Origin of the sequence: Larkinella soli, from assembly GCF_003703975.1 — a bacterium.
Taxonomy (GTDB): Bacteria; Bacteroidota; Bacteroidia; order Cytophagales; family Spirosomataceae; genus Larkinella; species Larkinella soli.
On the sequence record NZ_QTJY01000001.1, the window covers coordinates 115,344 to 230,686 of the forward strand.

Here is a 115,343-nt window from a genome sequence, read left to right on the forward strand (position 1 = left end):
CCTCCTGAAGAAGGGGGAAGAAACGCGAGAAACCGTCCTCAAAAATACGATAGTGAACGGTTAAATCCTCGACGGCGGTATCCAAATGGGAAGGAAAGGCGGTTCGACGGGCCAGCCCTTTCAGCGAACGGTCGATGCCTTCGGGGGAACGGTACCCGGTGAGCCAGTCGTGCCGGATCATGTACTCGGCCATGCGGACGGCCCCGGCGGGAAGCCGGCCCTGATTTCGTCCGATCAGGTCGTAGAACCGGTTTACAAAAACTTCCAGCGGAATGCCCGCGAGGGTGTCGAACCGGAGGGCCAGAAAATGGTCCATAAACACGTCGATGGCCGCCCCGGCGTATTTATGACAGCGGGGCCGGACCACCTTCCGCATTTCTTCAATGATCGGGTGGGCATCGGTAAACGTATCGATCCGGCGGTGCAGGCGCACCCCGGCCAGCACACCCTCCGAAAGGCCATGCCTCGGGTGCGCCGGATTCCCCTTGATGAAATCGGCGATAAAATTCCCGATGATCAACCCCTCGTCCGGACCGGCCAGGTACGCATGTGCCAGAATATTCATTCGCTATAGGTGCGGATCTCCCTGAATAAAAGCGGCTTCAAAACCTTCGGAGGGCTGGTAGGAAACCACCTCCACCCCGAACTTCCGGAGAAATTCAACCCCCTCATCCAGTGGAATTCCTTTATACCGTGCGTAGGAATGAAGAAAAACCACCCGGGCGATTTTCATACTGTAAATGATCCGGGCGCAGGCGATGCAGGGCGAAAGCGTCACGAACAGGGTGGCGCCTTCGACCATGGAGCCGTTCTTGGCCGCATACAGAATGGCGTTCTGCTCGGCATGAAGGGCCAGCGAGCAACTCCCCTTGGAATCCCGCGGGCAGCCTACTTCCGGAAACTCCTCGTCGCAGTTATGAGTTCCGGCCGGCGGACCGTTGTACCCGATGGAAATAATGCGGGTATCCCTGGTCAGGACGGCGCCGACCTGGGCCTTGATGCAATGTGACCGCCGGGAAAGGTTGACGGCCAGTTCCATATATATATCGTCGAAGCGCGGTTTCTTCATGGCGGAACGTTACGGTAAACCGCAAAAAAACGAAATATCCGGGAGGATCGGAACTGGTTTCACCCTTATCTTAACCCCCGTTCATTTCCAGGCGCAGCGATCTGGAGATGAGCCAGTCGGGTTTGTTGGTTACCACATTGGCTCTCAACTCGTTCAGCATCGAATACAGGCCGTAGTAGGTCCGGTTGATATAAAGACCATGCTGCGAACCACGAGCCACCTTCGAATTTTTCAGTTCGGGCAGGTTGCCCAGTTCCTCCGCAAACGCATATACCTGATCGAAATATTCGTTATCGCCGAAATCGAAGGTCTGCGTCGCAAACGGCTTGCCCAGCATCACAATCATCTGCTTGAACAGGTCGGTATAAAACGCTTCTTCGCGTGGGTTGTCTTCCGCCACCAGAAATTCCAGATTCCGGAACACTTCCCGGGTGACTTCCTCATCCTCAAGGGTATCGAAGTTGATGAGCCGGAAATAATTTTCGTAAAAGAAATCGGGAATCACTTTCACACAGCCAAAATCGATTACGCCCATCGTCCCGTCGGCCCGCATCAGGAAATTGCCGGGATGCGGATCGGCATGAACCTGCCTTAGTTCGTGAATCTGATAATTGTAGAAGTCCCAGAGGGCCTGCCCGATTCGGTCCCTCACTTCCTGGGTCGGATTCGTCCGCAGAAAATCCTTCAGGTGCAGGCCGTCCAGCCAGTCCATGGTCAGGATGCGTTTGCTGGAAAGCGAGGAATAGTATTTCGGGAAAACCAGGCCGGCAATGTGTCCGCATTGTTCGGATATATAGACCGAACGTTTCAGTTCAAGTTCATAATCCGTTTCCTCCAGCAGTTTGGATTCCACCTCTCCCATATACCGGTCAATGTCCTTTTCGTTGAGGTTCAGCAACCGGACCGCCAGAGGCTTGGCAATCCGAAGGTCCGAGCTGACACTGTCGGCCACTCCGGGATACTGAATCTTGACCGCCAGTTTTTTCCCGTCCTTCCAGGCCTGGTGAACCTGCCCGATGGAAGCCGCATTTTCGGCCGACATCTCGAACCGGTCGAACAGCTGCTGGGGCGTTTTGCCGAAGTAAGTCCGGAACGTCTTGACCACCAGCGGCCCCGACAGGGGCGGTGCCGAATACTGCGACATGGTGAACTTGTCCACGTAGGCCCGGGGCAGGATGTTCCGGTCCATACTCAGCATCTGGGCCATCTTCAGGGCGCTCCCCTTCAGCTCGCTGAGGGCGTCGTAGATGTCCGCAGCGTTATCCTTATGCAGCTCCTCCTTCGGAAGGTCCGGCTGGAGCAGCTTTTTGCTGTAATGCTTCAGGTAATTTCCACCGACTTTCACCCCGGCTTTGACGAACTGACTGGCCCGGGCCACTTTGGTCGTAGGAATATGGTTTTGTTCTTTCATAGGTTGGAACGAACGGAAACCGGTAAGGGATTGTCCGTTACCGGTTCTGATAAATAAATTTAGCCAGATCGAAGAGGGAGTCGAGCGGGGAACGCCCGATCAGGTCGAAGGCGGTATTGACCGATTTTTCAATGGCGGTGTCGGTTTTCTCGAAATTCCGGCTGACGTCATTGATCCAGAAATGAAGGATGAACAGGGTCTGCCCCCAGAGGCCGTCGGCGTATCGGTCGGACAGGAAAGGCCGGGGTTCGACCTCCTTGCTCTCCCGGCCTTCGGCCAGCAAATCCCGAATAAAATCGTAGAAGGCCTCCCGGAACGGTTGCAGGGTGCGGGGGGTGGCTCTTCCCTGTCTTCCCAGCCCGCCGGAGCCCATCCGGTTGCGCGGCAATTGGTCCCGCAGGCGGTTAAAACTGAATACCGCGAAGCTTCGCTGCGATTTCAGCACTTCGATCCAGGTATAATAGAACGCCAGCAGCTTTTCCCGAACGGAATAGGTCTGATAGACAGGATCATTTTCGACCGTTTCGAGGGCCTGACGGAAAAAGGCGAGCCATACGTCGGCCTCGATGCCTTCAAAGGAGGTGTAATGCTCGTAAAATTCGGATTCGGTGATCTTCAGTTTCTTTACAAACTGAAAAACGGAGGGCGGTGGGGTTCCGTGTTCAAGGACGTATTCGGTATACGCCTTACGGATTTTTTCCAGTTTTTCCATACCTCCGAAACGACGCGTTCGACGAAAAAGTTTAGCTTTTCATGTTCACAAACTGGAGTGAAACCTCCTGTACCGACCGCCGAAGCATGGCGATGACTGCCTGTAGCTCATCGATTTTCTTACTGGTAACCCGAACCTGGTCGTCCATGGCCTGAGCGGTGACCCTGGGATTTTCCTCTTTGATCAGCTTTAGAATTTTCCGCTGCAGATCCTTGTCCAGTCCCTGCCTGACTTTCAGTTCTTTCCGCAACTGGTTGCCCGAAGGCTGGGGCTCCGCCGAAAAGTCCAGGCTTCGGCCGTCGATGCCCTGCTTCACGATCCGGCTCAGGAGAATATCCTCCACCGATTTCAGGTTCATGTCATTATCCGTCTGGACGCGGATGCTCGGGGCTTTCTTATCCAGTTCAATGGTGGTTTTGCTGTTCCGCAGGTCGTAACGGTTCGCTATTTCCTTGATCGCTACATTCACTGCGTTATCAAGCGTCTGCAGATCTACCTTACTGACAATATCAAAGGAGGCCATGGTGTCCGGCACGTTTTGGGTGACATTCGGCAACGAATGTAGCCAAGTTCAGCAAAAACGGTACAAAATTTTTCCGAATGGAAGCTTTCAACGGATCAAATTTGCATGTTCACCCAAATAACTATCTACTTTTATGATGAAATCATTTTACCGTCTGATGCTTCTGGTTTTTTGCCTGTCTCCCCTGCCGGCTTTCCCGCAATGCGCACCGCCCGCCCCCAACTGTGCCGGCTGTACACCGGTCGTTTCGGATAATCAGAATCTTTTCTCGGGAACCTGGTGCATTACCGGCCCCTTCAGCAACATCCATATCTTCAATGGAGCCGTCGTTTGCCTTTCCGGTTCGGGTGCTCTCGTCAATTCTTCCCTGAATGGCGGAACGCTGATATACCGGTCGGGAACCCTATCGAACTTCAATGCCGGAGCCGGAACGATCCGGATATTCGGTACGCTTTCCAATCCGGTCAATACCAGTTTCAACGGAGCCAGAATCGTAGTGGAGAGCGGTGGCATTCTGAATATGAACAGTCTGGATGTCAACTGGGAGCTATTCGTCGACGGCGGGGTCGTCAATACCAGTTCGTTGACGCGGGTCAATGGCAGCGGCAGTATCTGCCTGAGCAACCAGGGCCAGATTAATACCCGGTATTTCCAGAACGACAAAGGGAACGGAACCACCGCCCTTGCCGGCCGGGGCTGTATCGCCATTGCGGAGCCACAGCCGTCACAAACCTTTCTGAATCAGCCGCTGACCAGCAGCCCGAACGTTTCGGTCTGTGTCCCCGGAAGTTTCGTCCCCTCCAACCTCCGCGCTGCCACCGTCAACACGCATTGTACCGGCTGCGCTGCGGCCCTGCCGGTCAAACTGGTCAGCTTCAGGGCGGTGGCCCGCCCGCAGGGTGTCCAGCTGAACTGGCAGACGGTTGCCAAGGAGAATCATGCCGGATTCGTGATCGAGCGGAGCCGGATCGCCATCGATTACGCGGCAATCAGCGACTTGCTCCTGCATTCTTTTGGTCAGGAAGGCCCCTATAAACAATACCGTTACGAAGACCGGGAAGCCCTCGAAGGAACGTTTTATTACCGGCTGAGGCAGATAGACCGGGATGGAAAAACCACCTTTTCCCGGCCGGTTTCGGTGACGATGTTGGAGAAGGAAGGCCGGATAACTTTATCACCCAACCCGACCACCCGAATTGCAGACCTTCATTTTGAAAGCATAGAGGAAGGCCTGATCGATCTGACCATAACGGATGTGAACGGTAAGGTCCGATGGAATCAAAGCCGCTACAAACCAGCCGGTACATTCGATATGGCGTTAAACATCAGCACTTTGCCGCCCGGACTTTATTTCATCGGGGTGCAGATGGGACGCCATTTGAACATCCTGAAGATGGTTAAAAAATAATCAGATTCTTTGAATAAAAGCCCCTTGCCGGCGAACCGAATGACAGGGAATCTTCAGCCTCCGGGCCTCTTCCAGCAGCCGGTCCGTCAGCAGGGTTTTGTTGGAATCGTCAAAAATGATGGTTCGGGCCGCCACCCGTCCCCGGATTTGGTCCCAGGTCCGCACTGCATTCCGGCTGACGATCAGAAAATCGATCACCACCGGAATTTTCCAGCCGGTTTTTCGGGGAAGCTTCCGAAGCAGGAGAACGGTTTTCCCGTGGTGGACCAGAAGCGTCATATTTCGGCTCCGGTAAACCGGAAGGCGACCGATGCCGGTTTCCGGTCGGAAAAAAGCCGCCTTTTCAATGCCGAGGCTGTCCCAGGAATTTTGGACATAAAACCGGATTTCCCGACTTTCTTCGGTGAGAGCAGAGGGGGAAATGAGCAGGGCGGTTCGGCCTTCGATGAGACTGATGGTGGACTGATGCGGCACGAAATGCACCATCAGAAGTTGCTGGTGTCGGCGGGACAGCGTAGTCAAAGTCGGAGAAATACAAAGCGGTACGGCGAAAAAAGCCGTCGCTTAGGCCCAGGCTTGCGATCGCCGATAACCGAGAAAAACCGCCGAAATCATCAGACCTATCAAAATCCCCAGTTCGAACGGGGTGATCACCAGTGGTTTGAGCACGGACCCCGGAAGCATTTCCGTCCACCGGACGACCTGATTCAAAAGCCACATGGCGCCAAAAAGCAATTTTCCCACCCCTTCCGCGAGGAAAGGCACCCAGCTGACGACCGGCAGACCGATCGCCAGCACCAGGACGAGGGAAGAAAGCGGAATAATGACCGGATTTGCCAGCCAGAACCAGAGTGGAAACTGGTGAAAATAATAAATCACCAGCGGAAAGGTAAGACACTGGGTCACGAGGGCCGTCGCCGTCAGGTTCCATAGCCAGTCTCCTGCCCGGTTTCGGACCGTAAATAACCGGTAGAGATCATTCTGAAACAGGACCATCCCTCCCACTGCCATAAAAGACAGTTGAAACCCGGCCGAAAACAGGGCAAATGGGTCGAACAGCAGGATGAGAAAGGCGGCCGCGCAAAGGGTATTGAAGGGATGGTGGCTCCGGCCCAACGCCTGACCGGTCAGCACCATCGAAAACATAAGGGCCGACCGCAGCACCGGTGCCGAAAACCCGGTCATCAGGGCATAAAACCATAAAATAGACAGCATCAGGACCGTGAAGACTCCTTTTCCAAACCTTCCCTTCCTGAGAAATCCCAGCACGAACGCCAGGGCCAGATACAAAATACCCACGTGCAGCCCGGAGACCGACAGGACATGGACCGCCCCCGCGGCCGAATAAGCCTGCTGCAATTCCGGATCGATGCGGTCTCTGAGCCCCAGCACCATCGCCTTGACGAAGGCAAATTCATCTCCATGCCCCAAATGGACGGTCAGCAGCGAATCCGCCCAAGCATAGGCCCGGTACGCCAGGGCGGTCAACGCGGAAGGCGGCTGATTTCCCAGAACCCGCACCTCGAACGGCTGAAGGTATTGCTGATGAAAAATTCCCCGAAAGGCCAGAAACCGCTTGTAATTAAATTCCCCGGGATTTAGTGGAGGGTCGATCTCCCGGGGCGCCCCCCGCACCAACCAGCGATCGCCGTAGCGCGGTTTTTGAGGGAAGGTATGATCCATATAAACGATCACCCGACCCGAAGCCGGTTTCCAGCCCTCCCTGGTTCGGGCACGGTTCAACTCCAGTTCCAATCGAATTGTCTTCTTCCGAAATTCCTCCTGTCCCTCAACGACGGCAACATACCCGGTAACCGCTTTCAATTCTAATCCCCTATGATGGGGAGAAAAAGAAAGATTTTTATAATGTGTGAGCAAACAACTTACCGAGGAAAGGGAAAGAAACCCGAAGACGCCGATCAGGAGAAATTGCCGGGTTTGGAAAAGCAACAATAAAGCTATTAGGCTGACTGAAAGGCAGATAAAGGCATGCAAATAAAGTTCTGGTTTAAGATACCAGGCAATAATTCCAACGGCATATGCCACCAGGTATCGGAAAAAGGGATATGAATTCCAGCGAAGCATCAGGCAGGAAAGGCAGAAGGCGGTAACACCATTTTGTAATGCTGAATGCCGCATTCCTCGAACATCGGTCCGACGGCTTTGAAACCGAAGCGGGCATAGAGCGGCATGGCGCTGACCTGAGCATTCAGGTAGATCGATTCGATCGGCTCCGGCTGCTGACTGAAAACATCATCCAGAACCGTTTTCACCAGAGCATGACCGACTCCCTTTCCCCGATAGTCTTTCAACACCGCAAAGCGTTCCAGTTTAACGCCGTAGGAAGTCGTTCGCCAGCGGGCCGTGCCGCAGGGCGTTCCGTCGGAAAGGGCCAGAAAATGACGGCTGGTGGTTTCGAACTCATCATATTCATCTTCGGCCCGGACATTCTGCTCCTTCACAAAAACCTCTTCCCGTATAGAGAAAATGATTTTCAGGTCTTCAGGGCGGTGGGCCGGGAGTACTTCAATCATCTTTCTGTTTTTCTGGATTAAAAGGAAAGAAAACCGTTCCGGCCGGTCAGTACACCAGGAGCCTGCGGGCGGTGGTTTCCTTGTCCGTACTCACTTTAACGATATAATACCCATTCTGCAAGGTACTCAGAGGAATGGTAATCGAAGAACTGGGCGAATCAGTGTACCGCTGGGTTTTCACAATCCTGCCGGCGAGGTCCGTGACCTGAACCAGAAAAGACTGAAAACCGGTAAACAGCACTTCGAGGGTGGTCTGGCTTTGGGCCGGGTTAGGAAACACATTGACCGTCAGCTTCTCGGTTTGCGGCAGGGGCTCCGACGATTTTACTACTCTTTGCCTTCTCGGACTGACCTCGATGACCGCCCGCATCCGGGCTTTCTGGTCCTGGGTAAACAGGTTCATGCAGGCATCGGGCGTGTAATCCAGGTAATTTTCAATCTGATTGCGGGTCCGTACCCCGTTGCAGTTCGAAAACTTTTCGGGGCATTCGGTCGTCTGGTTCGGCCCTTCGGTCGGGGGCGTGTCGTTGCAGTAATCGTTTCCGCAGACGTCGTCTCCCCAGGTATGAATCAGCCCCAGCCAGTGCCCCACTTCATGGGTCGTCGTCCGGCCATACCGATACGTCGGGCTGGTAACGGCTCCGATCTCACTGCCGAAATACCGGTAATCGATGATAACCCCATCGGTCAGTTCGTTTTCCGTCGGGTTGAGGCCGTCATAATTTTCGGCGGCCGGAAACTGCGAGTAGCCGAGGTAATCATTGCGGAGGGTGGTCACCCAGATGTTCAGATACCGGTCGCTAGGCCAGTAGGCGATCTGGGAAAGAAGCAGGTCGTCCCCACTGGAGGCATTATAAACATCGAAACTGGACCGCTGAGGATAATAATGCCGCGTAATGCCGTTGCTGGTGCTGCCGTCCGGGTCGGTTCGGGCGAGGTAAAACTCAATGCCGGTATCGGCGCCGATGGGGTTGGTATTGAAACCCCGGGTATTGGCCATTCGCCGGTAGTCCTCGTTAAGAACCCGAATCTGGGAGGCAATCTGTTCATCCGAAATATTGGAATTCCCGGTGCCGCCGATAAACCCTGAAGAATTGCTATGAACGACGTGGACCACCACGGGAATGCGGTACACCACTTCTCCGACGCGGGCGGAGGGCGCTTGTTCGGACTGCGTCCGGATATAACTTTCAATTTTTTCGTTCAGAAGCCGGCGTTTTTCACTCCGCCGGGGATCCCTGCTTTCCAGGGTCTGTTCTCGAAAAACAATGCCGCATCGCTGCGGAAATGCGGGCGTCTGGGCCGCTGCCATCAGGGTATTCAGCCCCAGCAGCAGGCCCAGAATCACCCGGAAATGTTTATTTTTCCGCCCGTTCATACGCCGTAATAATCTCTTTCACCAGCCGGTGACGCACCACGTCGCGGCCGTCCAGTTCCACGAAACCGATGCCTTTGATGTCTTTCAGAATCTCCACTGCTTCGATCAGGCCGGAGCGCTGGTGTTTGGGTAAGTCGATCTGAGAGCGGTCACCGGTAATGATGGCTTTGGAATTGGGTCCCATCCGGGTCAGGAACATCTTCATCTGCATGGGAGTCGTGTTCTGGGCTTCATCCAGCAGAATAAAGGCGTTGTTGAGTGTCCGGCCCCGCATATACGCCAGCGGAGCGATTTCAATGATCCGGTTTTCGATGTAATATTTCAGCTTTTCAGCCGGAATCATATCGTCCAGGGCGTCGTAGATCGGCCGCAGGTAGGGATCGATCTTCTCTTTGAGGTCGCCGGGCAGAAATCCCAGATTTTCCCCGGCTTCGACCGCCGGGCGGGTAATAATGATCTTACGCGCTTCCTTGTTCTTCAGAGCCCTGACGGCAATCGCCACGGCCGTATAAGTCTTCCCCGTACCGGCCGGACCGACGGCGAACACCAGATCATATTTTTCCGAAACTTCGACCAGCCGCTGCTGATTGGCGGTTTTTGCCCGGACGATCACGCCTTTCGTTCCGTAGACCAGCACCTCGTCGTCGGTCGGCACCACCGCCACCGGTTCGCTTTCCGTATTCCGGAGGTAACTCTGAACGTTTTCGTGCGTGAGTTTGCCGTATTTCTGGTAATGTTCGAGGAGCGAATCCAGAATGTCGGTAATGCGGGAAATCTCCGGGGTCGTGCCTTTGATACGGATTTCGTTACCTCGGGAGATAATCTTGCTCATCGGGAAGGCGGCCGCCACTTCTTTGATGTTGTTGTTCTCAACTCCCAGGAAGTCGATGAGCGACACATTGTCAAGGGTGATTACTTTTTCAACCAAATCTTCGATCACGTTTTAGTGTGTTATTTCGACTGTTTTTCCTTTTTAAATTTAGAGGAATCTTCGTAGTATACAACAAAAATCGGGACTTTTTCTCTCCCGTTCCTCCCAACTTTGTTCAAACACTTCATCATGAATCAGTTGCATTTTTTCTTCGGGACCCCGGGCGGACCTCTGCAGGTGCCGGCCGGAAGGTATTGTCGTTCACCCGTGAACCCGGATCGTCAACACGCGGACAAGGTTACGACGCACGACCCGGAACTGCAAAATGCCGAATGGTAAATTGAAAAAAATAATATTGAAATTTTTTCGGACATCCCCGGCCGAATACCTACTTTACATACAAATACTTAGGCAGCTCAATAACCAATTCGGAACGATTCAGGCATCAAACCGCCGTTTTTTAATATTACGCTGATTGGCTATACTTGCGTTGCACATGGAGAACGGTCGTCCCTATAACCCCAATTTCAGGAAAAACCCCGGACTGCCCCGGGACCGCCGGATGTCCGACGGCGCCAACCAGTATCTGGCACCGACCGGGTTAGGGAAGCTGCCCCCTCAGGCCATTGATCTCGAAGAAGCGGTCCTCGGCGCACTTATGATCGAGAAGGATGCGCTGTCGACGGTCATCGATATTCTGAAGCCGGAAAGCTTTTATAAGGAAGCCAATCAGAAAATCTACAACGCCATCGTCACCCTGTTCGGAAACGCCGAGCCGGTGGATATGCTCACCGTAACGCAGCAGCTGCGCAAAACCGGTGAAATCGAGATGGTGGGCGGAGGTGGTTACATTACCGACCTGACCACCCGGGTTTCCTCGGCCGCCAACATCGAATACCACGCCCGCGTCATTGCCGAAGCCTCCATCAAACGGGCACTGATCGCCGTGGCGACCGAAATCCAGCGCGACGCCTACGAAGATACCACCGACGTCTTCAATCTCCTCGACCGCATCGAGCGGAATATGTTCCAGATTTCGGAATCGAACATCCGGAAAAACTATGCCGACATGGGAACCATCATGCGGCAGGCTCTGGATGAACTGGAACAGAAAAAGAACCTGAAAGACGGCCTGACCGGTGTTCCATCGGGTTTCAGCGCCCTCGACCGGCTGACGTCCGGCTGGCAGCGCTCCGAACTGATCATCCTGGCCGCCCGACCCGGTATGGGAAAAACGGCCTTCGTCGTCAGCGCCCTGCGGAATGCCGCCGTCGACTTCGGACAGGCCGTCGCCATCTTTTCGCTGGAAATGTCGTCGGTGCAGCTCGTGAACCGTCTGATTTCGGCCGAAGCGGAAATCGACAGCGAGAAAATCAAAAAAGGAAATCTGGCGCCCCATGAATGGGCGCAGCTTCACCATAAAATCCAGCGGCTGACGGAAGCCCCCATCTTTATCGACGATACGCCGGCCCTATCGATTCTGGAACTTCGGGCCAAATGCCGTCGTCTGAAAGCCCAGCACGATATTCAGATGGTGGTGATCGATTACCTCCAGCTGATGCAGGGCGATACCTCCGGCCGGACCGGCGGAAACCGTGAACAGGAAATCGCGTCCATTTCGCGGGCGCTTAAAAACCTCGCCAAGGAACTTAACGTTCCGGTGATTGCGCTTTCGCAGCTGAGCCGGGCCGTCGAACAACGCGGAGGAGATAAGAAACCCCAGCTTTCCGACCTTCGGGAATCCGGTTCCATCGAGCAGGATGCCGATATGGTCATCTTCCTTTACCGGCCTGAATATTACGGAATTACGGCCGACGAAGCCGGTAACTCGGTGGCTGGTATCGGAGAAGTCATTCTGGCAAAAAACCGGAGTGGTTCACTCGATACGGTCCAGCTCCGGTTCGTTGGAAAATACACCAAATTTGCGGATCTGGACGGTTATTTCATGCCGCCCCCATCCGGCCCCTCCCCCTTTACGAGCCCGTCCGCCGGGTTCGATACCAATGTAACCGGTTTATCCAGCTTTGAAAACCAGAGCGGGGTTCTGAAAAGCAGGGCCAATACGTTGAATAACCCCAACCAGCCGAACGGCGGCTTCGGCTTTGTCGATCCTACGGCGGAAACTCCTTTTTAATGACCCGGGAAACCAGGTTTCGGCCGGTTTTCCTACCTCCTCCTTTCCAGCAGGGCAATGTTTTCCACATGGTGGGTATGCGGAAACATATCCACCGGCTGCACATCCTTCACCGCATACCCTTCGTCTAAGATCGCCAGGTCGCGGGCCTGGGTGGCGGTGTTGCAGCTAACGTACACGATGCGCTGCGGGTCGGCTTCCAGCAGGTTTCGGGTCACGGCCTCGTCCATCCCGGCGCGGGGCGGGTCGGTAATGACCACATCCGGGCGTCCGTAGCGGTCGAAAAGCCCCGGGGTGAGCAGTTGCTGCATATCGCCGGCCAGGAATTCCGAATTGGTGATGCCGTTGACGGTGGCGTTGATCCGGGCATCTTCCACGGCCGAGTCGACATATTCGATGCCGACCACCTGCCGGGCCTGCCGGGCCACGAAAAGGGCAATGGTTCCGGTGCCGGTATACAGGTCATACACCCGCTCCGAACCGGTCAGCCCCGCCCATTCGCGGGTGATGCGGTAAAGCTGGTAAGCCTGCCCCGCGTTGGTCTGGTAGAAGGATTTCGGGCCGACCCGGAAAGTCAGATCTTCCATCTTTTCTTCAATGTAACCCGGCCCGAATACCGTCTCCACGTCCTGATCCTGATAGGAGTCGTTCATTTTCCGGTTCAGGATATAATGCAGCGAGGTGATCTGAGGAAAGGAAACTCTCAGAAAATCCATCAATTCCTGCAATTCCCGGGGCCGGTCCTCTCCTACCTGGACAATGACCATAACCTGGCCGGTCGAAGCGGTCCGGATGATGACCGTCCGCAGGAAACCGACGTGGGTGTTCAGGTTATACATCGAAAACCCCTTCCGGAAGGCAAATTCCGCGACCGCCAGCCGGATGGCGTTGGACGGGTCCGGTTGAAGGTAGCAATGCCGGATAGGCAGTACCTTGTCAAACCGTTTCGGAATATGAAACCCGACGGCCCGTTTATCGATGGATTGGCCGGAATGCACTTCCTCGTCCGTTAACCAGCGGCCGTCGGCACAGGTATATTCCAGTTTATTCCGGTAATAACGGGTTCCCGCCGAAGGATAAGCCGGACGAATCTCCGGCAATTCCACCTTGCCGATCCGGCTCAGGTGATCGACCACCTGCTGTCGCTTGAAACGGAGCTGCTCCTCATACCGGATGTGCTGCCATTTGCATCCGCCACAGGTTCCGAAATGTTCACAGAACGGCTCGGCCCGGACCGGAGAGAATGAATGAACCCGCTCCACCACGGCTTCGCGATATTGCTTTTTTTTCCGGGTGATCCGGATATCCACGACGTCGCCGGGAGCGGCTACGGGGCCGCCGGTCCGGCCTTCGACAAAGATGATTCCTTCTTCGGTACGAATCAGACACTTGCCTTCGGCGGCCACGTCATCGATCCGAACGCCTTCCAACCAATCCTGTGTTTTATGGGTCTTTCTGGGCATATTCACGCAAAAAATTCTGTAAATTAAGCACTGGATTTTGGATTCATCAACCCTGACTATCCTGAATGAAACAGTTCTATCGGTTTACGGCCCGGTGCGGTTGGTTCGTCTTTTTTTGTTTCGGGATAATTATTCCGGCCTGGGCGACGCATATCGTCGGGGGTGAACTCGAACTGAAACGACTCACCAACCAGGCTCCGTATACGCACCAGATCAACCTGAACCTGTATTTTGACGACCTGAACGGCAACCCTCAGGCCGAAGACCCCACCGTAACCGTGTTCGTTTACCGGAAGGGAGACAATGCTCTCATGGGGTACATCGAATTACCGCAGGTCAGTTCCAGCCTGGTCAACTACACCAAACCCGAATGTGCAATTCCGAGCCTTCGGACCCGGCTCCTGCGTTATAGTTCTCTGTTAACGATGAACCTGGCGTCATTCAATGACCCCGGGGGCTATTATATAGTCTGGGAACGCTGCTGCCGGAACAATGCCATCAGTAATATTCAGAACCCCGGTGCGGCCGGTTCCACCTTTTACCTCGAATTTCCGGCCCAGCAGGCCGCCAACGGTGCAGCCGTCATCAACTCCTCTCCCACCTTCAAACACATTCAGGGCGACTATATCTGTATCAATCAGCCGTTTGCCTTCGATTTCGGAGCCACCGACACGGACGGCGACAGCCTCGCCTACAAGCTGGTGACACCCTATAACGGCTTCAGCACGGCCCGCGAACCCCGTCCGATGGTGGCCACCCCGAGTTCGGCATACCCGGAAGTCCGCTGGGTGAACGGCCTCAATCAGGACCGGGCCATTCCAGGGCCGTCTCCCTTAAGCGTCAACCCCCGCACCGGCCGGCTGACCGTTACGGCCGGGCAGGTGGGGCTGTTCGTCTTCTCGGTTCAGGTGGAGGAATACCGGAATAAACAACGGATCGGACTGGTCCGGCGCGATTTTCAGTTGAAGGTGATCGATTGTCAGAAAAATAACCCGCCCTCGCTGGCAATGCGGCCTTCCGGGGTGGCCGGCTTTTATCAGGAAGGGACGGTTCTGAAATTAAACAACCGGGATGCCAACTGTCTGGACCTGTTCATCACCGACCTGGACGCCAACCAGCGGGTAAAACTGACGGTGCTGAACGGCCCAGCCCAGGGGATTACATTCAGCCCGGAGGAGGTGCTGATCCGGTTGCCGAAAGACACCATCAAAACGCAGGTCTGCTTCGACCGCTGCGTCGGCAACGGCCAACCGGTCAAACTGGCGCTGATCGCCACGGACGAAGGCTGCCCGCAGGGGTTGAAAGACACCCTCGTCGTCACCCTCCAGATGGAACCCGACCCCAACAATAAACCGGACGCGGAAACCAGCCTCCCCGGCAATCAGGCCGGCATTCAGGCCGGTAAAAGCATTCAGTTTCAGGTTACCGGGACGGATGCCGACCAGGATTTGATCACCCTGGAAGCCGTCGGGCGCGGATTTAACCTCGCCCAGGTGGGCATGAGTTTTCAGGCCGTTTCCGGCCAGGGCACGGTGAAGCAACAGTTTCAATGGGCCCCTCAGTGCGCCCAGGTGAAAAACACCGAGTATGTGGTCGATTTTATCGTAACGGATAAACGCTGTAACGGCAATCTGAAGGACACCGTCACCGTTCGACTGAAAGCCGAGCCTGCCACCAGCCGCCCGCCGACGGTTCGGACCACACTTCCCAACCCGGTGGTGAGCCTGACGGTGACGCAAAGCGATAGCATTCCGGCCGCCGTTCGGTTCGATGTGATTGCGGAAGATCGGGACCCTGACATGCTGAACCTGATGGCCGTGGGGCTGGGTTTCGACTGGAAAGCCGTCGGGATGCAGTTCGAGGAGAAAACCGGCCCGAGCCCCCTCCGCTCGGCCTTTGTCTGGCAACCCGGCTGCCGGGTGTTGAACGGGAAGGACAGCGTCAGCTACCAGCTCGATTTTATTGCCCGGGACAACGGCTGCCCGGGCCAGCAGGATACCACCCGGGTTACCTTTATCGTGAAAGACCTCCCCGTCGATTACGACATTTCGATCACGAACATTATGACGGCGAACGGGGACGGTAAAAATGACACGTTTTCGGTTCCGGACCTGCCGGTGGACAACTGCAGCGACCAGTTCCGGCGGGTAGACATCATGAACCGCTGGGGAAAGCCTGTTTTCAGCTCCACCGATCGCCATTTCGTCTGGGACGGAGACAATCTGCCCCCCGGTCAATACTTCTACCAGATCCAGTACACCCGCCGGAGTTATAAGGGCACGATCACCATGTTACGGTAACGAACCGGAAACAAAAAGCCGCCTTTCGAAAGGCGGCTTTTTGTTTTTTAGAACCGGGAAATCAGAAAGGTTTTCTCATAATGTTGGCTCGAATCTCCCCGCCGGGAAACTGGGCCGTGTGCAGATTGACATACAGCCGGCCTTCCATCAGTGCATTTTCCTGATCCTGTTTCAGGGTTGCCCGACCAGAAATGGGGGAAGTCAGGGAGGAAAAAGGAATGATGACCGGACCATTCGTTCCGGGTCCGGTCGGCGACTGGTGGATATGCCCGGCGATCGGCGTAATGCCGGTATAGGTCACATTATAGGTCAACTCTTTGGTGGCCTTGTTGTAGGTACCCGTCATCTGACCCGTTGCTCCGGAGGGCGTCGCCGGGACTTCCTGGGCTCCGTTCAGTGTGCCTTCAAATTCGAGGGTATCGGATTTATCGGGAGCATCTTTATCGGTACAGGAAGAGAACGTCATGGTCGCGACCAGCAAAGCGGACATGAAAAACGCAAAAGTTTTTTTCATAAAACGTGAATGTTAAAATGTTCAGGATTGCATCGCAATAATACTAACTAATCGGAAACTTTTCTGTACCAGGAGCGCGTGCCCGCACAGATAACTGTTCCAATTGTTGAATTGTTGATTGATTGAATGATTGAATGATTGAATGATGGTATGCTTCCCTACGTGGCGGTGCACATTCTATCATTCAATTATTCATTTATTCAACCATCCTAAATTACCCAAACATCGTCCCTCCGGACATAATACAGTCCGTCGTTCCAGAAGACGCGGAGCCAGACGTCCTGGCTGCCGAGGATGTTGACCTTATGGCCGCGGCTGATGACCTCCACGACCGGGGCGGCCGAGGAAGGGTTCCCCCGCAACAGAACCCGATCACGGTTGATGATGCCGGACTGGTAGCGCTCGGGCAGGTTGACGAGCAACAGCAAACCGGTGAAATACAGGAGGATGATGAGCTTGTGTCGCTGGCGGGTCGGCTCGCCTTTCCGGAATTTGACCCAGAAGATTCCGAAGGCGTAGGCCCCGAGAAGCACCAGGGCCAGGGTCACGTACAGGCCGTACTGTTTGTAAAAAAGGTAGAAATAGTTGAGGTCGTCGGTTTCGTAACCCCGAAGGTTGTTTCCGGCGGCAATTTCGTGCATCTTCTTCAGCACCTGTTCATTGGGTCGCCGGTCGAAGTAAACCTGAAGGTAATACAGCAGTTTGGCGATGTCTCCCTGCTTTTCCTGAATGTAAGCCATTTTCAGCAACATCGGGTCCGTCGGAATATACCCACGACCCAGGTGTTGTTCATATACGGTTCCGGCCCGTTCATACTCTCCGGCGGCAAACAGCGAATCGGCCAGCTTCAGGCTTCCGGCAGGCGACTGAGCCTCCGCCCGGATACCGCAGAGTATCAACACAAATGAAAAAAAAAGGCATAATTTAAGACGACTACCTTGCATTATCACGTCAGGAATGGTACTTTTGCATCGCAATTTCGGAAAGGCAAAGCGGCAATGCTCGCTGAATGCAAAATTAACAATTGCCAAATTGTAATTATCCCATTTCGCACTTTCCATCTCGATCTGGTAGCTCAGCTGGTAGAGCAATACACTTTTAATGTATGGGTCCTGGGTTCGAATCCCAGCCGGATCACCAAAATTAAGTTGTTTAGTTGGTTTTTGTCCGGTCGATTTCGGCACATTTCCGCTGCAAACCGATCTGGTAGCTCAGCTGGTAGAGCAATACACTTTTAATGTATGGGTCCTGGGTTCGAATCCCAGCCGGATCACCAAACCTAAGTGACAAGTTGAGAGTTAATCATTTCGGCAGGCGCCCTCGGCCCTTGCCCTCTGGTTAACTCTCAACTTGTTTATGAAAACTCCCCTTCTTTCCCTCATCCTGCTTTTCCTGATGGCTTCCTGCAGCAGTGTGCGGGTGGTCAGCAACGAACCGGCGGAATATTTTGCCCTCAACAATTATAAAACCTTTGCTTTCTCGGATATCGAATCAACCGGGGATATTCCGCAGACCGGTTTTTACCGGTCCCAGGTCGACGCACTGAAGAACGCCGTCTCGCGGCAGCTCGAAACCAAAGGGCTGCGAAGGGTCGAATCGCAGCCGGACCTGCTGGTCAACATTGGGGTTGCCATCGACGAAAAGGTGCAGACCCGGCAGACAAGTCTCCTGACCGACCCTCCGAATTACATCGGCCAGCGCCGGTACACCTGGCGAAGCCGGGAGGTGGAAGTCGGACGGTACAATCAGGGCACCATCGACCTGCATCTGATCGACCGGAGCCGCAACGCGATGGTCTGGCGCGGCATCGTGGAGGGCATCGTACCGGACAAACCGGCCAAACTTCAGAAACGGATCGACGAAAGTATGGAGAAACTTCTGGCGGGGTTATAGACATAAAAAAGGGAATGACGCAACGAGTGCATCATTCCCTTTTATTTTTTCCGAAAAAAAATCAGAACGGCAGTGCGTTGTCGTCGTCTTCGAAAGTCGTGAGCGGCATTTCGCCGTTGCTTTTGGATTCGCTCCGTCGGGAAGGGCCGGATGCGGCCGGGGCGGATGGCTGTTCGGTGCCGTCGGCGGCTTCGATCCGCCAGGCCCGGACGTCGGTATACCAGCGGTCGTTGTATTCCCGGGATTCGATGCTGATGGCGGCCCGGATCGTATCGCCGGGTGCGAAGTTCCTCAGATCTCCCGCTTTCTCGCCCCAGGCCATCAGGCAGACCTGCTTCGGAAACTGATCGATCGTTTCAATGACAAATTGCTGCTTTGTCCAGGCGCCGTTGCGGCCCTGTCCGGTTTGTTCGGGCAAAACTTTAACCAGCTTCCCAATTAATTCCAGTGCCATGATCTGCTTGAATGGTTTTGGCCCGCCGAAAACCGGGTCGGTTCCGGCGGTAAATTAAAAATTGAAGTTACGACTTTTTGCCTTAATTTCCCGTAAAAAACGCAAATAAAACCCCTTTTGTATGAAAATCGGAGTCCTGCTGCATGGCAACGGCGTGTATGACGGAACGGAAATTCACGAAGCGGTGCTAACGCTTCTGGCCCTGGCCGAAGTCGGTGCGGAAACGGTTTGCCTTGCACCCAATATCGATCAGTTCCATGTGGTGAATCACGTGACGGGGGAGGAAATGACCGAAACCCGGAATGTGCTGGTGGAGTCGGCCCGGATTGCCCGGGGTACCATCCGCGACCTGGCTTCCCTGACGTCCGATGAACTGGACGCTCTGGTCATGCCCGGCGGATTCGGGACGGCCAAGAACTTCACCCGGTGGGCATTCGAAGGGCCAAACGGTCCCATATTCGAACCGGTCCGGAAACTGATTGTAGATATGGTCCGTCTGAAGAAGCCGGTAGTCGGTCTTTGTATGAGTCCCACCACCATCGCCAAAGCCCTGGAAGGCAGCGGCATTTCGGCCCACCTGACCGTCGGGACCGACCTGGAGGATTCACCCTATGATATTGCAGGAATTGCCGGAGGCATGGAGTCGCTCGGGCAGAAAGCGGAAATGAAATCGGTGCGGGAAATTCTGGTCGACCACGAGAACCGGATCATCACGGCTCCCTGCTACATGATGGACGCTTCGATTCTGGAAATCCGGGACAACATCAAACAGGCCATCGAACAGATGGTGGCATTGCTGGAACCGGCAGAAACTGCGGCCTAAGCCCAAAAAAACACTGGCTCCTCTGTCGGGAGAAGAGCCAGGTTTGGTGCTAACCTATGATGAGCGGGTCGGTAAAGGACCGCCACAGGGGCGAGTCTGCGTATACCGATAATCCGTTCTAAATCAAGAAAGAGAAAATTGGCCCGGCTATACTCTAAGGCCCAACAATTTTCGCAAAAAATAATACCGCCTTTGTTTTTTCGGGCTGTCTTCCTACTTTTGCATCCACAATTCGCAAAGGGTATGCGAAACGTCCATGTGGTGGAATTGGTAGACACGCCATCTTGAGGGGGTGGTGCCGTAAGGTGTGAGGGTTCGAATCCCTCCGTGGACACGGCTGAAAAGCCCGAAGGTTTACTCCTTCGGGCTTTTTCCGTTGGTGCCCCTCCCCTCCGTGAAATCACCTAAATTTAATTCCATTAAACCCAGCCAATGATTTGCTACTATCGAAATGGTAAGTAACTTTGAGCAGACCACCCGGTAAGCAGCCTGCCTATGGAAAAGATGCCCGCAGTTTATATCGTGGACGATGACGATGAGGATTGTGACCTGGTGATGAAGGCCTTTGCAAAAAGCAATATCCCGTGTCGGATCCGGCTTTTTTCCAACGGGCTGGACCTTTTTCGGACGCTCGAACATACCAGCCCTCCGGAATTCCCCTCCTTTATCCTGCTGGATCTGAACATGCCGATCATGAATGGTTTCGAGACGCTGGAAAAACTCAGGGCCGACTCCAGGTACCGAACCATTCCCGTACTGGTCTTAAGCAGTTCTTCCTACCCGGACGATATCGTTCAGTCGTACGATCTGGGTGGAAATGCCTACCTGAGGAAACCCCATTCGTTCCGGACGCTGGTGGAAATGATCAATCTGACGAGCCAGTACTGGCTGCGATCTGCGCGGACTCCCATTCACCGGCTGAACTGATCAGGCCCTCAGCCTGAATTCCTCCAGAATCCCGTCGATTTGCCGCAGAATAGTCTGGAAATCGTCCGGGCGTGTCGCATAATCCAGTCGATCCACATCGATCACCAGGAGCTTCCCGGCCAAATACCCGGCGACAAACTCCTCGTAGTGGCGGTTCAGGTTAGCCAGGTAGGTTTCGCTGATGGCCTTTTCATACTCCCGCCCGCGTTTCCGTATTTGTTCCTGGAGCTTGGGAATCCCGGCCCGGAGGTAGATCATCAGGTCGGGCGGGCGAACCAGTTCGAGCATATTGTCGAACAGCCTGCGGTACGTCTGATAATCCCGAGGGCTCATCAGTTCGCTTTCGAAGAGGTTTTTGGCAAAGATGTAGGCATCTTCGTAAATCGTTCGATCCTGAACGACATCCCGGCTCGATTCCCTGACTTTCACGACCTGTTCGAACCGGCTGTTCAGAAAGTAGATCTGGAGATTGAACGACCAGCGGGGCATATCTTCATAAAAATCCTTCAGGTAGGGATTCCCCTCGACGGCTTCCATCAGAATTTCCCAGCCGTAATGGACGGCCAGTTGGGTGGCCAGGGTGGTCTTGCCGGCTCCGATGTTCCCTGTTATTGCGATGTGCATACGTTTTCTGAATAGCTTCCGGGTTTCTGGACATCCGGCTCCGCAGCGAAACCGGGAAGGCCGCAGCGGCATCTGCCGTTATCTTTTTGTATCTTTGCGGCATGAAACCGTACCGCGTTTTACTATACTACTGCTATACAACGATTGAAAACCCCGGGCAGTTTCTGGAAGACCACCATCTGCTCTGTCTCCGCCTGAATCTGCTGGGCCGGATCATCGTGGCGGCCGAGGGGCTGAACGGAACCGTATCCGGTCTGGCTGCGGATTGTGAGGAATATATGCGGGTCGTGAAGGCGGACCCAAGATTTGCTTCCCTGGAATTTAAAGTGGAGGAAAACGATACCCACGCCTTTCAGAAACTGCACGTCCGGATAAAGGACGAGATCGTGAATTCCGACCTTCCGGTAGACCCGACCCGGCGGACGGGTATTCACCTGGAGCCGGCCGAATTCCGGAAAATGAAGGAGGAGGAAGACGTCGTCCTGATCGATATGCGGTCAAATTACGAGCATTCGGTCGGGAAATTCAAAGGAGCCGTCACCCTCGATATGGAGAACCTCCGGGAACTGCCGGACCATCTTCACGAAATCGAGCACCTGAAAGACAAAAAGGTCATCACGTACTGCACGGGCGGCATCAAATGCGAAAAAGCCAGCGCTTACCTGCTGGAAAAGGGGTTCCGGAACGTGTACCAGCTGCACGGCGGAATCATCAAATACGGCCTGGAGGAAGGCGGTGAGGATTTCGAAGGCAAATGCTACGTTTTCGACAACCGCGTCGTGGTCGACGTCAACCGCGTCAACCCGACGGTCATTTCCGCCTGCCACCGCTGCGCGAAACCGACCGACCGGATGATCAACTGCGCCAGTCCGGTCTGCAACAACCATGTCCCTCTCTGCGAGGATTGCGGCTGGGCACACCAGGGAACCTGTACCGATGACTGCAAAAACGACCCGCAGCTGCGGGCGTACGACGGCACCGGGTATTATGCCAGGGAAACCCAGGGCTACTCGCCCCTGCTGGGGTACCGCAGCCGAAAAGGTTCCGTGAACATCTGATTACAGGATCTTCTCCATGACGTAATCGTTCATCCAGTACGGTCCGATGGGAACGTCCTCCTCCCGGATCACGGCGAACCCCATCCGTTCATAAAAATGCCGGGCCCGGTTATAACGGTTAACGTTCAGGATCAGCCGCTCCCCGCCTGCCGCCCGGCATTTTTCCGCCGTTTCTTCCAGCAACAGCCGCCCGGTACCTTTGCCCTGTTCCGAGGGTAACACATATATTTTATGAAGTTTATACCGTTCCCCGGCCGCATCCGTTCTGGAATAGGACGCGAATCCGACCGGCTCATGGTCCTGTAAGGCCAGCAGGAACTGGTGACCCTGCCGGGTCATCTGGTCGGCCAGCGATTCGGCCGAATACGTGGCGGTGAACATATATTCGATCTGGTCCGAACTCAGGATATCCCGGTAGGTGGGCTCCCAGATCCTCTCCTGCAGGGCAATAACGGCAGGAATGTCATCGATTGTGGCTTTTCTGAAAACAAGCGGCATAGACTGGGGTTGAATTTTCAGGCCAATGGCCCGTCCGTGGTACCGCTGATCCGATTTTCGGGCCCGGCCGACGAATTTTTGTAACTTTGGTCTCCGCAAATTATGAAAACCTGATTCTTATGTCGGAACATAAACCGTTAATTTTGGTATCGAACGACGACGGCATAACCGCCCACGGCATTCGAACTTTAGTAGCTCTGATGAAACAACTGGGTGATGTGGTGGTGGTGGCGCCCAACAGCCCCCAGTCCGGCATGGGCCATGCCATCACGATTGCCTCGCCCCTCCGCCTGTACGAAACCGATATTTTTCCGGGTACGCCCGCTTACGAATGCTCCGGCACCCCGGCCGACTGCGTCAAACTTGCCAAACATTACGTCCTGAAAGACCGTAACCCCGATCTGGTGGTCAGTGGAATCAACCACGGCAGCAACACGTCCATCAGCGTCCTGTACTCCGGAACGATGTCGGCGGCCATCGAAGCCGCCATCGAGGGCATTCCGGCCATCGGATTCTCCCTCTGTGATTATGGCCACGACGCCGACTTCACCCACACCCATGACCATATCCTGAAAATTGCAGGTCATGTGCTGGAACACGGCCTTTCCAAAGGCATTGCCCTGAACGTCAATTTTCCGGCTAAACAGCAGCAACCGATCCGGGAAATCCGCATCTGCCGGCAGGCCGACGCCCGCTGGCAGGAGGTCTTCGACGAACGGCGGGACCCGTACGGTCGCCGGTATTTCTGGATGGCCGGCAATTTCGTCAATCATGATACCGGAAGGGATACCGATGAATTTGCCCTTTCAGAAAACTGTACCGCCGTCGTGCCCTGCCATCTGGACCTGACCGATTATGAAACCATGAAGATCATGAACACCTGGAACATCAACGAGCGCATGGCCGACGACATGGTGACGGGTGGAACTCAAGAAAATCATCGCTAACCCTGGCGCAAACCCTTATGACTCATGGCCTTACTTGGAAACTTACTGAAACGCGGTATTTCGCTGACCAATGTCGTCCGGCGGAAGAAACTGAATCCGCTGAAACTACAGAAAAAGACCTTCGCCAAGCTGATTGCGAAGGCACGGTACACCGAATTCGGGCAGAAATATCATTTTGAAGAAATCCTGAATACCGCCCTGTTTGAAGACGGGAAAGGATTTTACCACCAGTACAAGCAATTCGTTCCCATTTACGACTACAATAAAATCTACCAGGAATGGTGGCAGCACGCCGTAGAGGGAAAAAAGAATGTCTGCTGGCCGGGCCGAGTGAAATATTTTGCCCTTAGTTCGGGGACCTCGGAAGCCGCATCCAAGTATATCCCTGTAACGAAATCCATGTCCCGGGCCATCCAGAAAACCAGCATCCGCCAGATTCTGACTCTGGGACGGTATCAGCACCTCCCCGCCCAACTGTATGAAAAAGGCTTTTTGATGCTGGGCGGCAGCACCAATCTCAACTTCCGCGGGAACCACTTCGAGGGCGACCTGAGCGGCATCACCGCCAGCCAGATTCCGTTCTGGTTTCAGCGGTTTTATAAACCCGGCAAGGACATCGCCCGCGAACGGGACTGGGCGCTGAAGCTGGACGAAATTACCGAACAGGCCGACCAGTGGGACATCGGCTTCGTGGTTGGCGTTCCGGCCTGGATCCAGCTTCTGATGGAAAAAATCATCGCCCACTATAAAGTAAAGAACATCCACGACGTCTGGCCGAACCTGATGGTTTTCTGCCACGGCGGGGTATCCTTCGAACCATATCGGCAGGGATTTGAAAAACTGCTTGGCCGACCCATTTCCTACATCGAGACGTATCTGGCATCCGAAGGGTTCATCGCCTACCAGACGCACCCGGATGCGGAAGGCATGCAACTGGTGCTCGACAACGGCCTTTTCTTTGAATTTATCCCATTTACCGACGAGAACTTCAATGCCGACGGCGAGCTGATCTCCCACCCGCAGACGCTGATGGTGGATGAAGTCGAGGAAGGCAAAGAGTATGCCCTCCTGATTTCGACCTGTGCCGGGGCCTGGCGGTACCTGATCGGGGACACGGTGAAGTTCGTGGACAAAAAACGATGCGAGATCGTCATAACGGGCCGCACCAAGCACTTCCTCAGCCTGTGCGGAGAACACCTATCGGTCGATAACATGAACAAAGCCGTCGAACTCGTCTCCCAGGATCTGGGCATCAATGTCCGGGAATTTACGGTGGCCGGAATCTCCTACGACACGCTGTTCGCCCACCATTGGTATATCGGGACCGATGACCCGATCGATGCCGGCGTCCTGCGGGATAAGATCGACGGCCGACTGAAGGAACTGAACGACGATTATGCCGTGGAACGTCGCCACGCCCTCCGGGATATTTTCGTGACGGTCCTGCCTTCCGCTACTTTTTACAAATGGATGCAGGCTAAGGGTAAAATGGGCGGCCAGCATAAGTTTCCCCGGGTCCTCAAAAAGAATCTGGTGGCCGACTGGGAAGGCTTTTTGAAATCTCAGGGCATCGATGCGGAGTTGGCCCGTTCGGAAAAATTCGAGCCATAAGATGCATCGGAGCCGGACAAAACGAGGAAGCGATTTAAGCCATCGCTTCCTCGTTTTGGTTTCAGGGATTCCTATTGGGTGAGAAACTGCATGACCGGGCCGGAGAGCCGGGTCCAGGCCAGCTGCAGGGCGATGAAAATAAAGACGATCCCGGTCGTCTTGTTGAAGATCGTGACCACCCGGGGTGTAAAAAACCGCTTCAGCTTATGGGCAAAGACGGCCAGACCGGATTCCGTGACGAAAATCCCCAGCAGGCTGGCCATCATGAAGACGTACCGCTCCTGAAACGTATAATGTAGGGATTTGCCGAGATAAGCGGCCAGGGTTACCCAGGTGATGAAGTTGATCGGGTTGATGGCGTTCAGGACGAAGCCGGTGGTGAAATAGTACAGGAAGTTACCGAACCGGGTTTTGGGATAAGCCAGACGTGGAGTCCCTCGGAACAGGTTGGAAAGGCCCATCGCGAAAAGGAGAATCGCTCCGAACACCGTTAAATACACCTCAAATCCTTCGATCTGAGGCAGAAAAGAAGTCCCGAACAGGGCGCAGACCACGAAGATCGCATCACAGACCACCACGCCCAGGGCGATTTTGATGCCGGCCCGGTATCCGTTATCGACACTATTCTGCAACAAGGAAAAAAACACCGTTCCGAAGGTCAGGCAGAGCAGAATGCCGGCCCCGAATCCGTACAGAATCGCTTCAATCATACCCGTTTCAGATCTGTTTCAACCTCGCCACCATCAGAATAGCACAGACGCTGAGTGCATCGGTAATTTCACTGTTCATCACCATCCGGACGGCTTCGGCGAGTGGTACGCGAAGAATCTGGAGCTGCTCGGTTTCTTCGGGTTCATGGTCGCCCTGGACAAGATCTTCCGCAATATACAGGAAACCCTCTTCGTCGGTGGCGGAGTTGGAGGTATGAATGCGACCGATCCGGGTCCAGGTGCGGGCTTCCAGGCCGGTTTCCTCCTTCAGTTCCCGTCGGGCGGATTCGAGCGGGTCGGTCCCGACCGGCGAACCGCCTTCGGGGACTTCCCAGGAGTATTCTTCCAGAGGATAGCGATACTGGCCCACCAGATAAGTGTTGCCGTCCTGATCGATCGGCACAACGGCCACGGCCTTATTCTTAAAACTAACGACGCCGTAGATGCCGGCTGTTCCGGAAGGAGTGACCACCTCTTCGTGTCTGATTTTAATCCAGTTGTTATCGTAAACAACGTTGGAAGTGAGGGTTCTCCAGGGGTTTTCGGTAAACTCCATATAGGCAAAGTTACATAGAAATCGTTAATGCTTTACTACCTTTGCAGGCGAATCGTTCACCGTCGGTTACATGCAGCCTGTTCAGCGCATCAAATACAAATGGGTTTCCGTTTCTCTCGGTCTGAGCCTGCTGCTGATGGTCATCAAGTTTACCGCCTGGTGGCTGACCGCGTCGACGGCGATTCTGACCGATGCTCTGGAGTCCATCATCAATGTCATTGCCAGTGGTTTCGCCCTGTACAGCATTTATCTGTCGGGCCAGCCCCGCGACCGAAACCATCCCTACGGCCATGGCAAGATCGAGTTCTTCTCTTCCGGCTTCGAAGGAGCGCTGATCCTTTCGGCGGGCGTGTTCATTACGGTACAGGCCATTCGATCCTATCTCGACCCGCAGCCCATCACGAATCTGGACTGGGGCCTCTTTCTGATCGGTCTCACCACCCTCGCCAACGCCGGGGTGGGCTGGTTGCTGATCCGAAACGGACAACGGACGCATTCCATTACCCTGGTTGCCGACGGTCGCCACCTCCTCACCGATAGCCTGAGCAGTCTTCTGGTGGTCGTCGGTATCGGGATCATTCTGGTAACCGGCATCACCTGGCTGGACAGTCTGCTGTCCGGAATTCTCTCGCTGGTAATTATCATCAACGGGTTTGGGCTGATCCGCCAGTCGGTGGCCGGTCTTATGGATGAAACCGACCTGGTCCTTCTCCAACGGATCGTCGGGGTCCTTACTCTTCACAAAAAACCGACCTGGATCGACGTCCACAACCTGAGGGCACAGCGGTATGGGGCCGATTCCCACATTGATTGCCACCTGACGTTCCCCTATTACTGGAACCTGGCCCGCACCCACGAAGAAGTTCATGCCTTCGAAAATGTTCTGAAAAAGGAAATCCGGGGAGAAGTGGAAATCTTTATCCATGCGGACCCCTGCCTCCCGGAATGCTGCCGGTATTGCCGCATCGCCGACTGCCCGGTCCGCAGCCAGGCGTTCGAGCAGGATGTCGAGTGGACCGTCGCCAATATTACGACGAACCAAAAACATTTTCTTCCTTCCGCCGAGAAAGGACGGCCCACGAAAAATTCATTTTTTTAGTAAAAAATCCTTAGTAAAAAGTTGACTTGCCTTTACTTTTTTGTAATTTTCGGTGAGAATTTAGTGCTCAGACGAGATACTTAATTCAGGTTGTATTCATAACCAGAAAGGCTGGCTGTTTATTCAAGCCAGCCTTTTTTATTACCTTTCCGTCAGCAGGACCAATTTTCCTGCCCGTTTGCTACCCAAAACCTATAAATACGATGCTTTCCCGCAGAATTTTTCTCCAGCAGATCGGCGCCCTGGCGGCCGCATCCGCTACCCTGCCCGTTCTGGCCGACATCAGCGCCAAAAAACCGTTTTTTGAAATTTCCCTCGCTGAATGGTCGCTTCATAAGGCTTTGTTTGCCAAGAAGATCACGAACCTTGATTTCCCGGAAATTACCCGGAAAGAGTTCGATATCGAGATTGTCGAATATGTCAATCAGTTTTTCAAGGACAAAGCGAAGGATACTACCTATCTGAAAGACCTCCTGACCCGCTGCAAAGACAACGGCATCCGCAACCACCTGATCATGATCGATGCCGAAGGCTACCTCGGCGACACGGATACCGCCAAGCGGAACGAAGCCGTTGAGAACCATAAAAAATGGGTGGAATGCGCCAAATACCTGGGATGTAAAACGATCCGGGTTAATTCCTTCGGGCGCGGAACGGCCGAGGAAGTCGCCCAGGCCGCCGTGGAAGGGCTTGGCAAACTGGGCGAATTCGCAAAAACAATGGGCATCAACGTCATCGTCGAGAACCACGGGAGCTATTCATCCAACGGCCAGTGGCTGACGGGCGTCATGAAGCAGGTAAACATGAAAAACGTCGGAGTTCTGCCGGATTTCGGGAATTTCTGCATCAAACGTAGCGACGGCTCGGAGTGGGGCGGCAAATGTGTCGAGGAGTACGATAAGTATAAGGGCGTGGCCGAGATGATGCCCTTCGCCAAGGGCGTCAGCGCCAAAACCTACGATTTCGACGCGGCCGGCAACTGCGTGGAAACCGACTATAACCGGATGATGAAGATCGTCAAGGACAGCGGTTTTAAAGGAATTGCCGGGATCGAGTTTGAGGGCAGTATGGATGAATACGAAGGCATCCGGAAAACCAAAGCCCTCCTGGAACGCGTCGGGCAGGCAGTTTAGGAATTTAGGGGTAAAGCGTCGAGGGGTTTGGGAGTTTCCAGTTCAACTCCCAAACCCCTCGACGCTTTACCCCTAAACCTTTATAGTTGGGCCGTCGGTTCGCTAATGTGACGGAGGAACTCCTGGCGGGTTAATTCGTCATCCTTGAATTTGCCGCTGTAGTGAACCGTTACGGTCGAACTGTTGACGTCCTGAACCCCCCGCATGCTGACGCAGAGGTGCCGGGCGTCGATGACCACGGCCACATCTTCCGTTTTCAGAACTTTCTTCAGTTCTTTGGCGATCTGAACCGTCAGACGCTCCTGAACCTGAGGCCGTTTGGCAAAATGCTGGACGATCCGGTTCAATTTGGACAAACCGATGACCTTGCCGCTCGAAATGTAGGCCACGTGAGCCTTGCCGAGAATCGGAACGAAATGATGCTCACAGTGGGACTGGACGGTAATTCCCTTTTCGACCAGCATCTCATTATACTGATACTTGTTGTCGAACAGGGTCACCTTCGGTTTATTCACCGGGTTCAGCCCGCTGAAAATTTCCTTCACGTACATTTTGGCCACCCGTTTAGGGGTTCCTTTCAGACTATCGTCCGTCAGGTCGAGGCCAAGGATGTTCATGATTTCACGAAAGTGCTTTTCAATCAGCTCGATCTTGCGATTGTCGTCGATATCGAACGCATCTTCCCGCAGCGGAGTGTCGTAGGAAGAAGCAATATGTTCATCGCCGATCTCGTCGATATTCAGCCCATTCAGAGAACTGTTATACGTTTCATAGCCGTTAGGCTGGATATTCAACGAAGTTCCGTTCGGTTTCATAAAGTCTTATTTTCAAGTCTAAAGATTGGTCAAGCTTGCTGCGAAGGGCGTCGTAGATGACGACGGCAATATTTTCGGCGGTGGGATTTAGGTTCCTGAATTCTTCGGTGTCCAGATTGAGGTTCTTGTGATCGAAACGGGCGGTGACGTTTTCCTGGATCAGGTCGCTGAGGATTTTCATGTCCATGACATAACCCGTTTCAGGATTTACCTCTCCGGTTACCTGAACGAACAGTTCATAATTGTGGCCGTGAAAATGCGGATTATTACACTTGCCGAATACTCTCGCATTCACCTCCTCACTCCAGGCCGGATTATGAAGACGATGAGCCGCATTGAAGTGTTCTTTACGGAACACCGCTACCCTTTTGCTTTCCATGATGAAAAGGCCGGCGAACCAGCCGATGCGATTGATAAATGAGTCCTAACTTAAATGTCGTCAGAAAGGTTGTCTGCAACACACTTAAGCCGTCAAGCGGTAGACAATTGCCGTGGCGCTTTCAGGGAGGTAAATGTGATTACCTGATCGTAACAGACTTTTCTTAAACTTTGTTCAACCTTTATTGGAAAAGATTAAACAAAATGTCGTCACTACTTAGTCAACAGCCCCTGCCGGATTTTGGTTCGGATCACTCAGCACAACTACTGACCGGCCCGCTCCCCTTCGGACCATCGAAAAACCAATTCTTCAATGAGAGACCCATGAAAAAACGAAATAAAACATGGTGGGCGGTTTTTTGGGTTTTCCAGTATATTCATGCTGGAAAACCCGAAAGAGCCGATTCATTCATTTGATTTTTAAAAGTTTTTAAAATGTAAGGAGCAAGGGTTGCCTATTTCTCCTTATCATTGCTCCATCTTTTTTAACCCGATTCCCATGACCCCGACTGCCACCCAAAATCCGCCGAAAAATTATACCGGTCCCCTGCTCATTATCGGTCTCCTTTTTTTCATCTTTGGTTTCGTTACCTGGGTCAATAGCGTCCTGATAGCCTTTTTTAAGGAGGCCTTTCAGCTCAGCACCCTCGGATCGAACCTGGTGGCTTTTGCCTTTTTTATCTCCTATACGCTGATGGCGATCCCGTCGTCCTGGGTGCTGAAGAAAACCGGCTTTAAAAACGGAATGTCCCTGGGTTTGCTGGTGATGGCCGCCGGAACGCTGATCTTTATCCCGGCCGCCAACTCGGTTTCCTACCCCATGTTCCTGGTGGGTTTATTTCTGATCGGAATCGGCCTGACGGTGCTGCAGACTGCTTCCAATCCTTATGTTACCATTCTTGGTCCCCGGGAAAGTGCCGCTCAGCGGATCAGCTTCATGGGCGTTGCCAATAAAATGGCGGGTATCATCAGCCAGTTTATTTTTGGCGGACTGCTCCTGACCGGGGCCAATGCCCTATCGGCCGCCGAAAGCCTTGAAAAAGTGGTCACCCCCTACCTGATCCTGACCGGGGTGCTGGTCGTTCTGGCGCTTCTGATCCGGTTTTCCACCTTGCCGGATGTGTCGGAAGAACAGGAAGATGCCACCGGGGAAACCGCCACCGGCCACGACAGCGTCTGGCAGCACCGGAACCTGGTGCTGGGGGTTGTCGCCATTTTCTGCTATGTCGGGGCGGAGGTGATTGCCGGGGACACCATAATTAATTATGGAAGGGCGCTCGGTTTCAGCAACGAAGAAGCGAAATACTTCACGGCTTACACATTGTATGGAATGCTGGGCGGTTATATCCTGGGGATTTTCCTGATTCCGAAAGTGCTTTCCCAGAAAACCTCCCTTCTGATCGGCTCGATTCTGGGCCTGGTCCTCTCGGTCGGTGCGCTCATGACCAGCGGTTTCACCTCCATTTTATGTGTGGCCCTTCTCGGGATCGCCAACGCACCCATCTGGCCGGCCCTGTGGCCCCTCGCCCTCAATCGTCTCGGACAATTCACCAAAATCGGCTCCGCCCTTCTGATCATGGGCATATCCGGGGGTGCCCTGCTTCCGTTGCTCCACGGCTACCTGACCGATACCGTCAGCCCCCAATGGGCGTATGCCCTGCTCCTGCCCCTGTTTGGGTATATTCTTTATTATGGCGTAAGCGGGAGTAAGAAAACAACCTGGTAGTGGTTTGGTTTTAGTAAGCATATGGCTACTGTCACCGTCTCCACACCCGGCCGGATCTGTCTGTTCGGCGAACACCTCGACTATCTCGGACTGCCCGTCATCGCAGCCGCCATCGATCGGCACATCCGCATCGAAGGCGATGCCCGGAAGGACCAAAACGTAGTGATAAACCTCCCGGACACCGGCAGCCGGGAAGAATTCGAACTAACCGGGGCTCCGCTGGAATATTCAAAAGACCGGGATTACTTTCGCAGCGGGGTCAATATCCTGATGCGGCACGGATACCGGTTCAGCCGTGGGGTAGAATGCGAGGTCCGTGGGACGATCCCCATCAATTCCGGCACCGCCAGTTCCTCGGCCCTGATGGCTTCCTGGATTCATTTTCTGATTCAGATGAGCGATCAGCCCCGGCTTCTCAGCCGTCAGGCCATCGGCCATCTGGCCCATGAAGCGGAAGTAAAGGAGTTTGGAGAACCGGGGGGAATGATGGACCATTATGCCACCGCCATCGGCGACGTGATTTACCTGGAATCCGATCCGGTGATCGAAATCGAGGAGCTGCGGCCTAAACTCGGTGCTTTTGTGCTGGGTGATTCGGGAGAACCGAAAGATACGCTCACCATCCTTGGCCGACTGAATCACGGGGTTAAGGCGATCGTGGAAAAAGTCCGGGCGCTCAATCCCGACTTTTCGTTAGCCACCACCGACCGGCTTGAAATTGAAACTTTCCGGGACAGCCTATCCCCCCTGGAAAACGAACTGCTGGCCGGTACCGTCGCCAACCGTGATATTCTGAGGGAAGCCCGTCAGGTGCTGGAAGCCGCCGACCTTAATCATATCCAACTGGGCAACCTCCTGAACAGCCACCAGAAGAATCTTCGCGAGATCCAACAGGTTTCCACCCCCAAAATTGACCGGATGATCGAGGCCGCTTTAAATGCCGGGGCACTGGGTGCTAAAATCAACGGTTCGGGCGGTGGAGGCTGCATGTTTGCCTACGCACCGGGCCGGGCCGGGGCCGTCGCGGAAGCGATTGAAAGAGAGGGTGCTAAAGCGTATATTATCCACGTAGCCGAAGGAACCCGCGTCATTGAATAAGCCAAAAACGGAGTGAACAATTCCGGTTAAAACGCGGTTGTATTTTCAGGCCGGACATCATAAAAATTGAAGGTTTCGTACCTTTGTCAGGTCTGTTGCAACCGCAAACACCGGCTATGCTTGATCTGGTAACACCACCGTATTCGACCTCCTCCCACGGGAAACCTTCCCGGTACTGCCGTTCACTCACGGAATACTCCCGGCGAAAAACCATCACCGTTCCCATTGGGGATCTTCCCCTCGGCTCCGATTACCCGATTCGGGTGCAGTCGATGACCACCGTCGATACGATGAATACCCTGGGTTCGGTGGAGCAATGCATCCGGATGATCGAAGCCGGATGCGAATACATCCGCATCACCGCCCCGAGCGTCAAGGAGGCTCAGAATCTTGAAAACATCCGAAAGGAGCTTCGCGCCAGAGGGTATACCGTCCCGCTGATCGCCGATATTCACTTTACCCCGAACGCGGCCGAACTGGCGGCCCGGATCGTGGAAAAGGTGCGGATCAACCCCGGGAATTACGCCGACCGGAAGCGTTTCGAAACCATCGAATATACCGATGCCTCGTATGCCGCCGAACTGGACCGCATCCGGGACAAATTTCTGCCGCTGGTCCGGATCTGCAGGGAATACGGAACGGCCATGCGCATCGGCACCAACCACGGTTCGCTTTCGGACCGGATTCTGAGCCGCTACGGCGATACCCCCCTCGGAATGGTCGAATCGGCCCTGGAGTTTCTGCGCATCTGTGAGGACGAAAGGTATTTCAATATCGTCCTGTCCATGAAGTCGAGTAACCCCCAGGTGATGGTGCAGGCCTACCGGCTGCTGGTGCAGCGCCTGGAGGAAGAAGGGATGAAACCCTATCCGCTTCATCTTGGTGTAACCGAGGCCGGCGAAGCCGAAGACGGCCGCATCAAATCGGCGGTCGGGATCGGGACCTTACTGGAGGATGGCCTTGGCGATACGGTCCGGGTTTCCCTGACGGAAGAACCGGAACGGGAAGCGCCGGTTGCCAAAGCCCTGATCGACCGGTACATCCGGCGCGAAGGCCATGCCGGTATTCCGGCCGTCACGCATTATCCGATCGATCCCTTTCAGTATACCCGGCGAAAAACCCACGAAGTCGCCAACTTCGGCGGAATCAATGTCCCACGGGTAATCGCCGACTATTCCGGGATTGAAGTTACCGATCATGAGCAGCTTCGGCCCATCGGCCATTTCTATTTACCCGTTCCGGATAAATGGCGAATGAACGACCTGGGGGCTGATTATCTGTACTGCGGTTCACGGCCGGTTCCGTTCATGCTTCCAAACGGCTTGAAAGGAATCCTGGACTACCCGTCCTGGCTGGCGGTTCCGGATAAGGTGAATACTTTTCCGCTGCTGGATTCGGATACCTACCTGGAAAAAAGACAAAACCCGGCCCTTCTCCATCCGAAACTGAATTTTGTCGGATTACTGACGACAGAATGGTCGGACCGGATGGCCCAGGCCCTCCTTCAGGACCGGAATGTGGTTCTGGTGATCCGGACGGAAAACGAACATGCCCTGGCCGACCTCCGCCGGCTGTATGTCGAACTGATCAACCGGAACATCACCTGCCCGGTAGTGACGCTGCGGAGCTACCCTGACCGACAGGGTGACTCGCTTCAGCTGTATGCGGCCACCGATCTCGGCGGTTTGCTGGTCGACGGTCTGGGCGACGGCGTCTGGCTCGGTACCGAATCACTCGGTGCAGAAGAAGCAAACGAACCTCTGGTGACGGCCGGGCGTTACAACGCTCTTGCATTCGGAATTCTCCAGGCGGCCCGCACCCGGATGTCGAAGACCGAGTATATCTCCTGTCCCTCCTGTGGCCGGACGCTGTTCGATCTTCAGGAAACGACGGCCATGATCCGTAAACGAACCGACCATCTCAAAGGGGTCAAAATCGGAATAATGGGCTGTATCGTCAATGGTCCGGGGGAAATGGCCGACGCCGATTACGGGTATGTCGGCATCGGAAAGGACAAAATCTCGTTGTACCGGGGCCAGCAGGTCATCAAAAAATCAGTTACCTCCGATCGGGCGGTGGATGAGTTGATCGAGCTCATCCGCGAAGACGGCCGATGGACCGAGCCGGAGGATCTGGACTAACCGACAAATACAGTCATTTTATGGGACGAATCAACGATTATTTCAAGTTAGGCGACGTATTCCGGTATTTTTACCGCGTATTTCAGAAACCGGACCCCAGCCGTCCGACGAACGTCAACATCCGAATGATGCACGGAATCAACCGGATCTCCATCATCATGTTTCTTATCTGTCTGATTGTCATGATCGTACGGGCCATTTTGCGATGAACATCGAACAGCTTCGGGATTACTGCCTACAAAAGCCGGGCGTGTTGGAGTCTTTTCCCTTTGGTGAAGAGACGCTGGTTTTCAAGGTGGGTGGTAAAATTTTTGCCCTGACCTCCCTGGATGCCGCTCCTCTAACCGTCAACCTCAAATGCGACCCCGAGAAGGCCGTCGACCTGCGGGAAAAATTTGAAGCCGTCCGGCCTGGTTACCACATGAATAAAACCCACTGGAATACAGTCCTGATCGACGGAACCGTTCGGGAGACGGACCTGAAGGAATGGATCGATCATTCCTATGGCCTGGTCCTGAAAAGTTTACCGAAGCAGGTCCGTCAGGAAATGGAAAAAAGGGGATAATCTTGTAAGTAAAGGCCGTTTTAGGTATTTTCGTAAGAAGCCGTGATGTCGTTGGAATATGGAAGTTGTCTTACTTAGTTTACTGTTTGGTATCTATCTGTTCATCCGGTATTTTGTGGTCGACCACGAAACACCGGCCGAAAAGGACCGCCGGCGTTTCCAGGCCGGTATCGACCTTATTCAGCTTCGACGGTACGAAGAGGCTCATGCCTATTTCGATTCGGCCGTGAAAGCGTTTCCCAAATCCGGTCTTGCCTACGCCTATCGTGGCAAATGCCGCCTTCAACTCGGCAATCAGCATTCCGCCCTGTATGACCTCACCCAGGCCCTGAGCCTGGACAATACCGTTTCGTCTTCCTACCTGGACCGGGGCATCGCCTTTTTCCAGCTACAGCTTTATCAGGAGGCTTTTCGGGAGTTTGACAAAGCCATATGGTATTCCCGCGGAATGGAACCGGACCCGCTCCGGTGGCGGGCGATGGTCGGAATCCACCTTCAACGAATCTCGCAGGCCGAACAGGACCTCCGGCGAGCCATCGAACTGGGCGATGAAAATTCCGTCTATGTGCTGAAACAGCCGCCATTTACCAAAGTCATGCTTTCCTGAAAAGAAAGAGCCGATCCGGTTTTCCGGATCGGCTCTTTCTTTTCGGTCCCTTGCTTACTTCAGCCGGGCGAGCTGCTCGGTATTGCGTCGGGTATCCATTTTAGCCGCTTTCGCCATCTCCAGTGATTTCTGAGCCGCTTTGACGCCATCCGACGATTTTCCGCCCCGGCGATAGGCTTCCGCTAGTTCGAAATACAGATCGGCCTGCTCCGCCGGTGTTCGCGTCAGGGGCAGCGCCTTATTGATCCATTTTACCACCGAAGGCACATCCGCCGGGTCCGGGCTGCGTTTATTGAACAACCGCACCACATATAGATATTCCGGGGTGGAAAACTGGCTGACGGCAATATGCTCCTCCATCCGGCCGGCCGCCTTTCCGCCCTGACCGGCCCGGAAATAGGCATTGATTTCGGGAAGCAGGGTTCGGTTGGCCGCCACTTTAGGATCGATCCCAACCTGCTGAAGCTGGTTCCGGATCGTCATGATCTTGGCGGCCGGGTAAAGATTACCGCGGCTGGAATACAGCGACGACATCAAAATGTTCTCCGCGACCTGTTTCACCGGCTCGGCGCCATACACACGGACAAACTGATCCAGGTGGCCGATCAAGTACTGGAACAGCGGATTATCTACATCCATGATCAGTTTCTGAAGAACCAGCCAGTTGGTCTGATTCCCGAAGGAACCGGCGGCCTGCTGCCGGACATAATCGTTCATCACCCGAATGTTGGTGGCCGTATCCCGCGTAACCCGGGCATACATCCCATAATCGATGAGAAAATTGGCGGATCGTTCTCCTTTCTGGTACCGGCTTTCCATCGAGGACGAGCGGGCGGCCGGGGTCAGGGCAACGGTCCCGTGCCGGATGACCTCCTCGGTCGAATTATTGCTCATCGCCAGGTGGATCAGATCGCCCTGGGCGTTGAAATACAGAAACATAGGGAGCGAAGGAATGAACAGCCGGTTCTTTTCCAGAAACTGCATGGTCGCCTTCTGGCCGATGTCCAGTTTGGTGCTCACAAACTGCCGGTTATAAAACGATCCGACTTTGGCCTCTTCGAACGTGGGAATAAAACTCTGGCAGATGTGGCAGGTTGGGGAATAGATTTCGATGAACACCGGCTTTCTGGCTTTTCGGGCGGCCTCGAAGACCGAGCCGATGGTTCCGGGCCTGAATTGTACGCCCTGGGCCTGGACCGTGAGAGCCGCCAGAACAAGCAGACCGGCTCCCCACCGTTTCAAAAATTCTTTCATACTTCGGCTTGCAAATCGGGATTGACTTTCTATCAGAACGACCGCCCTGTTACTGCTGTTGCTGCTGGGCCCGGTATTCTTCCTCCACTTTCTTGCTGAGGGTCCGGCAGATGTTGTCGATCTGGTCGGCCATCTCCTGATCGCCGGTGGCGGTGACGATCGTATCGGCCAGGCTGCCGATAACCTCGATGCAGAACCGTTTCATATCGGTTACCTCCATATCCTTGGTCCAGAGGTTCAGCCGGAGGGTGCCCCGGTGGTAATGGTCCCAGATGGAAACGGCCACGGCTTTCGTATCGCTCAGGCCTTCGTTGGGGTTGTCGGTGGCATTCCAGTAAATTTTTTCGGGGATGTTCTGGTTATCCAGCTCAACGGAAAAATGAATTTCTGATTTTTTCATTTTATTTCGGTCAACAAGAAAAAGCCCCGCCAACCCATCGGCGGGGCTCTGCGACCGCAAAGGTACGCATTTGTCAAACGGATTTGAAATCCGGCCTATTGCTGGCTGAAAACCTTTTTCAAGATGTCCGTAACCCGGGCGGCCGGGTTTTCCCGGATGCGTTTCTCCTCCTGTTCGACCAGCAGAAAAATACCGTCGACGGCTTTGCTGGTGGCATATCGTGTCAGGTTGGGGTCCACTTTCTGGGTGGCCAGGGGCAGCCTGTTGTACGTCCGGACCAGGTCGCCGTAATACCGGGTGGCCTTGTTCTTCTGGAGCGTACTGTCGATAATGGGGGTAAAGGTCGCGATCAACTGCTCCGAGGTGGTCCGCTTCAGGTATTGCGTAGCCGCATTTTTATCTCCTCTCAGAATTCCGACCGCATCCTGGATCGACATGGACGTAAGCGCATTCAGGAAGATTGGCTTGGCCTTTTTGGCCGCATCTTCCGCCGACCGGTTCAGGGACAGGATAAACTGATCGACCTGTTTCCCCAGACCGATACTCCGAAGGGCCGATTCGAGTTTCTGGGCTTCCGGCGGCATCAGGATTTTGATCAGCGGGTTTTTGTAGTACCCGTCTACCGCCGAAGCCTGGTCGGAACCTTTGGAGATACCGATCCGCAGCGCTTCTTTCAGGCCGCCGGCAATTTCATCATGGGTCAGCGATCCTCCCGAAGCGGCTTCACCCACTTTTTCAAGGATCTGCCCGAAAACGGTTTTCTTCTTCGGCTGAGTGGAATCCGTCTGTGCCATCGACTGGCCGGCAAGTGTCACCAGCAGCGCCAGTCCTATTACTTTTTTCATCATACGTTGTTTTCAATTTCCTTTCGGATGGATTTAAGAGCCTGCCCTTCCGCCAATAAATAGGTTGTTTTTACGTACTTTTGGCCCGGAACGCCACTGATTTTGGAGCGGCTCAACAACGTTTAGACTCCAATCCGGGCAAAAAGTAAAGGCTACCACTTAAACCGGCTGAAGAATTTTCATGAAATCCATCCAGGCTGAAATAATAACGATTGGTGACGAAATTCTGTTTGGTCAAATTACCGATACCAACACGCAATGGATCAGCGCCGAACTCACCAAAATCGGAATCCGGACGATCCGAAAATCTTCGGTAGGCGATAAGCAGGAAGCCATTCTTGATATTCTTGAAGAAGCCACCGGCCGCGCCGACCTGGTCATCCTGACCGGTGGTCTGGGCCCTACCAAAGACGACATCACCAAACAGACCCTCTGCCGGTATTTCAACACGGAGCTGGAAATCAACCCGGAGGCCCTTGCCTTCGTAACGGCCTTCTTCGAACGCCGGGGCCGCCCCATGACCGAGCTGAACCGGATGCAGGCCGCTTTGCCGACCAACTGCACCTACGTGCCGAATGAGTGGGGAACGGCCCCGGGCATGTGGTTCGACGAGAACGGGACGATCTACGTCTCGCTGCCCGGGGTCCCCTTCGAAATGAAGAACCTCATGCAGTATAAGGTGATTCCGATGCTGCAGAAGCATTTCGAAACGCCGGCCATCGTTCACCGGATGATCCGGACCATCGGCATCGGAGAGTCGTTCCTGGCCGAAAAGATCGAAACCTGGGAGGACGCCCTTCCCGAACACATCCGGCTGGCCTACCTCCCCCACTTCGGACAGGTCCGGCTCCGTCTGACGGCAACCGGCACCGAAACGGTGCGGCTGAACGAGGAAATCAGGGAACAAATCGATAAAATTCTGCCCACCATTCGCCCCTATGTCTTCGGTTACGACGAGGAGGAAATAGAAATGGTGACCGCCCGGCTGCTGGCGGAAAGAAACTGGATGCTGGCGACGGCCGAAAGCTGCACCGGTGGTTTTGTGGCCAGCCAGATCACCAAATATTCGGGCTCGTCCAAATACTTCGTCGGCGGCATCGTCAGTTACAGCAATACCGTTAAGGTCAGCCAGTTGGGCGTTCGGCCGGAAACGCTGGACCAGTTCGGGGCGGTCAGCGAGGAAACGGTCAGGGAAATGGCCGAAGGGGTTCGGAAAGCCCTGGGTGCTCACGTCGGTATTGCCACCAGCGGGATTGCCGGCCCGGACGGCGGAACCCCCGAAAAACCCGTCGGAACCATCTGGATCGCCTGTTCGACCGAAGACGGTACCGTTGCCCGCCTGCTTCGACTCGGTCCCTACCGCGAACAGAATATCCAGCTCACCTCGGTTTATGTCATGAATCTGCTCCGGCAGGTGCTTCTGGAGGAAGTGCCGATGGAACTGGATTTCAACATTAAATGGAAAAAATAAATGGCACTTGTCGATATGGTCATGCCCAAAATGGGCGAAAGTATTATGGAGTGCACCGTGATCTCCTGGCTGAAACAGCCCGGCGACCGCATCGAGGCCGACGACTCGATTCTGGAGGTTGCCACGGATAAGGTGGACACCGAAGTTCCGGCCTCCCACGGGGGTATCTTAAAGGAAATTCTGGTAAAAGACGGCGATGTGGTTGCCGTCGGCAGCCCGATTGCCCGGATTGAAATAGAAAAGGACGAGCTTGAACCGTCGGCAGGTCCGGAGCCTCCGGTTGCGGAAAAACCCGCCGAGGAGACGGTTGAGCAGGATGTGGCCAGCGTGGCCGCCAAACTCGAAGGAGAGATCACCCAGCTGTCGAACCGGAATCCCAACCCCTCCGTCCCTTCGGAATCGGTCGGCAACAACCGGTTTTATTCCCCCCTGGTCCTGAGCATTGCCCGCGAGGAAGGAATTACCCACGATGAACTTCTGGCCATTCCCGGCACCGGTGTGGAGCATCGGCTGACCAAAAAAGACATTCTGAATTACGTCGAAGAACGGAAGAAGAAGCCGGCCGCTGCGGAAAAACCGGCTTCGACAGGGCCAGTGGCGTCCCCGGTTGCCAAAGCCGTCTCCCTCAACGGACACCAGGACATCATCCAGATGGACCGGATGCGAAAGATGATCGCCGAGCGGATGGTCGAATCCAAGCGTATCGCTCCCCACGTTACGTCTTTCATAGAAACGGACATGACGGTGATCGCCCAGTGGCGGGAGAAAAACAAAAAGAATTTCCAGCAGCAATACGGCGAAAACATCACCTTCACCCCACTCCTGATCGAGGCCGCCGTGAAGGCGATCCGGGAATTCCCGATGATCAATATTTCGGTGGAGGAAGACCGCATTATCGTCAAAAAATCCATCAACGTCGGTATGGCCGTGGCCCTGCCCTCCGGAAATCTGATCGTTCCCGTCATCCACAATGCGGATCAGTATAACCTGGTCGGACTGACGAAAAAGGTGAATGACCTGACGCGGAGAGCCCGGGAAAATAAACTTACGGCCGACGACCTGGCCAACGGCACCTATACCATCTCGAACATCGGCACGTTCGGCAACCTCATGGGTACGCCGATCATCATGCAGCCGCAGGTGGCGATCCTGGCGTTCGGGGCCATCGAGAAAAAACCGGCCGTCATCGAAACCCCGCAGGGTGACCTGATCGGGATCCGGCAGAAAATGTTTATCTCCCACAGCTACGATCACCGCGTGGTGGACGGGTCGCTGGGCGGGATGTTCCTGAAGCGGGTTTCCGATCATCTGGAGCAGTTCGACCCCGAAAGAAATCCGGTATGATACCGTTCGTGAAATCACCCTTACGGAATTTACCACGTTTGATTAGTTTGCAGGTCAGTTAAACCAAACGCTACCATAAACGTGAAAAGGATTTTTTTCTATCAAACCGCCCTGCTGGTTTTCGCCGGTCTTTCGAGGCTTTTTGCGCAGGGCACCGCCAAAGTCGATCGGATTCAGGGCATCGAAACCTACGTGATGTGCGAACCGACCAGGCCGTATGAAACCGTATTCGAAGTGGCAACCGGGGCCAAAGCCGGTTCCCTGCTGACCGGGGGCGTGGTCAATGAGGGCGTTTCCGATAAAACTACCCAGTTCGTCAACCGGGCCAGCAAGCAGGGCAAAAAAGAGAACAAGGAATTCGACGCCGTCCTGATCAACGGCAGCAAAACCGCCGTCGCCATCAAATTCAAGGGAGAAGGCGATAAGGGAATGGCTAAAGTACGGAAGCTGGAAGGGGTGGAAGTCTACGTAATGAACGAACCGACCCGCGATTACGTGACCGTCGTGGATGCATCGGGAGGTGTAAAGGCGAAGTCTTACTTTACAGGCGGCATCGTCAACAACTCCATCGAGGAAGACATGGCCCAGTTCGTAAAAAGAGTGAAAAAAGAGGCTGAAGAGGCCAAAAAACCAATTGACGCGGTCGTATATTCGGGCGGAAAAACGGCCATTGGCGTCAAATTTAAATAATGAAACCACGCATTGCGATTGACATGGACGACGTGCTGGCGGATACCGTCGGCAAATTTATCAATATCTATTGCCGGGAAATCGACCCGGCCGCGGTCCCGAGCCAGTTTCGGGAGAAATCGTTTCACGAAATCCTCGAAGAGCCGGTCTACCGCCGGCTTTTTGAATACGTGTACGAGCCCGGCTTTTTTGCGGATATCGAAGTGATGGAGGGCGCCCGGGAAATTACCGAGGCCCTCGCCCAAAAATACGATCTGTTCGTCACTTCGGCGGCCATGGAATTCCGGACTTCGTTTGTCGATAAATACGACTGGCTGGACCGGCACTTCCCCCACATTCCCTGGAAAAACCGGGTCTTCTGCGGTGACAAGTCGATTCTCCGGGCGGATATCATTATCGATGATATGCCATATAACCTGAAAGCTTTCTCGGGCGACGGGCTGCTGTTCGATGCCCCGCACAACCGGGACGACACGGAATACCGCCGGGTTCATTCCTGGCAGGAAATTGCCGGAATCCTGCTATAACCAAAAAGAAAAAGCGCCCCGAAAGGCGCTTTTTCTTTTTGGATTTGAAGCTTACTCACCGGAGATGACGGCTTCCTCTTTTACTTTAACCGGCTTCATCTTGATGATTTTCAGTTTTTCCAGCATTCGGATCACCGGATAGGTCGGATCGATTTCCCACCAGCGGGCCCCGAAGTTCAGGTCCATGGGCCGTTTGTGGTGGTTGTTCTGGAACAGCTCTCCCATCATCAGAAAGTCGACGACCAGGGAGTTTTTCGACCTGTCGTTGTTGTCGAAGTTCTGATAACCGTACTTGTGGCCGCTCCAGTTGACGATGGCACCGTGGATGGGGCCCATCAGGAAGTGAATCGGAAGCAGGAAGAAGAACGCCCAGTGCATATCCAGATAGACATAGGCGAAGATGTAGAACAGGGAATACACGGTTCCCCAGGCAACGCGGGAAATCCAGGAATCACCAATTTTTTCGATCAGCTGCCATTCCGGGTAGTTCCGGTCGAATTTCTCTTCGACGGGCCGGGTCCGGTGCAGAACGGCATTGTAAATGTCTTTTGTCTTCCACATCATGGTAAAGACGTTTTTCGTATGATGCGGAGAGTGAGGATCTTTCGGCGTGTCGCTGAAGGCGTGGTGCATCCGGTGCAGGACGGCATACGCCCGGGGGCTAAGGTAGGACGAACCCTGAGAAAGGTAAGTCAGAAAGAAAAAAAAGCGCTCCCACACCTTGCTCATCGTAAACATCTTGTGAGCGGAATAGCGGTGGAGGAAGAAGGTTTGGCAGAACAAGGAAATGTACCAGTGTGCTGCGAAGGCAATAAGAACTATTACCACAGTGAAACGAAGTTAATTGTGAATTACTGAAAAACGAGTTCTGTACAATCAGTAGTTACAAATCTATGACTTTAAAGCATATAGTTAACCAAAAAGTCACATTTTTTTTTGTAACCTACCGCACGCTGCCGCTTAAAAGGCGGTCGTGGAATATTGAAGGAGATTCGCTCCCATCCGTAAGGCCTGCTGACGCAATTCTTCCGGGTCGTTGTAAACCGACTGGTCTTCCCAGCCGTTCCCCAGGTCGCATTCATAACTGTAAAAACAGACCAGCCGGCCCTCCCAGATCAGTCCGAACCCCTGGGGGGTCTTCCCGTCGTGTTCATGAACTTTCGGCAGCCCGCTCGTGAAATTGAAACGCTGGTGGTACACCGGGTGGTTGTAGGGCAGTTCGATAAAGGAGAGTTCCGGGAAAACCTTTTTCATCTCCCGCCGGATGAATTTATCCAGCCCATAATTGTCGTCGATGTGCAGAAAGCCGCCCGACATCAGATACCGGCGCAGATTCTGGGCCTCGGCATCCGTAAACACCACGTTCCCATGTCCCGTCATATGAACAAATGGGTAAGAGAACAATTCCGGGCTTCCGACCTCCACGATGTCCTCTTCCGGGAAGATATTCATCCGGAGGTTGGAATTACAGAATTTAATCAGGTTGGGAAGGGAGGTTTTGTTGGCATACCAGTCTCCACCCCCGTTATATTTCAGTTTGGCAATCTTGTAGGAATATTGACCGAACGCCAGGGAGGCATTCAGACAAATGGCTGAGATCACTACAACTGCAATTGTTTTCAACTTTAAATGTCTTCTTCCCATCGTGCATTATGCATTAACCAGATGAATGCTGTGGCAGGCCGCCAGGGCTGCGGTTTCGGTTCGAAGCCGCGTCGTTCCCAGCGTTACCATTTGAAAACCGGCCGCTGTGGCCTGTTCGATTTCCTGCGGAGAAAAGTCCCCTTCCGGACCGATCAGTACCAGAACCCCGGTCCGGGGCCGGGCCGCCCTGAATAAAGACACCGGAACCTCATTTTCAGGCAGGTGGGCGATGAACCGGCTATCAGCTAACAGTGTTAACACCTCTTTAAATTCCCGAATCGGATCGATTACCGGAAAAAACGATTGAAGGGACTGCTTCATGGCGGCCACCGCAATCTTTTCGATCCGGTCGGTTTTCAGGATCCTTCGCTCCGAACGGCGGCTTTCAAAGAAAGTGATCCGGTCGATGCCGAGTTCCACACTTTTTTCGACGAACCATTCGATCCGGTCGAGATTTTTGGTCGGAGCCACTGCGAGATGAATCCCGTAGGGCCGCCGGTCCGTGATATTGGTTTCTTCAATCCGGAAGGCACACCGTCGCGGGTCCGCCGACTCGATGCGGCAGGAATACCGGTGTCCATGCCCGTCCGTCACTTCGATCCGATCCCCCTTTTCCAGACGCAGGGTTTTGACGCAATGCCGGGATTCCTCCTCATTTAACACCGGATTCGTCGCTGCATCCGGCTGGTAAAACAGATGCATTGCGCTTATTCGTCCTGGCCGTTACTCGAAAAGGAATAAAGTGTATTATCCAGGGTCAGGGCATTTCCGTTGAAGTTCTGAATAAACCGGACGAGAACCTCATCGGTAATCTCCTCCACGTTCAGACAGATATCCAGACTGATCCCATACTCAAAATCCGGATCCAGTTCGATGTGTTCCTGGACTTTCACGGCTTCGGTTTCCTCGATCTCCTCGATCAGTTCGGTCAGGAATAGTTCGATTTCCTCTTCGAGGTCCGCGTCGATCCGGTAGCCGGCCTTGCGTTCTTCGGGCGCTACATATTGCGGGAAAGCCGCTTTTACCTTCTCCATCGCCATCTCATACACAAGACTGCTGTGGTGCAGCCGCAGGGTGTAAACGATGGCGTCGTAAATCACCTCCTGGCCTTTGTATTGCCCGACAAACTGAATATGAACGCATTCGCCGGAATTAAGGACCTCCAGATCTTCATCCTCCACGTAAACAAATGGTTTCCCCTCCTTCCGGCATTCCTCCTTAAGCAACTGAACCTCCGATGGTTCGTATCCCTTGTTTTTATAACTTTCCATTTTCGTGCCGGTTAATATCCTTAATTTATGGTTTCCTATCCTGAAACCGCTCGCTAAAGTAAGGTAAATCTAATTCCTGAAACGGTTTCCCGACCATCGGTCAACAACATTTTCCTTTTTATAATCTTTCGGCCGCCACTTCATAGGCCTGGTACTGTTTCAACAGGCATCGAACCGCAAAATCGACGGCCAGGGGCACCGCCGAGAGGTCGGTCAGGACCAGTTTATCCTCCGGCTGGTGCACATGAGGCATCCGGCCGTTTTCATCCAGCGCCGTCAGCGTCATGACCGGTATTTTCTTCCGTACGAACCAGGTACTGTCTAAATCGGCGGTCGGTCGGCGGGCCGGCAGAACCTGTTTCCGGAACGGTATTTCTTCGAGCAGGGACTCTGCATGAGCCATCAGTTCACTGCTATACTCCATAACTTCAACCGTTCCCGTATGTTTTATGATCCGCAGTGCCCCGTTCCCGAGCGTATCGAAGTTGATAACGGCGGTACGGCCTTCGGGCCAGGTTCTCCGGTACTTTTCGATATAGGCCAACGAACCGACCATTCCGACCTCCCGCGCTCCCGTCAAAACCACCTCCAGCTCCAGCCCGGGGAGGCCGAGACTCCGGAGGTTCCCGGCCGTCGCCAGGGCTGCTGCCACCCCGGTAGCGTTATCGCTGGCCCCGTTCGAATAGCCGTACAGCCAGTACCCAATCGTGGCCAGCAGTCCGAAGAATAGGAAGTAGGCAACCAGCCCGTAGCGGATCAGAGGCAGCCCGGAACTGGCGAACCCCGCGTATTCCAGAATCATCAGCCCGATGGTACACACCATCAGAGAAAAGTTCAGGAGCAGGACCCAATGATAGCGCCGGACCCGGTTCGTTTGGTAGAAGAGGGAAATCGGGGCGGTGTCATAATGGGCCATCAGGATAACCTTCAGAGCCGGAGCCTCCGGCCTGCCCTCCCACGGCCCCTGGAAAGGCTTCCACCGGCCGATCACGTTCCGGGAAGTGACCAACGGCGGAAAGTGAATGACCGGTGAATACCGCCCATTATAATAAAGCCAGGAAAAAACCACCCAGATTCCGGTCCACAGGAGGGCGGGAACCGGCCACCAGCCAAAGGCCAAAAGCCCGAGAGACAAACCGCCCGTCAGCCAGTAAATCAGGGAAACATAGGTTTTTGGCGTTGGAAAAGACTGGGTCTCTACCTCGGCACGCAGGCCGGTCAGTGTTTTTGATAAAAGCTCGACGGCGGGAGTCTCGTAACGGGTGGAAGCGCCCCGATGGGGCAACCGGCAAAGATCTCGGAGGAGATTCTCGGTCGAAAATGGCATGATCGGTCGTGGGTTAAAGTCGAGTTGACTTCCACCCTAATAACGGCCACCCGGCGGTTTTGGTGTAAGACAAAAGCCTGCTCCAGACGGCGCAGGCTTTTTGTGACGATATGGTTGGAAATAAATAGATTACTTGATGAACAGCATTTCACGGTATTTGACCAGAGGCCAGTCCTCGTCGTCGATGATCAGTTCGAGTTTATCGACCTCATACCGGATCTGTTCGAAGAAGTTCTTGATTTCAGTGGCGTAGAGCCGCGCCATTTCGGCCATGTCACCGACCGTATTCGCTCTCTTACGGGCTTCCGTCATCTGTTCGACGCCCGATTTGATGGCGACTAACCGGGTTGAGATTTCACGAATAATGTCCTTAATCGGCTCAGCCTCTTCCTTCATTCCGATGTCGATCAGGGCTTTAGCAGTTTCGGCCAGCTTGTTCTGGTATTTCAGGGCGGTCGAAACTACGTGGTTCATGGCCAGATCCCCGATCACCCGGGATTCGATCTGCACTTTTTTGACGTATTTCTCCAGCTCGATTTCATACCGCGATTCGACTTCGCGGTGGTTCATCACCCCTACCCGCTGAAACAGGTCCAGCGAGTCAGGCTTGACGTAAATCGCCAGGGCTTCCGGAGTGGAATTGATATTGGAAAGGCCCCGCCGGGCCGCTTCCTCTACCCATTCATCGGAATAGCCGTTGCCTTCGAACAGAATGCGTTTGCACTCCTTATAATATTGCTTCAGGATATCGACGATAGCGAGTTCCTTCTTCTCTCCGCCATTCAGTCGCTTGTCGAGTTCCACTTTGAACCTGGCGAGCTGGTCGGCCACGATCGAGTTCAGTACAATCATGGTAGACGCCGAATTGGCACCACCGCCGACGGCCCGGAATTCGAACTTGTTTCCGGTAAAGGCAAAAGGAGACGTTCGGTTCCGGTCGGTATTGTCCCGCAGGAGGGCCGGTATCCGGTTGATACCCAGCTTGTAATACACGTTATCCCCCTTGTTGAGCGAAATCTCCGATTTGTTTTCCAGGTCCTCCAGTGCCTGCGTCAGCGTTTCGCCGAGGAACACGGAAACGATGGCCGGCGGGGCCTCGTTGGCTCCCAGGCGGTATTCGTTACCCGCGGAGGCAATGGTGGCCCGCAATAGGTCCGCGTTATCGTGGACGGCCTTCACCACGTTCACCAGAAAGGTCAGGAAACGCAGACTTTCTTTCGGCTTGGTGCTCGGGGCCAGGAGATTTACCCCGGTGTCGGTTCCCATCGACCAGTTATTGTGCTTACCGCTTCCGTTGATTCCCGCAAACGGCTTTTCGTGAAAGAGGACCTTCAGGTTGTGTTTTTCGGCCACTTTCTCCATCAGGTCCATCAGGAGGGCGTTGTGGTCGATGGAAAGGTTGACCTCCTCAAAGGTGGGGGCGACCTCGAACTGGGCCGGAGCCACTTCATTGTGCCGGGTCCGGACGGGTATGCCCAGTTTCATGGCCTCAAATTCAAAATCCACCATGAACGCGTTCACGCGCGGGGGAATCGTCCCGAAATAGTGGTCTTCCAGCTGCTGGCCCCGGGCCGGCGAATGGCCAAACACCGTCCGGCCGGCCATGACCAGGTCCGGTCGGGCATAAAAGAGCGCTTTGTCGACCAGAAAATATTCCTGCTCGGGGCCGAGGGTCGCCGTCACTTTGGTCACATGCCGGTCGAAGAACTGACAAACGGCCGTGGCGCTTTTGTCCAGCGCATGGAGCGCCTTGAGCAGGGGGGTTTTATAGTCGAGGGCCTCTCCGGTATAGGATATGAAAACCGACGGAATGCAAAGGGTTTTGCCGCCGGCCCCGTTGTCCATCAGGAAGGCCGGGGACCCCGGATCCCAGCCGGTATACCCCCGGGCCTCAAAAGTATTCCGGAGACCACCGCTCGGAAAGGAGGATGCGTCGGGTTCCTGCTGAACCAGGGCCGAACCTTTAAATTTTTCCAGCGCCTTCCCTTCCATCGTGATGTCGAAAAAGGCGTCGTGCTTTTCGGCGGTGTCGCCGGTCAGGGGTTGGAACCAGTGGGTATAGTGAGTGGCACCCCGGGCAATGGCCCAGGATTTCATGGCATTGGCGACTTCGTCGGCGATCTCCCGGTCGATTTTACCGCCGGTTTCGATGGCCTGGGTTATTTTAAGGTAAGCCTCCGGCGACAGCAGCGACCGCATGACCTCCTGATTGAAGGTGTTGACTCCGTAAAAATCAACGACCCGTTCAGCGGGGGGGGCTACCGGCAGGGCCTGGCGGCTTTGTGCAATTTCAAGCGCTTTAAAGCGAAGATTAGACATAGAAACGGCAGTAGGGCTAAAGGTGTATTTTTACTCAAACTTACTTAGTTTTTAACATTTTCTCAGAATATTAGCACTTTTTTAAACTGATTTTCTCCAAAATTTAAGAAAATAGCTATAAATACGACTAAAACAAAGGAACCGGGTAAACAAAATAATTATAAAAGCAGACAAAAAAAGCTGCCCCGAAGGAGCAGCTTTTTTCAGGGAATGGATAAGGATTATTTTTCAACGAGGACATCCGCCGACTTAACGGTCTTGATGATACGAGCGGCCACTTTGTAGGGATCGGCGGCCGAGTTGGGACGGCGATCTTCGAGCCAGCCTTTCCAGCCGCGCTCCACGGTGGCGATGGGGATCCGGATGGAAGCCCCGCGGTCGGAGATACCGTACGAGAACTTGTCGATCGACTGGGTTTCATGTTTACCGGTCAGACGGAGGTGGTTGTCGGCACCGTAGACGTCCATGTGTTCTTTAATAACCGGAGCGAACGCCTGACAGATCGTATCGTAGGTCGCCTTGTCGCCGGCCGTACGGAGGATACCGTTCGAGAAGTTGGCGTGCATCCCGGAACCGTTCCAGTCGGTGTCGCCAAGGGGCTTGCAATGCCAGTTGATCGACACGTTATATTTTTCACCGATGCGCTCAAGGAGGTAACGGGCCACCCAGATCTGATCACCGGCTTCTTTGGCTCCTTTGGAAAAGATCTGGAATTCCCACTGGCCGGTGGCTACCTCGGCATTGATCCCTTCCACGTTCAGGCCGGCTTCCAGACAGACATCCAGATGCTCCTCGACGATGTGACGACCGAATGCATTTTTCGCGCCTACCGAACAGTAATAAGGGCCCTGCCCACGTTTCGGGAAGCCTTCGGCGGGGAAGCCGAGCGGCCGGTCGATCGTTTCATCCCAAAGGAAGTATTCCTGCTCAAAACCAAACCAGAAATCATTGTCATCATCTTCGATCGTAGCCCGGCCGTTCGTTTCGTGGGGCGTTCCGTCCGAGTTCAGCACTTCACACATGACAAGGTAACCGTTTTTCCGCTGGGGATCCGGGCAGAGAAAAACCGGTTTGAGTAAACAGTCCGATGAACCGCCCGGAGCCTGTTCCGTAGATGAACCATCAAAAGACCACATAGGGCAGTCTTCCAGTTTCCCTGAGAAGTCTTTTTCAATTTTGGTTTTGGAACGCAGGCTTTGAGTAGGTTTGTAACCATCAAGCCAAATGTACTCGAGCTTATACTTTGACATAATTGGGTGAGGTTTGAAGTAAGATACAGTGATCGGTCTCTTAATTTTATGCAAATGTATACGTCTTTGCCAAATAAACATAGGGACAATCGGCAAATACGCAGTAGAATCGTTTAATTTTTGAAAAAATTACAAGAAAAAAATAATAAATTACAATATTCCATAACATTTATAACCAGTTGCTAACCCTTCCCTGCCTAAAGTTCATTTCGGTATATTTCTGCCTTTTATGATAGGCCAAGCCGTTTTTTGAATCTTGTTTTTTCAGAAATCCTCTTATTTTCATAAAATCTCTTCCAGACCTAAGCTTCACTGATTCACTACCTTTTACTCAAAAGTCAGCCGCTTTTACGACCGCCCCGACTGCGGGTTGAACTACTACTCAAAAAAAAGCATTATCATTCCACCCCATTCCGGTAATCCGTACTTGTTGTTTCATTCTTAGTGTTTCCCCATGCCTGGTCGTCTACGCTGGCTGTTAGTTTATTTCCTGCTCTGGAGTTTCTGGTTTGAGGGCGGGCGTTTGGTTTTTTTGACTTACCAGTATGCCTACGGGTCAGGAATTTCCCCTTTTCACTGGATGCCGATCCTCCTTCACGGCTATTATATGGACCTTTCTGTGGCCGCTTACCTCTGCCTGATTCCCGGGGTCTGGCTGGCGCTGGCTCCGTCCCGGCTTCTTTACCCCGTCATACAGGGGTATACGGTAGGCATGGTCGTGCTGGTCAGCCTGATGATGACGGTCGACCTCGAAGTGTACCGGGCCTGGGGTTTCCGGCTCGATACGACCCTTTTCCGGTATCTGAACACCCCACGCGAAGCGTTTGCCTCGATCGGCTCCTCCCCCCTGGGCACCCTGGTCGCCCTCTGGATCGGGATGGTGCTGGCCAGCCTCACGGCCTTTCGGTTTGCCAATTTTCGGCTGGCGGGACGGCGCAACCCGGGTCCACTGGCCCTGAGGTCCTGGTTTTCTCCCATTCCGGTTCTGGCGGCAACGGCAGCCCTGATCATCCCGATTCGGGGGGGTCTGCAACTGGCACCAATGAACGTCAGTGCCGTCTTCTTTTCGCCGAATGCCTTCTCCAACTATGCCGCCATTTCCCCCCAGTGGAATTTCATTCACTCCTGGCTCGAACGGGAAAAGGCGGGCACGGAAAATCCATTCAGTTTCTTTCCGGAAAAAAAAGCCCGTCAGACCATCCAGGCCCTTTACCAGCCCTCGGCCGGCACTGAGCCGCTCCTGACCACGCAGCGTCCGAACCTCATCCTGATCATCTGGGAGAGTTTAACGGCCAAAGCCGTGGCCTCGCTGGGCGGGCGAACAGGCGTCACCCCTGAATTCGAGAGACTGTCCCGGGAAGGTCTGCTGTTCAACCAGATGTACGCCAGCGGAGACCGGAGCGACAAGGGGCTGATCGCCATCCTGAGCGGTTTTCCGGCTCAGCCGACCAGTTCCATCATGACCATTCCATCCAAAGCCGCCAAACTCCCCAAACTTGGAGAACAGCTTAAGGAAGCGGGGTATCACACCTCTTTTTATTACGGCGGGGAAACCGAATTTGCCAATATCAAATCGTATCTCTACCATTCCCGGTATGACCGCATCGTGTCGAAATCCGAGTTTCCGTCCTCTTCCTGGAACTCGAAGTGGGGAGCACACGATCATGTGGTTTACGGCCGAATTCTGGCCGATCTGGCTCATGAAACGCAGCCCTTCTTTACCACTTTTTTCACCCTGAGCAGCCACGAGCCGTTCGAGGTTCCCATGCCTACTGTAATTGCCGGGAAAGACGAGGAATCCCAGTTTCTGAATGCGCTGTATTATGCCGACCGAAGCCTGGGCCAGTTTATCGACCAGGCCCGTAAACAGCGCTGGTGGCAGAATACACTGGTGATCGTCATGGCCGACCACGGGCACTGCCTGCCGGTACTCAACGGGCAGGGCGCATCCACCGACAAAACCCGGGATTTTCATATTCCGATGCTCTGGCTGGGGGGCGCTTTGAAAGCCAAACCGCAGGTGATCAGCCGCATCGGCTCCCAAACCGACCTGGCGGCCACCCTGCTCCGACAACTCGGGATGGATGCCTCCGCGTTTGCCTGGAGCCGGGATTTATTCAACCGTCAGGAACGCCCGTTCGCCTATTTTGCGTTCAACAATGGATTCGGAATTGTTCAGCCGGACCGGCACCTGGTTTTCGACAATGCCAGCCGTCAGTTGATATCTTCGCAGGGAGTCATTGAAAAACAGGATATTGAGCTGGGAAAGGCCTACGAAGAAATCTCCTTTCAGGAGTTCCTGAACAAGTAGAATCGTTGTAATTTTGCAGGAATGAAAAAAGTGGCTTTTTATACGCTCGGCTGCAAGCTGAATTTCTCCGAAACCTCGACCCTCGCCCGGACGCTGGAGCAAAGGGGGTTCGAACGGGTTGAATTTAATCAGCATCCGGACATCTTCATCATCAACACCTGTTCGGTTACCGACCACGCGGATAAAAAGTGCCGGAAAATCGTTCGGGAAGCCCAACGCATCAACCCGGACGGCTACGTAGCTATTCTTGGCTGCTATGCGCAGTTAAAACCTCAGGAGATCGCTACCATTCCGGGGGTCGACGCCGTTTTGGGAGCCGCCGAAAAATTTCGGCTGGCCGACCTGCTCAGCGACTTCATCAAGGAACCGACCGGCCAGGCCCGGGTATACAACTCGCCCATTTCGGAAGCCGTCGATTACCATGCCTCCTACTCCCTCAACGACCGGACGCGGACCTTTTTGAAAGTCCAGGACGGCTGTGATTACCCCTGTGCCTACTGCACCATTCCGCTGGCCCGGGGCCAGAGCCGGAGCGATTCCATCGGGAACGTGGTGAAAGCCGCCCGGGAGATTGCCGCCCGCAACGTGCGCGAAATCGTGCTGACCGGCGTCAACATCGGCGACTTCGGCATCCGTCCGGGTTTGGAGCCTTCTCAGGACCGTGAAACCTTTCTGGACCTGATCCGGGAACTGGATGAGGTCGAAGGCATCGACCGCTTCCGGATCTCCTCCATCGAACCCAACCTCCTGACCGACGACATCATTGCCTTCGTAGCCGGCTCCAAACGGTTTGTGCCGCATTTTCACATTCCGCTTCAATCGGGTTCCAACCAGGTGCTCGGCCTGATGCGCCGGCGGTACCGGCGGGAACTGTATGCCGACCGGGTTGCCAAAATCAAATCGCTGATGCCTCAGGCCTGCATCGGAGTGGATGTGATCGTCGGGCATCCCGGAGAAACCGAAGAGGCTTTTCTGGAGACTTACCATTTTCTGAACGAACTGGACATTTCATACCTTCACGTCTTTACCTATTCGGAAAGGCCCAACACCCACGCCCTGACCATCAAACCCGTAGTTCCGGGGGCCCGACGTGCGGAACGGTCCCGGATGCTGCATATCCTTTCCGAAAAAAAGAAGAGGTTTTTTTACGAACAACAGGTCGGTAAAACGGCTACCGTCCTGTTCGAGGAAGATGTAGAAAACGGTCAGATGCAGGGGTTTACGGAAAATTACGTCCGGGTTACCGCCAAATACGACCCCCTGCTGATCAACGAACTCAAAACGGTCCGGCTTTCCGGTGCCGGTCCTGACGGCCTGATGGAGGCCGAGGAACTCCCCGAAACGTTTCCCACGCTTCACGTATAAAAAAGAAGGTATCCGTCAAAGACAGATACCTTCGTCGAGTACAACAAAACCACAGGCAACCCCTGTGGCTCTGTCATAATATCGTCATTACGCATCCACGAGGAATTCGTCGTGCTGGCTTACGTCCAGACCGACTTTTTCGTCCTCTTCAGACACGCGAAGCGGCAGAATCGCGTTGGTTACGATCAGAAGCAGGTAAGACATCCCGAAAGCAAAGACCGAAACGATGACCAGTGCTTTCAGGTGCTGGATGAAAAGGCCGGTTTCACCGAAAGCCAGGCCTTCAACGGCTACGGCCGAGTTCACGCCCTTGCTGGCGAAAATACCGGTCATCAGCATGCCGACCATCCCGCCGACGCCGTGGCAGGGGAAAACATCCAGCGTATCGTCCAGGCTTGATTTGGAACGCAGGTGAGCCACGAAGTTGCTGATCACCGAGGCAATGGTTCCGATGAAGATCGAGGTCGGAATCGTGACGAAACCGGCTGCCGGAGTAATGGCGACCAGGCCGACGACGGCACCGATACAGAAACCGAGGGCCGAAACCTTCTTCCCTTTGGCGGCATCGAACAGCACCCAGCCCAGACCGGCCGCAGCGGCAGCGGTGTTGGTGGTGGCGAAGGCCGAAGCGGCCAGCGGAGAGGCAGATACCGCAGACCCGGCATTGAATCCGAACCAGCCGAACCACAGAAGACCCGTACCCAACAGAACGAACGGAATGTTGGCCGGCGGGAAGTAGTTGGCTTCCACGTGAGATTTCCGGCGCTTCAGATACAGGGCACCCGCCAGGGCCGCCCAGCCGGCCGACATATGGACGACGGTACCTCCCGCGAAATCAAGAACCCCCATTTCAAACAGGAAGCCTTTCGGATGCCAGGTCCAGTGAGCCAGCGGAGCGTAAACGAGCAGGCTGAACAGCACCATGAACAGAACATAGGACTTGAAGTTAATACGCTCAGCCATTGAACCCGTCACCAGGGCCGGCGTAATAACGGCGAATTTCAGTTGGAAGAAGGCGAAAACAACCAGGGGAACCGTGGCGGCCAGCGACCAGGGCTTGCCGTCCAGTACGCCCCGGAACATGAAGAACGACGTAGGATCACCGATTACACCGCCGATGCTGTCACCGAAAGCGAGACTGAATCCGAAGACGACCCAGAGTACGCTGATGGCGCCCATCGCAATGAAGCTTTGCAGCATCGTCGAGATGACATTCTTGTTGTTCACCATGCCGCCGTAGAAGTAAGCCAGACCCGGCGTCATCAACAGGACGAGAGCCGCAGAAACCAGCATCCAGGCGGTATCTCCGGAATTGATCCCTTCCGTTACGATCTGGGTCGGAACCGAGGGAATCACAACCCCCAGCACACTGATTAAAAGCAGCAGGGCGAATGGTAAGTAAGACGGTTTTTGCATAGCACTGATAATGGTTTAGTTGTACTTGTGTTAGGTTGAGAATGGATTCTTACGGAGGGGTTGCGGATTAGAACTTGTAAATAAAGGCCAGACCCAAAGTCGATTGGGAGGATTTGGTAAATGCACCGTCCTTGTCTTCAAATTGTTGGTCTTCGGCGCTGGCACTACCCGGCTTGGCATAGCTGTCGACCCGGAACTCCGGTTTGATGAGCAGGTTGCCGTCTGCTGCCGTGATGTTGGCGGTCAGCGTAAAGGAGTTTACGCTCGTTCCCTGCCCGAAGGAGTTACGCAGGGCGCGGGCACCGTCCTTGTTGTCGAAATATTCATACCGGGCTCCCAGACCAAAATTGCCGGTGACGGCATAATTGGTATACAAGGCCACACCACCCCAGGACGAGGTTCCGGATTTTACGGGAGCGTATCCCTGAAAATCACCTTTCTGTGAACCGACGGCGGCATTCAGACCGAGGAAGAACTTTTCGGTGATCTGGTAGGTGGTGGTCAGGTCGAAGATGGCGTACGCGCCCGTGACCTTATTGTTCAGCGAATCCAGATTGGCTTCGTTGCTGGCGATGGCGTTCAAGTAAACGTTCCAGCCGGCAACAGGCGAGAAAAACAACTGGCTGATGAAGCCTTTCGAGCGGTTGTTGTCGTTCAGGTTGTCGACGTTGTTGACCAGCCCGACCATCAGGGACGCCTTGTCGCTGAAGGCGTAGGTGGCCTTGGCGCCGATGTGGTAGAACGGACCGTTGTTGAACAGGTTGGAGAGGGAGTAGTTGTAGTTCACCGGAGCGTCGATGACTTCGTACCCGATGTGGGTACCGAACTGGCCGACCGTCAGAGAAAGTTTATCGGTGGCTTTCCAGTTGAAATAAGCCTGTTTGATGGCGAGGGCCATGGAACCCCGGCCCAGCGGCCCGACCAGGTTACCATACTGGCCGAGGTCGGCATTCGGGCCGAAAGTGAGATCGACCACCACATCCGACTTGGCCGTGCTGTACCCGATCTTCGTTTGAACCAAACCTAAGGAAAACTGTCCGGAGCGCTGGTCGAACGCACGGGCATTTCCCGCTACCCCAAGGTTACTCCGCGACTTGGGGCGGTTGAAGTTTCCGAAATAGTAAGAATCGATATATCCCGAAAACGTAAACTTCCCTTTGTTCTCAGGCTCCTGTGCAGGGGCGGCAGCGGTAGCGACTTCCTGCGGCTTGGAAGTGCTGGCAGTACTATCCTGCGCTTTACACAAAAAAGATGAAAACAAACAAGATACCAGTAAAACAGTTTTTCTCATAATTTTCTTTGGTTTAACTAAGGAATAAAGAAAGAGCCTTTCGGTAGTGCAAATATGTAATCCGCATATTAATTTTCCAAGTAGTAGGCATATTTTTATACAACTTTTTTCAGATTATTCCTTTTTTCAGCATTAAATGCCTGAATTTTACACAAGAATTTCCCGATTTTTCATTTTTTCAATCGATTAGTATATTTTGGATAACTTCCCTTTCAAAGAATATTATATAAGTTGAGCCGCTTTAACTATATTCAATATTTCCTTGTTTTTGTCCTATACTTTTGAAGCAAGGTGGCGGCAGGGGCAAAAAAAATCCCGGACCAGGGGTCCGGGATCGGATTGTGTATGCGTTCAACGGTTACACCTCTTCGGCATGAAGCCAGGCTTTTTTGGCCAGAAGGGTGTCGTCATCTTCTTCATGGTCAGGGTCGGGCACACAGCAATCGACCGGGCAGACGGCGGCACACTGGGGTTCTTCATGGAAACCCACACATTCCGTGCACTTATCCGAAACGATGTAATAAAATTCATCGGAAACCGGAGTCTGCAATTCCTTGCCGCTAACTACCGTGCCATCACCAAAATCAACGACATCCAGAGCCGTTCCTCCTCCCCAGGTCCACTCCACACCGCCTTCGTAAATGGCCGTGTTGGGGCACTCGGGTTCGCAGGCACCGCAATTGATGCACTCATCTGTGATCATGATTGCCATATACGGGTATAATTTAAAGTATCGTCACGGCGGCCGGGAACCAACCCGGGGCAACCGCAAACCGAACGAATGCTTGTTTGAGAAATTCGATATCTAATCAACAAATATAATTATTTAAAGGTTGGCGCCAAACTAAATTTTAATTTTGGGGGTTCCGTAAGAAGCATCCTTTTTCAAATTCCATATGGTATTATCCGACCGTCTGAATACCTTCATCCAGTTGGGAAATTTTCTGAAATCCCCCGAAAACGCGGCAGAATTGCAGGAAATCGAGGAAAGAGCCTATCTGAAAAATCCCTGGTTTACCCCGGCCAACTCCGCTCACTCCCTCGCAGCCATAGCCTCCGAATTCCTTAATGAAGAAAAGTTATCGGCCTGGATAAAAAGTTATAACCCGGAGCCGAAAGCTCCTAAAAATGTGGGAGTTGTTCTCGCCGGTAATATTCCGGCCATCGGATTTCACGATGTGCTGTCGGTCCTGATCAGCGGGCACCGGCTGATGGCAAAGCCCAGTTCTCAGGATTTTGTATTAATTCAATATTTAATACAAAAAATCGTTGAAATTAATCCCGCCTTTACCGAAGCCATCCAATTCAGTGAACGGCTGAATCAGGCCGAAGCCTACATTGCCACCGGAAGCGACAATACCGCCCGGTATTTTGAATATTACTTTTCGAAAAAGCCGAACATCATCCGCCGGAACCGCACCTCCGTCGGGGTGCTGACCGGTAGGGAAACCGATGCGGACCTGCTCGCCCTGGGTCACGATATCCTTGACTACTACGGTCTTGGCTGCCGCAATGTTTCTACGGTTTTTGTGCCGGAAGGCTACGATTTCATCCCCCTGCTGCGGTTGCTGGAACCCCAGGGCATCGCCTTCACCAGCCACCACAAATACAATAACAATTATGATTACAATAAGTCGATCTATCTGGTTAATGGGGTTCCGCATTTTGATAACGGCTTTTTGCTGATTACCGAAAACCAGGGGCTGGTTTCACCGATTTCCGTTCTTTATTTCCAGCATTATGCCGACGCGGGTTCCCTGGCCGCCCGGCTTACGGAGCTTGAACCGAAAATCCAGTGCATTGCCTCGGCCGACGCCCATTACCCCGGCAGCGTCGCCTTCGGGCATACCCAGCGGCCGGGTCTGGCCGATTATGCGGATCGGGTCGATACCATGGCTTTCCTGAGTCAGTTAGGGCGCCAGGAGTAATCCTTTCCCTACTATTTTCCGGATCAGAGGACCGTTCCTGCCCGGTAATACAGATCCGCCAGCGTTTTCTGGTATTTGCTTTTCAGTTCTTCCCACTTCAATTGGAGGTCGATCAGCTTGGACTCCCGGGAGTTAACCAGGAACAGGGAGCTTTCACCGATACTGAATTTCTGCTGTTCGGCCTGTACCAGCCGCTGCTGATTCCGGACGGTCTGTTCCTGCACCGTCAGCTGGCGTTCCAGCGCTTTCAGATCATTCCAGGCCGCGCGCACATCGACGACGATGTCCCGGCTGACCTGCTGCCTCTCCAGCGATAACTGATTCGCCTTGATCCGGATTTGCTGAAGTTTGCCCCTTTCCTTTCGTAAAAATAAAGGAAACACCACATCCAGACCGACCTTGTGGTTGGAAGCCATAAAGCCGTAATAGGGCGGTTCATTCCCGGCGGCCCCAAAGACCGGAATCCCACTGATCAGGCCGGCATTCAAGTTGATCTGCGGTTGAAGCAGCGACCTCCGAAACCGCTCCTCCACGGCCAGCTGGCGGCTTTTGGTCTGAAGTTTGGTCAATTCCGGATGCTGCTCGGCCGCCCGGCCGAGAAGGGCCTCCAGAACAGCCGCATCCGTGAATCCGACCATAGCGGCCTGCGGAACCACCTGATCCGGAAGGTCGATCGGCTGATTATCCGCATTCCACAGAAATGCCGAGAGCCGGAGCCGGGAATTCTGCAGAAGAGTAACGGCCTGTTCCCGCTGCACCTGCCGGTCCTGAACCGTGATGAAGGCTTCGGTGGTATCGATAAAGGCGGCATCCCCCAGAAGGGCCCGTTCCCGGAGCGCCCGAAAACGGGTTTCGGCCAACCCCAACCCGTTGTCGATCAGACGAAATTGCTGATGAGCAAGAAACCAGTCCCAATACGTCTTGGCGGCATCGAAAAGCGTTTTGTTGATCAGTTTGATGCGGTCGGCTTCCGCCAGGTCCACGGCGAGCTGAGCCTGACGCAAGGCGTTGCGACGGGCGTCGATCAGCAGTCCCTGACCCACCGGTACCGACACTCCCACCGTGGTCAGTCCGGGAATGTTGATCAGCCGGTCTTCCGGGTTGACATAACGGCCTCCGGCCTGGTCGTGCGTAATTTTCAGGTCCACTCCACCCGGCAAAATCGGCACCGAAAGGCCGGTTTGCCATTTTTCGTAATAGAGCGTTCCGCCGAATTGCTTTTTGGAATAATCGGTAAACAGTTTGGGATCGAAGGCGCCCCGGGCCTGCATGACCTCCCGGCGCGCTTCATCGCTCAGAAGCCGGGCCTGACGAACGATCGGGTGAAATCCGGTAACGGCCTCATAATACTCGGCGGCCGTGAAAACCAGGGTGTCGTTCGACTGAGGTGCCGTCTGGACGAGCCTCCCCCCCTCGGCACCGGGCGGGCCGCAGACCAATGCAATGAAAAATCCTGCCAGCAAGTTACGTTTCATGATTAACCTCATTTTTTGGCGACGTCGCCGGCTTTCGGCTCCTGCTGGAGGCTGGGCGGAAAACCGTTGAGCTGCCGCCAGATTTCATACCAGACCGGCACATCATCCAGCATGACCCAACCATACACCCCGGACCCGACCCGGAGTTGTTTCGGCCAGGGCTGGTCCCCTTTCTGCCGGGCGGGCTTGACCAGCAGGCGGTATTTGCCGTTCTGGCTGCTGACGGCGTCGATCACCGCCACTTCTCCGGCGAAGGTTCCGACGGCAACGGCCGGCCAGCCGGAAAACTGAACGGCCGGCCATCCGTCGAATTCCAGCCGGACGATACGGCCCGGCTGGATCAGAGGAACATCATTGGGCCGTACGAATAATTCCACGGCCACCTGCGGATCGGAGGGCTGAAGCGTCGCGATCGACTCCCCTTCCTTGATGGTTTCCCCGATTCCGGCTTTCAGGGTCCGGACCAGATAACCCGACTGAGGTGCCCGAACGACGTACATACCCCGCCGGACGTCGACGCTGCTGATCTTATTGACCAGCTTGGAAATTTCACCCTCGGCCTCGGCCCGATAGCTGACGGCGGAGCTTTTGTCGGAAAGGGCCTTGGCCAGTTTTTCCTGAAAGTCCGCCCGGATTGTTCCCAGTTCAAGTTCGGCGTTGATCAGTTCCTGCCGTGAGCCGTTGAGCTTATTCTCCTGGGCTATCGTCTTTGCATTGTCTTCCTGAACTTTCAGCCGCCGGGATTCCAGGTCGGTCAGGGAAAACAGGCCGTCCTTATAGCCCTGTTCATACCGGGCGAGCCGGTCCCGGGCAATCTGAAAGTTGTTGCGGGCAGCCACCAGGTCGGTGCTGTCGCTGATGACCTTGAACCGGGCCTGACGAACCTTGTTGGCAGCGGAGGAAAGTTTGACTTTCAGACCCCGTTGTAGGGCCTGCATCTGCTCTTCGAGGGCCTGAATCTTGGCATAGGTTGCTGACAGTGAGCTGTTTTTGGCATCCAGTTGTTCATTCAGCCGAACCGGAAGGTTGGGATCGAAGTATTCGTCCTTAATTTCGGAAATGACGAGTAGGGTGTCCCCTTTGCGGACATACTCCCCTTCCTTAATTTTCCAGGATTCAATTCGGCCCGCGATGGCATTCTGGACGGTTTGAGGGCGGTCCTGCGGGGTCAGGGCGGTAATGGTCCCCTGACCGTCGATGTTCTGCCGCCATGGAAGAAAGAGGGTCAGGAAGCCGACAAAGAGCAGGACCAGCATCCAGTGCCCCAGCCGGCGGCCGGCCCGAAGGTCCGGAAGGGTTCGGAGGGTTCGGAGCGGAAAACGCTTCAGGAGCGTTTCGTTGACCCGTTGATTCGAAATATTAAGCATAAGAGTGTGCCGGTTAAATCAGGAAACGGGCAGGTCAGGCGACGACTCCGCCCACTGTATGGTCGGCCTCCTCCAGGGGAAGGTCCGTGACGTTGCCGAGTTTTTCCACCGCCGTCAGCAGGTCAAAGACCGTGTCGATACTCATCATCAGTTTCTCGAACGAATTGGTAACCAGCACGATCACCAGTTCGGCAGCCACAAACTGGCCGAGCGTCATCTGCCTTTCCACCACCAGGGCGGTTCCGATGACGAGCAGGCCGCCGATCACCAGCGTCTTAAACCCGACCGCATTGTAATAGAACCGTTTCAGCACCTTGAAATGCTGGTTCCGGTATTCCAAGTAATGGGCCACATTTTCGTCGGCCTGGTCGATGAGGTCGTCGGCATGGTCCGATTGGCGGTAATGCGGCAGCCGGGAGGCTATTTCTTCCAGCCAGGCCACCAGGCGGTATTTATATTTGGATTCGCTCAAACTGGTCTTAAGGCCCTTGGGGCCGTACATCAGGCAGATGATCACCAAAGCCACCAGGGTTACCAGGCCAAACGCCAGAAATACGGGATGGTAAAAGGAAAGCAGGATGATCCCGAACAAGATCTGGATTAAAGCCGCCGTCAGGTCGATCAGCAGTTTGGGAAGGCCTTTCTGGATGGTCAGCACATCGAAAAACCGGTTCATCAGTTCGGGAGGATGGGTGCCGATCAGCGCTTCCGGGCGGATGCGGGGCAGTCGGAACGTGAACTCGAAAGCTGCCTTGACGTAAAGCCGTTGCTGTAAAACCTCCACCACGGCCTGCTGCCCGACCTGAATAAGCCCGCTGACGAGGACGCCGATGATGACCAGCCCGATCAGAACGTACACCGAACTGAACACCATCCCTCCCGAAACCAGGTTAAACACCGCCTGGACGCCCAACGGCAGGGACAGGCTGATCAGCCCGGCTACGATGGCATACAGATAAACGTACCAGATGTCCCGTTTTTCGGTATCGAGCATTCGGAGAAGGCGCCGGAGGGGCGTGGGCGGTGGAGCGGGTGAATTATAACTCGTATTGGCCATTTTTCCAATTCGAAACAATCAAGGTTGAACTTACAGATGGGATAGTATTGCTATCATTCGTAATAACACAACTTTTATTCCCGAAAGTTTGTTTAATATAAAAAATAATTCTGAAGTTTGAATCGGATCGCCGGGGTCCCCGGCCAATTGCCTGCCAATCAGAATACTGGAAGCAAAAAGCAAACCAATCCGGCTGCGACGCCCGGAAACCGCCATGGAATATTCAGTACACGTCCGAATGAATCAGAAACTGTATCTCCGGGATCCGGAACAATCGGAACTGGGCCGGAAGATCATTCGGGAAGGCATCCTGCTGATTAAGGAAATCGGCTTCGAGGAAACCACCTTCCGGAAGCTGGCCGAGCGGATCGGAACGAAGGAGGCCAGCATCTACCGCTATTTCGAGAACAAACACCGGCTGCTGATCTATCTGATCGCCTGGTACTGGCAATGGCTTGAATATCAGGTCGTTTTTCAGACCCATAACCTAACCGATCCGAAAGAGAAACTGGAACGGCTGCTGAAATTGATCCTGCTGCTGGACATTGCCCACCTGGCGACGGATGATGTCGACATCCAGTCGCTGCATACCATCGTCATCTGCGAAGCCAGCAAGGTTTATCTGACCCACCACGTCACGGAGGATAACCGGCAGCAGTTGTTCAAACCGTATAAAGACCTATGCAGCCGCATTGCCGGCATTATCCAGGAATATAGTCCTAACTATCCCTATGCCCGGTCGCGGGCCAGTTCCATCATCGAAACCGCCCATTATCAGGCGTTTTTCATGCAGTTTCTGCCTTCCCTGACCGACTTCGGTACCTCCAGAAATCAGCTTCAGCTCCTTGAGTTTCTGCGGCATCTGCTGTTCACCACCCTCGACCATGCCTAAAAAAAAGCCACTCTCTCAACGGAAAGTGGCTTTTCGAATTACCCTTCTAAACCTATTTACTCACTGGTGCGGACTGGATTGTTTCATTGTTTTTGGACAACCAGCGGATTGGACACGCCCTGCTCCCCGGATTTCATCCGGAATACCATCCGGGACGGCTCATAGCCGAAGGAGACCGTCGATACATAATACGGTTCCCGCTGATTGAATTTGAAGACCCGGACCTGATAATCGCCGGCCGGCATCCCGTCCATTACAAACCGTGTATAGTTCTGCAACCGATATTCGAACCGGTTATAAATGAGTCGGTTCTTCTGATTCCGCAGTTCGATCTGCAGACGCTCCTGCTTGGGATTGAAGAGAAAGAGCTTCAGGACGCCGTGGTCATCATCCGATCCGGGAATCACCCGGGCAATGACGTCGGCGTTGCTGTTTTTCAGCTGTTCCAGCATCAGTTTCCGCTGGGCCCGGGCAATTCGGCCGGTTCCCCGGAGAGTGGTCGGTTCGGCCGCCCGGACTTCGGGCGTTTCAGGCCGTTTAGGCTCTGCGCTGGCCAGATCCTGGGCCATCAACCGGGCGGCCGGGACCAGGGCGAGAAGCATTAGGTTCAATGTCGCTTTCATGGTGTAGATTGTTAAAAAAGAGGAAGAGAAAATTACGATTGATTCAGCGGATAGCCACCGGGTTCGGTGACGAAACGAGCAGGCGATGCGAGGCCGGTCTTTCCATCCGGGTTACCAGGTTCACGAACGATTTTTTAGTACCCGTCACCATCAGCCGGTATTTACCGGAGGGCAGGTTGGCCAGGTTGAACCGATACCGGTGGCGGTCGGTGGTCGTACTCAGTTCATGAACCAACTGGCTCTTTTCGTCGAAGACCTGAATCTTAACTCGTTCCCGGTCAGGATTTTCCATGCTGATGTTCAGAAAGTTGCCGTCTTCCGATCCCCAGGATTTGACCACCAGACCCGGTTCGGAAGCGACCTGAAACGCCTGTCCGGTTTCGGTGTTGCGCAGGGAAGCCGCCTGGACGGGCAGTTCCGTGGGCTGGATAGTACCGGACACCAGCCGGTTGCTCACCACCCGATCCAGGGTTTCGTCCAGCTTCCGGACGTTCTTTTTGTTCAGCTTGATGAAATAGTTCGGAAGGTATTCTTCATAAACCATATCACCGCCGGCCGTATAAAACTTGATGCTGGTGCTGTTGGTCGGATAGTCGGTCGAGACTTTCCAGTAGGGTTGCTTTTCAGCGGCAGGTTGAGAAGGCCGGCTGTCCTGTGCCTGAGCGCCGAACGCCGTCATGGTGAGGGAAAGTAACAGAAGCGTTTTCATAGCATTCATTGTGTTGTGGTGATTGAAACGTTTGAACACCACAAAGTTCCGGCAAAGAACGAGGCACAACAATGCCCAGAAAAGGGGATGTGGAAACTACCCGGCCGGCAGGTAATAATACGGCTGTCAGCGGGTTAAATATTTGGAGATGGCCTCGGTGACCGAGTGAACGTGCAGCTTTTCGTAGATGCGTTTGATGTGGGTCCGGACGGTTTCGATGCTGATTCCAGTTTCTGAAGCGACCATCTTATAGCTTTTGCCCCTGGAAAGAAGGGACAGAATTTCGGTTTCGCGTTCCGTTAACTGAGCCAGATCGCCGGTGCCGGGCCGCCGGTGCATGGACTGCATCACCCGGCGGGCAATGGAGGGCGACATGGGCGCCCCTCCTTCATATACTTCCCGAATGGCCTCCATGATCCGGGCAGGCGATGTTTTCTTCAGTAAATACCCCGTGGCTCCGGCCCGGATCGACTCGAACACCCGGTCGTCGTCGTCAAAAACCGTCAGCATCAGCACATCGATATGCGGAAACCGTTGCCTGATATTGACCAGCGCCCGGATGCCGTCGATTTCCGGTAAATCGATGTCCATCAGAATGACGTCGGGCTGCAGTTGCGCTACCTGTTTCTCGGCATCGAGACAGTGGCCGAACGCCCCGGCCACCTCAAATCCGTCCGTATACTGGATCAGAAACGTCAGGGCTTCGCGAAAAGCCGGATTATCTTCATATACCTGAACGAGAATGGACATGGCCGGATGAGTTTATTCGGTTCTTTTATATGACATAAAGATAACTTCTAATTACACGACATTTTATCCCATATAAGGGGGAGCGGCTGTTCGCCACCTGAACCTCAAACCGGGACTTCCAGGCGAACGACGGTGCCTTTTTCGGGTCGGGAATCGATCAAAAGATGACCCCGGATTTTTGCGGCCCGGTTTTTCATATTGTGCAGACCATTGCCGCCGGAGGCATTCTTCCGTTCCGGATCGGCCGGATTGAAACCGATGCCGTCGTCCTGAATGGTCAGGCTAAGCAGACCGCTGCCGCCTTCGAGCCGGACTTTCAGTTGCCGGGCCCCGGCATATTTGGCGGCATTGGTGATGGCTTCCTTGTAAATAAGGTAAAAATCCCGGCGATGCTGGAGCGGCAGGTTGACTTTTGCCACCGTGGGGCTTTCTTCAAAGATCAGTTCGACCGGCTGATTCTGAAAGAGGTCGGCGGCCACATCCCGCATCCGGGCCACCAGCTCGGTCATCGAATCCTTGCCCGGGTTGACGCTCCAGACGATATCCCCCATGGACTCCATGACCAGCCTCGACAAATCACCGATTTTTTCGAGGACCGATTGGGTCCGGGCGGGATCGGTGCGGGCGAGCTGCCGGGCAGTCTGGCTCAGGAGGCTGATGCTTCCCAGATAACTTCCCATGTCGTCGTGCAGATCGCGGGCGATGGAATCCCGGATTTGCTGAAGCCGCAGAATCTGCCGGATGCGATACCGGTAAAAAAGATACATCAGAATCCCCATCACCAGCAGGCCGTAGGTAAACAGAAGGGGCGCCAGCCACCAGTTCTGCCAGAGGGCCTTTTCCACGACGATGGTCCGGCGGATCAGGGGCGGTTTGCCGGGTTCGCGGACCAGAAAGGTGATGGTTTCTCCGGCCAGATTGTCGAAGGCCAGGTCGGCCCGCTCAGAGAATGATCTCCAGACGCTGTCACGACCGCTCATTTGCCACTCATACCGTTTTCGGGGTCGGGAATTCAGCAGGGTAATCTGAAGGGTTTTTTCCTGCGGAGTCAGATAATCAATTCGGGCGCTTCGCCAATGCTCGGGGGAAACCAGTCGGCTGTTTATATAGAACTGAAGTCCCTGCGCATGGGAAAAGCTGAAGAGAAGCCATCCATTCACCATCAGACAAACCCGGCAGAAGATCGTTACCCACATGAATGAAACAGCATTGAAACCCGGTCTTATCCTACGGCAAGACCCCGGTTATCCTGAAACTCTTTTTTGGTAAACCAGAACCCGGCCGCGTAAAACAGGTTGGAAATCAGCGCAAACAAAAGAACCAGATTATAGGCCCGCAACGCCAGGGTAAAGGAATAATCCATCAGCGGTTGTACCGAAAAATAAATCGGTACGGAAATCAGGTTATCCAGCAGGAGTCCGGCGCTGATCAGAAAAAAAGGGGTTCGCCGAAGCGATTCGATGGCCCGGTCTTCCATGAGCTGGCGGAGGAATATGATCAGCATGACCGTAATGGCCAGGCTTTCTGCGCCCACCAGGTAATTCCCGTAGTCTGCCGCATTCCTGAGGCCCAGAACATACATGACGACTGTAAACAGGGCGAAAACCGGCCCGAACCAGCGCACTACGGTTTTCGAAGGCTCGGACCGGATTAGATAGCCATAGATATAACTTAAAAAAAGAGCATCGACGGCCACTTCGATAAAGGGAAGGTACGGATACTGAATGTTCCGGACCATCAGGATATTGGAGAGGATTGTCACCAAAGCCTTGAACAGTTTCAATACCGCAAACCAGAGCACCGGCCCGCGCAGGTATCTGAACCGCCAGAATATCACCGATACCGGAACAATAAATGAATACAGTCCGATATAATTGATGATCTCGGAGAAATCGGAATCATTCATAATTCCGGAATTACATTTCTGAAATTACTTCTGCGGAAAGGATGATAAACTCGTCGGTCCGTCGGAAATGGGATCACCGGCATAATACACCGCTTCACTCACTTCCCGAAATCGGGGATCGTCCGAGGTCAGCCCTTCGGTGGACTTTCCCTGAGTTCTAAAGGCGCCCTGAAAGGAAAAAACAATCGAACCGACATTCGTCTCATCGTTGGGGTCCACATTGAAGCCCAGCATGATTTTTACCCCATCGAAGTCAGCGAAATCGTTGTCAAGAATACACTTTAACTGGGCTTTACCGATGTAATAACCGTTGGTCGACAGCATTTCCGCAATATTGGGTAAAGCCGTCTCCGTATGCTGAATAATGATACTTTTCAGCTCCTTATAATGCTCCAGATACGCGGGAACTTCCTCATTTTTATCAGCGTGAAGACCTGCGTCCTGGGGCCGGAAACTGCTTTCCGAATCAGAATCACATTGAAAGGTAGCCATGGGGTGAGGTATTTAGGTGTTGACTACCAATCTACAAGGCTCAACCAATTAACCCAAATTCCCGTGCCTAATACCGATACCCCTTTTATTAACCGGTAGTTAATAAATTAAAGCAAAACCTTACCTTTTTTGAAAAAAAGGGAATGGAAACGGTAATAATAAAATTTCAGGATAATATTAACCTGAGTGAATTTATACTAAAAAACCGGGACGATTTCGAAAATATACCGGCTAAATATTTTGCCTATTATAATAATACGTTTCCGAAATATGAATACCCGGACGTGACTTCGATTATTCCGAACTGGGGCAAATTATTTTCGGAATTCAGGAAGTTTAATGCGAAATGCCGTTTCCTTTTTGACGGGATTTCTCCGGAGATTATTGCCGGCATCGTCGATGCGGTCATCGCCCGGAATAAAAGGCCTTATCGGCTGACCAACTTCTTCAATTATATGAAGATCCTGGTGCCCGATAAGCAAGTAGCCTTCGATCTGGTGAAGATTCTGAATAGTTTTACGCCTTCCTCCTCCGACCAGCTGATCAACGGAAAGAAAACCGGTTTTAAGAAATTCAAACCGATCTACTGTGCTTATGTCCGGGCCGAAGACAGTAACCCGGCCTTATGCCCACCCATCCCGGCCGGCACCCAGAACTTCTGGAACGAACTGAGTATCAAATCTTTCTGGGAAAGTCAACCGGCAGCCCTCCTCGATCAATGGACCAACAGGAACCGGAAAGAAGACGTCATCATCCACGACATCGAAAACGGCTGGGGCTCCCATCCCAACTTCAGCCCCGACTTTGACATCCCCGGAGCCCTGGCCATGCCGGGGGCCGGGGTGGGCGACACCGTCCACGGAACCTGCGTCCTGGGGCTGCTTGTCTCCCGCTGGCCTGCCGGCAGCACGCCCATGAGCGGAATCCTGCCCAATCAGGTGCACGGCATTGCCCCGATGGTCGGGGTGCGGCTATATTCGGCCCGAAACGTCGCCGGCGAACTCCGGAACGACGATGCCCTCGCCATGGCAATCTTCGAGGCCAGAAATCGACCGGGTGACGTCATTCTCATTGAAAAACAGCTCAATAACCGCCCGGCATATGATTTTGACTTTACGCCTTCCGGCACCGGCAACGACTTCTTCCCCCTCGAAACGGACCAGGCGATTTTCGACCTGATTCAGGTAGCCACCCGGGAGCTTGGCATCATCGTCGTCGAACCAACCGGAAACTTTTTGAATTTCGATCTGGAGAATTATCACAACCATGTGGATGCCAGCCGGCCGCCCTCGGCGGTTGTCAATCTGGTGCCCGGCACCCCGGCCAGTCTGGTCGAATTCGTTAAACGGCGCCTGCCGAGGGCTTCGGCCCGGGTTCTGCGGTTCGATGCCGTTATGGATTCCGGAGCCATCATGGTGAGTGGAGCCGAGCAGGATTCGGCCACCTCTCACTGGAAAAACCGCTACGGCTTCGGCAGCCGGGTCGACTGCTGGGTGCCGTCGGTCAGCATCCTGACGACCTTCCCGGACCGGACCCTCAAGAATTTCTGTGAAACCTCGGCGGCCTCTGCCATCATGGCCGGTATGATTGCCGGTTTGCAGGCGGTAAACAAAAATCAGGGGCGGCCTCCGATCCAACCGGAGGACATGCGGCAGGCCATCCGCGATACGGTCCAGCCCGTCAATCTGAACCGGCTGTCCCTACCGGACATGATGAAACTCGCAAGACACCCGCGGATCAATCTGATACCTGCCGGAACCTGACGATCACTGGTACACCCGCACGTAGTCGACCTCCAGCCGCTGCGGCCAGATGGACTCGTCGACGCCCTGCTGACCGCCCCAGTTGCCGCCAACGGCCAGATTGAGGATCAGATAATACGGCTGGTCGAGGGGCCATTCTTCCACCTTCGAGCCGAGGTCCTTTTTGGCGGCCGAATAATATTTCCGGTCGTTGATGTAAAATTCGATGCGGTCGGTCGTCCAGTCGATGGCGTAGACGTTGAAGTCCGCAGTGGCGTTCGCCAGCTGCGTCGTACCGGTTTTATGGGTGCCCCTGACGTGATTGTAGGCGTCGGTATGGATGGAACCGTGAATCTTGCCCTCATTGAATCCGACGTGTTCCATGATGTCGATCTCTCCACAGAGCGGCCAGCGGGTGGTCTTGATGTTGCTGCCGAGCATCCAGATGGCCGGCCAGGTGCCTCGGCCCTTGGGCAGCTTCGCCCGGACTTCGATCCGGCCGTATTTCCATTCCGCAATGCCCTGGGTCAGCAGTTTGGCCGACGTATATGCCCGGTTCTCGTGCTTTTCCCTTCGCGCTTCAATGATGAGATGCCCGTTTTCGACCCGGGCGTTTTCCGGCCGGGGGCCGAGGTAGTACTGGAGTTCGTTGTTGCCGAAGCCGTGGCCTCCGACGTCGTATTTCCACTTTTTCGGGTCGGGGAGGCCGGCTTTGTCAAATTCGTCGGACCAGACCAGTTTCCGGTCGTCCGAGGGTTTTTCCGGAGTGGCCGGTCGGCAGACGACCAGACCGAGAACCACCAGCAGGCTGAGGAGCGTCGTTTCCATGATTGTCGATTGTCAGGGTTTATGAATAATCAGCGGGCGGGTCCGAAGGCCCAGGTCAGGAAGTCGGGCATCACCCGGCTCCAGGTTTCGGGATCGTGACGACCGCCCTTTACTTCTGCATACGTGACGTCATTGCCCCACCGATAGCCTTTGCGCTCCAGTTCGGCGATCAGGTCGAGCGTGTCGTCGATGGAGTCGATGACGCCGTCGTGGTCGCGGTCGTCGGTTTCGTCCAGCGTGCCGGTCTGAAACCAGAACCGGAGCCCGGGCCAGGAGGTGCCCTTGCGGACCAGGGCGTGCATGATCCGATCATCGTCGGTATAGCCTTCGTTCAGCCCTTTCTGCCGCCACCAGAAAGAGCCGGAAAAGGCCCCCGCTTTCCGAAACTGGCTGGGGTGATTCCAGACCAGGTCGAACGCCGACAAACCGCCCAGCGAAAAGCCGGCGAAAACCGATCGTTCGGGGTCGTCTGTGATCCGGTAATGTTTTTTTACATACGGGATCAATTCATGAAGGACAAATTCGGAATACCGGCCGGCTTTGGAACCCCGGTGCAGGTAATCGGCCTGGGCCGCCACCCCGTATTCCTGAATCCGGTCCCCGGCATGAATGGCCACCAGCACGAAGGCACGAACCCGTCGTTCCCGAAACATCGAATCGAGAACGGCCGCCATCCGGAGCCGTTCGAGGTCCTGTCCGTCATTAAGATACAGGACGGGAAGCCCTTCACCGGAAGACGAATAACCCGGAGGCAGGATCACTTCCAGAACCACCGGCCGGTTTAAATATGCCGATACCAGCCCCTCGTCTTTCCGGACCGAAAGTCCCTGACCGGACGCATCGACCGCAGTTAAAAATTCACCCATACCCATCAGAGACCATAGAAACCAGATGAATTTCATTCCGGTCGGTTTAAGGTTTAGAATCTTTTGAAAAGCCCCAAAAATAGCGAGTCTTTTCTTGTAAATTACCAATAATGGTTATCTTTCCCACTGATTCAATAGATTTCAGGGTTCCATTTAACCTCCATCAACACCTTGCAGGAACAATACAGGAAATGGTATTCGCACCACCTCGGTCGGGATATTGAAATGCTGGTTTTCGGTCACTGGGGCTATCCGGTGCTGCTTTTTCCTACCACCATGGGGCGGTATTACGAAGCGAAGGATTTCAAACTGACCGAATCCGCCCGCTGGTTCCTCGACTCGGGCAAAATTAAAATTTACTGCATCGACAGCATCGACCGCGACAGCTGGTACGCCAAACACCTTCACCCGTCCGTCCGGATCCAGAACCACCTCTGGTACGACCGCATGGTGAATGAGGAACTGATTCCCTGGATTCAGCACGAATGCCAGGTCGGAAAAATCGCCGTCGGCGGGTGCAGTTTCGGGGGCTTTCAGGCCCTCAATTTCGCCTTCCGGCACCCCGAAAAAGTGGCCCATCTCTGGAGCATGGGCGCAGCCTTCGACATCCGGTCGTTCATGAGCGGCTATTACGACGACAACGTCTATTTCAACAACCCGCCGGATTATATCCCCAACGCCCACAACGACCATTTTTACCGGATGCGGATCGTGCTGGGCACTTCGGAACACGATTTCTGCAAACCGGAGAACTACCGGATGTCGGAGATTCTCAACCGCAAGGGCATTCACCACTGGCTCGACGTCCGGCCCTGGGGAGAACATGACTGGCCGGTTTGGCGGGAAATGTTTCCGCATTATCTTTCCACCCTTTGAGAATCCATTCCTAAACACGCAACACGACGATGGCTCCCGTCAAAGGATATTGGGAACAGCCGGGCCAGTTCAACGAGGCCCTAGTGCAGCTCCGGACCGTCATCCGGGAATTACCGGAACGCGTCAAGGCGCTCACCACCGACGAGATGATGGCCCGCGAACCCGGGAAATGGTCAAAAAAGGAGGTGCTGGGGCACCTGATCGATTCGGCGCTCAACAACCTAAAACGATTTTCGGACGCCCAGACTCAGCCTTCCCCGTACCGGCTGCAGCCGTATGACCAGAACCGACTGGTGGAAATCAACCGCTACCAGGACCTTTCCCTCGACCACCTCCTGGTCCTCTGGCAGGCCCTGAATCAGCAAATCGTGTACGTGGTGGAGATCATGGCCGAAACCGAGCGCCGGAAGGAGGTGGCGTTGCCGGGGGCCGGGGAGCGGGTGACGCTCTCCTGGATTTTCGAGGACTATGTGGGCCATCTGGAGCATCATTTGAAGCAGATTTTTTAACATTTAAGGCTTCCTTTCGCTTTTAACACACATCACTTACCAACGACGGAGAACGGTTCTCCGGTTATCTTATGAAGAAGATCGGTATTCTTTTCGGCCAGGAAAACACGTTTCCGCAGGCTTTCGTGGATCGCATCAACAGCAAGGGCCTCAGCGACATAACGGCCGAGTTCGTCACTATCGACAAGGTCGTTCAGGGAGAAGCCACCGAATACGCCGTCATCATCGACCGGATTTCCCAGGATGTTCCGTTTTACCGGGCCTACCTGAAAAATGCGGCCCTGACCGGGACGGCCGTCATCAACAACCCTTTCTGGTGGAGCGCCGACGAGAAATTTTTTAATAACTGTCTGGCTACCAGGCTGAATGTTCCGGTTCCAAAAACCGTTCTGCTGCCATCCAAAGACCGGCCGGACGATACCAACGAAAACTCGTTCCGGAACCTGAAGATGATGGACTGGGATTATATCTTTAACTATATCGGTTTTCCGGCCTATATGAAACCGCATTCGGGCGGGGGCTGGAAAAGCGTCTATAAAGTCTACAACCCGGAGGATCTCTGGAAAAAATACGAGGAAACGGCCCAGCTGGTCATGCTGTTTCAGGAGGAGATCGTGTTCGACGATTATTTCCGCTGTTACTGCATCGGCGGCAAGGACGTTCGGATCATGCCTTATGAACCCCGCAACCCGCATCACCTCCGGTATGTGGCCGAACCCAAAGCCACCGGTGATGCGTATAAAAGGCTCATGACGACGATCAAAAATTACGTCGTCGCGCTGAACAGGGCGCTCGGTTATGATTTCAATACCGTCGAATTTGCGGTTCGGGACGGCATTCCCTACGCCATCGATTTCTGCAACCCGGCCCCGGACGCCGACGTATATTCGGTCGGGCAGGAGAATTTCGAATGGGTGGTGGAAGCGGCCGCCAACATGGCCATCGAGCGGGCCAGAGCGCAAAAACCGGGACAGGACAACCTGACCTGGGGCTCGTATGTCCAGCATTCCGCCCGGGGTCAGATGTTCACCCCCGGCCTGAGCGAACCTCAGGAAGGCGAAAAGCCGAAAAAGGTGAAAAAGGAAAAGTCCGAAGATCACAAGCCTAAAAAAGACGAAAAGAAAAACGCCAAAAAGGCCAAAAAAGCCTGAGCCGTCCACTGCCTTAGCCCTACACTCATGCCTGTTTTCACACTTGGAATAGAAGAAGAATTTCAGACGATCGACCCCGAAACCCGCATGCTCCGCTCCCACATGTCCAAGATCGTGGAGGGCGGGCAGATTACGCTCCAGGAGCGGGTAAAATCCGAAATGCACCAGGCCGTGGTGGAGGTGGGGACCAATATCTGCACCAATATTCACGAAGCCCGAAACGAGGTGACTTTCCTCCGCCGGATGATCAGGGACCTGGCCGACAAGCAGAATCTGCGGATCGCGGCCGCCGGAACCCATCCCATTTCCGACTGGCAGGACCAGCTCATCACCGACAACGAGCGTTACGACAAACTCATCGACGAGATGCGCGACGTGGCCCGTTCGAACCTGATCTTCGGCCTGCACGTACATGTCGGGATCGAAAACCGGAACGAGGCAATCCAGATCATGAACGCCGTGCGGTATTTTCTACCCCACATCTACGCCCTTTCGACCAACTCGCCGTTCTGGTGCGGACGCAATACCGGCTTCAAGTCCTACCGCTCGAAGGTGTTCGATAAATTTCCGCGGACGGGCATCCCCGACTATTTTGCCTCGGCCGCCGAATACGACGACTACGTCAACCTCCTGGTGAAAACCGGCTGCATCGACAACGGAAAGAAAATCTGGTGGGACATCCGCCTGCATCCCTTTTTCGATACCATCGAATTCCGGATCTGCGACGTGCCGATGCGGGTGGAGGAAACGCTTTGCCTGGCCGCCCTCATGCAGTCGCTGGTCGCCAAGATTTACAAACTACACCGGCAGAACCTGAATTTCAGGCCCTACCGCCGGCTCCTGATCAACGAAAACAAGTGGCGGGCCGCCCGCTATGGGATCGAAGGCAAACTGATCGATTTCGGGAAACAGGAAGAAGTGCATTACCATGCCCTGGCCCGTGAATTGCTGAACTTCGTGGACGATGTGGTCGATGAGCTGGATTGCCGGAAAGAGGTGGAATACGTCAATACCATTCTGGAAATGGGCACGGGCGCCGACCGCCAGCTGGCGGTTTTCCGGCAGACCGAGGACCTGAAGCGCGTCGTCGATTACATCGTTGAGGAAACTTCTCACGGATTGTGAGAGTTATCCTTTCAGTCTCCAATCTTTTTTACCCAAAATGAATCCATTGAAAATTGCCGTTCTGGACCTGAACAACAACCATCCCAACGAGGGGATGCGCTGTATTCTTCAGTTGGTCCGGAATACGTTCGAAAGCGAGCACATTCCCATCGAACTCCGGGTGTATAACGTCCGGGGGGCCAATGAAATCCCCGACCTGACCTACGACCTGTATGTGTCTAGCGGGGGGCCGGGAAGTCCCCTTCCCACCGACGATCCGTGGGAAGGGCGGTTTTTTTCGCTCATCGACCAGATTTTTGCCCATAACCGGGTCAGTACACGAAAAAAATACCTGTTTCTGATCTGCCATTCGTTCCAACTGGTTTCCCGCCATCTGGGCATCGGCACCATCAGCCTGCGGAAGTCGCCGTCTTTCGGGATTTTTCCGATTCATAAAACCGACGACGGCCACTCCGAACCGCTTTTCAAGGCGCTGCCCGACCCATTTTTCGCGGTCGACTCCCGGAGTTACCAGCTTACCGCTCCCCACTGGGAACGCATCGGTCAACTCGGCGCTCAGGTGCTGTGCCTCGAAAAAATTCGGCCCAACGTGCCCTTTGAACGGGCCATCATGGCCGTGCGGTTTACCGGGGAAGTGTTTGGAACGCAGTTTCACCCGGAGGCCGACGGGGAGGGCATGCTCCGCTATTTCATGACCGAGGAAAAGAAACGGCAGGTCATCGAAAATTACGGGGAGGGGAAATTTCAGGACATGGTCGACTCGCTGCTGGACCCGGACAAAATCGCTCTGACGGAATCCGTCCTTCTGCCCTCCTTTCTGCGACAATCCGCTTTCCGGCTGATCAACAAACCGGTGGAGCGGCCCCAGGAAGTTTAAACACAAACGACGCACGTATGATTCGGGACATTCGTCAGGCCTATAACCAGGCCTTCAGTCAGGAACGTTACCAGGTCTTTCTGGATCAGATTCAGCACGATTATCCGGGTCAGCTGGAATTCCGGGTGGCCGAAACGCCGGTTTTCGTGCCCCGGCTCCTGAAGGAACGGCTGATCGAAGCCTGTGAATCAATCGTCGATACCCTGACCGCCGAATCGTTCAAGGAGTGGACCGAACAGGCCATTCCGGCCCACCAGCGGGTTCCGAACGAAGACGGCCACCCGTCCTTTGTCGCCATCGATTTTGCCGTATGCCAGGATGCCGACGGCGAGCTGACCCCCCAGCTTATCGAGTTGCAGGGCTTTCCGTCGATCTTCGGGTTTCAGAGCTACCTTTCCGAGAACTACCGCCGGTTTTTTCCGATCCCGGACGGATTCAGTTACCTCTTCCATGTCGATTCGGTCGAAACGTACCGGCAGCACCTCCGACGCCTGGTGTTGGGTCTGGAGCAGCCTGAAAACGTGATCCTGCTTGACATATTCCCGGAGAAGCAGAAAACCCGGATCGACTTTGCCGCGACGAAGGATCTGCTGGGCATCGAGCCGGTTTGCCTGACCAAAATCCGGAAGGAAGGCCGGAAGCTCTATTACGAAAAGGACGGCCGGTCTTACCACATCCACAGGATCTACAACCGGCTGATCTTCGATGAGCTGGAGTCGATGCACGACCTGAAGACGGCGTTTCACCTGACCGACGACGTGGACGTCACCTGGGTAGGCCATCCGAACTGGTTTTTCCGGATCAGCAAGTACATCCTGCCCCTGCTCGAAAGTCCCTATGTCCCGAAAAGCTACTACCTGAAAGACCTCGAAAAGTACCCGGAAGACCTGGAGAATTATGTGTTGAAACCGCTGTTCTCCTTCGCCGGCAGCGGAGTCCGGCTTTCGGTGACGAAGGAAGACCTCAATGCCGTCACCGACCGGGAGAACTTCATCCTCCAGCAAAAAGTAAAATACGAACCCGTCATCGAGGCCCCGGACGGCCCGGTGAAATGCGAAATCCGGATGCTGTACATCTGGCACGACAAAGACCCCCGGCCCATGCTGATCACCAACCTGGCGAGGCTCAGCCGGGGCGAAATGATCGGCGTTCGGTTCAACAAGGATTTCGACTGGGTCGGGGGTTCGACCTGCTTTTTCGAGAAATAAAATATGTCCGGATCATTTTCCGATCCGGACCTGATAGCTGATATACGGGAAAGGACTCGTCCGAATCAGGCCGTCCGTCGAATAAACCGGCATCAACAGGGCCGTATCGAAGGAATGCCGCCGGCGGTTGAACCGCAGCCCGGCCGACGAAAGGCCGCTCAGGTAGGTCAGGTTCGGTTCGATGGCCTCTCCGACCAGAATGTTATTCTGGCTGATGAAGGTCAGGTCCGGGGTAATCTTCCGAACATACCCGATCGTAACGACGCCCGAAGAGGCAATGCCCCGGACGGAGAACGTAGTTCCGAAGCCGACCGTAATGTTCCGCTCGGCATCCCCCATGGTAACCAGCCCCTGGGCCAGCCCGAATCGGGTCAGAATCCGCTCCGTCACCCGCAGACCGATGTACTGCACGCTCAGGGCCACCTGCGTGCGCGGAGCCAGTTTGGAGCTGACTTTCGTGGAAACCGTAAAGAAGTTTTGCGGACTCAGGGTCTGAAACCCGGCACCCACACTCCAGTTGCTGGTGATGCCGACGTCTACCCGGCTGAAAAGCACGTAACTGTTCTGGAAATAAATCTTTTTCTTTTCCAGCGGCAGGGCCGTCGGCATGAAAAACAGGCGGAAGGGAAATCCGTTCGGATGGTCGGGACCGCTGCGCAGGGTGCCGCCCACGAGGTCGGCCCGGACGATGTCTCCGGCCTGGACGATCCGGTCGCCGTGGGCTTTGGTCCGGATCAGGTAAGCCGAACTGTCGCTGCGGACCAGCTGGCCGCGCAGCAAAGTGCCGTCTTTCAGTTGGAAATCGTAAGTTCCGGGAATGTGGGCCCGTCCAGGTTCGTAATAAATCTCCTGTGCTTCAACCGCCGAAAATCCGAAAACGCTCCAAAAAAGTAACAGGTAGATTAGCTTCATAGGCAGACTGGTATCGTAAAGTACGAAAGTTAATAAAGTAACCGATTCGGCTCAAGCATTTAAACGTTGTATTTTTGTACAATTAACCGGATTTTTATTTTGAATACCACCCAGCTTTTAACGCAGCGTCAGCTCTTTTTCCGGCACGTTGCCCAAACGTCCGATTTTCCGCTGGCCCTCGAGATCGAACGGGCGGACGGAATTCACCTCTACGACACCGACGGAAAGCGGTATATGGACCTGATTTCAGGGATCGGTGTCAGTAACGTGGGCCACCGCCATCCGCGCGTTCTGTCGGCCATTCAGGAGCAACTCGACAAGTATCTGCACCTGATGGTGTATGGGGAATTTGTGCAGACCACCCAGGTGCAACTGGCTCAGGCCCTGGCCCAAACGCTCCCGGAGCCTTTGTCTGCCGTATATTTTACCAATTCGGGTACGGAAGCCATCGAAGGGGCGATGAAGCTGGCGAAACGGTTCACGGGCCGGTCGGAAATCGTCTCCTGCTTCAACGCCTACCACGGCTCCACCCAGGGCGCCCTTTCCCTTTCAGGCAGTGAAAATTTTAAACGAAATTACCGCCCTCTCCTGCCCGGCATCCGGCACATCCGGCACGGAGACGAAGCGATGCTGTCCGGGATTACCGGACAAACGGCTGCGGTGATTATGGAAGTGGTGCAGGGGGAAGCCGGCGTTCGCATCCCTCAACAGGCTTACCTGGAACTGGTCCGGAAACGGTGTTCGGAAGTGGGCGCGCTCCTGATCTTCGACGAGATTCAGACCGGATTCGGCCGAACCGGCACCTTCTGGGCATTCGAGGGGTACGGCCTCGTTCCGGATGTGGTCGTATGCGCCAAAGGAATGGGGGGCGGCATGCCGATTGGAGCCTTCATCAGTTCCCCGGAAACCATCGGTGTGTTCCGCAACAATCCCATCCTGGGCCACATCACTACCTTCGGCGGCCACCCGGTTTCCTGCGCGGCCTCCCTGGCCACTCTCCAGGTCATCCGGGAGGAAAAACTTTACCAACAGGCCGAGGCCAAAGGGCAGTTGTTCAGGGACTTACTGGTTCATCCGGCCATTCGGGAGGTGCGGGGTAAAGGGCTGATGATGGCCGCCGAATTCGAATCGTTCGGGACGCTGAAACCGGTGATCGACCGCGCCATCGAACGGGGCGTCATTACCGACTGGTTCCTGTTCTGCGACAATTCCATGCGAATCGCTCCCCCGCTGATCATCACGGAGGAGCAGATTCGGGAAGCCTGCGGTCTTATTCTGGAGGCTATTGGATAGCCGTATCGGCAGTTTTTACCTGCGGGACCGGAAGGCCGTTGCGGACCTCTTCCGAAGCCGTAAGGACCAGCTGGTCCCCCTCGTTCAGCTTCCCGAAGATTTCGATCTTTTCGTCGGCTTCCAGCCCTTTCTCGATGGGGACCCATTCGGCCTTCCCGCCGGCCACCCGGATGACGAAAATGCCGGAGGTGGAATTGACGACGGCCGTTTTGGGAACGATGAAGGTGGCGGTCCGGGTCGGCAGGGGAATGGTCACCTCGGCCACCATGCCCGGAAGCAGCTTGCGGTCGGCGTTGATCACGTCCACCTCCACCCGCTCCGAGCGCAGCTTTTTGTCGAGCGCTCCGGCCATCCGTTTCACTTTCCCGGTAAACTTGCGGTCCGGAAACGTCCGGACGGTAAAGCTGACCTCATCGTTCGCGTCCACATACCCGGTATAGGTTTCCGGCACCGAGACGACGAGCCGCAGCCGCTTCTGCTCGGTCAGTACGAACAGCGGCAGTTCCGATCCTTTTCCGGCCGGCCCGACATAGGCGCCGGTGCTGGTATTCCGAAGGCTGATGATGCCGCCGAAGGGGGCCCGGATTTCGAGGTATTTCCGCATATCGGAAACCTCCCGGAAGGAAGCTCTGGCGGCTTCGAGCTGGGCGTAGTCCGAATTCTTTTTCGCCAGGGCCTGTTCAAGCGTCGTCTGGGCGATGGCTCCCTGCGTTTTGGCGGCATCCACCACCCGGTCGTAATTCGCCTTGCTGGCAATGTACAGAGCCTCCTGCGATTTCAACCGGGATTCGGCCGCCGACACCTGGGCGTTCAGTTCGGGGGCTTCGGCAACGGCAAGAAGCTGCCCTTCAGACACTTCCGAACCCACATCGACGTATAACCTTTTGATATAACTGCTGACGCGGGCGTAAATGTCCACATCCCGGAAAGCCACCAGCTCGCCCGGAACCTGGAGAGACGAGGACAGCTTTCCCTTTTTCAGGGCAAACACCTCCACCGGCGCTGCCTCCTGAACCATTTCGGTTTCCTCCTCCGCGCCCTCCTCCTTTTCCTCCGATTGGTGACAACCGGTCAGAATGCTGATCAAAACCAAACTACCTAACAAAACCGGCAAACCGGCAAACCGTCTATGATCGGGCTGATTCATACAGGGAGGGAATATAATGTTTACTTTCTTTGTCTTCAGGATCGAGGGAAACGGACTGCGTCGAAGTTTTGCCCTGAACCCAGGCAAATACCAGCGGCAGAATGAACAGGGCCGCAAAGGTGGAAGCGATCAGCCCGCCGATCACGGCCCGCCCCAGCGGAGCCACCTGGGAACCGCCTTCGCCCAGCCCGGAAGCCATCGGGACCATCCCGACCACCATCGCCAGACTCGTCATCAGAATGGGCCGCAGGCGCAGGGAAGCCGACTCTTTCGCCGACAGGACGGCGTTACCGTTGTGCATCCGCAGATGCTCCGCATTAGTGACCAGCAGCACCGCATTCGAGATGGAAACCCCAACGGACATGATCATGCCCATGTACGACTGAAGGTTCAGCGTCGAACCCGTCAGGAGCAGCAGCGACAGCGAACCGACGATAACCGCCGGAACCGTACAGAGAACCACCAGGGATACTTTAAAGGACTGAAAATTAGCCGCCAGCATCAGGAAGATGACCAGGATGGCCGTCACCAGCCCGCCCTGTAAACTTTCCAGCGTTTCGGTCAGGACCTGGGTCAGCCCCCGGGTTTCGATGGTCAGACCGCGGGGAAGCTCACCGAGCGAGGCAATCGCCCGGTCGACGTCTCCGGCTGCCGTGCCGAGGTCCACGTTGTTCAGGTTGGCCGTAACCGACAGCACAGGAACGGCCCCGATATTGTCGTTTTCGCCGTTGGTGACCGTTTGGGTGATGGTCGCAACGTCGCTCAGCACCGGCCGGTTCGAATTGGGAAGAATGGGGATTTCGCCCAGCGAGTTGATGCTGGTCATCTTGTTCTCCGGAACCTGCACCTGAACACTGTAGCTCTGGCCGGTTTTGGGGTCGATCCAGACACTTTTCTCCGTAAACCGGGAGGAGGAGGTCGACGCCGTCAGGGAGCGGGAAATGGCGGCAATGTCCGTTCCAAGCTGGGCGGCCCGCTGCCGGTCGATGTTCACCGAAATGGCCGGATACTTGATGGCCTGCCCGATCTGAACATCCCGCAGATACGGAATCTGCTTTAACTTGTCGATCACCTTATAGGCGAATTCCGCATTCTGGGCTTTGTTTTTTCCGATCACTTTTACCTCGATGGGCGTCGGAGAACCCTGGCTTAGAATTTTGTCGGTCAGCTCGATGGGTTCGAAAGACACCTTCACGTTGGGGAGGGCTTTCCGGATGCGGCCCCGGAACCGGTCTTTCAGTTTATCCATGTCCACCTCATAATCCTCCTTCAGACTGACCTGAAGCACCCCCTCCTGGGGGCCGGCCATGAAGAGGTAGATCGGGCTGGTGGAAAACTGGGAACCGTGCATCCCGACCATAGCCGACGTGATTTCGATATTGTCCCGGCCGGTCAGCTTATAGAGTTCATGCAGCGCCTGAAGCATGATGGACTCCGTTTTTTCCAGCCGCGTACCGTCCGGAGCGCGAAGCCGAACCTGAAACTGGCCGGCGGTTACCCGGGGCAGCACGTCGCGGCCGATGGCGCTCAGGAACCAGGCCGCAACGGCCAGCGTACCGACGGCATACACGATCGTGATGGGTTTCCGGAACGGCAGGCATCGGTTCAGGAACCGCACAAACCGGATCCGAACCCGTTCGAAGAGGCTGATTTTTCCATCGTTATTAAAATCGTCTCGTTCGGCCAGAATCTTTTTCTGATCCCAGGTATCTTTTTCTCCGGCAATAAATGCCGCATCGGCCTCGAACGCCCTGCCGTTGACGGCTTCCTCCTTCCCGGCTTTTCCGTTGGACCGGGCATGGTGTTCCTTCATCAGCCAGTTGGCCAGGACGGGCACCAGGGTCTGGGCCATCAGGTAGGAAGTTACCATGGAAAAGCCGATCGCGAGCGCCAGCGGCAGAAACAGCGCACCCGGTATGCCTTTCATCGTGAAAGCCGGGGCAAATACGGCCAGAATACAGAAAAGAATCAGCAGCTTGGAGAAGGCGATTTCCTTACAGGCGTCCCAGATCGCCAGCGCCTTCGGTTTTCCCATGTCCAGATGCTGGTGGATATTTTCGATGGTTACCGTCGACTCATCCACCAGGATCCCGATCGCCAGCGACAACCCGCTGAGAGTCATGATGTTGATGGTTTGATTGAAAAGCGAAAGGAACAGCACCCCGGAAATGATACAGATCGGAATGGTGATGATGACGATGAGAGCCCCCCGGACGTCGCCCAGAAAGAGCAGGACCATCAGCCCCGTCAGGACGGCCCCGATCGCCCCCTCGGTCAGGAGACTTTTGACCGAGTTGATGACGTAAACCGACTGGTCGAAGGAGTAGGTAAGTTTGACGTCCTCGGGCAGCAGCGCCTGGAACCGGGGCAGGGCCTCTTTCAGATTCTGAACTACCTCCCAGGTCGACGCGTCGGCCGACTTGGTGATCGGCAGGTAAACCGACCGTTTTCCGTTGACCAGCACATACCCGGAAGTGATGTCGGCACCGTCTTCTACCGTAGCCACGTCACGCAGGTACAGGTTCTGAACGCTGTTGGAAAACAGCGGAATATTTTCGAAATCCTGAACGGTTCGGATGGTCGTGTTGGCCGGCGCATAATAGTTGAGGTCACCGATGCGGACGTTACCGGCCGGGGTGGCCTGGTTATTGATCCGAAGGGCCGCCACCAGTTGGTCGGGGGTCAGGTTATGGGAGCGGAGCAGGGCCGGGTCGGCTTTGATGACGATGGTTCGGGAGTTTCCGCCAAAGGGCGCAGGAGCCACCAGCCCCGGAATGGAACTGAATCCCGCCCGGACATACACGTTGGCCAGATCCTGCAACTCATTGTTGGTCCGGGTCGGACTACTCAGAATCAACTGGCCGACGGGGAGGGTCGATGCATCGAACCGCAGCAGGAACGGGGGTTGTGACCCGGGCGGAAAAATGGCCTGCGCCCGGTTGGTATAACCGGTTACTTCGGCCGCGGCCTGGGCCATGTTCGTCCCCTGGTAGAACGTCAGTTTTATCAGCGTAAGCCCCTGAATATTACGGGTTTCTATGCTCTTGACTCCGGAAACGTACAACAACAGGTTGACGTACTGTTTTCCGAAAAAGGATTCCATCTGGTCGGGAGTGAACCCGCCGTAGGGGTGGGAAATGTAAATGACCGGCAAGTCGAGATCAGGAAAAATGTCGATCTTGATGTTTCGAACCGCATCTACTCCAAAGTAAAACAGACCGGCTACCAGCACCAGAACGGTAATGGGCTTGCGGAGGGCTGCTCGGATAAGATTCATAACGTGTACTGGCTAAACTCAATAAATTCCTAAAAACGTCATATCATCTGATGAATTCGGCGATCCTTTCAGCGGATCTGCCCGGTGATGCGGGCCGCCCAGTACCAGGCCTTTTTCGGGTCTTTCTCCACGATACTCTGTAGCAAAGCCGAATGCAGGTCCTGTTTACTCAGCAGGGTTTCGGTGGTAATAAAGACTTCGATGAACGATTTCTTCATCTTATTGGCAATAATGCGGTACAGCTCGGCGAGAATGTCGTTCTTGGCCGCATTGGCCAGGCTGATATGAAATTCGATGTCGGCTTCGATGCACTCGACCGGTTTGTTTTTCAGGGCGGCTTCGTGGCGTTTCTCCAGAAACCGGGTCATGCGATCGATGTCGTCCTGCGTCCGGTTGATGGCGGCTTTCTCGGCGATTTTCAGTTCGAGCAGCTGCCGGACTTCGTTGAGATCGTCGCCCTCGGCCCGCTGGAGGCTGTGGTGAAAGGGGGCGGTGAGGCTCTGCTGCAGCTCCACGAAGGTTCCCAGCCCCTGCTGAACCCGGATCAGGCCCGAATTGGACAGGATGCGGATCGCTTCACGAATCGTCGACCGGCCTACGCCGAACTGCTGCATCAATTCCGGCTCGGTGGGAAGTTTTTCGCCGATCCGGTATTGCCCCGAAGTAATCCTTTGCTGAAGCTCATCGACCACGGCATCGGCCAGGCTGTGCCGTTTGAGCAGGGTGGTATCTTTAGTCGTCATATCATCTGATGTCTAAAGTTAGCTAAAATTTTCGTACCTTAAAGGTTAAATCCGAAAAACCGACCCCACCTGGATGACGGTGTTTCCCGGCTTTTTGAAAAAGTCAATTAGTTAGTAATCCATGTCAATTTTTGGTAACGAAAAGCTTCGGCTGGCTAACGATTTTATCCTGCATACGAACCGGAACGTTTTTCTGACGGGCAAAGCCGGTACCGGAAAAACCACGTTTCTGCAATCCGTCAAACAGATTTCCTCCAAGCGAATGGCGGTGGTTGCCCCGACGGGGGTGGCGGCCATCAATGCCGGGGGAGTTACCATTCACTCTCTCTTCCAGCTGCCCTTCGGCCCCCTGACGCCTGGGTTTCTGAACCGCGAATCCCGGAAGTTTAACCGGGAGAAAATCAGCCTGCTCCGCACCCTCGACCTGCTCATCATCGACGAAATCAGTATGGTTCGGGCGGATGTGCTGGACGGCATCGACGAGGTCCTGCGACGTTACCGGAACCATACCGAACCGTTCGGCGGGGTTCAGCTACTGATGATCGGCGACATGCAGCAGTTGCCGCCGGTAATCCGGGATGAGGAATGGGCCTTGCTGGAACCGTATTATGAGACGGGTTACTTTTTCGGCAGTAAAGCCCTGCAGAAAACGCCCTACGTATCGATTGAACTGACGCAGATTTACCGCCAGTCGGACGAGCGGTTTATCGCGATCCTGAACAGCATCCGGGAGAAGAAAGTCACGCGGGCCCAGCTCGACGAACTGAACCGGCGGCACATCCCCGACTTTTCCCCCTCCGACAAAGAAGGGTACATTACCCTTTCGACCCACAACCAGGCGGCCCAGCAGATCAACAGCCAGAAACTCGAAGCGCTCAAAGCGCCGGTGAAAACTTTCGAGGCCCGGATTGAAGGTGATTTTCCGGCCCACGCCTACCCGACCGAAGCGACGCTGGAGCTGAAAATCGGGGCACAGGTCATGTTCATCAAGAACGATATATCCATTGAAAAGGCCTACTTCAACGGCAAAATCGGGCAGATCTCCGATATTCATGAAGAAACCATCTTTGTCCGAAGTGCGTCGGACGGGGAGGAAATCGCCGTGACGCCGGTAGAATGGAGCAACATCCGGTATAGCCTCGATCCGGCCACCAAGGAAATTACGGCCGAAACGATCGGGAAGTTTATCCAGTATCCGCTAAAACTCGCCTGGGCCATCACCATTCACAAAAGCCAGGGACTTACCTTCGAAAAAGCGATCATCGACGCGTCCGCGGCCTTTGCCCACGGCCAGGTATATGTGGCCCTCAGCCGCTGCAAAAGCCTGGAAGGCATGGTATTACGAGCGCCGATTCCTTCCCATAGCATCAAAACGGAAGCCACGCTGGAGGTATTTCACGACGAAGTCCAGCGCCAGATTCCCACCCTGACGGATTTATGGGAAGGTAAACGGGCCAATCAGGAAAAACTGCTGAACGAACTATTTTCCTTCGAGCGGGCCGATGGTCTGCTGTCCCGCTGCCGGAAGATCGTCGGGGAACACCTCGGAAGTTTTCCGGAAGAAACCGGGCCTGCGCTGGAAAACCTGGGGAGAATCCTGGATGAAAAGGCCCGGCAGGTGGGGAATCGTTTCCGCGGACAGTTCCCCCGTTACTTTTCGGCAGACCGGCTACCGGAGGAAATCGGCCCGCTGCAGGAGCGCATCTGTAAGGCCTCCGACTATTTTCGTGCCTTCCTCAGCGAAGAGCTGCTTCCGCCCCTCCAGAATCTCCCGACCGACTGCGATAACCGAAAAGTCCGGGAGTCGATGGTGGAAGCCCTCGATGAACTGGAAAAAGAGCTTTCCGCCAAACTGGAGTGTTTTGAGGTCACCCGGAAAGGGTTTGTGGCCCTCGCCTACCTCAAGGCCCGGAATCTGGCTGAACTGAATTTCCAGTCTTCCCGGCAAAAGGCGCTCCGACTGAAACCGTCCGACCCCTCTCCTTCCGGCGGATCGCCGGGCCGGAAACTTTACACGGCCCTGACCCGCTGGCGCGATAACCTGGCCGGGGAACACGATGTGGCCGGCTACCTGGTCCTATCCCGCAAAACCATCCTCGAACTGGTCGAGACGCTGCCAACCACCCGGGAGGAGCTCCTCAATGTCAAGGGCTTCGGGAAAACGAAGGTCAAGCAAATCGGCGATGAGGTGCTGGCCCTGATCCGGGCGCACTGCGAAGAGCATCAGGTGGTCAGGGAACCTCCGGCACCGGAGATTCGGAAGGATAAAAAAACGGCAAGTTCGGCCGTCTCGCTGGCAATGTTCCGGGAGGGCAAGACGATTCGGGACATTTCGGCGGGCCGCGGCATTTCCGTGGCTACCGTGGAGGGCCATCTGGCCCAGCATATTTCCCTCGGCGATCTCGACGTGGAAGACGTGCTCCCGACCGACAAAGTCGAAACCATCCGTGCCTACCTCGAAACCCACCAGGACCAGACCCTGACCGAAACAAAAATGGCACTGGGAGATTCCGTCTCCTATACCGATATCCGAATGGTTTTTAATTCGATGCGCCGGGAAACCGCCGGTGATCCGGACTGACCCGGGCGCTCACCGGTTGCCCGGATGGTAGGTACGTTCCGCGTGACTTTTCACCTCCTCCGGATAAAAATGAACATCCTTGAACCGGCCGATGGTATAGAGCGGAGCCTGATCGGTAAAATGAGGGGAAGTCGGGTCACTGCTCTGCCCTCCGGTCATGACGGTCCGGGCTTTCACGCGTTTTCCGAACTCCACGACGGCCACGAAACTGTTGCCTACGACCCCGTACCGTTTTTTGGTCCCGGAATCCGGATTCGTACCAAAAGCCGCCAGCGAGCCCCAAACCGAGGGCGTAAACCCGACCGGCAGACTCGGCCGGCTGTCGTCAAATTTCTGGTCAATTTCTCCGGTCAGCCGCTGGAAACGATTGATTTCTCCCCAGGGCGTTTTCCAGGTCCCGAAATCCCGGATTAGTTGTTCCTGGGCTTCGGCCAGGGCAGTGAGCTTCTCCTGGGCAGTGGTAGCCTTTATGGCAAACGCATTGAAGGTCAGTTGATTGAACCGCTGACCTTTCGGGGTGCGCGTTCGGGCCAATCGGTAAAGCTGCTCCGCCCAATAAATCGCCAGCGTCGTCGGGATGGAATTGACGCCATAGTGTCGGTTCCAGGATTTCAGCAAGCCGACGGCTTCCGCAACGGCCTCAGGTTGCGTTCCCACCTTTGCCGATTGCTCCTCATAGGCCGAAATCAGGCCGGGAAGTAGGTCATCGAAAGCGGCCAGATAGGGGTCGTTCGCTGCCGCGATCAGGGTGTCCAGGGTAAAAACCGACTTTCGGCTCAGGACCCGGACGGCATTGATGCCCCGGTAATTCTCCGCATCGGGTGCCATGTAGGAAGGGTACCTTTTCGGGTCCGGGCTGTCGGGGCCCGACACCGTGAAGGGCGTGGAATTGCAGTTCTGTATCCAGCCGACGGCCGGGTTATGGACCTGCACGACCTCGTCGATCCCATGAAGCCCTTTCCAGTCGGTTCTGGGGTTGCTGCCGTCCACCGGGTTGTTCCAGTCGAAAGCCGGATCCCGTTTTGGCATGAAGTTCCCGTGCCAGTAGGCAATGCCTTTTCGATCGGCGAAAACCGTATTATTGGACGAATTTCCGTTCAGTTTCATCACCTTGCGGTAAGAGGCATAATCGGTGGATTTGGTGCGGAGGTAGGATTGCTCCAGGGCATGGATCGGGTCATTCATCATGCCGATGCTCACCCACCGGTCGCCTTCCAGCCCGGCAACAGGCCCGTGATGGGTCCGGAACAGGGTGAATTCTTTCCGTTTAACCTCGTTGCCCTCCTTAAACGGCAGGGTAACGGTTTCGGTCGTTACCGGACGCCATTCATTGCCGTACCGATAAAAATACTTGCCGTCCTTTTTCTCGATGGTTTCCAGAAATTCGTCCATCGTGTCGGCATTGCTGGAGGTATGCATCCAGCCGCAATTTTCGTTAAAGCCCTGATAGACAAAGAACTGCCCCCAGGTAACGGCCCCATAGGCATTCAGGCCCTGCTCACTGACCAGATGAACTTCGGACCGGAAATAAAAGGAGGTATGTGGATTGATCAGCAGCAGCGGATGGCCGGTCGCGCTTTTGGACGGAGCCACGGCAAAGCCGTTCGAGCCGACCGGTTCCCGCTCGAACTGATCGAAGTCCGGAACGACGGAGGTCCATCTGGTATGGGTGTAAAACGCCTTCAGGCGCTCGGTCGAAACGGCGCTGATGTTGCCCCCTATGCTGCCTTCGCTGAACATCAGCGGCATCCAGGGCTGAAACCGGGTCAGGAGCCTGGGTTTCACCTGAGGATGGGTGGCGAGGTAGAAATTGGCCCCGTCGGCGAAGGCATCGAGCAGCTTCCGCAGCCAGGAGGGGCTTTTCCTATACAGTGAAACGGCCTCGGCGGAATCCAGAAACAGCCGCGCCCGCAGATCGTGGTACAGGGCACTCTCCCCTTCTACTTCCGCCATCCGGCCGACGGCATCGATATAGTTGGCTTCCACCCGGGCGAAGTCGTCCTCACACTGGCTGTAAAGTAACCCGAACACCACATCCGCATCGGTTTTCCCATAAATGTGCGGAACGCCCCAGTTGTCGCGGATAATAGTTACTTTTTTAGCCTGCTCCTGCCAACGGCCAACCTCGGCCGGACGGAAGGGCTGGGACAGGGCCGGAACAACGGTCAGGAGAAATAACAGGAAGGCCGGAACTCTTGTCATGTGCGTCGGGGCGATCAGGTAAAATCGTAAGTTAACCCAAAAGACGACACAGGACAAGATGATCCGGCCTACGGTTGTTTTAGAAAGGGATAATTACGAATTGCCTCAACGGGCCGCTTCCAGATGATAGGCTTCTTCAAGTCCGGCCATATCGAGTTTATCCATCTGCATGAGGGCCTGCATCACCCGCTTCGATTTTTCGGGATCGCCGGCCTTCAGCATTTCATCGAGGGCGGTCGGAACCACCTGCCAGGAAAGACCATACCGGTCTTTGAGCCAGCCGCAGCGGCCCGGCTGCCCGCCTTCCGACAGCGCTTCCCAATACCGGTCGATTTCTTCCTGGGTTTCGCATCGGATGAAAAACGAAACCGATTCGTTGAATTGGAACTGCGGGCCTCCGTTCAGGGCCATAAACTCCTGCCCTTCCAGGACGAAGGTCGCCGACATCACCTCGCCGGCCGGGACAGGAATGCCTTCGGGAGCCCGGGTCAGGTTTTTGATTTCCGAATGGGGGAAGATGGACGTGTAAAAACGGGCGGCCTCCTCGACTTTCCCGTCGAACCAGAGGAATGGAGTGATTTTCTGCATGATTTCCCTGCTTTGTTGTTTATGAAATCCGTTTGCCGAGCGCCCTCTGAAATCGTTCAGGGACTGCTTTTCCCGGCAGACGGTATAACAAAGATAATGTCGCCCTCACACTTATATAGCGTGTAAAAGCGACATTATGACGGGGGGATTGCGCCAATCCGAAAGGCAAATTTTCGGACGGCAATCCGGCTTATATTCTATGTAGAATTGCGCGGTCGATTACAGTTGCGCAACTAATTTCTGTTCCAGAACGGCTTTCGGAACCGCACCGATTACCTTATCGACCAGCTGACCGTTTTTGAATACCATCAACGTCGGGATGCTGCGGATACCGAACTGCGCCGGTACGCGGGCATTCATGTCGACGTCCATTTTCGCTACCACTGCCTTCCCCTCATATTCATTCGCCAGTTGTTCGACAACCGGGCCGATCATCTTACAGGGTCCGCACCATTCGGCCCAGAAATCGACCAGAACCGGTTTATCGGAATTGATTACTTCCGCGAAGTTAGCGTCGGTTATTTCTATCGCTTTTGCCATGATTGTATTATGATTTGTGTACAGTTTAACTTATCTGTACGTACAATGTTTTCGCATGGGAAAAAGTTCATCACTTAATTGAGCCTGTAACCGACACCGTCCATCGCATCCAGCGCCCTCAGCAGTTCATTGACCGGTGCAATTTTGAACGGTCGGGATAACATGCTGACTTCTACCCGTTCTTCGGCATCCGCCACGCTCAGAACCAGGTTGCACTGCCCCGGATAATTCCGGACGAGGTCGGTGATTTTGGCGACAAATTCATTATTGATCCTCTTCAGGTCCAGCTGAATACAGAGTTCCTTACTGTATTTCTGCCGCACCTCCGTGAGGAGCTGAATAAAGTTGGGACGAAATTCGAAGGCGTCCGAGTTCCAGCGATTCTGGACCTTGCCCTTGACGTGGAGGAAGTGCCCTTCTTCGATGTAATTGCCCATCCGGACGTAATCTTCCCCGAACAGGCTCATTTCGACCGAACCGTTATAGTCTTCCAGTTTGAAGATCACGAACGGATTGCCGTTTTTCGACTGCCGGAGCTGTTTGCTGGTTACAATACCGCCGACGGTAATTTCCCGTCCTTTGTTCGCATCATCATAAACCTTTTCGAGCGTGCAGGTACAGAAACTTTCCAGCTCAATCCGGAACTCGTCGAGTGGGTGTCCGGTAATGTAAAAACCGACCACGTCCTTCTCATATTTGAGTTTGATAATTTCGCCCCAGGGTTCCACGCCCGGCGGTTTCGGGCGCGGGGTCGACGGCTCCCCGCCCAGCCCGCCGAACAGCGACTGCTGGGCGGCCGATTTCTCGGCGTGGTAGTTGTTGGCAAACCGGGTCAGCTTTTCGATGAAGGTTCCGTTCTCACCGGCCGGCACCTCAAAATACTGGGCCCGGTGATACTCCTCAAAACTGTCGAAGGCCCCGGCGTAGGCAAGGCTTTCCAGCGTTTTCTTGTTGACGGTCCGGAGGTTGATCCGGGTTACGAAATCGAAAATGTCCTTATAGGCCCCGCCGGCCTTGCGTTCGTCGATGATCGACTCGACGGCCGCGTCCCCCGCGCCCTTGATCCCGCCAAGACCAAAGCGGATTTCACCCTTCTGGTTAACCCCGAAAAACCGTTCGGATTCGTTCACGTTCGGACCCAGAACCGGGATACCTATGTTCTTACATTCCTCCAGAAAGAAAGTGATTTTTTCAATGTTGCCGAGGCAGCTCGTCAGAACGGCCGCCATATATTCACTTTTATAGTGGGCCTTCAGGTAGGCCGTCTGGTAGGCCACAAAGGCGTAGCAGGTCGAGTGCGACTTGTTGAAGGCATAGGACGCGAAGGCCTCCCAGTCGGTCCAGACCTTTTCGCAGGTTTTCAGGCTCAGGCCGTTCTTTCCGCAGCCTTCCATGAACTTTGACTTCATCTTGTCGAGCGTCACCCGGTCCTTCTTCCCCATCGCCTTCCGAAGCACGTCGGCGTCCCCTTTGGTGAAGTTGGCCAGTTTTTGGGAAAGCAGCATGACCTGTTCCTGGTAAACGGTAATCCCGTAGGTATCGCCGAGGAATTCCTCCATTTCCGGGAGGTCGTACTTTACCTCTTCGCGGCCGTGTTTCCGGTTGATGAAGTTCGGAATGTAGGCGATCGGGCCGGGACGGTAGAGGGCGTTCATGGCGATCAGGTCCTCGAAACGGTCGGGTTTGAGGTCCTTCATGTACTTCTTCATCCCGTCGGATTCGAACTGGAAGATGGCGTTCGTCTCCCCCCGCTGAAACAGTTTATACGTTTCCACATCGTCCAGCGGGATGGCGTCGATGTCGATTTCCACGTCGTGGTTCTGCTTGATCAGCCGCAGACACTCCTTGATGATGGTCAGGTTTCGTAACCCCAGGAAGTCCATCTTGATGACCCCGGCGTCCTCGATGACCTTGCCCTCGTACTGGGTGATGATAAGGTCGGTTTCGCGGGAGGTGGAGACCGGCACGATGTTCGACAGGTCTTCGGGTGCGATGATGATCCCGGCTGCGTGGATGCCTGTATTCCGGATGTTGCCCTCCAGCTTCCGGGCCTGTTTCAACACCTTGGCCTGCAGGTCGTTGCCGGCTTCGATCTGACGCATTTTCCTGACGTTCTCGACCTCCTCGGGCTGGATCATCTGCGCCAGCGAATCGATCGGATCCTCGAAAATCTTCTTCAGCGTCATGTTGTAGGTCGGCTTGTCCGGCACCAGCTTGGCCAGTGCGTTGGAATCCGGAAGCGGCAGCTCCATCACCCGCGCCACGTCCTTGATGGCCGACTTGGCCGCCATCGTACCGTAGGTCACGATCTGGGCCACCTGCTGTTTACCGTATTTCTGCACCACATAATCGATCACCTTCTGACGGCCTTCGTCGTCGAAGTCGGTATCGATATCCGGCATGGATTTCCGGTCGGGGTTCAGGAAACGCTCGAACAGAAGGTTGTATTTGATCGGGTCGATGTTGGTGATGCCGATGCAGTAGGCCACGGCCGAACCGGCCGCCGAACCCCGGCCCGGCCCGACCATGACGCCGAGATCCCGGCCTGCCCGGATAAAATCCGAAACGATGAGGAAATACCCGGCGAAACCCATCTGACGGATAACGCCGAGTTCAAATTTAAGGCGCTCGTCGATTTCCGGCGTCAGGACCCGGTAGCGTTGCCGGGCGCCGTCGAAAGTCAGGAATTCAAGGTAGTCGTCCTGGGTGGCAAAGCCGTCCGGGATGACGTAGTTCGGAAGAAGGATGTCGCGCTTCAGTTTCAGCGTTTCTACCTTACCGACGATTTCGTTGGTGTTGTCGATCGCTTCCGGCAGGTCGCTGAAGAGCGTCGACATTTCCTCGGTATTCTTGAAGTAGAACTGGTCGTTATAAAACGCGAAGCGGGTTCCTCTTTTGGCCCCTTCCTCATCGTTGAATTCCTTTTCGGAGGGCGTACTCAGCTTTTCGTTCGTGTTGACGCACAGCAGAATATCGTGCGCCACCCAATCCTCCCGATCCACGTAATGCGAGTCGTTGGAGGCAATGATCTTCACGTTGTACTTCCGGGCCAACTTCACCAGCACCTCGTTGACCCGAAGCTGTTCGGGAATGTCGTGGCGCTGAAGTTCGACGTAATAATCTTCTCCGAAGCGGTCGAGCCACCATCTGAACTCCTTTTCCCCTTCTTCCTCCCCTTTTTTCAGGATGGTTTTCGGGACCATCGCCCCGATGCAGCAGGTCGAAGCGATCAGTCCTTCCTTGTACTGGTCGATCAGGGCTTTGGTGATCCGGGGGTATTTCCCGTACAACCCCTCCATGTACCCCAGGGAGCAGAGTTTGATCAGGTTTCGGTAGCCGGTCGGGTTTTTCGCCAGCAGGAGCTGGTGGTAGCGGACGTCCTTCTGTTCTTTGGTGAACTGCTTTTTGGTATGATCTTCGACCACGTAGAACTCGCAGCCGACAATCGGTTTGACACCCTGTTTGGCGGCCTCGGCCACAAACTCGAACACCCCGAACATATTGCCGTGGTCGGTGATGGCCACCGCCGGCATATTGTCGGCTACCGCCTTTTTAACGAGCTTTTTAATCTCCGCCTGCCCGTCGAGCAGGGAGTACTGGGTATGACAATGGAGGTGGGAAAATTGCATGGGATCGCCGGTTCTTCGCTAACCTGAAGCCCTAAATTAAGCCGAAAATCGGTCAAAAACCGGGAAGCCGGCCAAAATCCTGCTGAATTATTTAAGCCAGGTCACCGTATTCAATTCGAAGCAGTTTTCCGACTCCGCTCCTTCACCCACTCCTGCCGGAAGGTGACCGTGACGGGCTGGAGCTCCGGGCGGGTGTACCCTACGAGGAGGTAGGAAATTTCCCGGTTGTAAGGCAGGTAGACCAGACCGCGTACCGACTGCCCGGCCTCGACCGTCGTCCGTTTCAGGGCCAGTTCCTTCCAGCGGTAGGATTCATAATCGTAGCGCTGCATCCGGTCGGCGAAGGTGCCGTGATCGATCAGGCGCTTGGCCTGAATGGCCGTGTAAAGGTTGTCGTGGGTCACGCGGTTCTGCACCCAGCGCTCCGGGCTACGATTGCGGCTGGAAGCGGTCGATGCCACATCGCTGGCAATGACGGCCACCATCAGCACGGTATTGATCACTTTGGCCCGTTTCAGCCGTTTGACCTCCCGCTCCTGGTTCGTAACCACCCGGTCACCTTCCAGGGCCGGATCGGCGGCCGAATAGACCAGCGGGTAAGACGAGCCGGCGGAAAGCACCCGATACACGGTGTCCCGGTCGGCGTTGAGGGCTACATACCGGAAATCGGTCGGGTTGACTTCGATGGCATGGCCGCTGCGGTTCTTGATTTCAATGTCCAGAGCCAGATACTGCATATCCAGCCGCTCGAAGGAGGCCACGAGGCCCAGGCTGTCCTGCTCGGTTCTGGTGGTCGGCCGGCCGTCGATCCAGGCCACCTCGCCGGAGACAGGCCGCACCTGCAGGATGCTGCGCGTACAGCCGCCGGAACCGGCCAGGAGAAGCAGCCAGACCAGCAAATGGAGGGTAGTTTTTCCGGTTTTCATCGGTGTGAAATCTGATTGTTACGAAGATACTTATCTTTTCCATAAATTCTGCCCGGCCAGCCAGAGGTTCCAGCCCCCAAACACCAGCGTCACCAGAACCACCAGCAGCAGGGCCAGATTCTGGGCGAGCGTATTCCGGTATTCCTGCGGCATCAGCTTCCGGTCATTCACGGCCAGGAACAGAAAAATCGTCACCACCGGCAGCAGAATCCCATTGATGGCCTGGACCAGCACGATGATCGTCACCGGGTTGAAATCCGACAGCCCGAACAGTAATCCGACCCCCAGCACCCCCGCCCAGATGGCCCGGTATCGCCAGGAACCGGTCTTCCAGCCCAGCAGGCTCTGCCCGGTGACCGAAGCTGCCAGCGGAGCGGTGAGGGAAGACGCGAAACCGGCGGCAAACAGCCCAAAGGCAAACAGCCAGGCCCCCCAGGAACCAATCTGCTGCTGCATCACGCCGGCCATGTTCCGAAAAGAAAAATCATCTTCGATCAACAGACCGGCCACCAGCAGCGCCACCGAAATCAGGCCGCCGAGTAAAACGGCCACCCAGATTCCCAGCCGCATTTCGGGCAGGGTTTGTCCTTCCGTGATCCCGGAACCGAAGAAAAGGTTGTAAGGCACGATCGTCGTTCCGATCAACCCGTTGATCAGAAGCAGCGAACCTCCCGGAAAGGCAGGAATCAGGAGGGCTCTGGTCATTTCAATGGCCGGGGGCGAAGCAACATAGGCGACATACACGAACGCCCCGCCCATGGCAAACACGATCAGCCCGAGAAAATGGGCGATCCAGCGGGTGGAGCCGACCGCCAGCATAACGGCGCACACCAGCCCGACGCCGGCCGTTAACCCCTTCACCGGCCAGCCCGTCAGCAGGGCCAGGCCGGACACCGCCCCGAGTATATTCCCGGCCTGGTAGGCGGCACAGCCGAACGTTACCGCCGAGAACAGCAGGGCCGGTATCGTTTTTCCCCGGTGCCGGTTGGCCAGGGCAATGGTCTGGCCCAGGTCGCGGCCGGTGGCAATGGTAATCCGGGCGGCAGCTTCCTGGAGCCAGACCGTGCCGAGGGTCGCAAAGGTCAGCACCCAGAGCAGGTTGAGCCCATACTGAGCGCCGGCCATCGCACAGGCCGTCACCGAACCGGGACCAATGAAAGCCGCCGAAATGACCGACCAGAACAGAATACTGCCAAGACCGGAGCGAAGGGAAAGCGATTTGGGCACAGCCGTTTCGTTTTGCGTAAAGAAAAAAACCGGTTCAACCCAGCCGGGCGAATGCCCGCACCGGAAACGTCCCGACTCCCTTGAATTTGGGAGGAACCGCCGTAAAAAGAAAACCGGATTCCGGAAGGCGGCCCAAGTTCGTCAAGTGTTCGACAATCAGGATTTCCTGTTTCAGCAGGATGGAATGCACGGGCCGGGACCGTGGCCGCGTGTCATCGATATTGTGGCTGTCGATGCCGACCAGCCGGACGCCCGAACGGGCCAGCAGGTCCGCGGCACCGGCCGTCAGGAAAGGGTGGTTTTCAAAGTAAGTGTCCGTCCGCCAGTGCCGCGACCAGTCGGTGAATACCAGCACGGCTTTTCCGGCGAGGTCCCGGCCCTGAAAAAACGTCTCATCGATGGCCTGTATGCTCCGGGCATCGATCCGGATGCCTTCCAGATCGACGAAGGCCGAAAGCGGGGTGTCGGCGAGGTCGTTTCCGTCTTCATACCGGTGGAACGGGCAGTCGATGTAGGTGCCGGTATTGGAAACCATCTCGATCCGGCCGATCTGAAACTCAGTACCTTCCTCATAAATCGCACGCGACGCTTCCCGGCTCAGAAAATCGCAGATAAGCGGTGCGGGAAGCCCCTTGTAGGTAATCATCCCGGATTCGATGACATGACTCAGGTCGATCAGTCGTTCCATTCCATTTCCCGTAGATTGATGTTCACGAAAATCACTCCGCTTCTCCAAATCCGCCACCGCCCGGCGTTTCCAGCCGAATGCGTTCCCCGGCCTGCACCGGAAGGGAGAAGATTCCGGGAAGTTCTTCCCGGCTGCCGTCGGCTCGGATGAGCCACTGCCGGCCCGGTTGTCCGGGTTCACCGCCGGCCAGCCCATAGGGTCTCTCGACCCGGTGCTGGCTGAGCAGAGTCGTCTGGACGGGTTGCAGAAATTCCAGCTCCCGCACAATGCCGTCGCCCCCGTCCCACTGCCCTTTGCCGCCGGACCCCTGCCGGACCGAAAACTCGTGGAGCCGCACCGGATACCGCCTTTCGAGTTCCTCCGGGTCGGTCATTCGGGTATTGGTCATGTGCTGATGTACCGCCGACCGGCCGGCAAACCCCGGCCCAGCGCCGGCTCCCCCGCCGATGGTTTCGTAATAGCCGAAAGCCGCGTTCCCGAACAGAAAATTGTTCATCGTACCCTGACTACAGGCCGCCGTCCCCAGGGCTTTCAGCAGGGTATCGACCAGCCGCTGACTGACTTCAGTGTTCCCGCCGACCACGGCCGGACATTCCTCCGGATGGTCGGAAAAGGAAGGATTCAGGAAGCATTCCGGCAGATGAAGCGTCACGGGGACCATCAGACCCTCATTCAGTGGAAGGTCTTTGCCGCACCAGAGCCGCAGCACGTACAGCACCGCACTGAAAAGAATGGAGCGATTGGCGTTCAGATTATGGGGATGCACGGGGGAGGTTCCCGCAAAATCAAAGGTGATTCCGGCTTTTTCCAAAACGATTTTCACCTGAATGGAATGGCCGTCGTCGAGCTTTTCGGTAGCGTCCCGGATTATAGCCTTCTCCGTTCCTACCCGCTCCAGTTCCGCGGAAAGGCGGTCCAGCAGGGTGTCGGTAGCCGACTGCTTCAGCCGTTTCATGTACTGGTGAACTACCGGAAGCCCGTGCTGATTCACCAGCGTCTTCAGGGCGATTTCGCCGGTACGCAGGGAGGCCAGGGCGGCATCGATGTCGGCCCGATTTTCGGCCGGCGAGCGGGTGGGATACCGGGCCCCGGTAAACTGTTTTTCCACGGCGGCCCATTGCAGCTCACCGTTTTTGACCAGGTATTGCGGTTCGAGAACCACCCCTTCCTCCACCAGCCGGGTAGCGTCGGGCGGCATGGAACCCGGAACTTTTCCTCCGATTTCGGCGTGGTGCGCCCGGTTGATGACGTAGCCTACCAGTTCGCTTTTCCCGGTAAAAACTCCGGCCAGCAGGGTGACGTCGGGCAGGTGTGATCCTCCGTATTTGGGATGATTGGTAATGACGACGTCACCGGGTCCCAGCGTTAAACGATCCAGAACCAGCCGGGTACAGATTCCCAGGCTTCCCAGATGAACCGGAATATGAGGAGCATTGACCAAGAGTTCGGCCGACGCGTCGAGCAGGGCACAGGAAAAGTCGAGCCGCTCCTTCACGTTCACCGAAAAGGCGGTGCGCTGCAACTGAACTCCCATCTCTTCGGCAATGGCCGTAAAGCGCCGGGCAAACAACTCGGTCTGAGCGGCTTCCAGCAAAGGAAGGTCATTCGGATCGGTATTTTCCAGGAGCAGGCCCTGCACATTCTTTCCTTCTTTTACCATGATCTCCCATCCCGGTTCAATAAAGGCGGAAGAAGTCCGGTTCAGCAGCAGAGCCGGCCCCTTGAAGGAATCTCCTTCCTCCAGCCGCGTCCAGTCAAAAACCGGATAGGCTTCCGTATAAAAAGCCGGCGAAGCAGGTCTGGTTACCGCTGTAACGGGTTGGGGACGAGGCTCTTCCGACGGAGTACCGACCAGCACCCGGAGGCTTTCCAGCTCCGGCACCCGTTGGGCAGGATAATGCCCGAACCGATTTTCATATTTTTCCCGGAAAAGGATCTCAAGCCGCTGCACCTCTCTTTCCCAACCCTGGCCTTCGACGCGGATTTCTATCGTGCTTTCCTGACCCTGAAACCGCAGGAAGAACATCACCTCCCGAAGCCCGACCTCCTGCCCGGCGATTTGCTCCTTCTGCCAATCCAGGACGGCGGTTTTCGTCAGGCTCCGGATCTGTCCGGGCAGATCCGGAAGGGCCTCGGCAAGGGGAAGCAGAATCTGTCGGGCAGCCATCCGTTCAATCCGGGCCTTTCCGATTCCGTAGGCGCTCAGCAACCCGCCATCGAAGGGCAGAAGGATCGACCGCATCCCCAGCAGGCGGGCCACCGCACAGCCGTGAAGGCCGCCGGCTCCGCCAAACACCAGCAGGCCATATTCCTTCGGATCGAAACCCCGCGCCACCGAAATCTTCCGGATGGCTCCGGCCATGGCCTCGTTAGCAATTCGCTCGAAACCCGCCAGCAACCAGGCTTCGTCCATCGGCTCGCCGGTTTTTTCCCGGATTTCCTCCGCCACCGCCCGCAAGGCTTCGCGGGCTTTCTCCGGGTCAACCGGAATGCCGAACCGGGCCGGATGGAGCCTGCCTAGGAGCAGGTTGACGTCGGTAATGGTCAGCGGCCCACCGGCGCCATAACAGGCCGGGCCCGGACTGGCTCCGGCGCTTTCCGGCCCGACCCGGAGCTGCGAACCGTCGAACCGGCAGACGGAACCGCCACCGGCCGCCACCGTCTCCACCGCCAGCGAAGGCGACTGAAGCTCGAACGGCCCTACGGGAGTTGAAAACCTATAATCCACCCGGCCGGCATACCGGGCCACGTCGGTACTGGTCCCCCCCATATCCAGGGTCAGAATACCGGAAAAATTCCGGTTTACGGAAAAGCCGGTCATCCGCTCAACGACGGAAGCAGCCCCGATGACGCCCCCCGCCGGGCCGCTTAGCAGGCTGTCTTTAGGCAAAAAGTTTTCGGCCCGGACCAGACCGCCCGCACTGGTCATGACCCAAACCGGATGGCCCTGCAACTGTCGGGTCAGATTCTGGAGGTAAGACCTCAGAACCGGGGTGAGGTAGGCGTTGACCACGGCCGTCCGGGTTCGGGGAAGGTAGTGAATGGCGGAGGAAATTCCCGTAGACAGGGTCACCGGAAAGCCGGCTTCCCGCAGTGCCTCCCCCATCCGAATCTCATGCTGCGGGTTCCGCCAGGCATTCAGGAAAGACACCGCCACGGCATCGGGCTTCTGCCGGGTCACCTGCGTAACCAATTCCTGAATGGTTTCTGCGGTCAGTGGAGACAGAACGGCACCTTCGGCGGTCATGCGTTCCTCCGCTTCCCAGACCGAGTCATACAGGGTGTCTGCCGGGGGAATGGCAAGCTGAAATAATTCCGGCCGCTGCTGGGTGCCGATGGTCAGCAGGTCGCGAAAACCTTTGGTAACCACCAGAGCCACCCGTCCGCCTTTCCGTTCCAGCAGGGCGTTGGTGCCCCGGGTGGTGCCGAGCCGCATTTCCAGGGGGGGAAATGGATGGCCTAACGGTGTTAAGGTAAGGAGACGTGTCGCCAGAACAGGAGCTTCTTCTCCGCTCGATAACTCAACCGTTCCTTGAGTTATATCTTTTAAAATCCTATCCGTCAATAATTTACCATTCAGATTCAAGCTAACAACCTGCCCCGTTTCCCCGGTTTCGATCACCCGAAGCCGGTATCCGTCGAAAATGGGGGCGGTCAGCCAGGGGGCTTCCAGGACCAGTCCGGGAGCCTCCGGTTCCTCTCCATCCGGATTTTCAGCGGGAACGGCTTTCAGAACGCCCCGCAGGCAGCTGCTGCTGAGGACTTTGGTTCGATGGAGATTCCCTTCAGGGTCGCGGGCCAGCCCGTCGGTAAACGTGCCGCCGGTATCGATCCAGATCTGCCACATTATTTCCCGACGGAAATCAGATTGGCAAACAGCCGATAGGCACCCGGTACCCCGGCCGGCAATTCCCGGAAAAATACCAGGCCGGTGTAAATGAAATGGCCTTTCCCGTATCTGGCGTAAATCAGGCTGCCCTGCTTCGGTGCTTCGTTCGTATCCCCAACCGAGAAAATCGGCTCGTACGCCTTATCCCATTCCTGCGCAAAATAGATTCCGCGCTCCTGAACCCATCCGGAAAAATCCTGATCGGTAATCTTATTCGGATAATTCAACAGCGGATGCTGCGGATTGACAAAATTCATTTTGGCATCCTCTTCCGTCACCCGCTCCCGGCCCACCGAGAAAGGATAAGGTCCGATCTGGGCGACTTTCAGGCCGTTCTGGATGAACGAACCGCCGGGAGTTACATACTGCACCACCATCCGGCCCCCGTTCTTCACATATTCCATCAGCTTCGCCTGATAATTGCGCAGCCAGTCTTCGGTGTTGTAGGCCCGAACGCCCACGACAACGGCATCATAGCCGGACAGATCCCCGTTCAGTTCCCGGGCCGTCAGGGGCGTTACCCGGCAGCCGATCTGCTGTAGCGCGGCCGGCACCTCATCCCCTGCCCCGATGATGTACCCAATGTTTCTACTTGTAACCCTAATGTCGAGTTTGACGAGCTTCGATTCGGCTGCGGGAAACAAGGTCTGCGTCGGAATATGGCGGTAGGCGACGGTCCGGAGGCTATAGGCGGTGGTTCCGGCGCTGGTGCTGACCACGGCGCGCAGTTGGCCCTCGCCGTAAGCCGGGGGCGGGCTGACCCGGAACGAAGCCCGGATCTCCTGATACTTGTCTTTAAGGCTGAACGGCATTTCCGCCGGTTCAATCCGCCAGCCGCCCGGAGCCTCCAGCTTCAGCGTTCCTGAAACACCGGCTTTCCCGGCTTTCAGAATCACCTCGACGGTTTTGGGGGTATTGTCCGCGAAGGCGTACACTTTTTCGGCAAGATTGGCGGTCACTTCGGGCTGAACCACAAAAGGCCGGTAAATCTCCCCATCGACCGGGTCGGTAAATTTATACGCCCAGGGCCGGCTGAAAGTGAATAGCTGGCCGTCGATGTCGAAGGTAAACTCGGTAGTCAGCGCAGGCGGGTTTTCCGGCAAACCGATCAGCCGTTGATCGTCCACCTGAAACAACCCCTTGTTCACGGGTTTCTGAAGCCAGTACGGCCGGGAAATTTTCTGACCGGCCGCCAGCGTAGCGGTGGTGAGGAAGGTCCGCTGGTCATTGGGTTTCAGGACCAGGTTGGTGGTCGTATCCCTGCCGACGGCCGGCATGTGCAAACCGACCAGTTTGACCGGCACCTCAGCACGGTTAACCACCGTGCTGGCCACCCGCACCGCTTCACCGGGGGCAGCCGCAAAATCGGAGGGGTTGGTTTCGAACCACAGGCCCAGGCATTGCTGGATGAGGTTTTCGACTTCTTTTTTCTTCGTCTTCACATAGACGTTCGCGGTATCCAGCCGGTTGAGGGCCCGGTACAACTGGACCAGAACCGGCACCGAGGCCGACGGACGCTCGGGTTTAAAGGAGCTGACGGCCTGGCTGACGAGTTGCTGCACCGGTTCGCTGCCGGGTACCCGTTTCCAGGTCAGATCAATGCCCTCGAAAGGATCCCGCGATACCGGTTCGCCGGCTTTGAGCAGCAGATAATCGATGCGTTCGCCCCGGGCCGCCGGTACCCCGAATCCCTGGCTTTTATGCTGGCTGCGGCTTTCCGCCGAGATTTCGCCGTACGACCGGCCCAGCAGGGGATTATATAACCCGGTTTCTACCGCCACCATCGTACCGGCCTCATCCGGTTTCTTATTGCTCAGAAAAGCCCCGGGAATAAAGACGTTCCAGAAAATCCGCTTCGGCTGCCAGGGCTGCACATACTTTAGTTGTTCGGGGTAACGGGAAGGGTCACCGGCTATTTTGAAAGCCTCCTCGGCCAGAAATCCCGAGGCACTGTGGTGACCGTGGCCGGCCCGGTTGTCGGGTGGAAAACGGGTTATGATCACGTCAGGCCGAAATTTCCGGATGGTCCAGACCACGTCTCCGAGTACCTGCTCCCGGCCCCAGGTTCGAACGGCTTCATCCGTCGATTTGGAAAAACCGAAGTCGTAGGCCCGGCTGAAAAACTGCTCCGGCCCGTCGATGCGCCGGGCGGCCAGAAGTTCCTGCGTCCGGATGACCCCGATATACTCACCCTGCTCCGGTCCGATGAGGTTCTGGCCGCCGTCGCCCCGTGTCAGGGAAAGATAACCCGTCCGAAGCTGCCGTTCGTTGGCGAGGTAGGTCAGCATCAGCGTATTCTCGTCGTCGGGGTGAGCCGCCACATAGAGGGCGGTGCCGACGACATTCAGCTTTTTCAGATTCTGCAAAATCTCCCCGGCCGGTGTCGGGCGGGAAAGCCCGGCCAGCGGCTGGGCCGACAGAGAAAGGGTGGCCGCCAACAAGCAGCAGAGACACAGACCGTATTGTTTTTTCATCGGAGGGAGGACTAACGCACTGCAACAAAAATAAAAAAGCCTGGGTCAACCTGTCACTACAACGGGGTATGCATTTCACTTTAGGTAACTATTTTCCTTAATTCATTAAAATAGCCACAGTTTTCCCTTAAAAAATTCAACTAAAACCGTGGCCTCCTGTTTCATTTGCTTCCGATAACTCTATATTTGCGACGTTCCATAATAAACCAACTTTAACCGTTCAGCATGAATTACAGTATTTACCTTGTTCCGATTCTGGGTCTGGTGGGCCTGGCGGTGATGTATACTAAATTTCTATGGGTTTCCAAACAGGATCCCGGGGATGCCCGAATGCAGGAAATTGCATCCTACATCGCCAACGGGGCCATCGCCTTTCTGAAAGCGGAATGGCGTGTGCTTGGTTTTTTTGCCGTAGTCGTTGCGTTGCTGCTGGGGTATTCCGGTACCCAAACCGAGAAATCCAGCCCGGTGATTGCGGTTTCCTTCCTGCTTGGGGCCTTCCTTTCCGCTCTGGCCGGATACATCGGGATGAAAGTGGCTACCAAAGCCAATGTTCGGACCACCCATGCCGCCCGCACCAGCCTGAGCCGGGCCCTGGCGGTTTCGTTCACCGGCGGCTCGGTCATGGGTATCGGGGTAGCCAGTCTGGCCGTCATTGGATTAGGCACGCTTTTTATCATTTTCTATAATCTTTATGTAGCACAGTCCGGGGACGTCAACGGCCTCCCGATGGAGAAAACTCTGGAGGTACTCGCCGGTTTTTCCCTGGGTGCCGAGTCCATCGCCCTGTTCGCCCGGGTGGGTGGCGGGATTTATACCAAAGCCGCCGACGTGGGGGCCGACCTGGTCGGGAAAGTGGAAGCCGGGATTCCGGAAGACGATCCGCGCAACCCCGCCACCATCGCCGACAACGTGGGTGACAACGTGGGTGACGTGGCCGGGATGGGCGCCGACCTTTTCGGCTCTTATGTGGCAACAATCCTGGCTACCATGGTACTGGGACGCGAAATCCGGATTCCGGAAGACGTCAATCTCACCGGCCACGCTCCCATTCTGCTGCCGATGGTGATTGCCGGTCTGGGGCTTATTTTTTCCATCATCGCCACCTACTTCGTACGCGTCAAGGACGGCGGTAACGTGCAGGGCGCCCTTAATGCGGGCAACTGGGGTTCCATCATCCTCACCGTTCTGGCTTCCTACTTCCTCGTTGTCAGTATGCTGCCTACCGGCACGCTGGAAATCCGGGGGGTCGAGTTCGACCGGATGGATGTTTTCTACGCTATCGTGACCGGCCTCATCGTCGGGGCGTTGATGTCGATCATTACCGAATATTATACGGCCATGGGCCGTCGTCCGGTCATGACGATCGTTCGGCAGTCCTCTACCGGGCACGCGACGAACATTATCGGGGGGCTTTCCATCGGGATGGAATCGACCGTGCTGCCGATTCTGACGCTGGCCGCCGGGATTTTCATCTCCTATAAATTCGCCGGTCTCTACGGGGTGGCCATTTCAGCCGCCGGGATGATGGCTACCACCGCCATGCAGCTGGCAATCGACGCGTTCGGCCCCATTGCCGACAACGCGGGTGGGATTGCCGAAATGAGCGAACTGCCGGAGGAAGTCCGGGGCCGGACCGACATTCTGGATGCGGTCGGCAACACCACGGCCGCCACCGGAAAAGGGTTTGCCATTGCCTCGGCCGCCCTGACCTCCCTGGCCCTGTTTGCCGCCTTCGTCGGCGTGTCGGGCATTACGGCCATCGACATTTACAAAGCCGACGTGTTATCCGGGCTGTTCATCGGCGGGATGATCCCGTTCATTTTCTCCTCACTTGCCATTGCCGCCGTCGGGCGTGCCGCCATGAAAATGGTGGAGGAAGTCCGTCGCCAGTTTCGCGAAATCCCGGGGATTCTGGAAGGCAAAGCCAAGCCGGAATACGAAAAATGCGTTGCCATTTCCACCCAGGCCTCCATCCGGGAAATGATCCTGCCCGGAGCCATCGCCCTGACGGTGCCGGTCTTCTTCGGCTTTGTTTTCGGGCCGGAAGTGCTGGGCGGTCTCCTGGCCGGGGTAACGGTATCGGGCGTATTGATGGGTATTTTCCAGAACAATGCCGGCGGGGCCTGGGACAACGCCAAGAAATCCTTCGAAAAGGGCGTTGAAATCAACGGCCAGATCTACTACAAGAAATCCGAACCGCACAAGGCGTCCGTCACGGGTGATACCGTCGGTGACCCGTTCAAGGATACCTCCGGGCCATCGATGAACATCCTGATCAAGCTGATGTCCATCGTCTCGCTGGTAATTGCACCCTACATCGCCGTTCCGGGGGCCTCCGTCGAAAACGGCACCGACCCGCGCATCGAGGAGGTGCGTCCGCCGGCCGGAGCCGTGGAAGACTCCGAAGCGCCGGGCGCAGAATCGACTGTGGACGAACGTACCGATTCCAGTTCAGTGACCGGCAGTGAGGAGAAATAATTGTCCTCTCCCGTAGATATTGGAAACATAAAAAAAGCCAACCCGAGCGGGTTGGCTTTTTGATGTTGGTAACCTATTAGTCGATCAATTGATGTTAGCTGGTTTTGCCGCGCATCGAACGGGGAATTTCGATGGAGGCAATCGGATTCAGCGGGCCGTCGAGAATTTCGACGCCTTCCAGCTGAATGGCCCCTACTTTGATGGTCTTACCCATATCCAGATCGGAAACATTGACATCTACATAGTCGGGGATGCGGTCGGCGGCCCCGCGCAGTTTCAGTTTACGAACTTTCTGAATCAGTTTACCCCCTTTCTGAACACCCGGAGCCGTTCCGATGAAGCGGATGGGCACTTCTACCCTCACATCCTTGCCTTCCACCAGTTCGAGGAAGTCGGCATGAAGGAGCATGTCGTTGACCGGGTGAAACTGAGTATCCTGAAGAATCGCCTTGTATTCGTCGCCTTCGATGTTCAGATGAACTTCGTATGCATCCGGCGTCGTCAGCAGCGTACGGAACAGAATGGCCGGCGCATAGAAGTGTACCTGCTCTTTGCCACCGTAAAGAACACTGGGAACGTATCCCTCGGCGCGAAGAGCCTTCGACTCCTTTTTACCGAGATTCGCTCTTTTAAACCCTACAATCTCGTGTTGTTTCATGAAATTAAATTGTTGAATTGTTGAATTGTTGATTGATTGAGTTGTGCTTCGAAAAGCCTTGAATTACGGAATGATTGTGCCTTTGTGGCAAAAATCAATCATTCATTAATTCAACAACTCAATAATTTTTAAATAGTGAACTAATAGATTCATGGTCACGGATTCGCCCGATGGCCTTGGCAAACAGCTCGGACACGGACAGGACGCGGATTTTGGCGTTGGGCTGGCGCATCGGCAGCGTATCCGACACCACCAGTTCCTCCAGCGTCGAGGACGCGATGTTTTCATGCGCCTTCCCCGACATGACGGCGTGCGTACAAACCGCCCTCACGGATTTGGCCCCCTTGTCCAGAATGATTTCAGAGGCCTTGCAGAGTGTTCCGCCGGTGTCGATCAGGTCATCGACCAGAACGACGTTGGCCCCTTCGACATCCCCGATCACCTGCATCGAGGCAATCTCATTGGCCCGCTTGCGGTGTTTGTCACACAGGACAATGTCGGCGTTGAAGTGCTTGGCGAACGACCGGGCCCGGGCCGCTCCGCCCACGTCCGGCGAAGCGATGATCAGATTTTCAAGGTTCAGGCTCCGGATGTAAGGCACAAATACCGAAGCGCCCTCCAGGTGGTCGACGGGAAAGTCGAAGAACCCCTGAATCTGACCCGCGTGCAGATCGACCGTCATCAGCCGGTCAGCGCCCGCAGCGGCCAGCATATTGGCAACGAGCTTGGCGGCAATGGCCACCCGGGGCTTGTCCTTCCGGTCCTGACGGGCGTATCCGAAATAGGGAATCACGACCGTTACGTAGTGAGCCGAGGCCCGGCGGGCCGCATCCACCATCAGCAGGAGTTCCATCAGATTGTCCGCCGGCGGATTCGTCGACTGAATCAGAAACACGTCACACCCCCGAATCGACTCCTCAAAGCTGGGCGATAATTCGCCGTCACTGAATTTGCGGAGAGTATACCCTCCTAAATCCTTGCCGTAATACCGGGCAATTTTCTCCGCCAGGTAATTAGATTGACTTGCTGAAAAAATTTTTACGGTATTTAGGGAAGCCATCGGTGCCTAAAATTTCCGCAAAGGTAGGGAAATATTCGTAGTTTCGGGTGAATCGTTGCATCTTTTGTATGTCGTTCACCGTAACCGACCTGATTCTTTGCCTGATTATCTTCCAGCTGCTGTTCGTCAGCTTTTTTCTTTTCACCCATCCCAAAGGCAAACGGGTCAGCAACCGGCTCCTCGGCAGCTTTTTCCTTTCCATCTGGCTCAATATCGTCGATAACTTCCTGCTGATGAAGGGAGTATACTTCCGTTTCCCGTCCTGGGGGCTGTGGGGTATGAACCTGTCCCTGTTGTTTGGGCCACAGCTATACCTGTACGTTCGCTCGGTCGTTTACCGGGATTTCCGTCTGAAACCCGTTCACCTGCTGCACACGGTCCCCTTCCTGCTGCTGACCTTCCTGTCGTTGTCCGGCTATCATCAGCTTTCGGAGCCGGAAAAGCGCCGGCTACTCAGCGGCATCATCGACCGGAACCTGCCCACTGGTTTCTACGTCGTCTCGCTGGGGATCTTCCTCCATTTTTCGGCCTACCTGCTGCCGGCCTTCCGGCAGGTCCGCAAGTACCGCCGGACCCTGATTACCAGCTACTCCAACCTCGGCGGCAAGAACCTTTCGTGGCTGTCCTGGACGATGGGTTACCTGCTCCTCTTTTTCCTGCTCAGCGTCCTGAACGGTTTTCTTTCCGGTACCTCCCTGGCGGGTTATTATTTCGGGGTGCTGCTGGTGCTGCTTCTGAGCCTGTTCGTGTTTGTCAATCAGTTTTTGCTGAAAGCGCTCCGCCAGCCGGATTTTTTCCAGGGACTGGAGGACGCGGGGCCACCCCTTCCGGAAAAAATTCCGCATCCCGACCAGAAGCCGCTGCGGGAACGGGTGCTCCGGTTTATGGTCGAGCAGAAGCCGTATCTCGATCCCGAGCTGACGCTGGAAGAACTCGCCCGGCAGTTGTCACTCCGGCCGAAGGAGCTTTCCCTGCTAATCAACGACGACCTCCGGCAGCACTTTTTCGATTTCGTCAACCGGTATCGGATCGATGAGGCCAAACGGCTGCTGGCCCATCCGAAAGACCCCGGCGTCACGGTGCTGGAGGTGATGTATCAGGTCGGTTTCAACTCCAAATCCTCCTTCAACACCCTGTTCAAAAAATACACCGGGCAGACGCCGTCCGAATACCGGAAACAGCAGGCCTGAACCGCCAAAACCGCGTTCGACTTCCGGCACGCCTAAAGTCGAACTGAAAAAATGCGTTCGACTTTGCAAACCCGGACGACTTTGCTTCCACCGACAGGCAGTTTTGGGCCATCATTCAACCCAGACCGCCATGCTTTCCAATTTTTCATTCACCCCAAAATTTCAGGTACGATTTGCCGTATTCTGCCTCCTTGCCGGTTCAGTCGCCCAGGCGGCATTGTCTCCCAAATGGCTGGTTCCGGCCGCGGCCTGGATTGGACCGGCCCTGCTTCTCTGTTACTCCCGTACCGGCGCGATCCGCGGGAAATGGGGGTGGATGTTCGGCGCGCAGCTGCTGACGATTGCGGTTTCCCTGTACGAGGTAGCGCCTTTCCCGATGGTCGTGCTGGCGATCATCACCCTGATGGGAAGTTTGATCTCGCTCGCGGTATTCCGGCTGGATGCCTGGTGCACCGGCCGGAATATGGGTCTGGCCGGCACCCTGTTTTTTCCGGCCCTCAGCACGGCCCGGGAATTTCTGGAATCCGGCTCCGAACAGGGCGTCTGGGGCTCCATCGCCAACTCACAGTATGCATTTCCCTGGCTGGCGCAACTGGCTTCCGTCACCGGACTGTGGGGCATCAGTTTCCTCATTTACTGGTTCGGGTCGGTGGCGGCCTGGGCCGTCCTTTCGCCTTCCGGCCCCAAAACCGCATTCCGGGGCCTGGCTTTGTATTCGGTCGTCCTGGCGGGCGTCCTCCTTTTCGGTGGGATACGCTATGAAAGCGAAGCACCGCCGACCGGTAAAACCCTGGCGGTGGGTGGGCTGACGGTTTCCAGCCTGCCCTTCCTGACGGCCCTGCACCGGGACGCCACCGGAACCGACCTCCGTCTCGACCCAAAAATTTCACAGACGGCCCCGGAGTTTCAGGCCGTCAATCGTTCCTTCGGCGCTTTTATCGAAAATCCGGATCCCAATCGCTTTCGGTACGGCTTCACAGTTCTCCAATCCCTTCATGATCAACTATTTACCCTTTCCGGTAAAGCCGTCCAACAGGGTGCAAAACTCGTCATGTGGTCGGAAGGGAACGCCCTGGTTCTGAAACCCGACGAACCGGCGCTCCTTGCCCGGGGAAGGGAGTTCGCCCGTAAAAACCGGGTTTATCTGCTGATGGGGATCGCTTCCATCGCGCCGGGCCGTATCACGCCCGACCGAAAATTTCTGGAGAACCAGACCGTTCTGATCGGCCCGGACGGCCGGATCATCAACCGGTTTTTTAAAAACCACCCGGTCCCCGGCGTCGAACCCAGCCGGATCGGCGACGGCCAAATTCCGGCCATTTCGACCCCTTACGGCCGGATAGCGCCTTCCATCTGTTACGATGCGGATTTCCCGAACACCATGCGGCAGCTTGGGCGGAAAGGCGTGGGACTTCTCCTGTTGCCCTCGGGCGACTGGTCCGCCATTTCACCTTACCACTCGTTCATGGCGGTATTTCGGGGAATTGAAAACGGCTGCTCCATCGCCCGTCAGGTCAACGGGGGCTTATCGCTTTTCACCGATTACCGGGGTCGGATTTACGGCAGCCGGGACTTTTTTCAGGGCGGAGAAATTCTGACGGTGACGCGGGTCCCGGTTCAGGCGGTCCGGACGATTTATTCCCGCTTCGGGGACTGGCTGGCTTACCTGTGTCTGGTGTTCGTGGCCGTATTGCCGGCCTGGCGGTTTTTCAGGCTCCGGCCGAGCCACCGGAATACGGTGACGGAAACGGTCGCCATCAGCACCCCGACGCCCGCTCCCGCCAATACGTCCAACGGGTAATGGGCACCGACGTATATCCGACTGTATGAAACAAGGCCGGCCCACGCAAAGGCCCATCGGAGCGAGGGAAACCGCCGGCCCAGCAACAGCCACAGGCCCATCGCCAGGGCGAAGGAGTTGGCGGCATGGGAGGAGGCAAAGCCGTAGGTCCCTCCGCATTCCAGCACCGGATGGAGGAGGTTTTTCAGGCCCGGTTCGTGGCAGGGACGCAGGCGCAGGGTCAGCGGTTTCAGCAGCGCCGAGGCCGTCTGATCACTGAGCGCGACGGCCGCCACCAGGCTCAGAATCATCCCGACCGCCTGTTTTCGGTAAAGCCGCACCAGCCAGGCAATCAGCAGGATATATAAGGGAATCCAGGTGTTGCGCTCCGTCGCCAGGACCATGATCGGGTCGAGCCACCCGGCATAAAGGCCGTTCAGCCGGAGAAACAGGTCGGTGTCCAGGCGATTGAGCGCTTCCCCCATGGCCGACGAGATCAATAGCCCAGTTTCCGGCGAACGCGGGCGATGGTTCGGGAGGCTATGGCCCGGGCTTTTTCCTCACCGGCCCGCAGTTCCTTTTCGAGCGCTTCGTCGTTTTCCATGTAAAAGGCAAACCGCTCACGGGGCTTGGCGAAAACGCTCAGGATCAGTTCGTACAACTCTTTTTTGGCGTGTCCATACCCATAACCGCCGTTCAGGTAGTTCTGTCGCATCTGCTCCGTCTGTTCAGGAGTCGCCAGCAGTGAATACAACTGGTAGGTGATGTCCGCGTCCGGATTTTTGGGCTCCTCCAGCGGGGTGGAATCGGAAACGATTTTCTTGATGACCTTGTAGAGGTCGTTGGCCGGCTGAAATATGTCGATGTAGTTGTTGTACGACTTGCTCATCTTCTGACCGTCGATGCCGGGAATCGTCATGATCCGCTCGTCGATGCGGGCTTCCGGAAGGATGAAAATCTCCTCGCCCACCTGGTTGTTCAGGGCGGAGGCCATATCCCGGGTCATTTCGAGGTGCTGTTTCTGGTCCTTCCCGACCGGAACGATGTGGGCGTCGTACAGCAGAATGTCGGCGGCCATCAGGCAGGGGTAGGTAAACAACCCGGCGTTGACGTCCGAAAGCCGCTCCGACTTCTCCTTGAACGAATGGGCGTTGGCCAGCATCGGGTAGGGTGTAAAGCAGCTCAGGTACCAGGCCAGTTCGGTATGTTCCGGAACGTGCGACTGCCTCCAGAAGGTATTCTTCGCGGTATCCAGACCGAATGCCAGCCAGGCCGAAGCCACCGCGCGAATAAATTCCCGGCGGGTTTCCCCGTCCTTGATGGAGGTGAGGGAATGGAGGTCGGCGATGAACAGAAATGATTCGTTTTCAGGCTGTTTGGAAAGTTCGATTGCGGGTTTGATGGCACCCAGGATATTTCCCAGGTGCGGCCGTCCGCTGCTTTGAATACCGGTCAGAATGCGAGACATGAAAGGGAATTGTTGAATTGGTGAGTTGTTGAATTGTTGAATGAATTGCGCTGCCTCCCTTGATTTGCAGAGCCAATTCAATCATTCGGCAATTCAACAATTCAACAATTGGTTTTCCTGCAAACTTCGTGATTTCTTGGTAGCTTTGAAATACGTATGAAAACGAAAACTGCTGCGGAATCGCAATTCACTTCTCAATCACTTGACTTCCTGCGTGATCTGGTTCAGAACAACAACCGGGAATGGTTTCAGGCCAACCGGAGCCGCTACGAAGCCGCCAAAAAGGAACTGACCGGTTTCGTGGGCCGCCTGCTGGAGGCTGTCTGCCGGTTTCAACCGCTTCCCAATACCGAAGTAAAAGATTGTATTTTCCGCATCAACCGCGACATCCGGTTTTCGAAGGACAAATCGCCCTATAAACCGAATTTCGCGGTGGCCATCGGGCCGGGCGGGCGGCATTCGGGCCGGATCGATTACTTCCTCAGCATCCAGCCCGATGGAGAAACCTTTCTCGGGGCCGGGATGTGGCAGCCCACCCCCCAGCACCTGACCAAATTCCGCCAGGAGGTCGACTACAATCCGACCGAACTCAAACGCATTATCGAAGACCCCGAATTCCGGGCCTATTTCCCCGAAATCTGGGGAGAGACGATGAAAACCGCACCGAAAGGCTACTCCGCCGATCATCCCGACATCGACCTTCTTCGCCGGAAACAGCTCTTTTTCATGCACCGGTATTCGGACCGGGAGGTCACCAAACCGGGTTTCGCCGACGAGGTAGCCAGAGGCTGCCTGCTGATCAGACCTTACTGCGACTATTTGAATTACCTGTTCTTTGAAGAGCAGGAAAATTCCATTACGCTCTGAATTACCGATCATTACCAGCGGACCGCCAGCCGAACCCCACCGAGGAAATTTCGGCGGGGAGAGGCATTGAAATACCGGCCGCCGAAGGCATTCAGGTCGTAGCCGAGGCTATAGCTCTGGTCGAGCAGATTATCTCCGCTCACGTAGGCGTCCAAAGTCCAGCGCCGGGCGAAGGCGGTCCGGTAGCCCAGGGTGGCATTCAACAGCCGGGCCACGCCGGAACGGGCCGTCCCGGCATCATCCAGCGGAAACCGGTCGATGAATTGATGCGTCACGAAGGCATACAGGCCGAGCCGGGTTTCGGCGTCGAACCCGGTGACCACCACCACGGGCGGCACCCCCGTCACGCGGTTTCCGGAAACGTCCACGGTGCCCTGGCGATAGTTGCGGAAGCGGTAATTGGCCAGGGTGGTGTTGTTCCAAAGCCGCGCCGACCGCCAGAAATCTCCCGTCCGTCGGGCCGCGAAGTCATACGACAACTGCGACTCCAGCCCTTTCTGATCCGTTCGTCCGGCATTGACGAAAAACTCCGCCCCGCTTTCGACGGAACGGCGGACGATGGTTTGCCGAAGCTGAAACCGATAGGCCACCAGATCGTACCGGAACCGTCCGGCCTGGCCGCGCAGCCCTACCTCCAGATTGGTGCCCCGTTCGGGTTCAAGCGTCGGGTTAAAGGTTCCCTCCGAAGGCCGGACCTCCTGAATGGTCGGCGCCGAATAGCCGGTACTCAGACTGCCGTAAACCGACAACTCCGGCCCGAACGTTTTCAACAGTGCCAACCGGGGCAACCAGACCGGGTCGAAACCGCGGGGCTGGGCCGTCACCGGCCGGACCGAAAACCGGGTGAACCGGTAGGCCACCTCGTTTCGGCTCAGGCCCACCGTAGCGATGACCCCAAGGGGCAGCGTAGATTCGATCTGGGCGAAAATGACCGACTGCACGGCACGCAGTTCATCGTCGGACTGGAGGGTGTCCGGGCGGCCGGCCTGATTCCCGTAGTTTCGGTTGACGGTGAAGTTATGCTGCCATTCTCCTCCGAAGACGACCTGCGTCGGCAGTCCCTCCCGGATGGCCTGCCAGCGCGTAACCGTCCGCCCGCCCACGCCCTGATCGGCGCGTAATTCATAGTTGGTAATGAACGGATTGCGGAAGTCGGTCAGCGAGGTGTAAACGACGGTCGTATTCTGAATGCGGTCGCTCCAGCGGTAGTTGTGGGAAATGCCGAGAAAGCCGTTTTTCTGGTAGATGGCCGCCCGCTGGCCGACGCTGCCCGGAACCACCCGGGTGGCGGGTCGGGCCTGGCGGGGATCGGCCCGGTATTGGGCTTCGGTCAGACCTCCCGGGGTTTGGTAGTACAGGTCGGAGTAAAAGCCGAGAACGGATAGGGTCTGTTTGGGATTCAGAACGAAAGTGCCGGTCAGGTTCAGGTTATCGCGGGTCATGGCGCTGTTCTGCCGGTAACCATCCGCTTCTAAATGGCCGTAATTCAGGGTGATGGCGGCATTGTTGCGGCCGGTCTGAAGCGACCAGTTATGGCCGAGCAACCCGTAATCACCCACCGTCAGACCGGCTTCCGCCCGGTTTTCCCCGGCCGGAACGACCGGGCCGCCCAGCAGCAGCGTTCCGCCGGTATTGGCCCCGTACAGACTACCGGACGGGCCTTTGATCACCTCGACCCTCCCAATGGAACGGACATCCAGTGCGTTCAGGTAGGTGGTCCCGCCCGCGTCGGTCAGCGGAATCTCATTCCAGTATACTTTGACGTTCCGCACCCCGAAGGGGGACCGGATCAGACTGCCCCGGATGGAAAGCCGGTAACTCCCGGGCGAACGTTCATCCATTCGAACGCCCGGCAGGGTATTGAGCGCCGGCACGAACGACGGGGTTCCGAAGCGACGGTTCAGGTCCCGGGGCGACAGCAAACCCACGGCCGCGGCCGTTTCCATCAGCCGCCGGTTCGTTTCATAGCCTTTCACGGTCACTTCCTCCAGCTGAATGGTATCCTGCAATGCGCCCCCTTCCGGGTCCTGAGCCCGTGCCGGGCCGGCGAAAAAGACGCCGAGCAGGCCCAAAGCAACCAACCTCACGTGTAATCCTGTCATGGGACTTGTATGATCAAAATGAAATTTCCTGTGATTTTTCTGCAAAGATCAGCACGGATCGTCAGGAAACCACTATGGGCGGCCCGGGAATTTAAGCCTTTAACAGCCCCTACGCTCAATTCATCCATCAATCCGGCGGTTTCAGTCAGATCACCCTGAAGGGGCATTTTACCGTTTTTTACTTTTGTATCCGTAAACTGATAAAATGAATAATGACTTTGGAACGGCCTAACGACAGATGGCTCCGATGGATTGGCATTCCGCTGATTGTATTGCTGGGGAACCTGCTGTACCTCCAGGAATATAATTATAACCCCGTCTGGTATTTCAGCTGGGTTATTTTCGGGATCGCCTATATGACGGGTGTGTGGGAGTTGTCGCTGCGGTGGGTGCACTTCACCCGCAACCGGTTCCCGGATAACCGGCAATCGCTGCTGCGGATCATCATTACGTTTGCGGGGTATTTTACCCTGACGATCCTCTGCCAGATTCTATTCGTCTTCCTTACGGACGCCACCGGGGTGGCGCTGGTGCC

The 115,343-nt window shown here is 55.3% G+C and carries 100 protein-coding genes, 3 tRNA genes and 1 pseudogene (2 of these 104 cut by a window edge); 42 read left to right on the forward strand and 62 right to left on the reverse strand.

Going from position 1 to position 115,343, the window contains the following annotated elements; translation table 11 throughout:
* From DX909_RS02325 to DX909_RS02345, 5 genes are all read right to left on the reverse strand, one after another.
* Positions 1-565, reverse strand: the 5' portion of a protein-coding gene (locus DX909_RS02325; protein WP_128543441.1) for an acyl carrier protein phosphodiesterase. 32 nt of this gene lie to the left of the window's left edge; the window shows 565 of its 597 coding nt (coding positions 1-565); its start codon is at positions 563-565; the stop codon falls past the left edge of the window.
* Between the two features lie 3 nt (positions 566-568).
* A complete protein-coding gene (locus DX909_RS02330) occupies positions 569-1,069 on the reverse strand; it encodes a deoxycytidylate deaminase (protein ID WP_128543442.1) in 501 nt (166 codons plus the stop codon).
* A 70-nt stretch (positions 1,070-1,139) separates the two neighbouring features.
* The gene (locus DX909_RS02335; RefSeq protein WP_128543443.1) at positions 1,140-2,480 is read right to left on the reverse strand and encodes an ABC1 kinase family protein; all 1,341 of its coding nucleotides are present in this window, start codon (positions 2,478-2,480) and stop codon (positions 1,140-1,142) included.
* A gap of 37 nt (positions 2,481-2,517) precedes the next feature.
* Complete coding sequence (locus tag DX909_RS02340; protein WP_128543444.1) at positions 2,518-3,192, reverse strand: TetR family transcriptional regulator C-terminal domain-containing protein; 675 nt, start codon at positions 3,190-3,192, stop codon at positions 2,518-2,520.
* A 31-nt stretch (positions 3,193-3,223) separates the two neighbouring features.
* Entirely contained in the window at positions 3,224-3,715 is a 492-nt protein-coding gene (locus tag DX909_RS02345; RefSeq protein ID WP_128543445.1) for a YajQ family cyclic di-GMP-binding protein, read from the reverse strand.
* Between the two features lie 133 nt (positions 3,716-3,848).
* Here DX909_RS02345 and DX909_RS02350 point away from each other — a divergent pair, with 133 nt between their 5' ends.
* Entirely contained in the window at positions 3,849-5,123 is a 1,275-nt protein-coding gene (locus tag DX909_RS02350; protein ID WP_128543446.1) for a T9SS type A sorting domain-containing protein, read from the forward strand.
* On the opposite strand, the gene DX909_RS02355 is transcribed toward DX909_RS02350, so the two are convergent.
* Genes DX909_RS02355 through DX909_RS02375 form a run of 5 tightly spaced genes read right to left on the reverse strand, consistent with a single transcriptional unit; the run spans position 5,124 to position 9,963 of the window.
* Positions 5,124-5,645 carry a hypothetical protein gene (locus DX909_RS02355; RefSeq protein ID WP_128543447.1) on the reverse strand — a complete coding sequence of 174 codons (522 nt, stop codon included), beginning with the start codon at positions 5,643-5,645 and terminating at the stop codon, positions 5,124-5,126.
* 42 nt (positions 5,646-5,687) lie between these two features.
* Positions 5,688-7,262 (reverse strand): ComEC/Rec2 family competence protein, encoded by a 1,575-nt coding sequence (locus DX909_RS02360; protein ID WP_128543448.1) that lies wholly within the window; start codon positions 7,260-7,262, stop codon positions 5,688-5,690.
* Positions 7,208-7,657 carry a GNAT family N-acetyltransferase gene (locus DX909_RS02365; protein ID WP_128543449.1) on the reverse strand — a complete coding sequence of 150 codons (450 nt, stop codon included), beginning with the start codon at positions 7,655-7,657 and terminating at the stop codon, positions 7,208-7,210. The genes DX909_RS02360 and DX909_RS02365 overlap by 55 nt, the downstream gene beginning before the upstream one ends.
* Positions 7,658-7,703: 46 nt before the next feature.
* Positions 7,704-9,035 (reverse strand): M43 family zinc metalloprotease, encoded by a 1,332-nt coding sequence (locus tag DX909_RS02370; RefSeq protein WP_128543450.1) that lies wholly within the window; start codon positions 9,033-9,035, stop codon positions 7,704-7,706.
* On the reverse strand, positions 9,016-9,963 hold the full coding sequence (locus DX909_RS02375; protein WP_128544253.1) for a PhoH family protein: 948 nt from the start codon (positions 9,961-9,963) through the stop codon (positions 9,016-9,018). Before DX909_RS02375 ends, DX909_RS02370 begins: the two co-directional genes overlap by 20 nt.
* 439 nt (positions 9,964-10,402) lie before the next feature.
* Between DX909_RS02375 and dnaB the strand changes: the two genes are divergently transcribed.
* Positions 10,403-12,040 carry a replicative DNA helicase gene (dnaB, locus tag DX909_RS02380; protein WP_128543451.1) on the forward strand — a complete coding sequence of 546 codons (1,638 nt, stop codon included), beginning with the start codon at positions 10,403-10,405 and terminating at the stop codon, positions 12,038-12,040.
* Positions 12,041-12,072: 32 nt separating this feature from the next.
* On the opposite strand, the gene rlmD is transcribed toward dnaB, so the two are convergent.
* The gene (gene rlmD / locus DX909_RS02385; RefSeq protein WP_128543452.1) at positions 12,073-13,503 is read right to left on the reverse strand and encodes a 23S rRNA (uracil(1939)-C(5))-methyltransferase RlmD; all 1,431 of its coding nucleotides are present in this window, start codon (positions 13,501-13,503) and stop codon (positions 12,073-12,075) included.
* Between the two features lie 65 nt (positions 13,504-13,568).
* Here rlmD and DX909_RS02390 point away from each other — a divergent pair, with 65 nt between their 5' ends.
* Entirely contained in the window at positions 13,569-15,803 is a 2,235-nt protein-coding gene (locus tag DX909_RS02390; protein ID WP_128543453.1) for a T9SS type B sorting domain-containing protein, read from the forward strand.
* Between the two features lie 61 nt (positions 15,804-15,864).
* Here the strand turns inward: DX909_RS02390 and DX909_RS02395 are convergent, their stop codons facing one another.
* The gene (locus DX909_RS02395; protein ID WP_128543454.1) at positions 15,865-16,317 is read right to left on the reverse strand and encodes a CHRD domain-containing protein; all 453 of its coding nucleotides are present in this window, start codon (positions 16,315-16,317) and stop codon (positions 15,865-15,867) included.
* Positions 16,318-16,526: 209 nt separating this feature from the next.
* Complete coding sequence (locus DX909_RS02400) at positions 16,527-17,219, reverse strand: SH3 domain-containing protein (RefSeq protein ID WP_128543455.1); 693 nt, start codon at positions 17,217-17,219, stop codon at positions 16,527-16,529.
* A 162-nt stretch (positions 17,220-17,381) separates the two neighbouring features.
* Between DX909_RS02400 and DX909_RS02405 the strand changes: the two genes are divergently transcribed.
* From DX909_RS02405 to DX909_RS02415, 3 genes are all read left to right on the forward strand, one after another.
* Positions 17,382-17,457: transfer RNA gene (locus tag DX909_RS02405), tRNA-Lys, on the forward strand.
* A 60-nt stretch (positions 17,458-17,517) separates the two neighbouring features.
* A tRNA-Lys gene (locus DX909_RS02410) sits at positions 17,518-17,593 on the forward strand.
* Positions 17,594-17,673: 80 nt separating this feature from the next.
* Entirely contained in the window at positions 17,674-18,210 is a 537-nt protein-coding gene (locus DX909_RS02415; protein ID WP_128543456.1) for a DUF4136 domain-containing protein, read from the forward strand.
* Positions 18,211-18,271: 61 nt separating this feature from the next.
* Here DX909_RS02415 and DX909_RS02420 read toward each other — a convergent pair whose 3' ends face one another.
* Positions 18,272-18,664, reverse strand: coding sequence for a DUF3127 domain-containing protein (locus tag DX909_RS02420; protein ID WP_128543457.1), 393 nt, complete (start codon positions 18,662-18,664; stop codon positions 18,272-18,274).
* A gap of 121 nt (positions 18,665-18,785) precedes the next feature.
* Here DX909_RS02420 and elbB point away from each other — a divergent pair, with 121 nt between their 5' ends.
* From elbB to DX909_RS02435, 3 genes are all read left to right on the forward strand, one after another.
* The gene (gene elbB / locus DX909_RS02425; protein ID WP_128543458.1) at positions 18,786-19,487 is read left to right on the forward strand and encodes an isoprenoid biosynthesis glyoxalase ElbB; all 702 of its coding nucleotides are present in this window, start codon (positions 18,786-18,788) and stop codon (positions 19,485-19,487) included.
* 252 nt (positions 19,488-19,739) lie between these two features.
* A tRNA-Leu gene (locus DX909_RS02430) sits at positions 19,740-19,821 on the forward strand.
* Positions 19,822-19,991: 170 nt separating this feature from the next.
* Positions 19,992-20,414 (forward strand): response regulator, encoded by a 423-nt coding sequence (locus tag DX909_RS02435; RefSeq protein WP_164851181.1) that lies wholly within the window; start codon positions 19,992-19,994, stop codon positions 20,412-20,414.
* Here the strand turns inward: DX909_RS02435 and DX909_RS02440 are convergent, their stop codons facing one another.
* Positions 20,415-21,038: a deoxynucleoside kinase gene (locus DX909_RS02440; RefSeq protein WP_128543460.1), complete on the reverse strand. Its 624-nt coding sequence runs from the start codon at positions 21,036-21,038 to the stop codon at positions 20,415-20,417.
* Positions 21,039-21,139: 101 nt separating this feature from the next.
* Between DX909_RS02440 and trhO the strand changes: the two genes are divergently transcribed.
* Entirely contained in the window at positions 21,140-22,096 is a 957-nt protein-coding gene (gene trhO, locus DX909_RS02445) for an oxygen-dependent tRNA uridine(34) hydroxylase TrhO (protein ID WP_128543461.1), read from the forward strand.
* On the opposite strand, the gene DX909_RS02450 is transcribed toward trhO, so the two are convergent.
* Complete coding sequence (locus DX909_RS02450; RefSeq protein WP_128543462.1) at positions 22,097-22,594, reverse strand: GNAT family N-acetyltransferase; 498 nt, start codon at positions 22,592-22,594, stop codon at positions 22,097-22,099. It abuts the gene before it with no gap.
* Between the two features lie 119 nt (positions 22,595-22,713).
* Between DX909_RS02450 and surE the strand changes: the two genes are divergently transcribed.
* Both surE and DX909_RS02460 read left to right on the forward strand, forming a co-directional pair.
* Positions 22,714-23,541, forward strand: a complete 828-nt coding sequence (gene surE, locus DX909_RS02455; protein WP_128543463.1) for a 5'/3'-nucleotidase SurE — start codon at positions 22,714-22,716, stop codon at positions 23,539-23,541.
* Between the two features lie 24 nt (positions 23,542-23,565).
* Positions 23,566-25,152, forward strand: a complete 1,587-nt coding sequence (locus DX909_RS02460; RefSeq protein ID WP_128543464.1) for a GH3 family acyl-acid amido synthetase — start codon at positions 23,566-23,568, stop codon at positions 25,150-25,152.
* Between the two features lie 71 nt (positions 25,153-25,223).
* On the opposite strand, the gene DX909_RS02465 is transcribed toward DX909_RS02460, so the two are convergent.
* Both DX909_RS02465 and DX909_RS02470 read right to left on the reverse strand, forming a co-directional pair.
* A complete protein-coding gene (locus tag DX909_RS02465) occupies positions 25,224-25,862 on the reverse strand; it encodes a LysE family translocator (protein ID WP_128543465.1) in 639 nt (212 codons plus the stop codon).
* Positions 25,863-25,869: 7 nt separating this feature from the next.
* Positions 25,870-26,418 carry an NUDIX domain-containing protein gene (locus tag DX909_RS02470; RefSeq protein ID WP_128543466.1) on the reverse strand — a complete coding sequence of 183 codons (549 nt, stop codon included), beginning with the start codon at positions 26,416-26,418 and terminating at the stop codon, positions 25,870-25,872.
* Between the two features lie 70 nt (positions 26,419-26,488).
* Here DX909_RS02470 and DX909_RS02475 point away from each other — a divergent pair, with 70 nt between their 5' ends.
* Positions 26,489-27,517, forward strand: coding sequence for a cation diffusion facilitator family transporter (locus tag DX909_RS02475; RefSeq protein WP_128543467.1), 1,029 nt, complete (start codon positions 26,489-26,491; stop codon positions 27,515-27,517).
* A gap of 203 nt (positions 27,518-27,720) precedes the next feature.
* Entirely contained in the window at positions 27,721-28,650 is a 930-nt protein-coding gene (locus DX909_RS02480) for a sugar phosphate isomerase/epimerase family protein (protein WP_128543468.1), read from the forward strand.
* Between the two features lie 80 nt (positions 28,651-28,730).
* Here the strand turns inward: DX909_RS02480 and folE are convergent, their stop codons facing one another.
* Entirely contained in the window at positions 28,731-29,465 is a 735-nt protein-coding gene (gene folE, locus DX909_RS02485) for a GTP cyclohydrolase I FolE (RefSeq protein WP_128543469.1), read from the reverse strand.
* Positions 29,428-29,844, reverse strand: a complete 417-nt coding sequence (locus DX909_RS02490; protein ID WP_128543470.1) for a 6-pyruvoyl trahydropterin synthase family protein — start codon at positions 29,842-29,844, stop codon at positions 29,428-29,430. The genes folE and DX909_RS02490 overlap by 38 nt, the downstream gene beginning before the upstream one ends.
* A gap of 498 nt (positions 29,845-30,342) precedes the next feature.
* On the opposite strand from DX909_RS02490, the gene DX909_RS02495 reads away from it, so the two are divergent.
* The 6 genes from DX909_RS02495 to DX909_RS02520 all read left to right on the forward strand — a co-directional run bounded on the left by DX909_RS02495 (position 30,343) and on the right by DX909_RS02520 (position 35,980).
* Complete coding sequence (locus DX909_RS02495; protein ID WP_128543471.1) at positions 30,343-31,569, forward strand: sugar MFS transporter; 1,227 nt, start codon at positions 30,343-30,345, stop codon at positions 31,567-31,569.
* A gap of 21 nt (positions 31,570-31,590) precedes the next feature.
* Complete coding sequence (locus DX909_RS02500; RefSeq protein ID WP_128543472.1) at positions 31,591-32,667, forward strand: mevalonate kinase family protein; 1,077 nt, start codon at positions 31,591-31,593, stop codon at positions 32,665-32,667.
* Between the two features lie 116 nt (positions 32,668-32,783).
* A complete protein-coding gene (gene ispG / locus DX909_RS02505) occupies positions 32,784-34,808 on the forward strand; it encodes a (E)-4-hydroxy-3-methylbut-2-enyl-diphosphate synthase (RefSeq protein WP_128543473.1) in 2,025 nt (674 codons plus the stop codon).
* A 20-nt stretch (positions 34,809-34,828) separates the two neighbouring features.
* Complete coding sequence (locus DX909_RS02510) at positions 34,829-35,017, forward strand: DUF6728 family protein (RefSeq protein ID WP_128543474.1); 189 nt, start codon at positions 34,829-34,831, stop codon at positions 35,015-35,017.
* Positions 35,014-35,373, forward strand: a complete 360-nt coding sequence (locus DX909_RS02515; protein WP_128543475.1) for an MmcQ/YjbR family DNA-binding protein — start codon at positions 35,014-35,016, stop codon at positions 35,371-35,373. Before DX909_RS02510 ends, DX909_RS02515 begins: the two co-directional genes overlap by 4 nt.
* 58 nt (positions 35,374-35,431) lie before the next feature.
* On the forward strand, positions 35,432-35,980 hold the full coding sequence (locus tag DX909_RS02520) for a tetratricopeptide repeat protein (protein WP_128543476.1): 549 nt from the start codon (positions 35,432-35,434) through the stop codon (positions 35,978-35,980).
* 54 nt (positions 35,981-36,034) lie between these two features.
* On the opposite strand, the gene DX909_RS02525 is transcribed toward DX909_RS02520, so the two are convergent.
* The 3 genes from DX909_RS02525 to DX909_RS02535 all read right to left on the reverse strand — a co-directional run bounded on the left by DX909_RS02525 (position 36,035) and on the right by DX909_RS02535 (position 38,482).
* Complete coding sequence (locus tag DX909_RS02525; protein ID WP_128543477.1) at positions 36,035-37,234, reverse strand: thioredoxin domain-containing protein; 1,200 nt, start codon at positions 37,232-37,234, stop codon at positions 36,035-36,037.
* Between the two features lie 49 nt (positions 37,235-37,283).
* Positions 37,284-37,634, reverse strand: coding sequence for a gliding motility protein GldC (gldC, locus tag DX909_RS02530; RefSeq protein WP_128543478.1), 351 nt, complete (start codon positions 37,632-37,634; stop codon positions 37,284-37,286).
* Positions 37,635-37,729: 95 nt separating this feature from the next.
* The gene (locus tag DX909_RS02535) at positions 37,730-38,482 is read right to left on the reverse strand and encodes a DUF4197 domain-containing protein (RefSeq protein WP_128543479.1); all 753 of its coding nucleotides are present in this window, start codon (positions 38,480-38,482) and stop codon (positions 37,730-37,732) included.
* 178 nt (positions 38,483-38,660) lie between these two features.
* On the opposite strand from DX909_RS02535, the gene DX909_RS02540 reads away from it, so the two are divergent.
* From DX909_RS02540 to DX909_RS02555, 4 genes are all read left to right on the forward strand, one after another.
* On the forward strand, positions 38,661-39,950 hold the full coding sequence (locus DX909_RS02540) for a competence/damage-inducible protein A (protein ID WP_128543480.1): 1,290 nt from the start codon (positions 38,661-38,663) through the stop codon (positions 39,948-39,950).
* Positions 39,951-41,294 carry a dihydrolipoamide acetyltransferase family protein gene (locus DX909_RS02545; protein WP_128543481.1) on the forward strand — a complete coding sequence of 448 codons (1,344 nt, stop codon included), beginning with the start codon at positions 39,951-39,953 and terminating at the stop codon, positions 41,292-41,294.
* An 81-nt stretch (positions 41,295-41,375) separates the two neighbouring features.
* A complete protein-coding gene (locus DX909_RS02550; RefSeq protein WP_128543482.1) occupies positions 41,376-41,984 on the forward strand; it encodes a hypothetical protein in 609 nt (202 codons plus the stop codon).
* Entirely contained in the window at positions 41,984-42,511 is a 528-nt protein-coding gene (locus DX909_RS02555) for a 5' nucleotidase, NT5C type (protein ID WP_128543483.1), read from the forward strand. Before DX909_RS02550 ends, DX909_RS02555 begins: the two co-directional genes overlap by 1 nt.
* 51 nt (positions 42,512-42,562) lie before the next feature.
* On the opposite strand, the gene DX909_RS02560 is transcribed toward DX909_RS02555, so the two are convergent.
* The 7 genes from DX909_RS02560 to DX909_RS02590 all read right to left on the reverse strand — a co-directional run bounded on the left by DX909_RS02560 (position 42,563) and on the right by DX909_RS02590 (position 50,322).
* Complete coding sequence (locus DX909_RS02560) at positions 42,563-43,339, reverse strand: acyl-CoA desaturase (protein ID WP_128543484.1); 777 nt, start codon at positions 43,337-43,339, stop codon at positions 42,563-42,565.
* A gap of 132 nt (positions 43,340-43,471) precedes the next feature.
* Positions 43,472-44,113, reverse strand: a complete 642-nt coding sequence (locus DX909_RS02565; RefSeq protein ID WP_374755854.1) for a DUF4159 domain-containing protein — start codon at positions 44,111-44,113, stop codon at positions 43,472-43,474.
* A 48-nt stretch (positions 44,114-44,161) separates the two neighbouring features.
* On the reverse strand, positions 44,162-44,857 hold the full coding sequence (locus DX909_RS02570; protein ID WP_128543486.1) for a 16S rRNA (uracil(1498)-N(3))-methyltransferase: 696 nt from the start codon (positions 44,855-44,857) through the stop codon (positions 44,162-44,164).
* 5 nt (positions 44,858-44,862) lie between these two features.
* On the reverse strand, positions 44,863-45,426 hold the full coding sequence (locus DX909_RS02575; RefSeq protein WP_128543487.1) for a hypothetical protein: 564 nt from the start codon (positions 45,424-45,426) through the stop codon (positions 44,863-44,865).
* A gap of 118 nt (positions 45,427-45,544) precedes the next feature.
* A complete protein-coding gene (locus DX909_RS02580; protein WP_128543488.1) occupies positions 45,545-46,753 on the reverse strand; it encodes a M28 family metallopeptidase in 1,209 nt (402 codons plus the stop codon).
* A 129-nt stretch (positions 46,754-46,882) separates the two neighbouring features.
* Positions 46,883-49,072 carry a glutamine synthetase III family protein gene (locus DX909_RS02585; protein ID WP_128543489.1) on the reverse strand — a complete coding sequence of 730 codons (2,190 nt, stop codon included), beginning with the start codon at positions 49,070-49,072 and terminating at the stop codon, positions 46,883-46,885.
* A gap of 221 nt (positions 49,073-49,293) precedes the next feature.
* Positions 49,294-50,322, reverse strand: a complete 1,029-nt coding sequence (locus tag DX909_RS02590; RefSeq protein ID WP_128543490.1) for a glutamine synthetase beta-grasp domain-containing protein — start codon at positions 50,320-50,322, stop codon at positions 49,294-49,296.
* 580 nt (positions 50,323-50,902) lie between these two features.
* Here DX909_RS02590 and DX909_RS02595 point away from each other — a divergent pair.
* Positions 50,903-52,633, forward strand: a complete 1,731-nt coding sequence (locus tag DX909_RS02595) for an LTA synthase family protein (RefSeq protein WP_164851182.1) — start codon at positions 50,903-50,905, stop codon at positions 52,631-52,633.
* A gap of 21 nt (positions 52,634-52,654) precedes the next feature.
* Positions 52,655-53,998 carry a tRNA (N(6)-L-threonylcarbamoyladenosine(37)-C(2))-methylthiotransferase MtaB gene (gene mtaB / locus DX909_RS02600; RefSeq protein ID WP_128543492.1) on the forward strand — a complete coding sequence of 448 codons (1,344 nt, stop codon included), beginning with the start codon at positions 52,655-52,657 and terminating at the stop codon, positions 53,996-53,998.
* Between the two features lie 87 nt (positions 53,999-54,085).
* On the opposite strand, the gene DX909_RS02605 is transcribed toward mtaB, so the two are convergent.
* From DX909_RS02605 to DX909_RS02615, 3 genes are all read right to left on the reverse strand, one after another.
* On the reverse strand, positions 54,086-55,414 hold the full coding sequence (locus DX909_RS02605; protein ID WP_128543493.1) for an ammonium transporter: 1,329 nt from the start codon (positions 55,412-55,414) through the stop codon (positions 54,086-54,088).
* A gap of 67 nt (positions 55,415-55,481) precedes the next feature.
* The gene (locus tag DX909_RS02610) at positions 55,482-56,705 is read right to left on the reverse strand and encodes a porin (protein WP_128543494.1); all 1,224 of its coding nucleotides are present in this window, start codon (positions 56,703-56,705) and stop codon (positions 55,482-55,484) included.
* Between the two features lie 358 nt (positions 56,706-57,063).
* Positions 57,064-57,417, reverse strand: coding sequence for a 4Fe-4S dicluster domain-containing protein (locus tag DX909_RS02615; RefSeq protein ID WP_128543495.1), 354 nt, complete (start codon positions 57,415-57,417; stop codon positions 57,064-57,066).
* Between the two features lie 184 nt (positions 57,418-57,601).
* Between DX909_RS02615 and DX909_RS02620 the strand changes: the two genes are divergently transcribed.
* A complete protein-coding gene (locus DX909_RS02620; RefSeq protein ID WP_128543496.1) occupies positions 57,602-58,633 on the forward strand; it encodes an aldehyde dehydrogenase family protein in 1,032 nt (343 codons plus the stop codon).
* 23 nt (positions 58,634-58,656) lie between these two features.
* Here DX909_RS02620 and DX909_RS02625 read toward each other — a convergent pair whose 3' ends face one another.
* Genes DX909_RS02625 through DX909_RS02635 form a run of 3 tightly spaced genes read right to left on the reverse strand, consistent with a single transcriptional unit; the run spans position 58,657 to position 62,550 of the window.
* Complete coding sequence (locus DX909_RS02625; protein ID WP_128543497.1) at positions 58,657-60,108, reverse strand: TolC family protein; 1,452 nt, start codon at positions 60,106-60,108, stop codon at positions 58,657-58,659.
* 8 nt (positions 60,109-60,116) lie between these two features.
* The gene (locus DX909_RS02630; RefSeq protein ID WP_128543498.1) at positions 60,117-61,475 is read right to left on the reverse strand and encodes an HlyD family secretion protein; all 1,359 of its coding nucleotides are present in this window, start codon (positions 61,473-61,475) and stop codon (positions 60,117-60,119) included.
* Between the two features lie 34 nt (positions 61,476-61,509).
* The gene (locus tag DX909_RS02635) at positions 61,510-62,550 is read right to left on the reverse strand and encodes an ABC transporter transmembrane domain-containing protein (RefSeq protein WP_310589818.1); all 1,041 of its coding nucleotides are present in this window, start codon (positions 62,548-62,550) and stop codon (positions 61,510-61,512) included.
* A 220-nt stretch (positions 62,551-62,770) separates the two neighbouring features.
* Here DX909_RS02635 and DX909_RS02640 point away from each other — a divergent pair, with 220 nt between their 5' ends.
* Entirely contained in the window at positions 62,771-63,424 is a 654-nt protein-coding gene (locus tag DX909_RS02640; protein WP_229310919.1) for a TetR/AcrR family transcriptional regulator, read from the forward strand.
* A gap of 83 nt (positions 63,425-63,507) precedes the next feature.
* Here the strand turns inward: DX909_RS02640 and DX909_RS02645 are convergent, their stop codons facing one another.
* The 6 genes from DX909_RS02645 to DX909_RS02670 all read right to left on the reverse strand — a co-directional run bounded on the left by DX909_RS02645 (position 63,508) and on the right by DX909_RS02670 (position 67,904).
* The gene (locus DX909_RS02645) at positions 63,508-64,047 is read right to left on the reverse strand and encodes a hypothetical protein (RefSeq protein ID WP_128543500.1); all 540 of its coding nucleotides are present in this window, start codon (positions 64,045-64,047) and stop codon (positions 63,508-63,510) included.
* A gap of 43 nt (positions 64,048-64,090) precedes the next feature.
* Positions 64,091-64,756, reverse strand: a complete 666-nt coding sequence (locus DX909_RS02650) for a T9SS type A sorting domain-containing protein (protein ID WP_128543501.1) — start codon at positions 64,754-64,756, stop codon at positions 64,091-64,093.
* 126 nt (positions 64,757-64,882) lie between these two features.
* The gene (locus DX909_RS02655; protein ID WP_128543502.1) at positions 64,883-65,506 is read right to left on the reverse strand and encodes a response regulator; all 624 of its coding nucleotides are present in this window, start codon (positions 65,504-65,506) and stop codon (positions 64,883-64,885) included.
* Between the two features lie 104 nt (positions 65,507-65,610).
* Positions 65,611-66,702 carry a sensor histidine kinase gene (locus DX909_RS02660; RefSeq protein ID WP_128543503.1) on the reverse strand — a complete coding sequence of 364 codons (1,092 nt, stop codon included), beginning with the start codon at positions 66,700-66,702 and terminating at the stop codon, positions 65,611-65,613.
* 26 nt (positions 66,703-66,728) lie between these two features.
* Positions 66,729-67,412, reverse strand: coding sequence for a hypothetical protein (locus DX909_RS02665; protein WP_128543504.1), 684 nt, complete (start codon positions 67,410-67,412; stop codon positions 66,729-66,731).
* Between the two features lie 24 nt (positions 67,413-67,436).
* Positions 67,437-67,904, reverse strand: coding sequence for a hypothetical protein (locus DX909_RS02670; protein ID WP_128543505.1), 468 nt, complete (start codon positions 67,902-67,904; stop codon positions 67,437-67,439).
* Positions 67,905-68,359: 455 nt separating this feature from the next.
* Between DX909_RS02670 and DX909_RS02675 the strand changes: the two genes are divergently transcribed.
* Positions 68,360-69,667, forward strand: a complete 1,308-nt coding sequence (locus DX909_RS02675; RefSeq protein WP_164851183.1) for a S8/S53 family peptidase — start codon at positions 68,360-68,362, stop codon at positions 69,665-69,667.
* 3 nt (positions 69,668-69,670) lie between these two features.
* Here the strand turns inward: DX909_RS02675 and DX909_RS02680 are convergent, their stop codons facing one another.
* Positions 69,671-70,474, reverse strand: coding sequence for a glycoside hydrolase family 16 protein (locus DX909_RS02680; protein WP_128543507.1), 804 nt, complete (start codon positions 70,472-70,474; stop codon positions 69,671-69,673).
* Between the two features lie 29 nt (positions 70,475-70,503).
* A complete protein-coding gene (locus DX909_RS02685; RefSeq protein WP_310589819.1) occupies positions 70,504-71,376 on the reverse strand; it encodes an alpha/beta hydrolase in 873 nt (290 codons plus the stop codon).
* 135 nt (positions 71,377-71,511) lie between these two features.
* Here DX909_RS02685 and DX909_RS02690 point away from each other — a divergent pair, with 135 nt between their 5' ends.
* The 6 genes from DX909_RS02690 (at position 71,512) to DX909_RS02715 (ending at position 77,086) form a co-directional block, all read left to right on the forward strand.
* The gene (locus DX909_RS02690; RefSeq protein ID WP_128543508.1) at positions 71,512-72,216 is read left to right on the forward strand and encodes an esterase family protein; all 705 of its coding nucleotides are present in this window, start codon (positions 71,512-71,514) and stop codon (positions 72,214-72,216) included.
* Between the two features lie 29 nt (positions 72,217-72,245).
* Positions 72,246-72,725: a DinB family protein gene (locus tag DX909_RS02695; protein WP_128543509.1), complete on the forward strand. Its 480-nt coding sequence runs from the start codon at positions 72,246-72,248 to the stop codon at positions 72,723-72,725.
* A 71-nt stretch (positions 72,726-72,796) separates the two neighbouring features.
* Positions 72,797-73,876, forward strand: a complete 1,080-nt coding sequence (locus DX909_RS02700; protein WP_128543510.1) for an ATP-grasp domain-containing protein — start codon at positions 72,797-72,799, stop codon at positions 73,874-73,876.
* A 27-nt stretch (positions 73,877-73,903) separates the two neighbouring features.
* Positions 73,904-75,001, forward strand: a complete 1,098-nt coding sequence (locus DX909_RS02705; RefSeq protein WP_128543511.1) for a carboxylate-amine ligase — start codon at positions 73,904-73,906, stop codon at positions 74,999-75,001.
* Positions 75,002-75,038: 37 nt separating this feature from the next.
* Positions 75,039-75,878, forward strand: coding sequence for a type 1 glutamine amidotransferase (locus DX909_RS02710; protein ID WP_128543512.1), 840 nt, complete (start codon positions 75,039-75,041; stop codon positions 75,876-75,878).
* Positions 75,879-75,895: 17 nt separating this feature from the next.
* On the forward strand, positions 75,896-77,086 hold the full coding sequence (locus DX909_RS02715) for a hypothetical protein (protein ID WP_128543513.1): 1,191 nt from the start codon (positions 75,896-75,898) through the stop codon (positions 77,084-77,086).
* Between the two features lie 12 nt (positions 77,087-77,098).
* Here DX909_RS02715 and DX909_RS02720 read toward each other — a convergent pair whose 3' ends face one another.
* A complete protein-coding gene (locus DX909_RS02720; RefSeq protein WP_128543514.1) occupies positions 77,099-77,998 on the reverse strand; it encodes a hypothetical protein in 900 nt (299 codons plus the stop codon).
* A 99-nt stretch (positions 77,999-78,097) separates the two neighbouring features.
* Between DX909_RS02720 and DX909_RS02725 the strand changes: the two genes are divergently transcribed.
* Complete coding sequence (locus DX909_RS02725) at positions 78,098-79,291, forward strand: aspartate aminotransferase family protein (protein WP_128543515.1); 1,194 nt, start codon at positions 78,098-78,100, stop codon at positions 79,289-79,291.
* Here the strand turns inward: DX909_RS02725 and DX909_RS02730 are convergent.
* From DX909_RS02730 to DX909_RS02740, 3 genes are all read right to left on the reverse strand, one after another.
* Positions 79,281-80,378, reverse strand: a complete 1,098-nt coding sequence (locus DX909_RS02730; protein WP_310589820.1) for an efflux RND transporter periplasmic adaptor subunit — start codon at positions 80,376-80,378, stop codon at positions 79,281-79,283. The two genes, DX909_RS02725 and DX909_RS02730, sit on opposite strands and share 11 nt — an antisense overlap.
* Before the next feature lie 40 nt (positions 80,379-80,418).
* Positions 80,419-83,715, reverse strand: a complete 3,297-nt coding sequence (locus DX909_RS02735) for an efflux RND transporter permease subunit (protein WP_128543517.1) — start codon at positions 83,713-83,715, stop codon at positions 80,419-80,421.
* Between the two features lie 68 nt (positions 83,716-83,783).
* Positions 83,784-84,458 carry a FadR/GntR family transcriptional regulator gene (locus tag DX909_RS02740; protein WP_128543518.1) on the reverse strand — a complete coding sequence of 225 codons (675 nt, stop codon included), beginning with the start codon at positions 84,456-84,458 and terminating at the stop codon, positions 83,784-83,786.
* 121 nt (positions 84,459-84,579) lie between these two features.
* On the opposite strand from DX909_RS02740, the gene DX909_RS02745 reads away from it, so the two are divergent.
* Positions 84,580-87,039 (forward strand): helix-turn-helix domain-containing protein, encoded by a 2,460-nt coding sequence (locus tag DX909_RS02745; protein WP_128543519.1) that lies wholly within the window; start codon positions 84,580-84,582, stop codon positions 87,037-87,039.
* Positions 87,040-87,048: 9 nt separating this feature from the next.
* On the opposite strand, the gene DX909_RS02750 is transcribed toward DX909_RS02745, so the two are convergent.
* The 9 genes from DX909_RS02750 to DX909_RS02790 all read right to left on the reverse strand — a co-directional run bounded on the left by DX909_RS02750 (position 87,049) and on the right by DX909_RS02790 (position 103,202).
* Positions 87,049-89,241, reverse strand: coding sequence for a penicillin acylase family protein (locus tag DX909_RS02750; protein ID WP_128543520.1), 2,193 nt, complete (start codon positions 89,239-89,241; stop codon positions 87,049-87,051).
* 105 nt (positions 89,242-89,346) lie between these two features.
* Positions 89,347-89,829 carry a VOC family protein gene (locus DX909_RS02755; protein ID WP_128543521.1) on the reverse strand — a complete coding sequence of 161 codons (483 nt, stop codon included), beginning with the start codon at positions 89,827-89,829 and terminating at the stop codon, positions 89,347-89,349.
* Positions 89,830-90,048: 219 nt separating this feature from the next.
* Positions 90,049-90,369, reverse strand: a complete 321-nt coding sequence (gene trxA / locus DX909_RS02760; RefSeq protein ID WP_128543522.1) for a thioredoxin — start codon at positions 90,367-90,369, stop codon at positions 90,049-90,051.
* A 74-nt stretch (positions 90,370-90,443) separates the two neighbouring features.
* On the reverse strand, positions 90,444-93,998 hold the full coding sequence (gene dnaE, locus DX909_RS02765) for a DNA polymerase III subunit alpha (protein WP_128543523.1): 3,555 nt from the start codon (positions 93,996-93,998) through the stop codon (positions 90,444-90,446).
* 110 nt (positions 93,999-94,108) lie between these two features.
* Positions 94,109-94,924, reverse strand: coding sequence for a hypothetical protein (locus DX909_RS02770; RefSeq protein WP_128543524.1), 816 nt, complete (start codon positions 94,922-94,924; stop codon positions 94,109-94,111).
* Between the two features lie 30 nt (positions 94,925-94,954).
* The gene (locus tag DX909_RS02775) at positions 94,955-96,151 is read right to left on the reverse strand and encodes an NRAMP family divalent metal transporter (protein ID WP_229310920.1); all 1,197 of its coding nucleotides are present in this window, start codon (positions 96,149-96,151) and stop codon (positions 94,955-94,957) included.
* Positions 96,152-96,185: 34 nt separating this feature from the next.
* A complete protein-coding gene (locus DX909_RS02780; protein ID WP_128543525.1) occupies positions 96,186-96,839 on the reverse strand; it encodes a cyclase family protein in 654 nt (217 codons plus the stop codon).
* A gap of 31 nt (positions 96,840-96,870) precedes the next feature.
* Complete coding sequence (locus tag DX909_RS02785; RefSeq protein ID WP_128543526.1) at positions 96,871-100,686, reverse strand: hydantoinase B/oxoprolinase family protein; 3,816 nt, start codon at positions 100,684-100,686, stop codon at positions 96,871-96,873.
* Positions 100,686-103,202, reverse strand: a complete 2,517-nt coding sequence (locus DX909_RS02790; RefSeq protein ID WP_128543527.1) for a PIG-L family deacetylase — start codon at positions 103,200-103,202, stop codon at positions 100,686-100,688. Before DX909_RS02790 ends, DX909_RS02785 begins: the two co-directional genes overlap by 1 nt.
* Before the next feature lie 225 nt (positions 103,203-103,427).
* Between DX909_RS02790 and DX909_RS02795 the strand changes: the two genes are divergently transcribed.
* A complete protein-coding gene (locus DX909_RS02795; protein ID WP_128543528.1) occupies positions 103,428-105,683 on the forward strand; it encodes a sodium-translocating pyrophosphatase in 2,256 nt (751 codons plus the stop codon).
* Between the two features lie 94 nt (positions 105,684-105,777).
* On the opposite strand, the gene DX909_RS02800 is transcribed toward DX909_RS02795, so the two are convergent.
* Together DX909_RS02800 and DX909_RS02805 are read right to left on the reverse strand one after the other, a co-directional pair.
* On the reverse strand, positions 105,778-106,341 hold the full coding sequence (locus tag DX909_RS02800) for a 50S ribosomal protein L25/general stress protein Ctc (protein WP_128543529.1): 564 nt from the start codon (positions 106,339-106,341) through the stop codon (positions 105,778-105,780).
* Positions 106,342-106,459: 118 nt separating this feature from the next.
* On the reverse strand, positions 106,460-107,401 hold the full coding sequence (locus tag DX909_RS02805; RefSeq protein WP_128543530.1) for a ribose-phosphate pyrophosphokinase: 942 nt from the start codon (positions 107,399-107,401) through the stop codon (positions 106,460-106,462).
* A 68-nt stretch (positions 107,402-107,469) separates the two neighbouring features.
* Here DX909_RS02805 and DX909_RS02810 point away from each other — a divergent pair, with 68 nt between their 5' ends.
* Both DX909_RS02810 and DX909_RS29870 read left to right on the forward strand, forming a co-directional pair.
* On the forward strand, positions 107,470-108,591 hold the full coding sequence (locus DX909_RS02810) for a helix-turn-helix domain-containing protein (protein WP_128543531.1): 1,122 nt from the start codon (positions 107,470-107,472) through the stop codon (positions 108,589-108,591).
* Between the two features lie 130 nt (positions 108,592-108,721).
* A pseudogene (locus tag DX909_RS29870) lies at positions 108,722-110,167 on the forward strand (nitrilase-related carbon-nitrogen hydrolase); the annotation flags it as partial.
* Positions 110,168-110,253: 86 nt separating this feature from the next.
* Here the strand turns inward: DX909_RS29870 and DX909_RS02820 are convergent.
* The gene (locus DX909_RS02820; RefSeq protein WP_128543533.1) at positions 110,254-110,856 is read right to left on the reverse strand and encodes a phosphatase PAP2 family protein; all 603 of its coding nucleotides are present in this window, start codon (positions 110,854-110,856) and stop codon (positions 110,254-110,256) included.
* Positions 110,857-110,867: 11 nt separating this feature from the next.
* The gene (trpS, locus tag DX909_RS02825) at positions 110,868-111,839 is read right to left on the reverse strand and encodes a tryptophan--tRNA ligase (protein ID WP_128543534.1); all 972 of its coding nucleotides are present in this window, start codon (positions 111,837-111,839) and stop codon (positions 110,868-110,870) included.
* Between the two features lie 156 nt (positions 111,840-111,995).
* Between trpS and DX909_RS02830 the strand changes: the two genes are divergently transcribed.
* A complete protein-coding gene (locus DX909_RS02830) occupies positions 111,996-112,706 on the forward strand; it encodes a DUF2461 domain-containing protein (RefSeq protein WP_128543535.1) in 711 nt (236 codons plus the stop codon).
* An 11-nt stretch (positions 112,707-112,717) separates the two neighbouring features.
* On the opposite strand, the gene DX909_RS02835 is transcribed toward DX909_RS02830, so the two are convergent.
* On the reverse strand, positions 112,718-114,808 hold the full coding sequence (locus DX909_RS02835) for a TonB-dependent receptor (RefSeq protein ID WP_128543536.1): 2,091 nt from the start codon (positions 114,806-114,808) through the stop codon (positions 112,718-112,720).
* A gap of 272 nt (positions 114,809-115,080) precedes the next feature.
* Between DX909_RS02835 and DX909_RS02840 the strand changes: the two genes are divergently transcribed.
* On the forward strand, positions 115,081-115,343 hold the beginning of the coding sequence (locus DX909_RS02840; protein WP_206512956.1) for a sensor histidine kinase. Its footprint extends 730 nt past the window's final position; the window shows 263 of its 993 coding nt (coding positions 1-263); it begins with the start codon at positions 115,081-115,083; the stop codon falls past the right edge of the window.

Bases quoted from the DNA above. Each gene is read 5' to 3' on its own strand.
- DX909_RS02330 (WP_128543442.1), bottom strand. From the start codon at position 1,069: ATGAAGAAACCGCGCTTCGACGATATATATATGGAACTGGCCGTCAAC.
- DX909_RS02335 (WP_128543443.1), bottom strand. From the start codon at position 2,480: ATGAAAGAACAAAACCATATTCCTACGACCAAAGTGGCCCGGGCCAGT.
- DX909_RS02340 (WP_128543444.1), bottom strand. From the start codon at position 3,192: ATGGAAAAACTGGAAAAAATCCGTAAGGCGTATACCGAATACGTCCTT.
- DX909_RS02345 (WP_128543445.1), bottom strand. From the start codon at position 3,715: ATGGCCTCCTTTGATATTGTCAGTAAGGTAGATCTGCAGACGCTTGAT.
- DX909_RS02350 (WP_128543446.1), top strand. From the start codon at position 3,849: ATGATGAAATCATTTTACCGTCTGATGCTTCTGGTTTTTTGCCTGTCT.
- DX909_RS02360 (WP_128543448.1), bottom strand. From the start codon at position 7,262: ATGCGGCATTCAGCATTACAAAATGGTGTTACCGCCTTCTGCCTTTCC.
- DX909_RS02365 (WP_128543449.1), bottom strand. From the start codon at position 7,657: ATGATTGAAGTACTCCCGGCCCACCGCCCTGAAGACCTGAAAATCATT.
- DX909_RS02370 (WP_128543450.1), bottom strand. From the start codon at position 9,035: ATGAACGGGCGGAAAAATAAACATTTCCGGGTGATTCTGGGCCTGCTG.
- dnaB (WP_128543451.1), top strand. From the start codon at position 10,403: ATGGAGAACGGTCGTCCCTATAACCCCAATTTCAGGAAAAACCCCGGA.
- rlmD (WP_128543452.1), bottom strand. From the start codon at position 13,503: ATGCCCAGAAAGACCCATAAAACACAGGATTGGTTGGAAGGCGTTCGG.
- DX909_RS02390 (WP_128543453.1), top strand. From the start codon at position 13,569: ATGAAACAGTTCTATCGGTTTACGGCCCGGTGCGGTTGGTTCGTCTTT.
- DX909_RS02395 (WP_128543454.1), bottom strand. From the start codon at position 16,317: ATGAAAAAAACTTTTGCGTTTTTCATGTCCGCTTTGCTGGTCGCGACC.
- DX909_RS02415 (WP_128543456.1), top strand. From the start codon at position 17,674: ATGAAAACTCCCCTTCTTTCCCTCATCCTGCTTTTCCTGATGGCTTCC.
- DX909_RS02420 (WP_128543457.1), bottom strand. From the start codon at position 18,664: ATGGCACTGGAATTAATTGGGAAGCTGGTTAAAGTTTTGCCCGAACAA.
- elbB (WP_128543458.1), top strand. From the start codon at position 18,786: ATGAAAATCGGAGTCCTGCTGCATGGCAACGGCGTGTATGACGGAACG.
- DX909_RS02435 (WP_164851181.1), top strand. From the start codon at position 19,992: ATGCCCGCAGTTTATATCGTGGACGATGACGATGAGGATTGTGACCTG.
- DX909_RS02440 (WP_128543460.1), bottom strand. From the start codon at position 21,038: ATGCACATCGCAATAACAGGGAACATCGGAGCCGGCAAGACCACCCTG.
- trhO (WP_128543461.1), top strand. From the start codon at position 21,140: ATGAAACCGTACCGCGTTTTACTATACTACTGCTATACAACGATTGAA.
- DX909_RS02450 (WP_128543462.1), bottom strand. From the start codon at position 22,594: ATGCCGCTTGTTTTCAGAAAAGCCACAATCGATGACATTCCTGCCGTT.
- surE (WP_128543463.1), top strand. From the start codon at position 22,714: ATGTCGGAACATAAACCGTTAATTTTGGTATCGAACGACGACGGCATA.
- DX909_RS02460 (WP_128543464.1), top strand. From the start codon at position 23,566: ATGGCCTTACTTGGAAACTTACTGAAACGCGGTATTTCGCTGACCAAT.
- DX909_RS02465 (WP_128543465.1), bottom strand. From the start codon at position 25,862: ATGATTGAAGCGATTCTGTACGGATTCGGGGCCGGCATTCTGCTCTGC.
- DX909_RS02470 (WP_128543466.1), bottom strand. From the start codon at position 26,418: ATGGAGTTTACCGAAAACCCCTGGAGAACCCTCACTTCCAACGTTGTT.
- DX909_RS02475 (WP_128543467.1), top strand. From the start codon at position 26,489: ATGCAGCCTGTTCAGCGCATCAAATACAAATGGGTTTCCGTTTCTCTC.
- DX909_RS02480 (WP_128543468.1), top strand. From the start codon at position 27,721: ATGCTTTCCCGCAGAATTTTTCTCCAGCAGATCGGCGCCCTGGCGGCC.
- folE (WP_128543469.1), bottom strand. From the start codon at position 29,465: ATGAAACCGAACGGAACTTCGTTGAATATCCAGCCTAACGGCTATGAA.
- DX909_RS02490 (WP_128543470.1), bottom strand. From the start codon at position 29,844: ATGGAAAGCAAAAGGGTAGCGGTGTTCCGTAAAGAACACTTCAATGCG.
- DX909_RS02495 (WP_128543471.1), top strand. From the start codon at position 30,343: ATGACCCCGACTGCCACCCAAAATCCGCCGAAAAATTATACCGGTCCC.
- DX909_RS02500 (WP_128543472.1), top strand. From the start codon at position 31,591: ATGGCTACTGTCACCGTCTCCACACCCGGCCGGATCTGTCTGTTCGGC.
- ispG (WP_128543473.1), top strand. From the start codon at position 32,784: ATGCTTGATCTGGTAACACCACCGTATTCGACCTCCTCCCACGGGAAA.
- DX909_RS02510 (WP_128543474.1), top strand. From the start codon at position 34,829: ATGGGACGAATCAACGATTATTTCAAGTTAGGCGACGTATTCCGGTAT.
- DX909_RS02515 (WP_128543475.1), top strand. From the start codon at position 35,014: ATGAACATCGAACAGCTTCGGGATTACTGCCTACAAAAGCCGGGCGTG.
- DX909_RS02520 (WP_128543476.1), top strand. From the start codon at position 35,432: ATGGAAGTTGTCTTACTTAGTTTACTGTTTGGTATCTATCTGTTCATC.
- DX909_RS02525 (WP_128543477.1), bottom strand. From the start codon at position 37,234: ATGAAAGAATTTTTGAAACGGTGGGGAGCCGGTCTGCTTGTTCTGGCG.
- gldC (WP_128543478.1), bottom strand. From the start codon at position 37,634: ATGAAAAAATCAGAAATTCATTTTTCCGTTGAGCTGGATAACCAGAAC.
- DX909_RS02535 (WP_128543479.1), bottom strand. From the start codon at position 38,482: ATGATGAAAAAAGTAATAGGACTGGCGCTGCTGGTGACACTTGCCGGC.
- DX909_RS02540 (WP_128543480.1), top strand. From the start codon at position 38,661: ATGAAATCCATCCAGGCTGAAATAATAACGATTGGTGACGAAATTCTG.
- DX909_RS02545 (WP_128543481.1), top strand. From the start codon at position 39,951: ATGGCACTTGTCGATATGGTCATGCCCAAAATGGGCGAAAGTATTATG.
- DX909_RS02555 (WP_128543483.1), top strand. From the start codon at position 41,984: ATGAAACCACGCATTGCGATTGACATGGACGACGTGCTGGCGGATACC.
- DX909_RS02570 (WP_128543486.1), bottom strand. From the start codon at position 44,857: ATGCATCTGTTTTACCAGCCGGATGCAGCGACGAATCCGGTGTTAAAT.
- DX909_RS02575 (WP_128543487.1), bottom strand. From the start codon at position 45,426: ATGGAAAGTTATAAAAACAAGGGATACGAACCATCGGAGGTTCAGTTG.
- DX909_RS02580 (WP_128543488.1), bottom strand. From the start codon at position 46,753: ATGCCATTTTCGACCGAGAATCTCCTCCGAGATCTTTGCCGGTTGCCC.
- DX909_RS02585 (WP_128543489.1), bottom strand. From the start codon at position 49,072: ATGTCTAATCTTCGCTTTAAAGCGCTTGAAATTGCACAAAGCCGCCAG.
- DX909_RS02590 (WP_128543490.1), bottom strand. From the start codon at position 50,322: ATGTCAAAGTATAAGCTCGAGTACATTTGGCTTGATGGTTACAAACCT.
- DX909_RS02595 (WP_164851182.1), top strand. From the start codon at position 50,903: ATGCCGATCCTCCTTCACGGCTATTATATGGACCTTTCTGTGGCCGCT.
- mtaB (WP_128543492.1), top strand. From the start codon at position 52,655: ATGAAAAAAGTGGCTTTTTATACGCTCGGCTGCAAGCTGAATTTCTCC.
- DX909_RS02605 (WP_128543493.1), bottom strand. From the start codon at position 55,414: ATGCAAAAACCGTCTTACTTACCATTCGCCCTGCTGCTTTTAATCAGT.
- DX909_RS02610 (WP_128543494.1), bottom strand. From the start codon at position 56,705: ATGAGAAAAACTGTTTTACTGGTATCTTGTTTGTTTTCATCTTTTTTG.
- DX909_RS02615 (WP_128543495.1), bottom strand. From the start codon at position 57,417: ATGGCAATCATGATCACAGATGAGTGCATCAATTGCGGTGCCTGCGAA.
- DX909_RS02620 (WP_128543496.1), top strand. From the start codon at position 57,602: ATGGTATTATCCGACCGTCTGAATACCTTCATCCAGTTGGGAAATTTT.
- DX909_RS02625 (WP_128543497.1), bottom strand. From the start codon at position 60,108: ATGAAACGTAACTTGCTGGCAGGATTTTTCATTGCATTGGTCTGCGGC.
- DX909_RS02630 (WP_128543498.1), bottom strand. From the start codon at position 61,475: ATGCTTAATATTTCGAATCAACGGGTCAACGAAACGCTCCTGAAGCGT.
- DX909_RS02640 (WP_229310919.1), top strand. From the start codon at position 62,771: ATGAATCAGAAACTGTATCTCCGGGATCCGGAACAATCGGAACTGGGC.
- DX909_RS02645 (WP_128543500.1), bottom strand. From the start codon at position 64,047: ATGAAAGCGACATTGAACCTAATGCTTCTCGCCCTGGTCCCGGCCGCC.
- DX909_RS02650 (WP_128543501.1), bottom strand. From the start codon at position 64,756: ATGAAAACGCTTCTGTTACTTTCCCTCACCATGACGGCGTTCGGCGCT.
- DX909_RS02655 (WP_128543502.1), bottom strand. From the start codon at position 65,506: ATGTCCATTCTCGTTCAGGTATATGAAGATAATCCGGCTTTTCGCGAA.
- DX909_RS02660 (WP_128543503.1), bottom strand. From the start codon at position 66,702: ATGTGGGTAACGATCTTCTGCCGGGTTTGTCTGATGGTGAATGGATGG.
- DX909_RS02665 (WP_128543504.1), bottom strand. From the start codon at position 67,412: ATGAATGATTCCGATTTCTCCGAGATCATCAATTATATCGGACTGTAT.
- DX909_RS02670 (WP_128543505.1), bottom strand. From the start codon at position 67,904: ATGGCTACCTTTCAATGTGATTCTGATTCGGAAAGCAGTTTCCGGCCC.
- DX909_RS02675 (WP_164851183.1), top strand. From the start codon at position 68,360: ATGAAGATCCTGGTGCCCGATAAGCAAGTAGCCTTCGATCTGGTGAAG.
- DX909_RS02680 (WP_128543507.1), bottom strand. From the start codon at position 70,474: ATGGAAACGACGCTCCTCAGCCTGCTGGTGGTTCTCGGTCTGGTCGTC.
- DX909_RS02685 (WP_310589819.1), bottom strand. From the start codon at position 71,376: ATGAAATTCATCTGGTTTCTATGGTCTCTGATGGGTATGGGTGAATTT.
- DX909_RS02695 (WP_128543509.1), top strand. From the start codon at position 72,246: ATGGCTCCCGTCAAAGGATATTGGGAACAGCCGGGCCAGTTCAACGAG.
- DX909_RS02700 (WP_128543510.1), top strand. From the start codon at position 72,797: ATGAAGAAGATCGGTATTCTTTTCGGCCAGGAAAACACGTTTCCGCAG.
- DX909_RS02705 (WP_128543511.1), top strand. From the start codon at position 73,904: ATGCCTGTTTTCACACTTGGAATAGAAGAAGAATTTCAGACGATCGAC.
- DX909_RS02710 (WP_128543512.1), top strand. From the start codon at position 75,039: ATGAATCCATTGAAAATTGCCGTTCTGGACCTGAACAACAACCATCCC.
- DX909_RS02715 (WP_128543513.1), top strand. From the start codon at position 75,896: ATGATTCGGGACATTCGTCAGGCCTATAACCAGGCCTTCAGTCAGGAA.
- DX909_RS02720 (WP_128543514.1), bottom strand. From the start codon at position 77,998: ATGAAGCTAATCTACCTGTTACTTTTTTGGAGCGTTTTCGGATTTTCG.
- DX909_RS02735 (WP_128543517.1), bottom strand. From the start codon at position 83,715: ATGAATCTTATCCGAGCAGCCCTCCGCAAGCCCATTACCGTTCTGGTG.
- DX909_RS02740 (WP_128543518.1), bottom strand. From the start codon at position 84,458: ATGACGACTAAAGATACCACCCTGCTCAAACGGCACAGCCTGGCCGAT.
- DX909_RS02745 (WP_128543519.1), top strand. From the start codon at position 84,580: ATGTCAATTTTTGGTAACGAAAAGCTTCGGCTGGCTAACGATTTTATC.
- DX909_RS02750 (WP_128543520.1), bottom strand. From the start codon at position 89,241: ATGACAAGAGTTCCGGCCTTCCTGTTATTTCTCCTGACCGTTGTTCCG.
- DX909_RS02755 (WP_128543521.1), bottom strand. From the start codon at position 89,829: ATGCAGAAAATCACTCCATTCCTCTGGTTCGACGGGAAAGTCGAGGAG.
- trxA (WP_128543522.1), bottom strand. From the start codon at position 90,369: ATGGCAAAAGCGATAGAAATAACCGACGCTAACTTCGCGGAAGTAATC.
- dnaE (WP_128543523.1), bottom strand. From the start codon at position 93,998: ATGCAATTTTCCCACCTCCATTGTCATACCCAGTACTCCCTGCTCGAC.
- DX909_RS02770 (WP_128543524.1), bottom strand. From the start codon at position 94,924: ATGAAAACCGGAAAAACTACCCTCCATTTGCTGGTCTGGCTGCTTCTC.
- DX909_RS02780 (WP_128543525.1), bottom strand. From the start codon at position 96,839: ATGGAACGACTGATCGACCTGAGTCATGTCATCGAATCCGGGATGATT.
- DX909_RS02785 (WP_128543526.1), bottom strand. From the start codon at position 100,686: ATGTGGCAGATCTGGATCGATACCGGCGGCACGTTTACCGACGGGCTG.
- DX909_RS02790 (WP_128543527.1), bottom strand. From the start codon at position 103,202: ATGAAAAAACAATACGGTCTGTGTCTCTGCTGCTTGTTGGCGGCCACC.
- DX909_RS02795 (WP_128543528.1), top strand. From the start codon at position 103,428: ATGAATTACAGTATTTACCTTGTTCCGATTCTGGGTCTGGTGGGCCTG.
- DX909_RS02800 (WP_128543529.1), bottom strand. From the start codon at position 106,341: ATGAAACAACACGAGATTGTAGGGTTTAAAAGAGCGAATCTCGGTAAA.
- DX909_RS02805 (WP_128543530.1), bottom strand. From the start codon at position 107,401: ATGGCTTCCCTAAATACCGTAAAAATTTTTTCAGCAAGTCAATCTAAT.
- DX909_RS02810 (WP_128543531.1), top strand. From the start codon at position 107,470: ATGTCGTTCACCGTAACCGACCTGATTCTTTGCCTGATTATCTTCCAG.
- DX909_RS02820 (WP_128543533.1), bottom strand. From the start codon at position 110,856: ATGGGGGAAGCGCTCAATCGCCTGGACACCGACCTGTTTCTCCGGCTG.
- trpS (WP_128543534.1), bottom strand. From the start codon at position 111,839: ATGTCTCGCATTCTGACCGGTATTCAAAGCAGCGGACGGCCGCACCTG.
- DX909_RS02830 (WP_128543535.1), top strand. From the start codon at position 111,996: ATGAAAACGAAAACTGCTGCGGAATCGCAATTCACTTCTCAATCACTT.
- DX909_RS02835 (WP_128543536.1), bottom strand. From the start codon at position 114,808: ATGACAGGATTACACGTGAGGTTGGTTGCTTTGGGCCTGCTCGGCGTC.